General features: G+C 60.4%; 107 protein-coding genes and 1 pseudogene (2 of these 108 running past the window's edge). 61 read left to right on the top strand and 47 right to left on the bottom strand.

Annotated elements, in window-relative coordinates; genetic code table 11:
- Together AB4N53_RS18485 and AB4N53_RS18480 are read right to left on the bottom strand one after the other, a co-directional pair.
- On the bottom strand, window positions 1–1332 hold the 5' portion of the coding sequence (locus AB4N53_RS18485) for a GspE/PulE family protein (RefSeq protein WP_460122197.1). It extends 453 nt beyond the left edge of the window; only the first 1332 of its 1785 coding nucleotides appear in the window; its start codon is at window positions 1330–1332; its stop codon lies beyond the left edge, outside the window.
- 92 nt (window positions 1333–1424) lie between these two features.
- Complete coding sequence (locus tag AB4N53_RS18480; RefSeq protein WP_460122195.1) at window positions 1425–1763, bottom strand: hypothetical protein; 339 nt, start codon at window positions 1761–1763, stop codon at window positions 1425–1427.
- 126 nt (window positions 1764–1889) lie between these two features.
- On the opposite strand from AB4N53_RS18480, the gene AB4N53_RS18475 reads away from it, so the two are divergent.
- Window positions 1890–2354, top strand: coding sequence for an Lrp/AsnC family transcriptional regulator (locus AB4N53_RS18475; RefSeq protein ID WP_024014730.1), 465 nt, complete (start codon window positions 1890–1892; stop codon window positions 2352–2354).
- An 89-nt stretch (window positions 2355–2443) separates the two neighbouring features.
- Here AB4N53_RS18475 and AB4N53_RS18470 read toward each other — a convergent pair whose 3' ends face one another.
- On the bottom strand, window positions 2444–3814 hold the full coding sequence (locus tag AB4N53_RS18470; RefSeq protein ID WP_460122192.1) for a CYTH domain-containing protein: 1371 nt from the start codon (window positions 3812–3814) through the stop codon (window positions 2444–2446).
- A gap of 156 nt (window positions 3815–3970) precedes the next feature.
- Here AB4N53_RS18470 and argE point away from each other — a divergent pair, with 156 nt between their 5' ends.
- Complete coding sequence (gene argE / locus AB4N53_RS18465) at window positions 3971–5128, top strand: acetylornithine deacetylase (RefSeq protein WP_460122189.1); 1158 nt, start codon at window positions 3971–3973, stop codon at window positions 5126–5128.
- Window positions 5129–5401: 273 nt separating this feature from the next.
- On the top strand, window positions 5402–6703 hold the full coding sequence (gene argA / locus AB4N53_RS18460) for an amino-acid N-acetyltransferase (protein ID WP_460122187.1): 1302 nt from the start codon (window positions 5402–5404) through the stop codon (window positions 6701–6703).
- Window positions 6704–6802: 99 nt separating this feature from the next.
- Here argA and tauA read toward each other — a convergent pair whose 3' ends face one another.
- On the bottom strand, window positions 6803–7789 hold the full coding sequence (gene tauA, locus AB4N53_RS18455; RefSeq protein ID WP_460122185.1) for a taurine ABC transporter substrate-binding protein: 987 nt from the start codon (window positions 7787–7789) through the stop codon (window positions 6803–6805).
- Between the two features lie 367 nt (window positions 7790–8156).
- Between tauA and AB4N53_RS18450 the strand changes: the two genes are divergently transcribed.
- The 8 genes from AB4N53_RS18450 (at window position 8157) to AB4N53_RS18415 (ending at window position 15509) form a co-directional block, all read left to right on the top strand.
- Entirely contained in the window at window positions 8157–9515 is a 1359-nt protein-coding gene (locus AB4N53_RS18450) for an OprD family porin (RefSeq protein WP_460122183.1), read from the top strand.
- A gap of 291 nt (window positions 9516–9806) precedes the next feature.
- Complete coding sequence (locus AB4N53_RS18445) at window positions 9807–10445, top strand: peroxiredoxin (RefSeq protein WP_460122181.1); 639 nt, start codon at window positions 9807–9809, stop codon at window positions 10443–10445.
- Window positions 10446–10760: 315 nt separating this feature from the next.
- Entirely contained in the window at window positions 10761–11354 is a 594-nt protein-coding gene (ssuE, locus tag AB4N53_RS18440) for an NADPH-dependent FMN reductase (protein ID WP_041476877.1), read from the top strand.
- Window positions 11355–11443: 89 nt separating this feature from the next.
- Window positions 11444–12418: a sulfonate ABC transporter substrate-binding protein gene (locus AB4N53_RS18435; protein WP_460122179.1), complete on the top strand. Its 975-nt coding sequence runs from the start codon at window positions 11444–11446 to the stop codon at window positions 12416–12418.
- Between the two features lie 25 nt (window positions 12419–12443).
- Entirely contained in the window at window positions 12444–13592 is a 1149-nt protein-coding gene (gene ssuD, locus AB4N53_RS18430) for an FMNH2-dependent alkanesulfonate monooxygenase (RefSeq protein WP_016772653.1), read from the top strand.
- A 9-nt stretch (window positions 13593–13601) separates the two neighbouring features.
- The gene (gene ssuC, locus AB4N53_RS18425) at window positions 13602–14384 is read left to right on the top strand and encodes an aliphatic sulfonate ABC transporter permease SsuC (RefSeq protein WP_460122177.1); all 783 of its coding nucleotides are present in this window, start codon (window positions 13602–13604) and stop codon (window positions 14382–14384) included.
- Entirely contained in the window at window positions 14381–15187 is an 807-nt protein-coding gene (gene ssuB, locus AB4N53_RS18420) for an aliphatic sulfonates ABC transporter ATP-binding protein (protein WP_460122175.1), read from the top strand. The genes ssuC and ssuB overlap by 4 nt, the downstream gene beginning before the upstream one ends.
- A 106-nt stretch (window positions 15188–15293) precedes the next feature.
- Entirely contained in the window at window positions 15294–15509 is a 216-nt protein-coding gene (locus tag AB4N53_RS18415; RefSeq protein ID WP_003229256.1) for a TOBE domain-containing protein, read from the top strand.
- A gap of 133 nt (window positions 15510–15642) precedes the next feature.
- On the opposite strand, the gene AB4N53_RS18410 is transcribed toward AB4N53_RS18415, so the two are convergent.
- Both AB4N53_RS18410 and AB4N53_RS18405 read right to left on the bottom strand, forming a co-directional pair.
- A complete protein-coding gene (locus AB4N53_RS18410) occupies window positions 15643–16269 on the bottom strand; it encodes a TetR/AcrR family transcriptional regulator (RefSeq protein WP_341638132.1) in 627 nt (208 codons plus the stop codon).
- A gap of 226 nt (window positions 16270–16495) precedes the next feature.
- Window positions 16496–17872, bottom strand: coding sequence for a glutamine synthetase family protein (locus AB4N53_RS18405; protein ID WP_016772657.1), 1377 nt, complete (start codon window positions 17870–17872; stop codon window positions 16496–16498).
- A 278-nt stretch (window positions 17873–18150) separates the two neighbouring features.
- On the opposite strand from AB4N53_RS18405, the gene AB4N53_RS18400 reads away from it, so the two are divergent.
- The 8 genes from AB4N53_RS18400 to AB4N53_RS18365 all read left to right on the top strand — a co-directional run bounded on the left by AB4N53_RS18400 (window position 18151) and on the right by AB4N53_RS18365 (window position 26958).
- Window positions 18151–18507 (top strand): gamma-glutamyl-gamma-aminobutyrate hydrolase family protein, encoded by a 357-nt coding sequence (locus tag AB4N53_RS18400; RefSeq protein ID WP_460122173.1) that lies wholly within the window; start codon window positions 18151–18153, stop codon window positions 18505–18507.
- Between the two features lie 93 nt (window positions 18508–18600).
- Window positions 18601–19959: a glutamine synthetase family protein gene (locus tag AB4N53_RS18395; RefSeq protein WP_042607058.1), complete on the top strand. Its 1359-nt coding sequence runs from the start codon at window positions 18601–18603 to the stop codon at window positions 19957–19959.
- 56 nt (window positions 19960–20015) lie between these two features.
- Window positions 20016–21380, top strand: coding sequence for an aspartate aminotransferase family protein (locus AB4N53_RS18390; RefSeq protein ID WP_039757470.1), 1365 nt, complete (start codon window positions 20016–20018; stop codon window positions 21378–21380).
- A 171-nt stretch (window positions 21381–21551) separates the two neighbouring features.
- Complete coding sequence (locus AB4N53_RS18385; RefSeq protein ID WP_039757472.1) at window positions 21552–22664, top strand: polyamine ABC transporter substrate-binding protein; 1113 nt, start codon at window positions 21552–21554, stop codon at window positions 22662–22664.
- A 186-nt stretch (window positions 22665–22850) separates the two neighbouring features.
- Window positions 22851–23948, top strand: a complete 1098-nt coding sequence (locus tag AB4N53_RS18380) for a polyamine ABC transporter substrate-binding protein (RefSeq protein ID WP_038860901.1) — start codon at window positions 22851–22853, stop codon at window positions 23946–23948.
- Window positions 23949–24011: 63 nt separating this feature from the next.
- Window positions 24012–25154, top strand: a complete 1143-nt coding sequence (locus AB4N53_RS18375) for an ABC transporter ATP-binding protein (RefSeq protein ID WP_016772662.1) — start codon at window positions 24012–24014, stop codon at window positions 25152–25154.
- A 35-nt stretch (window positions 25155–25189) separates the two neighbouring features.
- The gene (locus tag AB4N53_RS18370; RefSeq protein WP_177327003.1) at window positions 25190–26071 is read left to right on the top strand and encodes an ABC transporter permease subunit; all 882 of its coding nucleotides are present in this window, start codon (window positions 25190–25192) and stop codon (window positions 26069–26071) included.
- The gene (locus tag AB4N53_RS18365) at window positions 26068–26958 is read left to right on the top strand and encodes an ABC transporter permease subunit (RefSeq protein ID WP_150637049.1); all 891 of its coding nucleotides are present in this window, start codon (window positions 26068–26070) and stop codon (window positions 26956–26958) included. Before AB4N53_RS18370 ends, AB4N53_RS18365 begins: the two co-directional genes overlap by 4 nt.
- Window positions 26959–27033: 75 nt before the next feature.
- On the opposite strand, the gene AB4N53_RS18360 is transcribed toward AB4N53_RS18365, so the two are convergent.
- On the bottom strand, window positions 27034–27675 hold the full coding sequence (locus AB4N53_RS18360; protein ID WP_460122170.1) for an HD domain-containing protein: 642 nt from the start codon (window positions 27673–27675) through the stop codon (window positions 27034–27036).
- Window positions 27676–27986: 311 nt separating this feature from the next.
- Between AB4N53_RS18360 and AB4N53_RS18355 the strand changes: the two genes are divergently transcribed.
- Complete coding sequence (locus AB4N53_RS18355; protein ID WP_460122168.1) at window positions 27987–28952, top strand: GlxA family transcriptional regulator; 966 nt, start codon at window positions 27987–27989, stop codon at window positions 28950–28952.
- A gap of 114 nt (window positions 28953–29066) precedes the next feature.
- On the opposite strand, the gene AB4N53_RS18350 is transcribed toward AB4N53_RS18355, so the two are convergent.
- Both AB4N53_RS18350 and AB4N53_RS18345 read right to left on the bottom strand, forming a co-directional pair.
- A complete protein-coding gene (locus AB4N53_RS18350; protein WP_460122166.1) occupies window positions 29067–31478 on the bottom strand; it encodes a penicillin acylase family protein in 2412 nt (803 codons plus the stop codon).
- A gap of 102 nt (window positions 31479–31580) precedes the next feature.
- Complete coding sequence (locus AB4N53_RS18345) at window positions 31581–32159, bottom strand: DUF6436 domain-containing protein (RefSeq protein WP_460122164.1); 579 nt, start codon at window positions 32157–32159, stop codon at window positions 31581–31583.
- 98 nt (window positions 32160–32257) lie between these two features.
- Between AB4N53_RS18345 and bipL the strand changes: the two genes are divergently transcribed.
- On the top strand, window positions 32258–33205 hold the full coding sequence (gene bipL / locus AB4N53_RS18340; protein ID WP_206421419.1) for a phospholipase BipL: 948 nt from the start codon (window positions 32258–32260) through the stop codon (window positions 33203–33205).
- 105 nt (window positions 33206–33310) lie between these two features.
- Here the strand turns inward: bipL and AB4N53_RS18335 are convergent, their stop codons facing one another.
- Window positions 33311–34042, bottom strand: a complete 732-nt coding sequence (locus AB4N53_RS18335; RefSeq protein WP_024014712.1) for a DUF2059 domain-containing protein — start codon at window positions 34040–34042, stop codon at window positions 33311–33313.
- A 108-nt stretch (window positions 34043–34150) separates the two neighbouring features.
- Here AB4N53_RS18335 and AB4N53_RS18330 point away from each other — a divergent pair, with 108 nt between their 5' ends.
- Window positions 34151–34783 carry a 2OG-Fe(II) oxygenase gene (locus tag AB4N53_RS18330; protein ID WP_039757483.1) on the top strand — a complete coding sequence of 211 codons (633 nt, stop codon included), beginning with the start codon at window positions 34151–34153 and terminating at the stop codon, window positions 34781–34783.
- A gap of 2 nt (window positions 34784–34785) precedes the next feature.
- Window positions 34786–35271: a 2-thiouracil desulfurase family protein gene (locus AB4N53_RS18325; protein WP_460122161.1), complete on the top strand. Its 486-nt coding sequence runs from the start codon at window positions 34786–34788 to the stop codon at window positions 35269–35271.
- Between the two features lie 103 nt (window positions 35272–35374).
- Here AB4N53_RS18325 and AB4N53_RS18320 read toward each other — a convergent pair whose 3' ends face one another.
- A complete protein-coding gene (locus AB4N53_RS18320) occupies window positions 35375–35941 on the bottom strand; it encodes a transporter substrate-binding domain-containing protein (RefSeq protein ID WP_460122159.1) in 567 nt (188 codons plus the stop codon).
- A gap of 135 nt (window positions 35942–36076) precedes the next feature.
- Here AB4N53_RS18320 and AB4N53_RS18315 point away from each other — a divergent pair, with 135 nt between their 5' ends.
- Entirely contained in the window at window positions 36077–36502 is a 426-nt protein-coding gene (locus AB4N53_RS18315) for a DUF4399 domain-containing protein (protein ID WP_460122157.1), read from the top strand.
- A 120-nt stretch (window positions 36503–36622) separates the two neighbouring features.
- Here AB4N53_RS18315 and serA read toward each other — a convergent pair whose 3' ends face one another.
- Entirely contained in the window at window positions 36623–37852 is a 1230-nt protein-coding gene (gene serA, locus AB4N53_RS18310) for a phosphoglycerate dehydrogenase (protein WP_024014707.1), read from the bottom strand.
- Between the two features lie 205 nt (window positions 37853–38057).
- On the opposite strand from serA, the gene AB4N53_RS18305 reads away from it, so the two are divergent.
- From AB4N53_RS18305 to AB4N53_RS18290, 4 genes are all read left to right on the top strand, one after another.
- On the top strand, window positions 38058–39452 hold the full coding sequence (locus AB4N53_RS18305; protein WP_024014706.1) for an FAD-binding oxidoreductase: 1395 nt from the start codon (window positions 38058–38060) through the stop codon (window positions 39450–39452).
- A gap of 41 nt (window positions 39453–39493) precedes the next feature.
- Window positions 39494–40159, top strand: a complete 666-nt coding sequence (locus tag AB4N53_RS18300) for a fumarylacetoacetate hydrolase family protein (protein ID WP_024014705.1) — start codon at window positions 39494–39496, stop codon at window positions 40157–40159.
- A gap of 267 nt (window positions 40160–40426) precedes the next feature.
- On the top strand, window positions 40427–41350 hold the full coding sequence (locus AB4N53_RS18295; protein WP_460122155.1) for an SdiA-regulated domain-containing protein: 924 nt from the start codon (window positions 40427–40429) through the stop codon (window positions 41348–41350).
- 117 nt (window positions 41351–41467) lie between these two features.
- Window positions 41468–42385: an SdiA-regulated domain-containing protein gene (locus tag AB4N53_RS18290; protein ID WP_460122153.1), complete on the top strand. Its 918-nt coding sequence runs from the start codon at window positions 41468–41470 to the stop codon at window positions 42383–42385.
- A gap of 141 nt (window positions 42386–42526) precedes the next feature.
- Here AB4N53_RS18290 and rpiA read toward each other — a convergent pair whose 3' ends face one another.
- Window positions 42527–43201: a ribose-5-phosphate isomerase RpiA gene (gene rpiA / locus AB4N53_RS18285; RefSeq protein ID WP_007913886.1), complete on the bottom strand. Its 675-nt coding sequence runs from the start codon at window positions 43199–43201 to the stop codon at window positions 42527–42529.
- Window positions 43202–43460: 259 nt separating this feature from the next.
- On the opposite strand from rpiA, the gene ilvA reads away from it, so the two are divergent.
- Entirely contained in the window at window positions 43461–44975 is a 1515-nt protein-coding gene (ilvA, locus tag AB4N53_RS18280; protein ID WP_460122151.1) for a threonine ammonia-lyase, biosynthetic, read from the top strand.
- A 41-nt stretch (window positions 44976–45016) separates the two neighbouring features.
- Window positions 45017–45430 carry a DUF2269 family protein gene (locus tag AB4N53_RS18275; RefSeq protein WP_460122149.1) on the top strand — a complete coding sequence of 138 codons (414 nt, stop codon included), beginning with the start codon at window positions 45017–45019 and terminating at the stop codon, window positions 45428–45430.
- Window positions 45431–45535: 105 nt separating this feature from the next.
- Here AB4N53_RS18275 and AB4N53_RS18270 read toward each other — a convergent pair whose 3' ends face one another.
- A complete protein-coding gene (locus AB4N53_RS18270) occupies window positions 45536–46192 on the bottom strand; it encodes a histidinol-phosphatase (RefSeq protein ID WP_016772679.1) in 657 nt (218 codons plus the stop codon).
- 143 nt (window positions 46193–46335) lie between these two features.
- Here AB4N53_RS18270 and AB4N53_RS18265 point away from each other — a divergent pair, with 143 nt between their 5' ends.
- Window positions 46336–46815 carry an RNA pyrophosphohydrolase gene (locus tag AB4N53_RS18265; RefSeq protein WP_003229203.1) on the top strand — a complete coding sequence of 160 codons (480 nt, stop codon included), beginning with the start codon at window positions 46336–46338 and terminating at the stop codon, window positions 46813–46815.
- 22 nt (window positions 46816–46837) lie between these two features.
- A complete protein-coding gene (gene ptsP / locus AB4N53_RS18260) occupies window positions 46838–49117 on the top strand; it encodes a phosphoenolpyruvate--protein phosphotransferase (protein WP_064364717.1) in 2280 nt (759 codons plus the stop codon).
- A 136-nt stretch (window positions 49118–49253) separates the two neighbouring features.
- Here the strand turns inward: ptsP and AB4N53_RS18255 are convergent, their stop codons facing one another.
- Entirely contained in the window at window positions 49254–50000 is a 747-nt protein-coding gene (locus tag AB4N53_RS18255) for an NRDE family protein (protein WP_460122147.1), read from the bottom strand.
- 130 nt (window positions 50001–50130) lie between these two features.
- Here AB4N53_RS18255 and AB4N53_RS18250 point away from each other — a divergent pair, with 130 nt between their 5' ends.
- The 3 genes from AB4N53_RS18250 (at window position 50131) to AB4N53_RS18240 (ending at window position 52830) form a co-directional block, all read left to right on the top strand.
- On the top strand, window positions 50131–50913 hold the full coding sequence (locus AB4N53_RS18250; protein ID WP_016772682.1) for a sulfite exporter TauE/SafE family protein: 783 nt from the start codon (window positions 50131–50133) through the stop codon (window positions 50911–50913).
- A 79-nt stretch (window positions 50914–50992) separates the two neighbouring features.
- Window positions 50993–51808 carry a prolipoprotein diacylglyceryl transferase gene (lgt, locus tag AB4N53_RS18245; RefSeq protein WP_016772683.1) on the top strand — a complete coding sequence of 272 codons (816 nt, stop codon included), beginning with the start codon at window positions 50993–50995 and terminating at the stop codon, window positions 51806–51808.
- 50 nt (window positions 51809–51858) lie between these two features.
- Window positions 51859–52830, top strand: a complete 972-nt coding sequence (locus AB4N53_RS18240) for a thymidylate synthase (RefSeq protein WP_460122145.1) — start codon at window positions 51859–51861, stop codon at window positions 52828–52830.
- Window positions 52831–52951: 121 nt separating this feature from the next.
- On the opposite strand, the gene cadR is transcribed toward AB4N53_RS18240, so the two are convergent.
- Window positions 52952–53401: a Cd(II)/Pb(II)-responsive transcriptional regulator gene (gene cadR, locus AB4N53_RS18235; RefSeq protein WP_460122143.1), complete on the bottom strand. Its 450-nt coding sequence runs from the start codon at window positions 53399–53401 to the stop codon at window positions 52952–52954.
- 84 nt (window positions 53402–53485) lie between these two features.
- Here cadR and AB4N53_RS18230 point away from each other — a divergent pair, with 84 nt between their 5' ends.
- From AB4N53_RS18230 to AB4N53_RS18200, 7 genes are all read left to right on the top strand, one after another.
- Entirely contained in the window at window positions 53486–55792 is a 2307-nt protein-coding gene (locus tag AB4N53_RS18230; protein WP_460122141.1) for a heavy metal translocating P-type ATPase, read from the top strand.
- Window positions 55793–55805: 13 nt separating this feature from the next.
- A complete protein-coding gene (locus AB4N53_RS18225; RefSeq protein WP_460122139.1) occupies window positions 55806–56669 on the top strand; it encodes a LysR family transcriptional regulator in 864 nt (287 codons plus the stop codon).
- A 196-nt stretch (window positions 56670–56865) separates the two neighbouring features.
- Window positions 56866–57942 carry a putative 2-aminoethylphosphonate ABC transporter ATP-binding protein gene (locus AB4N53_RS18220; RefSeq protein ID WP_460122137.1) on the top strand — a complete coding sequence of 359 codons (1077 nt, stop codon included), beginning with the start codon at window positions 56866–56868 and terminating at the stop codon, window positions 57940–57942.
- Window positions 57942–59666, top strand: coding sequence for a putative 2-aminoethylphosphonate ABC transporter permease subunit (locus AB4N53_RS18215; protein ID WP_460122135.1), 1725 nt, complete (start codon window positions 57942–57944; stop codon window positions 59664–59666). Before AB4N53_RS18220 ends, AB4N53_RS18215 begins: the two co-directional genes overlap by 1 nt.
- Before the next feature lie 37 nt (window positions 59667–59703).
- On the top strand, window positions 59704–60729 hold the full coding sequence (locus tag AB4N53_RS18210; RefSeq protein WP_460122133.1) for a putative 2-aminoethylphosphonate ABC transporter substrate-binding protein: 1026 nt from the start codon (window positions 59704–59706) through the stop codon (window positions 60727–60729).
- Between the two features lie 118 nt (window positions 60730–60847).
- Window positions 60848–61981, top strand: a complete 1134-nt coding sequence (locus AB4N53_RS18205) for a TIGR03364 family FAD-dependent oxidoreductase (protein ID WP_460122131.1) — start codon at window positions 60848–60850, stop codon at window positions 61979–61981.
- Complete coding sequence (locus tag AB4N53_RS18200) at window positions 61978–62532, top strand: phosphonate degradation HD-domain oxygenase (RefSeq protein WP_460122129.1); 555 nt, start codon at window positions 61978–61980, stop codon at window positions 62530–62532. The genes AB4N53_RS18205 and AB4N53_RS18200 overlap by 4 nt, the downstream gene beginning before the upstream one ends.
- Before the next feature lie 97 nt (window positions 62533–62629).
- Here AB4N53_RS18200 and AB4N53_RS18195 read toward each other — a convergent pair whose 3' ends face one another.
- On the bottom strand, window positions 62630–64006 hold the full coding sequence (locus tag AB4N53_RS18195; protein WP_460122127.1) for a GTPase/DUF3482 domain-containing protein: 1377 nt from the start codon (window positions 64004–64006) through the stop codon (window positions 62630–62632).
- Window positions 63999–65372 carry a DUF2868 domain-containing protein gene (locus tag AB4N53_RS18190; RefSeq protein WP_460122125.1) on the bottom strand — a complete coding sequence of 458 codons (1374 nt, stop codon included), beginning with the start codon at window positions 65370–65372 and terminating at the stop codon, window positions 63999–64001. Before AB4N53_RS18190 ends, AB4N53_RS18195 begins: the two co-directional genes overlap by 8 nt.
- Window positions 65373–65457: 85 nt before the next feature.
- Between AB4N53_RS18190 and AB4N53_RS18185 the strand changes: the two genes are divergently transcribed.
- Window positions 65458–65970: a dihydrofolate reductase gene (locus AB4N53_RS18185; RefSeq protein WP_460122123.1), complete on the top strand. Its 513-nt coding sequence runs from the start codon at window positions 65458–65460 to the stop codon at window positions 65968–65970.
- Window positions 65971–66059: 89 nt separating this feature from the next.
- On the opposite strand, the gene AB4N53_RS18180 is transcribed toward AB4N53_RS18185, so the two are convergent.
- Window positions 66060–67451: an L-cystine transporter gene (locus tag AB4N53_RS18180; protein ID WP_460122121.1), complete on the bottom strand. Its 1392-nt coding sequence runs from the start codon at window positions 67449–67451 to the stop codon at window positions 66060–66062.
- Window positions 67452–67690: 239 nt separating this feature from the next.
- Here AB4N53_RS18180 and AB4N53_RS18175 point away from each other — a divergent pair, with 239 nt between their 5' ends.
- The gene (locus tag AB4N53_RS18175) at window positions 67691–68746 is read left to right on the top strand and encodes an HAD family hydrolase (protein WP_460122119.1); all 1056 of its coding nucleotides are present in this window, start codon (window positions 67691–67693) and stop codon (window positions 68744–68746) included.
- 290 nt (window positions 68747–69036) lie between these two features.
- Here the strand turns inward: AB4N53_RS18175 and AB4N53_RS18170 are convergent, their stop codons facing one another.
- The 7 genes from AB4N53_RS18170 to AB4N53_RS18140 form a co-directional block, all read right to left on the bottom strand.
- On the bottom strand, window positions 69037–70791 hold the full coding sequence (locus AB4N53_RS18170) for an anti-phage dCTP deaminase (protein WP_460122117.1): 1755 nt from the start codon (window positions 70789–70791) through the stop codon (window positions 69037–69039).
- 498 nt (window positions 70792–71289) lie between these two features.
- Window positions 71290–73131 (bottom strand): dihydroxy-acid dehydratase, encoded by a 1842-nt coding sequence (gene ilvD / locus AB4N53_RS18165; RefSeq protein ID WP_460122115.1) that lies wholly within the window; start codon window positions 73129–73131, stop codon window positions 71290–71292.
- A 256-nt stretch (window positions 73132–73387) separates the two neighbouring features.
- Window positions 73388–74620 carry an MFS transporter gene (locus tag AB4N53_RS18160; protein ID WP_460122113.1) on the bottom strand — a complete coding sequence of 411 codons (1233 nt, stop codon included), beginning with the start codon at window positions 74618–74620 and terminating at the stop codon, window positions 73388–73390.
- The gene (locus AB4N53_RS18155; RefSeq protein ID WP_460122111.1) at window positions 74613–75590 is read right to left on the bottom strand and encodes a diiron oxygenase; all 978 of its coding nucleotides are present in this window, start codon (window positions 75588–75590) and stop codon (window positions 74613–74615) included. Before AB4N53_RS18155 ends, AB4N53_RS18160 begins: the two co-directional genes overlap by 8 nt.
- Window positions 75587–76660 carry a SagB family peptide dehydrogenase gene (locus AB4N53_RS18150; RefSeq protein WP_460122109.1) on the bottom strand — a complete coding sequence of 358 codons (1074 nt, stop codon included), beginning with the start codon at window positions 76658–76660 and terminating at the stop codon, window positions 75587–75589. Before AB4N53_RS18150 ends, AB4N53_RS18155 begins: the two co-directional genes overlap by 4 nt.
- 453 nt (window positions 76661–77113) lie before the next feature.
- Window positions 77114–78310: a class I SAM-dependent rRNA methyltransferase gene (locus tag AB4N53_RS18145; protein ID WP_016772700.1), complete on the bottom strand. Its 1197-nt coding sequence runs from the start codon at window positions 78308–78310 to the stop codon at window positions 77114–77116.
- A 162-nt stretch (window positions 78311–78472) separates the two neighbouring features.
- Window positions 78473–79012 (bottom strand): type 1 glutamine amidotransferase domain-containing protein, encoded by a 540-nt coding sequence (locus AB4N53_RS18140; protein ID WP_460122107.1) that lies wholly within the window; start codon window positions 79010–79012, stop codon window positions 78473–78475.
- Window positions 79013–79240: 228 nt separating this feature from the next.
- Here AB4N53_RS18140 and AB4N53_RS18135 point away from each other — a divergent pair, with 228 nt between their 5' ends.
- From AB4N53_RS18135 to AB4N53_RS18125, 3 genes are read left to right on the top strand one after another with little or no spacing between them, the layout of a single operon-like run.
- On the top strand, window positions 79241–80053 hold the full coding sequence (locus AB4N53_RS18135; RefSeq protein ID WP_160769650.1) for an HDOD domain-containing protein: 813 nt from the start codon (window positions 79241–79243) through the stop codon (window positions 80051–80053).
- Window positions 80054–80065: 12 nt separating this feature from the next.
- Complete coding sequence (gene mutM / locus AB4N53_RS18130) at window positions 80066–80878, top strand: bifunctional DNA-formamidopyrimidine glycosylase/DNA-(apurinic or apyrimidinic site) lyase (RefSeq protein WP_252879047.1); 813 nt, start codon at window positions 80066–80068, stop codon at window positions 80876–80878.
- A 56-nt stretch (window positions 80879–80934) separates the two neighbouring features.
- Window positions 80935–81258, top strand: a complete 324-nt coding sequence (locus tag AB4N53_RS18125; RefSeq protein ID WP_460122105.1) for a multidrug transporter — start codon at window positions 80935–80937, stop codon at window positions 81256–81258.
- 93 nt (window positions 81259–81351) lie between these two features.
- Here the strand turns inward: AB4N53_RS18125 and AB4N53_RS18120 are convergent, their stop codons facing one another.
- From AB4N53_RS18120 to AB4N53_RS18100, 5 genes are all read right to left on the bottom strand, one after another.
- Window positions 81352–81603 carry a YfhL family 4Fe-4S dicluster ferredoxin gene (locus AB4N53_RS18120; RefSeq protein WP_003195146.1) on the bottom strand — a complete coding sequence of 84 codons (252 nt, stop codon included), beginning with the start codon at window positions 81601–81603 and terminating at the stop codon, window positions 81352–81354.
- Window positions 81604–81765: 162 nt separating this feature from the next.
- The gene (gene coaD, locus AB4N53_RS18115) at window positions 81766–82245 is read right to left on the bottom strand and encodes a pantetheine-phosphate adenylyltransferase (protein ID WP_003229157.1); all 480 of its coding nucleotides are present in this window, start codon (window positions 82243–82245) and stop codon (window positions 81766–81768) included.
- A gap of 115 nt (window positions 82246–82360) precedes the next feature.
- On the bottom strand, window positions 82361–83956 hold the full coding sequence (locus tag AB4N53_RS18110) for a GMC family oxidoreductase (protein ID WP_460122103.1): 1596 nt from the start codon (window positions 83954–83956) through the stop codon (window positions 82361–82363).
- 132 nt (window positions 83957–84088) lie between these two features.
- Window positions 84089–84634, bottom strand: coding sequence for a twin-arginine translocation pathway signal protein (locus tag AB4N53_RS18105; RefSeq protein WP_460122101.1), 546 nt, complete (start codon window positions 84632–84634; stop codon window positions 84089–84091).
- A gap of 29 nt (window positions 84635–84663) precedes the next feature.
- Window positions 84664–86094, bottom strand: a complete 1431-nt coding sequence (locus AB4N53_RS18100; protein ID WP_460122099.1) for a coniferyl aldehyde dehydrogenase — start codon at window positions 86092–86094, stop codon at window positions 84664–84666.
- A gap of 147 nt (window positions 86095–86241) precedes the next feature.
- On the opposite strand from AB4N53_RS18100, the gene AB4N53_RS18095 reads away from it, so the two are divergent.
- From AB4N53_RS18095 to AB4N53_RS18085, 3 genes and pseudogenes are all read left to right on the top strand, one after another.
- Window positions 86242–86913 (top strand): TetR/AcrR family transcriptional regulator, encoded by a 672-nt coding sequence (locus tag AB4N53_RS18095; protein ID WP_016772708.1) that lies wholly within the window; start codon window positions 86242–86244, stop codon window positions 86911–86913.
- A gap of 31 nt (window positions 86914–86944) precedes the next feature.
- On the top strand, window positions 86945–87799 hold the full coding sequence (locus tag AB4N53_RS18090; protein ID WP_460122097.1) for a sulfurtransferase: 855 nt from the start codon (window positions 86945–86947) through the stop codon (window positions 87797–87799).
- 145 nt (window positions 87800–87944) lie between these two features.
- Window positions 87945–88846, top strand: a pseudogene (locus tag AB4N53_RS18085) (hypothetical protein); the annotation flags it as partial.
- An 8-nt stretch (window positions 88847–88854) separates the two neighbouring features.
- On the opposite strand, the gene AB4N53_RS18080 reads toward AB4N53_RS18085, so the two are convergent.
- From AB4N53_RS18080 to AB4N53_RS18065, 4 genes are all read right to left on the bottom strand, one after another.
- Window positions 88855–89850 (bottom strand): hydrolase, encoded by a 996-nt coding sequence (locus AB4N53_RS18080; protein ID WP_460122095.1) that lies wholly within the window; start codon window positions 89848–89850, stop codon window positions 88855–88857.
- A gap of 65 nt (window positions 89851–89915) precedes the next feature.
- Window positions 89916–90530, bottom strand: a complete 615-nt coding sequence (rsmD, locus tag AB4N53_RS18075; protein ID WP_039757533.1) for a 16S rRNA (guanine(966)-N(2))-methyltransferase RsmD — start codon at window positions 90528–90530, stop codon at window positions 89916–89918.
- On the bottom strand, window positions 90530–92020 hold the full coding sequence (locus AB4N53_RS18070) for a M16 family metallopeptidase (RefSeq protein ID WP_460122093.1): 1491 nt from the start codon (window positions 92018–92020) through the stop codon (window positions 90530–90532). Before AB4N53_RS18070 ends, rsmD begins: the two co-directional genes overlap by 1 nt.
- Window positions 92013–93368 (bottom strand): M16 family metallopeptidase, encoded by a 1356-nt coding sequence (locus AB4N53_RS18065; protein ID WP_460122091.1) that lies wholly within the window; start codon window positions 93366–93368, stop codon window positions 92013–92015. Before AB4N53_RS18065 ends, AB4N53_RS18070 begins: the two co-directional genes overlap by 8 nt.
- 608 nt (window positions 93369–93976) lie before the next feature.
- On the opposite strand from AB4N53_RS18065, the gene ftsY reads away from it, so the two are divergent.
- The 4 genes from ftsY (at window position 93977) to rpoH (ending at window position 98136) form a co-directional block, all read left to right on the top strand.
- A complete protein-coding gene (gene ftsY / locus AB4N53_RS18060) occupies window positions 93977–95476 on the top strand; it encodes a signal recognition particle-docking protein FtsY (RefSeq protein ID WP_460122088.1) in 1500 nt (499 codons plus the stop codon).
- Window positions 95473–96144: a cell division ATP-binding protein FtsE gene (gene ftsE / locus AB4N53_RS18055; protein WP_016772715.1), complete on the top strand. Its 672-nt coding sequence runs from the start codon at window positions 95473–95475 to the stop codon at window positions 96142–96144. The genes ftsY and ftsE overlap by 4 nt, the downstream gene beginning before the upstream one ends.
- Window positions 96141–97166: a permease-like cell division protein FtsX gene (gene ftsX, locus AB4N53_RS18050; RefSeq protein ID WP_434767019.1), complete on the top strand. Its 1026-nt coding sequence runs from the start codon at window positions 96141–96143 to the stop codon at window positions 97164–97166. Before ftsE ends, ftsX begins: the two co-directional genes overlap by 4 nt.
- A 115-nt stretch (window positions 97167–97281) precedes the next feature.
- The gene (gene rpoH, locus AB4N53_RS18045; RefSeq protein WP_016772717.1) at window positions 97282–98136 is read left to right on the top strand and encodes an RNA polymerase sigma factor RpoH; all 855 of its coding nucleotides are present in this window, start codon (window positions 97282–97284) and stop codon (window positions 98134–98136) included.
- Window positions 98137–98316: 180 nt separating this feature from the next.
- Here rpoH and mtgA read toward each other — a convergent pair whose 3' ends face one another.
- Window positions 98317–99039, bottom strand: a complete 723-nt coding sequence (gene mtgA, locus AB4N53_RS18040) for a monofunctional biosynthetic peptidoglycan transglycosylase (protein ID WP_016772718.1) — start codon at window positions 99037–99039, stop codon at window positions 98317–98319.
- Window positions 99040–99113: 74 nt separating this feature from the next.
- Here mtgA and AB4N53_RS18035 point away from each other — a divergent pair, with 74 nt between their 5' ends.
- The 5 genes from AB4N53_RS18035 to AB4N53_RS18015 all read left to right on the top strand — a co-directional run bounded on the left by AB4N53_RS18035 (window position 99114) and on the right by AB4N53_RS18015 (window position 102420).
- Window positions 99114–99485 (top strand): DUF423 domain-containing protein, encoded by a 372-nt coding sequence (locus tag AB4N53_RS18035; RefSeq protein ID WP_460122086.1) that lies wholly within the window; start codon window positions 99114–99116, stop codon window positions 99483–99485.
- Window positions 99486–99666: 181 nt separating this feature from the next.
- The gene (gene thiS / locus AB4N53_RS18030) at window positions 99667–99867 is read left to right on the top strand and encodes a sulfur carrier protein ThiS (RefSeq protein ID WP_460122084.1); all 201 of its coding nucleotides are present in this window, start codon (window positions 99667–99669) and stop codon (window positions 99865–99867) included.
- Between the two features lie 61 nt (window positions 99868–99928).
- Window positions 99929–100723, top strand: a complete 795-nt coding sequence (locus AB4N53_RS18025) for a thiazole synthase (protein ID WP_041476820.1) — start codon at window positions 99929–99931, stop codon at window positions 100721–100723.
- 9 nt (window positions 100724–100732) lie between these two features.
- Window positions 100733–101458 (top strand): tRNA (guanosine(46)-N7)-methyltransferase TrmB, encoded by a 726-nt coding sequence (gene trmB / locus AB4N53_RS18020; RefSeq protein ID WP_016772721.1) that lies wholly within the window; start codon window positions 100733–100735, stop codon window positions 101456–101458.
- Between the two features lie 173 nt (window positions 101459–101631).
- Complete coding sequence (locus AB4N53_RS18015; RefSeq protein ID WP_460122082.1) at window positions 101632–102420, top strand: hypothetical protein; 789 nt, start codon at window positions 101632–101634, stop codon at window positions 102418–102420.
- Between the two features lie 123 nt (window positions 102421–102543).
- Here the strand turns inward: AB4N53_RS18015 and AB4N53_RS18010 are convergent, their stop codons facing one another.
- The 10 genes from AB4N53_RS18010 to AB4N53_RS17965 form a co-directional block, all read right to left on the bottom strand.
- Entirely contained in the window at window positions 102544–103092 is a 549-nt protein-coding gene (locus AB4N53_RS18010; protein WP_460122080.1) for an RNA 2'-phosphotransferase, read from the bottom strand.
- A 136-nt stretch (window positions 103093–103228) separates the two neighbouring features.
- Window positions 103229–103552, bottom strand: coding sequence for a DUF3392 domain-containing protein (locus AB4N53_RS18005; RefSeq protein ID WP_008083808.1), 324 nt, complete (start codon window positions 103550–103552; stop codon window positions 103229–103231).
- Window positions 103553–103574: 22 nt separating this feature from the next.
- A complete protein-coding gene (gene hemW / locus AB4N53_RS18000; protein WP_460122078.1) occupies window positions 103575–104780 on the bottom strand; it encodes a radical SAM family heme chaperone HemW in 1206 nt (401 codons plus the stop codon).
- Window positions 104777–105373, bottom strand: a complete 597-nt coding sequence (rdgB, locus tag AB4N53_RS17995; protein WP_460122076.1) for an RdgB/HAM1 family non-canonical purine NTP pyrophosphatase — start codon at window positions 105371–105373, stop codon at window positions 104777–104779. The genes hemW and rdgB overlap by 4 nt, the downstream gene beginning before the upstream one ends.
- A complete protein-coding gene (locus AB4N53_RS17990) occupies window positions 105370–105804 on the bottom strand; it encodes a DUF4426 domain-containing protein (RefSeq protein ID WP_434767014.1) in 435 nt (144 codons plus the stop codon). The genes rdgB and AB4N53_RS17990 overlap by 4 nt, the downstream gene beginning before the upstream one ends.
- Window positions 105805–105830: 26 nt before the next feature.
- Window positions 105831–106451: a methionine biosynthesis protein MetW gene (gene metW / locus AB4N53_RS17985; RefSeq protein WP_460122073.1), complete on the bottom strand. Its 621-nt coding sequence runs from the start codon at window positions 106449–106451 to the stop codon at window positions 105831–105833.
- Between the two features lie 7 nt (window positions 106452–106458).
- On the bottom strand, window positions 106459–107598 hold the full coding sequence (gene metX / locus AB4N53_RS17980) for a homoserine O-succinyltransferase MetX (protein ID WP_024014658.1): 1140 nt from the start codon (window positions 107596–107598) through the stop codon (window positions 106459–106461).
- A gap of 205 nt (window positions 107599–107803) precedes the next feature.
- Window positions 107804–108394 carry a YggT family protein gene (locus AB4N53_RS17975; protein ID WP_434767013.1) on the bottom strand — a complete coding sequence of 197 codons (591 nt, stop codon included), beginning with the start codon at window positions 108392–108394 and terminating at the stop codon, window positions 107804–107806.
- A gap of 10 nt (window positions 108395–108404) precedes the next feature.
- Window positions 108405–109223, bottom strand: coding sequence for a pyrroline-5-carboxylate reductase (gene proC, locus AB4N53_RS17970; protein WP_460122071.1), 819 nt, complete (start codon window positions 109221–109223; stop codon window positions 108405–108407).
- 23 nt (window positions 109224–109246) lie between these two features.
- A complete protein-coding gene (locus AB4N53_RS17965) occupies window positions 109247–109933 on the bottom strand; it encodes a YggS family pyridoxal phosphate-dependent enzyme (RefSeq protein WP_016772731.1) in 687 nt (228 codons plus the stop codon).
- A 56-nt stretch (window positions 109934–109989) separates the two neighbouring features.
- Here AB4N53_RS17965 and AB4N53_RS17960 point away from each other — a divergent pair, with 56 nt between their 5' ends.
- A complete protein-coding gene (locus AB4N53_RS17960) occupies window positions 109990–111024 on the top strand; it encodes a type IV pilus twitching motility protein PilT (protein WP_016772732.1) in 1035 nt (344 codons plus the stop codon).
- A 94-nt stretch (window positions 111025–111118) separates the two neighbouring features.
- Here AB4N53_RS17960 and AB4N53_RS17955 read toward each other — a convergent pair whose 3' ends face one another.
- Window positions 111119–111736 (bottom strand): C40 family peptidase, encoded by a 618-nt coding sequence (locus tag AB4N53_RS17955; RefSeq protein ID WP_024014657.1) that lies wholly within the window; start codon window positions 111734–111736, stop codon window positions 111119–111121.
- 248 nt (window positions 111737–111984) lie between these two features.
- On the opposite strand from AB4N53_RS17955, the gene AB4N53_RS17950 reads away from it, so the two are divergent.
- On the top strand, window positions 111985–112409 hold the 5' portion of the coding sequence (locus AB4N53_RS17950) for an NINE protein (protein WP_039757549.1). It continues 10 nt past the right edge of the window; 425 of the gene's 435 nt are visible here — the first part of the coding sequence; its start codon is at window positions 111985–111987; its stop codon lies beyond the right edge, outside the window.

The following is a 112409-nucleotide window of genomic DNA, read 5'->3' as shown; positions in this document are numbered from 1 at the left end:
GTGCAGCGTCGACAGAACCAAGTGCCCGGTGAGCGCGGCCTGAATCGCCATTTCGGCAGTTTCAAGGTCGCGGATCTCGCCGATCATGATGATGTCCGGGTCTTGCCGCATCAGCGCGCGGACCCCGGCAGCGAAGGTCAGCTCGATGTTGTGCTGCACCTGCATCTGGTTGAAGGCCGGCTCGACCATTTCGATCGGGTCTTCAATGGTGCAGAGATTGACCTCCGGCGTCGCCAGTTTTTTCAGCGTGGTGTACAGGGTGGTGGTCTTGCCCGAACCGGTCGGCCCGGTGACCAGGATGATGCCGTTGGGTTGCCGGGTCATGTCCTGCCAGCGGCGCAAATCGTCGGCGCTGAAACCCAACTGGTCAAAATTCTTCAGCAGCACTTCCGGGTCGAAAATCCGCATGACCATTTTTTCGCCGAACGCCGTCGGCAAGGTCGACAGCCGCAGCTCCACTTCGCCGCCGTCCGGGGTCTTGGTCTTGACCCGGCCATCCTGGGGTTTGCGCTTTTCCGCGACGTTCATGCGACCGAGGCTTTTCAGGCGACTGACGATCGCCATGGTCACTTGCGGCGGAAATTGATAGACGTTGTGCAGCACACCATCGATGCGAAAGCGCACGGTGCCATGCTCGCGGCGCGGTTCGATGTGGATATCGCTGGCGCGCTGCTGGAAGGCGTACTGGAACAGCCAGTCGACGATGTTGACGATGTGCGCGTCGTTGGCGTCCGGCTCCTGATCGCTGGCGCCAAGGTTGAGCAGTTGTTCGAAATTGCCGAGGTTGCCGCCCTGGGCGTCGGCGTTGCTGGCGCCGCTGACCGATTTGGCCAGACGAAAGAATTCGACGCTGAAGCGCTGGATGTCCACCGGATTGGCCACAACGCGTTTGATCGGCAGCTTCAATACGTGGGTCAGATCGGCTTCCCAACCGCTGACGTAAGGCTGCGCGCTGGCCACGGTGACCGAGTCGCGGTCCACGGCGACGGCGAGAATCTTGTGCCGTTGCGCGAAGGCGTAGGACATCAGCGGTGTGATCGCCGCAACATTGATTTTCAGCGGATCGATGCGCAAATACGGCTGGCCGGCCTGCTGCGCCAGCCATAGGGTCAGGCTTTCCAGATCCAGATGTTTGCCCGGACGGCTGAGGTCGTCGAGTTGCTGGCTGGCGATGAATTCCAGCGGATGCATCTGCCCGTGAGCAGCATGGCGACGGCGGGCATTGAGCGCCTGTTCCGCCGCGTCCTGGCAGATGAAGCCTTGGGCGACCAATTCTCGCAACACATCGTTGAGGTCGAGCCAGCGGTCCTGAGTGACAAATTGAACGGACATGCGGCTTTCCTTTTTAAGCGTCATGCGCAAAAGGATAGTCGTGGCTCTGCTGACCGTTGGGCCACTACCCGACGAAGCCGTTGCCGGATTTGTCAGCCGGCAGCCTGGGCGGGCGCCTGCCACGCCGCATCGGCGTTGTGCAGATCCACCGCGCAGACGCTGATCAGGTTACGCAGTTTCTCCGCGATCACTTGCGCGCGATGCCAGCTCAGGCCGCCCATGAGCAGATCGATCGACAGCAGATCGTCCTGGCGCTGGACGTTGACCTGCTCCGGGGTCAGAAACTGCAAGGCGAACAGATTCAGCACGCGCACCAGCAGGTCCGGCTCGGCCTCGGCAAGGATTCGGTACTGCGCCAGGCAATGGGCGTTATTGACGTTCCAGACATCAGCGCGGGCGGCGGGGCTGTTTACAGCTTCAAGGTGCGGCATGGCGAGTCTCCAAAATCATTGGAGAAATTTTTACATTCGGTGCGGGGTATTTCTTGGCTATGATCGGCGCCTGAACGGACTTATCGAAAGAAATGATTCGTGAAAGCTGATCTTTGAGGATTTTTTATGCACAGCGAGCTGGACGCCTACGACCGCAAGATCCTTGCCTTGCTCCAGGAAGACGCTTCGCTGTCGAGCGCGCAGATCGCCGAACAGGTCGGCCTGTCGCAATCGCCGTGCTGGCGGCGGATTCAGCGGATGAAGGAGGAGGGCATCATTCGCGGCCAGGTGACCTTGCTGGATCGCAAGAAGATCGGCTTGAACACGCAGATCTTCGCCGAGATCAAACTCAACGCTCATGGGCGTTCGAACTTCACTGAATTCACCGAGGCGATTCGCGGCTTTCCGGAAGTGCTGGAGTGTTATGTGCTGATGGGTGCAGTGGATTTCATGCTGCGCATTGTCGCGGCGGACATCGAGGCGTACGAGCGGTTCTTCTTCGAGAAACTGTCGCTGGTGCCGGGGATACAGGAAGTGAATTCGATCGTGGCGCTGTCGGAGATCAAGTCCACCACCAGCCTGCCGGTTTGAGGTAAGGCAGCTGGCCTCTTCGCGAGCAGGCTCGCTCCCACGGGGGATTGCATTCCAATGTGGGAGCGAGCCTGCTCGCGAAAGCGGTATTACATGCGCAGGAGCATTTTCCAGGCGCGGTTCTGGTACACCGCAATCGCTTGATGCTTGCGCGCATCGAGCAGTTCGTCGGTGATGGTCGGCTCGTTGGCCAGTTGCGCCAGTTTGTTCAGCTCACCATACAGGCGATCCATTTCCGGGATGTCCAGCACGTTGCGTGCATGGTGCAACCAGACCTGGATGCGCTCGATACGCGGCAGTTGCTCGGCGAGGTCTTCCGGCTGCTGCTGATAGCGCTGCAGCTGCAGAGCGGTGGCTTCTTCACCCAACAGACGCGGCAGCCAGCTGTGCAGTTGCGCGTCACCCTGACGATTACCGCGAGTGTTGCGGTCGGCGGTCCAGGTGCGTGCCAGCAGCCAGCGGGAAGCGTTCAGCGAGAACTGGCCCCAGCGCGGGTCTTCCAGTTCTTCGAGGAACTGCTCCGGCGCGGCCTTGCGCACGTCTTCATCTTCGATACCGACCTGTACCAGCGGACGCCAGTCTTCCAGCAAGGCATCGAGGGCCACGCGCAAATCGTGGGTCGACTGACGCGGCGCGGCCTGGCCGAGGCTGCTGAGCAGGGCGCGCATTTCCGCGAGGTTCTCGACCCAATCCTGCAGCAGGCGCCAGTGGCCGTTGAAGCGATATTGCTCGGCCAGTCGCTGGCTGCTGCCGAGCAGATGCCAGCTCAGCGCGGCGAAGGCGTCGTCAAGGCGGGTTTCTGTAGTCAGTTGCGGCGCCGGCAGGCTCAGCGAGTAGCTGTTGGCGTCGTGCAGGCGATAACCGCGCTCGGCCTTGCTGATATCGCACGGCATCAGTGCCAGGGTTTCGGCCAGTTCGGCAGCCAGTTCCAGCAGCGCGGCAGGCTCGCCTTCGCGCAGCTCCAGTTCCAGCTCGCAGATTTCTTCCTTCTGCTTGCCGACCACCACGTGACCGAGATCCAGCGCGGCTTCGATGACCACTTTGGTCTTGCCACGGCCCCAGGCGATTTCGGCGCGCTCGCGGACGAAATCGGTGGTGAAGATCGGCTTGAGGGTTTTCTTGTCCAGCTCGGCCAGCGCCTCGGGCCAGCATTCGCCGTCGAGTTTCTTCACATCGAGCTTGGCTTTCGGCAGTTTCCAGTCGTATTCGTTACGCTCGGACAGACCGGCGACGCTCTGGCCACGGGTCTTGAGGGTTTGAATCACTTCGTCACCATCCTTGCGCAGGCGCAGGGCGACTTTGGCCTGGGCGAGGTCGCGCTCGGGGGTGTCGAAATACTGGTTCATCAACTCACGGCGTTCCCAGCCACTTTTGTTGCGTTTCTTCAGCAGCGTGTGCTCGCGCAGGGCAGCGAGGGTTTCGCGGCTGACGCGGAGTTTGATTTCAGTTTCTTTTTGCATGGCCGGAACATCCAGAATCGGGAGCGCAGCCGGGGGAATGTGTGGCTGCCAAGGCCGTGCAGTGTACAGGAGTCAAACTTCCTACGCCCTGCGGCGGTTTATTCCGCGCGCCGGATGGTTCTATAGTGGGCCTCAATCCGGGACCTGGAGTCAGTGATGCCATTGCCGTCCATGCAAGACCAGTTCGCCGCGCTGATTGCCGCGCCATCGGTCAGCTGTACCCAACCGAACCTGGACCAGTCCAACCGCGCCGTCATCGATCTGCTCGCTGGCTGGCTCGGTGACCTGGGTTTCAGCTGCGATATCCAGCAGGTCAGCCCCGGCAAATTCAATCTGCTCGCCAGTTTCGGCAGTGGCCCCGGCGGCCTGGTGCTGGCCGGGCACAGCGACACCGTGCCCTACGACGACGCGTTGTGGCAGACCGATCCGCTGAAGCTCACCGAAGTCGATGGCCGCTGGGTCGGGCTGGGCAGCTGCGACATGAAGGGCTTCTTCGCGCTGATCATCGAAGCCGTGCAGCCGCTGCTCGATCAGCCGTTCAGACAACCGCTGCTGATCCTCGCCACCTGCGACGAAGAAAGCTCGATGTCCGGCGCCCGCGCGCTGGCCGAGGCCGGGCAACCGTTGGGCCGCGCGGCGGTGATCGGCGAGCCGACCGGGCTCAAGCCGATCCGCATGCACAAAGGCATCATGATGGAGCGCATCGACATCCTCGGCCAAAGCGGCCACTCGTCTGATCCGCGCCTGGGCCACAGCGCCCTTGAAGCGATGCACGATGCCATCGGCGAACTGCGCGGCCTGCGCCTGTTGTGGCAGCGCGAATTCAGCAATCCACAGTTCAGCGTGCCGCAACCGACCATGAACTTCGGCTGCATTCATGGTGGCGACAACCCCAATCGCATCTGCGGCCAGTGTTCGCTGGAATTCGACCTGCGGCCGCTGCCGGGCATGGACCCGAACCTGCTGCGCGCGGAAATCCTGCGCAAGCTCAACCCGGTGGCCGAGCGGCATAAGGTGAAAATCGATTACAAACCGCTGTTCCCGGAAGTGCCGCCGTTCGAGCAGGCCGAAGACGCAGAGTTGGTGCGCATCGCCGAAAAGCTCACCGGCCATCGCGCCGAAGCAGTAGCGTTCGGCACCGAAGCGCCTTATCTTCAGCGCCTCGGCTGCGAAACCATCGTCCTCGGCCCCGGCGACATTGCCTGCGCGCATCAGCCTGGCGAGTACCTTGAAATGTCACGTTTGCAGCCTACCGTGCATCTATTACGGCAACTGATTGAACATTACTGCCTGAGCCCGGACAAAGTTCTATGAATTGAACACTGTCCATGTGGGAGCGGGCTTGCTCGCGAAGGCGGTGCGTCAGACACATAGATGTCTACGGATACGCCGCCTTCGCGAGCAAGCCCGCTCTCACGAGGGATCTATGTGTTGCCTGATCAAACGCTGTAAATTGCCAGCATTCCAACCCGTATTCATGAGGAGAGCGCGCGTGCCGCCAAGCCTGTTCCGACGATAACCATCAGCCTGCTGTGCGTTTTTCGTTTCGCCCCTTTTCCGGCTGCTATTTATTACAGGCCCAGGTTCATGCCCGAATACGTCAATTGGCTTCGTCACGCGTCCCCGTACATCAATGCCCACCGCGATTGCACCTTCGTCGTCATGCTGCCCGGCGACGGCGTGGAGCATCCGAATTTCGGCAACATCGTTCACGACATCGTTCTGCTGCACAGCCTTGGCGTGCGTCTGGTGCTGGTGCACGGCTCGCGCCCGCAGATCGAAACCCGCCTTGCCGCCCGTGGCCTGACCCCGCATTACCACCACGGCATGCGCATCACCGATGCCGCGACCCTGGAATGTGTGATTGATGCGGTCGGCCAGTTGCGCATTGCCATCGAAGCGCGGCTGTCGATGGACATGGCCTCGTCGCCGATGCAGGGCTCGCGTCTGCGCGTGGCCAGCGGCAATCTCGTCACCGCGCGGCCGATTGGCGTGCTGGAAGGTGTTGACTATCACCACACCGGCGAAGTGCGTCGGGTCGACCGCAAAGGCATCAATCGCCTGCTCGATGAGCGCTCGATCGTGTTGCTGTCGCCGTTGGGCTATTCGCCGACCGGCGAGATCTTCAACCTCGCCTGCGAAGACGTCGCCACCCGCGCCGCGATCGACCTGGGCGCGGACAAGCTGCTGTTGTTCGGTGCCGAGCTCGGCCTGATCGACGAGAACGGCAAACTGGTGCGCGAACTGCGCCCGCAACAAGTGCCGGCCCATTTGCAGCGCCTCGGCATGAGCAACTATCAAGCGGAGTTGCTCGATGCCGCCGCCGAAGCCTGCCGTGGCGGCGTGGCGCGCAGCCATATCGTCAGTTATGCCGAAGACGGCGCCCTGCTGACCGAACTGTTCACCCGTGACGGTGGCGGTACGCTGGTGGCGCAAGAACAATTCGAACTGGTGCGCGAGGCGGCGATTGAAGACGTCGGCGGCCTGCTCGATCTGATCAGTCCGCTGGAAGAGCAGGGCATTCTGGTGCGCCGCTCGCGGGAAGTGCTGGAGCGCGAGATCGAGCAGTTCAGCGTGGTTGAACGGGAAGGCATGATCATCGCCTGTGCGGCGCTGTATCAGATTGCCGATTCCGATGCCGGCGAACTGGCGTGCCTGGCGGTGAATCCGGAGTATCGCCATGGCGGTCGCGGCGACGAATTGCTCGAGCGTATCGAAACCCGGGCAAGGGCGCAGGGTCTGAAAACCCTGTTCGTACTCACCACGCGCACCGCGCACTGGTTCCGCGAGCGCGGTTTCGAGCCAAGCAGCGTAGAACGCCTGCCAGCGGCGCGGGCGTCGCTGTACAACTATCAGCGTAATTCGAAGATTTTCGAAAAAACTCTGTAAAACCGTGTCGCTCCATTCGCGAGCAGGTCGAATCGTCGCACCGTCGCTCCCACAGGAAAGCGCATTCCAGTGTGGGAGCGAGACTGCTCGCGAAGCTTTTTACTGAGTGATGAATTTCGCGCTGACGTACGGCGAGTAATCCGGCAGCACCGTCTCGACCTTGCCCTGTTCTTTCAGGAATTTCGCCGTTTGCGCAATTGCCTTCGCGGTGCCGCCGTCCAGCAGCGCCGTGGTTTGCTGCGCCTTCGCGGCGGGGAATGCCGAACCGGCCAGCAGTTCCGGCACATCCGCGGCGTTGGCACCGGTCAGTTTGGCGATTTTCTGCACAGGCACCGAGTCGGCCGTCCAGCTGTCTTTGTGCGCGGCGTAGTCAGCGAACGAGTCCAGGGTGACCTTGGCGAATTTCGCCACGACCTCGGGATGCTTCTCGGCAAAATCCTTGCGCGCCACCCACACCTCGAAGGTCGGCGCACCCCACTGGCCGACCTGGGCGGCGTCGGTCAGGGTCTTGCCGGTCTTGCGGATCTCGCCCAGCGCCGGCGACCAGACGAAAGCGCCATCAATGTCGCCACGCTTCCACGCTGCAGCGATTTCCGCCGGTTGCAGATTGACCACTTTGACTTGCGAAGTATTCAGGCCCCAGTGCTGCAGTGCGCCGAGCAGACTGTAGTGCGAGGTCGATACGAACGGTGTGGCGATGGTTTTGCCGATCAGGTCCTGTGGCTTGTCGATGCCGCTGCCGTTGCGCACCACCAAGGCTTCGGCGGCATTGATCTGCGCGGAGACGATGAACGCGACAATTGGCAGATTACGTGAGGCTGCCGCAGCCAGTGGGCTCGAGCCGAGGTTGCCGATCTGCACGTCGCCGGAAGCAATGGCTGTCACTACTTCCGGGCCGCTGTTGAACCGGCGCCAGTCGATCTTCTCGCCAATGGTTTTTTCATAGACGCCGTCGGCCTGCGGCACTTTGCTTGGATCAATGCCGGTTTGATAGCCCACAGTCAGACCGGCGGCCTGTGCGGAAAAAGAAAACAGTGCCGACACACAAACTGTAACAAATTGACTAGATAGTGCGCGTTTCGCCATGATGCGTCGCCTTTTCGATGGGATTTGCCGTGTTGGGAGTACGGCAAAGCTAATCGATCTAAAAAAAGGTCAACAAATACCATTTAGGAATGAGCTTAGGCGCCGATACGCTGTTTCCCGGCGCGGATGGCCATTAATGGGCCATATGCCTGAATGGCATGAAAAAGAGCGAATAAATTCTTTTTGGGTTTATCAGGAAGTCTTTACCCTGCAGGGACCAAATCACTCGCGATTAGACGATGGTCGTAGACATACAAGGTTACGATTGACTTGGCAGTCACGGTCTGGCGCTAATCGCGAATCTTAGGATTCAGGGCAAATCGACCCCGAACCAGGAACACAAGAATTAGAACGAGAGGAGCGATACATGAACAAGTCCACCTTGGCCCTGGCTGTGGCCGTTGGGGTTATGGCGCAGCAGGCAGGCGCCGCCGGTTTCATCGAAGACAGCAAGGCTACTCTGGGTCTGCGTAACTTCTATATCAACACTGACAACCGTGACGGCACTGCCGAACCAAGCCGCAACGAAGAGTGGGGCCAAGGCTTCGACCTCCGTTTCATCTCCGGTTACACCCAAGGCACCGTCGGCTTCGGTATCGATGCCATCGGCCTGTTGGGCGTACGTCTGGATTCAGGCGGCGGCACCAACGGTAACGTTGCCTCCGGCGGCGGCCCAGGCACTGCTTACGGTGGCACTGTTTTCCCAAGCGAATCCAACGGTCAGGCGGTTGATAACTTCTCCAGCCTGGGTCTGACGGCCAAAGCGAAGATCTCCCAGACCGAACTGAAGCTGGGTACTCTGCAGCCGAAGAACCCGGTCATCGTTACCAACGATGGTCGTTTGCTGCCACAAACCTGGCAGGGTGGCCAGATCACTTCCGGCGAGATCAAGGACCTGACTCTGGTCGGTGGCCAGATCGAGCACGTGAAAGGTCGTAACTCCAGCAACAACGAACAGCTGTCTATCGGTGGCGCAAACGCGCGCACCGCAAACAGCAATAAGTTCATCTACGCCGGTGGCGATTACAAGATCACCAAAGACCTGACGGCCCAGTATTACTACGGCAACCTGGAAAACTTCTACAAGCAGCACTTCTTGGGTCTGGTACATAACTGGTCGATCGGTCCAGGTGTGTTGAAGTCCGACTTCCGTTACTTCAATAGCTCCGACGACGGCCGTAATGGCGATGAATCTGCCTATTTTAGCAACGGTGCCTACGGCAACAGTTCGCTGGGTAACGGCAAAGGCAAGGTCGACAACAATCTGTACAGCGGCTTGTTCCTGTACACCGTTGCCGGTCACACCTTTGGTGGCGGCTATCAGGTGAGCAATGGCAGCAGCGACTTCCCTTGGCTGAACCAGGGCGACGGCTCGTCGAACTACACCATCACCGACATGCAGATCCAGAAGTTCAACCGTGCCGGCGAGCGCACTTGGCAGGCACGCTACTCCTATGACTTCGCCAAGGTTGGCGTGCCTGGCCTGACCGCAGGCATGGTTTATCTGCGCGGCGACAACGTTGATACCTACGCTAGTCGTGTGCAAACCTCGAATGGCGCTTCCGAGTGGGAACGCGATCTGACCGTCGCCTACGTTGTTCCGGAAGGCCCGTTGAAGAACGTTGGCGTGATGTGGAAAAACGCTACCTGGCGCACCGACATCGCCGGTCAACGCGACCAGGACGAAAACCGCCTGATCCTCAGCTACTCGATCCCGCTGCTGTAACAGCGCTCGAGCAACTGAAGCAAAAAAAGCCCCGTCCGGCATCGCGCCGGACGGGGCTTTTGCGTTTCGAGTCAGGCTCACCCCCGTAAGCCTTTCTCGATGTCCCTCTTTGCTGCAACTCAAGGCCTTCTCGAACCTTGTATTGGATGTTCGTCGCGATGCCGGTCGGTGTCCAATGAACAGATGTTTAATATTCCTTAATCATCTAAATATCTATTTATTTATTCTTTTTCACGCTGATTGATCCCGAGCTACAGTTGTTGTCTCCCATCCCTCATCAGGAGCAGCACCATGAGCCTCAGACTCGGCGACATCGCCCCCGATTTCGAACAGGACTCCAGCGCCGGCAAGATTCGTTTCCACGAATGGCTGGGCGATAGTTGGGGTGTGCTGTTTTCCCATCCGGCGGATTTCACTCCGGTGTGCACCACCGAGCTGGGTTTCACCGCCAAGCTCAAGGATGAATTCAGTCGGCGCGGCGTCAAGGCCATCGCGCTGTCGGTCGATCCGGTGGACTCGCATCACAAGTGGATCGAAGACATCAACGAAACCCAGAACACTGTCGTCAACTTTCCGATCCTGGCCGATGCTGATCGCAAGGTTTCCGATCTCTACGACCTGATCCACCCGAACGCCAATGACACCCTGACCGTGCGTTCGCTGTTCGTTATCGATCCGAACAAAAAGATCCGCCTGACCATCACCTATCCGGCGAGCACCGGGCGCAACTTCCACGAGATTTTGCGAGTGATCGATTCGCTGCAGCTGACCGACAACTACAAGGTGGCCACCCCGGCCAACTGGCAGGACGGTGAAGAGGTGGTGATCGTGCCGTCGCTCAAGGATGAGGAAGAGATCAAGCAGCGCTTCCCAAAGGGCTATCGGGCGGTGAAACCGTACCTGCGCCTGACGCCGCAGCCGAATAAATAAGATTTGCGGTGCAGCCACCGCCGCTTTCGCGAGCAGGCTCGCTCCCACATTTGCAATGCTTTCCCCTGTGGGAGCGAGCCTGCTCGCGAAGGCGCCAGCCCAGGCAATTGAGAATCCGGAATCACAACGCAGGGGAATTTCGGCCGTTTCGACGGCCTTTTTTTTCGCCTGGATTCTGCTCAGCGATATATCTCTTAAACGCATAACCAAATGAATAAATATGATTTATGGATATATAAATCAGCTGGTAAGGTCACTGCCATTGAAGCGAGATCGCAGCCTGCGAATCGCCTGTAACGCTTGAAGGAATCTGCAATGCTGGTCGTCTCACTTGGTGGCAGCCCCAGCCTGCGCTCCCGTTCCGGGGTGCTGCTGGAGCGCTCGCAACGCTGGTTGCAACAGCAAGGGGTGGAAGTGGTGAGTTATCAGGTACGGGACTTCCCGGCCGAGGATCTGCTCCACGCCCGCTTCGACAGCCCGAAGGTCCTCGACCTGCTGCAACAGATCGCAAACGCCGATGGCCTGCTGATCGCCACGCCGGTGTACAAGGCCTCGTTTTCCGGAGCGCTGAAGACCCTGCTGGATCTGCTGCCGGAGCGTGCCTTGAACCACAAGATCGTCTTGCCGATGGCTACCGGCGGCAGCATCGCCCACATGCTGGTGGTCGATTACGCCCTCAAGCCTGTGCTGTCGGCACTCAAGGCCCAGGAAATGCTCCAGGGTATTTTTGCCGAGGACAGCCAGATCGCTTACGGCGAAGGCAGTGCCGCCGCGCAGTTGGCGCCGGCCTTGGAGCAGCGCTTGCACGAGGCCCTGGACCAGTTCATCGGCGCCATGGCGCGCCGGCCGAAACCACTGGAGCCGGGCCTGTTGAACGAACGTTTGTTGAGTGCTCGCTGGAGCATTTAAGCCTGATCGAAATTTGAAGTACTGGCCTTACTCGCCCGCCAACGGGCAAGCAGGTGCAGCCACAACCCAACAGCAAAAAGGAGAGCGCTATGCGCACTGTATTTTTGCGTCGTGGTCTGGTCGCTCTGTTTGCTGCGGCTGTCACCTTCGGCGCCATCACCCAAGCTCAAGCCGAGACATTGCGGATCGGTTATCAGAAGTACGGCACGCTGGTGCTGCTCAAAGCCAAAGGCACTCTGGAAAAACGCCTCGCCGCGCAAGGCGTCGACGTGCAATGGACCGAGTTTCCCGGCGGCCCGCAGCTGCTCGAAGGCCTCAACGTCGGTTCGATCGACTTCGGCGTGACCGGCGAAACCCCACCGGTTTTCGCCCAGGCCGCCGGCGCTGATCTGCTCTACGTCGCCTACGAACCGCCAGCGCCGAACAGTGAGGCGATCCTCGTTCCGAAAGACTCGCCGATCAAATCGGTGTCCGATCTCAAGGGCAAGAAAGTCGCCCTGAACAAGGGCTCCAACGTGCACTACCTGCTGGTGCGTGCACTGGCAGACGCCGGCCTCAAGTACAGCGACATTCAAACCGTATTCCTGCCGCCGGCCGATGCCCGCGCTGCGTTCGAGCGTGGCAGTGTCGACGCCTGGGTCATCTGGGATCCGTACCAGGCCGCTGCCGAGAAACAACTGCAAGCGCACACCCTGCGTGACGGCAAAGGCATCGTCGACAACCACCAGTTCTACCTCGCGACCAAACCTTACGCGCAGAAAAATCCCGAGGTGATCAAGACCCTCGTCGAAGAAGTGCGGGCGGTTGGTGAATGGTCGAAAGCCAATCCTGAAGACGTGACGCAACAGGTCGCGCCACTGCTTGGCCTGCCGGCGGACATCACCCTGACCTCGGTGAAACGCCAGGGCTACGGCGCGCTGTTCCTGACCCCGGAAGTAGTCGCCGCGCAACAGAAAATCGCCGACACGTTCTTCCAGCTCAAGCTGATTCCCAAGCCGTTGAGCATCAAGGATGTGATCTGGACCCCGCCGGCCGCTGTGGCCCAAAGCTCCCAAGCCCAGTAATTCGAATCCACAAGGAGACCACTCCATGAGCCTCAATATCTTCTGGTTCCTGCCTACCCACGGCGACGGCCATTACCTTGGCACTGCCGAAGGCGCCCGCGCGGTTGATCACGGTTATTTGCAACAGGTCGCGCAAGCGGCGGATCGTCTGGGCTTCGGCGGTGTGTTGATTCCGACCGGGCGTTCCTGCGAAGACTCATGGCTGGTGGCGGCCTCGCTGATTCCAGTGACCCAGCGCCTGAAGTTTCTGGTCGCCCTGCGCCCCGGGATCATCTCCCCGACGGTCGCGGCGCGGCAGGCAGCGACCCTGGATCGTTTGTCCGGCGGGCGTGCGCTGTTCAATCTGGTCACCGGTGGTGATCCGGAAGAACTGGCCGGTGACGGTCTGTTCCTCAACCACGAAGAGCGCTATCAGGCTTCGGTGGAATTCACCCGCATCTGGCGCCGCGTGCTGGAAGGCGAAACCGTCGATTACGACGGTGAGCACATCAGTGTGAAAGGCGCGAAGCTGCTCTATCCGCCGATCCAGCAACCGCGTCCGCCGCTGTATTTCGGTGGTTCCTCGGAAGCGGCGCAGGATCTGGCCGCCGAACAAGTGGAGATGGTTCTGACCTGGGGCGAGCCGCCGGCCGCGGTGGCCGAGAAGATCGCACAAGTGCGTGCCAAAGCCGCCAAGCTCGGCCGCACTGTGCGCTTCGGTATTCGTCTGCATGTGATCGTGCGTGAAACCAACGCTGAAGCCTGGCAAGCGGCGGATCGGCTGATCTCGCATCTGGACGATGACACCATCCAGCGTGCCCAGGCTTCGCTGGCGCGCTTCGATTCGGTCGGCCAGCAACGCATGGCCGCGCTGCACGGCGGCAGCCGCGACAACCTCGAAGTCAGCCCGAACCTGTGGGCCGGTGTCGGGCTGGTACGCGGCGGTGCCGGTACTGCGCTGGTCGGCGATGGCCCGACCGTGGCGGCGCGGGTAAAGGAATACGCGGATCTTGGCATCGACACGTTCATCTTCTCCGGTTATCCACACCTCGAAGAGTCGTATCGGGTGGCCGAGCTGCTGTTTCCGCACCTCGACGTCGAGCGCCCGGAACTGCCGAAAAGCGCCGGTTATGTCAGCCCGTTCGGCGAGATGGTCGCCAACGACATCCTGCCCAAAGCCGCGTCGCAGAGCTGAGGCGCAGTCATGAAAAAAATCATCCACAGCCTCGCGCCCTGGGCGTTGCCGGTGTTGCTGCTGGCGGTGTGGCAGTTGTCGGTGTCGGCGGGCTGGTTGTCGACGCGGATTCTGCCGGCACCGGTGGCGGTGATCGAGGCCGGCGTCAGTCTGGTACGCAGCGGCGAGATCTGGACGCACCTGGCGATCAGCGGCTGGCGCGCGGCCCTTGGTTTCACTATCGGCGGTAGCATCGGCCTGGTGCTGGGCTTTATCACCGGCCTGTCGAAATGGGGCGAGCGCCTGCTCGACAGCTCGGTGCAGATGATCCGCAACGTGCCGCATCTGGCGCTGATTCCGCTGGTGATCCTGTGGTTCGGCATCGACGAGTCAGCGAAAATTTTCCTCGTGGCGCTGGGCACCTTGTTCCCGATTTACCTGAACACGTATCACGGCATCCGCAACGTCGACCCGGCGCTGGTGGAGATGGCGCGCAGTTATGGCCTGAGCGGTTTCAGCCTGTTCCGGCAGGTGATTCTGCCGGGCGCACTGCCGTCGATTCTGGTCGGCGTGCGCTTCGCCCTGGGCTTCATGTGGCTGACGCTGATCGTTGCCGAAACGATTTCGGCCAGCTCCGGCATCGGCTATCTGGCGATGAACGCCCGCGAGTTTCTGCAGACCGACGTGGTGGTGCTGGCGATCCTGCTTTATGCGGTGCTGGGTAAACTCGCCGACCTTGCCGCCCGTGGGCTTGAACGTGTGTGGCTGCGCTGGCATCCGGCCTATCAGGTTGCCAAAGGAGGTGCGGCATGACCGCTCAACAACCTCCACGCCTGTTGCGCGGCATTCCACTGGCGGTGCGCAATCTGCAGAAAACCTTTGGCTCACGCCAAGTGTTGCGCGACATCGATCTGCACATTCCGGCGGGCCAATTCGTTGCCGTGGTCGGGCGCAGCGGGTGTGGCAAGAGCACGTTCTTGCGCTTGCTCGCCGGCCTCGATCAACCGACTGGCGGCGACCTGCTCGCCGGCTCCGCGCCGCTCAGCCAGGCGCGCGACGATACGCGGCTGATGTTCCAGGAAGCGCGGCTGCTGCCGTGGAAAAAGATCATCGACAACGTTGGCCTCGGCCTCAAGGGCAACTGGCGCCAGCAAGCGCTGGATGCATTGGACGCAGTCGGCCTGGCCGATCGCGCCAATGACTGGCCGGCGGCATTGTCCGGTGGCCAGAAGCAGCGCGTCGCGCTGGCCCGGGCGCTGATTCATCAGCCGCGTCTGCTGCTGCTCGACGAACCGCTCGGCGCACTGGATGCCCTGACCCGCATCGAGATGCAGCAACTGATCGAACGGCTCTGGCAGCAACACGGTTTTACCGTGCTGCTGGTGACCCATGACGTCAGTGAAGCGGTGGCGATTGCCGATCGGGTGATCCTGATCGAGGACGGCGAAGTCGGCCTCGACCTGCACATCGACCTGCCGCGCCCCAGGGTGCGTGGCTCGCACCGCCTCGCCGCGCTGGAAACCGAAGTGCTCAACCGTGTTTTGTCCCTGCCCGGCGAGCCGCCGGCGCCGGAACCCGTTTCACCCCTGCCTACGCAATTGCGTTGGGCGCAATGAAGCAGCTGCAAGCTTCAAGCTACAAGCCGCAAGAACAAGCCTGGTGCTTTTACTTGCAGCTTATAGCTTGGCGCTTGCCGCTCATTTCGATCCCAGGAGAAATGCTATGACTATCAAAGCCATCAACGTGCGCAACCAGTTCAAAGGCTCGATCAAGGAAATCGTTCTCGGCGACGTGCTGTCGGAAATCGACGTGCAGACTGCTTCGGGCATCGTCACTTCGGTGATCACTACCCGCTCGGTCAAAGAGCTGGAGCTGGTGGTCGGCAGCGAGGTGATCGCCTTTGTGAAATCCACCGAGGTGTCGATCGCCAAGTTGTGAACCGGTGAGCAAAAAACAACCCCGGAGGGTGTGAGCCCTGCGGGGTTTCTTTTTGAAGATCAAAAGATCGCAGCCTTCGGCAGCTCCTACTTTGGAACGCGTTCCCATGTGAGCTGCCGAAGGCTGCGATTTTTTAGCGTTTAGGTAAATACGGCGGTAGGTAGAGGCTGATATAGGCATCAAACACCCGCATCCCTTCTTCGGCCATGCGCGGGGTGATCTGCCCGTGCTGCTGCACCGAACGGGCATAAACCCGGTCGCCCAGTTCCATCGCCAGGGCAAACACATCGACATCGTCCGGCAGCCTCGGCAACTCGAAATGCTGGTCGAACAGCTTGTGCATCAGGTCGCCCAGTTCCAGATCGTGCTGGCGGTCAGCCTGGGTGACTTCGGTCAGGCCGTGTTGCGCCAGGATCAATTGCCGCGCGGCTGCGTCTTCGTCGTAGATCTCCAGCATGCGCTGTTCGACCAGTCGCGACAGATCACGCCAGTCGCGCAAAGCATCGTGATCGATCGGCGCTTGCAGGCAGGCGCGGAAGGCTGCGTGGACATCGGCGGTCAGGGCTTCGAGCAGTGCCGGGACGCTGGCGAAGAAGTGATACACGGAGGAGGGCGGAATCTGCGCGCGCTCGGCGACGCTGTAGATCGACAGACTGGCCACGCCCTCGGCCGCCAGCAGGGTGCGCGCGGCGTCGAGTATCGAATCGATCCGCGCCTGGCTGCGGGCACGGGGTTTGCGAACGGTGGCGGGACGCGTCATGGAAGTCTCCTGCGGGGCAGCGGGCATTGTACGAGCAGGCATCTGTATTGTCTGCCCGGCCGCCTTCGCGAGCAGGCTCGCTCCCACAGGATCCGCTGCGTACATAAAGTCATCGTTCACTGGAGATCAATTGTGGGAGCGAGCCTGCTCGCGAACCGCCGCAGGCGGCTATAAAAAACGCCGCTGGCTGAATCAGCCAACGGCGTTTTTTTAAGCTGCAAACCATTTAAACGGTATGCAGATACCAGTTGTACTCAAGGTCGGAGATGGAGTGTTCGAACTCCTCCAGCTCGCTTTCCTTGCAGGCGACGAAGATATCGATGTACTTCGGATCGATGTACTTGGCCATCACCTCGCTGTCGTCCAGCTCGCGCAGGGCATCGCGCAAGTTGTTCGGCAGGCTCTGCTCGTTCTGCTCGTAGCTGTTGCCTTCGACAGGCGCGCCCGGTTCGATCTTGTTGACCAGACCGTGGTGCACGCCGGCCAGTACCGAAGCCATCAGCAGGTACGGGTTGGCGTCTGCGCCGGCCACGCGGTGCTCGATACGCACGGCATCGGCAGAGCCGGTCGGTACGCGAATCGCCACGGTGCGGTTGTCCAGGCCCCAGCACGGCGAGTTCGGTACATAGAACTGCGCGCCGAAGCGACGATACGAGTTGACGTTCGGGCAGAGGAAAGCCATCTGCGCCGGCAGGGTCTCGAGCACACCGCCGATCGCGTGACGCAGCGCGGCGTTCTGCTCGGGATCCTCGCTGGCAAAAATGTTTTTGCCGGCTTTGTCCAGAATCGAAATGTGTACATGCAGACCATTGCCCGCCTGGCCCGGATACGGCTTGGCCATGAAGGTGGTGTCCATTTCATGGTCGTAGGCGATGTTCTTGATCAGACGCTTGAGCAGGACCGCGTAGTCGCAGGCCTTGATCGGGTCGGCGACGTGGTGCAGGTTCACTTCGAACTGCGCCGGGGCACTTTCCTTGACGATCGCGTCGGCCGGGATGCCTTGTTCCTTGGCGCCTTCCAGAATGTCCTGGAGGCAGTCGACGTATTCGTCGAGGTCGTCGATCAGGTAGACCTGCGTCGAGTGCGGGCGTTTGCCGGAGATCGGCGAGCGTGGCGGCTGTGGACGGCCGTTCACGTTTTCCTGGTCGATCAGGTAGAACTCGAGTTCGAAGGCGGCGCAGATGGTCAGGCCGAGCTCGTCGAACTTGGTCACCACCTGACGCAGCACTTCACGGGGATCGGCGAAGAACGGATCGCCTTCGAGTTCGTGCATGGTCATCAACAGCTGCGCGGTCGGGCGCTTCTGCCAGGGCTCGTTGCACAGGGTATCGGGGATCGGATAGCAGATGCGATCGGCGTCGCCGATGTCCAGGCCCAGACCGGTGCTTTCCACCGTAGAGCCGTTGATATCCAGAGCAAATAGAGAGGCCGGCAGGTTGATGCCTTTCTCGTAAACCTTGTGGAGGCTGGTGCGTTCAATGCGCTTGCCGCGCACCACACCATTCATATCCGCAATCAGAAGGTCAACGTACAGAACCTCAGGATGTTCCTTAAGGAACGCGTTCGCTTCGTTAAGCTGAACGGCACGCGGGGGTACCGACATGATGCAACACCTTTGTTGTTAAAAATATCAATCATTGATCTTTTCTGGTTTCAGTCAACCCGAACGGCCTGCCGAAGTCAAGCGAGGCCTTTTTTGCCCCGAAAAAGCGCTTGAAGGGCATTTATGGGGCACTTTGGGGCACTTTTTCAAACCTTGAACGATGCTCAGCTGCGGGCTTGAGCAGGCCGTGTTGTATTTTTTACGGGGGTGTTGTGTAAAAAAATGAACAAGGCTAAGCTCCGGTCAAACCCATAACAGCAATAATACCGGGGTGCTTCATGTCTCGCCTGCCGTTAATCGGCATCACCGACTGCTCGCAACAGTCCGGTCTGCATGCTCATCACATCAGTGGCGATCAATCCGTCCGTAGCGCAGCCAGCAAGGCGCGCAGCCTGTCGGCGAGACTCTCGTCAACATCCGGCAAAACGGCAGCGTCCGATATTCTGGACGTCGGGCACAGCATCCGCTTTATGGCGTCTCCTTCCACTATAGAACTCTTTCCCTCTCAAAGCCCGTGCCGCACTTGGCGCCGTGCTTTTGATTCTGCACGTTTGCAAAGTGCACGGGAAATGCAACGCCAGCGTCAAGGGCAGGTAAGCTCCTCTTTCATTGTCTATGCGCGGTGCCAGGCGTAAGCCGGCACTGCGCGAGCAAGCCCCCTTTAACGCGACGCCGCAAGCGTCAAAATTGCCTGACATCGCGTCAGGAGACTCAGCCCAGAGGCATTTATGAGTAACAACCTCGACCAGCTCACCGATTGGTTGAAAGACCGCAAGATCACAGAAGTCGAATGCATGATCGCGGACTTGACCGGCATCACCCGGGGCAAGATCTCGCCGACCAACAAGTTCATCGCCGAGAAAGGCATGCGTCTGCCGGAGAGCGTGCTGCTGCAGACCGTGACCGGCGACTATGTCGAAGACGACATCTATTACGAACTGCTCGACCCGGCCGACATCGACATGATCTGCCGTCCCGATCAGAACGCTGTGTACCTGGTGCCGTGGGCCATCGAGCCGACCGCGCAGGTGATCCACGACACCTACGACAAGCAAGGCAACCCGATCGAGCTGTCGCCGCGCAACGTCCTCAAGAAGGTCTTGAAACTGTATGCCGACAAGGGCTGGCAGCCGATCGTGGCGCCGGAAATGGAGTTCTACCTGACCAAGCGCAGCGACGACCCAGACTATCCGTTGCAGCCGCCGATCGGCCGCTCGGGCCGTCCGGAAATCGGTCGGCAGTCGTTCTCCATTGAAGCGGCCAACGAATTCGACCCGCTGTTCGAAGACGTCTACGACTGGTGCGAACTGCAGGAGCTGGACCTCGATACGCTGATCCACGAGGACGGCACGGCGCAGATGGAAATCAACTTCCGTCACGGTGACGCCCTGTCGCTGGCCGATCAGATTCTGGTGTTCAAACGCACCATGCGTGAGGCCGCGCTCAAGCACGACGTTGCCGCCACCTTCATGGCAAAACCGATGACCGGCGAGCCGGGCAGTGCCATGCACTTGCACCAGAGCATCATCGACATTCAGACCGGCAAGAACGTCTTCTCCAACGAAGACGGGACCATGAGCCAACTGTTCCTGCACCACATCGGTGGTTTGCAGAAACTGATCCCCGAGCTGTTGCCGCTGTTCGCGCCGAACGTCAACTCGTTCCGCCGCTTCCTTCCGGACACTTCGGCACCGGTGAACGTCGAGTGGGGCGAAGAGAACCGTACCGTCGGCCTGCGCGTACCGGATGCCGGGCCGCAGAACCGCCGCGTGGAAAACCGTCTGCCGGGCGCCGACGCCAACCCGTACCTGGCGATTGCCGCGAGCCTGCTCTGCGGTTACATCGGCATGGTCGAGGGCCTGAACCCGAGCGCGCCTGTGGTCGGCCGTGGTTACGAGCGCCGCAACCTGCGCCTGCCGCTGACCATCGAAGATGCGCTGGAGCGCATGGAGAACAGCAAGACGGTCGAGAAATACCTCGGCAAGACCTTCATCACCGGCTACGTCGCGGTCAAGCGGGCCGAGCATGAAAACTTCAAGCGCGTGATCAGTTCGTGGGAGCGTGAGTACCTGCTTTTCGCCGTCTGATACGCCGGGCGCGGCGGCCAGCCGTCGCGCCTTCACCGATAACAAGGAGAATTGGCATGACCAGCAACAACCCGCAAACCCGTGAGTGGCAAGCGCTGAGCAGCGATCACCACCTGGCCCCGTTCAGCGACTTCAAACAGCTGAAAGAGAAGGGCCCGCGGATCATCACCAACGCCAAGGGCGTTTATCTGTGGGACAGCGAAGGCAACAAGATCCTCGACGGCATGGCCGGCCTGTGGTGCGTGGCGATCGGTTACGGTCGCGATGAACTGGCCGATGCCGCCGCCAAACAGATGCGCGAGCTGCCGTACTACAACCTGTTCTTCCAGACCGCCCACCCGCCGGCGCTGGAATTGGCCAAATCGATTGCCGATGTTGCGCCAGAAGGCATGAATCACGTGTTCTTCACCGGCTCCGGCTCCGAAGGCAACGACACCATGCTGCGCATGGTTCGTCACTACTGGGCGATCAAGGGCCAGCCGAACAAGAAAGTCATCATCAGTCGCAAGAACGGTTATCACGGTTCCACCGTGGCTGGTGCCAGCCTCGGCGGTATGACTTATATGCATGAGCAGGGCGACCTGCCGATCCCGGGCATCGTCCACATCGCGCAGCCGTACTGGTTCGCCGAAGGCGGTGACATGTCGCCGGAAGAGTTCGGCATCTGGGCGGCCAATCAGCTCGAAGAAAAGATTCTCGAAGTCGGCGTCGACAACGTCGGTGCCTTTATTGCCGAGCCGATCCAGGGTGCCGGCGGCGTGATCATTCCGCCCGACACTTACTGGCCGCGCATCAAGGAAATCCTCGCCAAGTACGACATCCTCTTCGTTGCCGATGAAGTGATCTGCGGTTTCGGCCGTACCGGTGAGTGGTTCGGTAGCGATTTCTACGACCTCAAGCCGCACATGATGACCATCGCCAAAGGCCTGACCTCCGGCTACATCCCGATGGGCGGGTTGATCGTGCGTGATTCGGTGGTGGCCGTGCTCAATGAAGGCGGCGATTTCAACCACGGCTTCACTTACTCCGGGCACCCGGTGGCCGCAGCGGTGGGTCTGGAAAACATCCGCATCCTGCGCGACGAAAAAATTATCGAGAACGCCCACAACGAAACGGCACCGTATTTGCAGAAACGTCTGCGCGAGCTGAACGATCACCCGTTGGTGGGTGAAGTTCGCGGCGTCGGTCTGCTGGGGGCGATCGAGCTGGTGCAGGACAAGGCCACGCGCAAGCGTTACGAAGGCAAGGGCGTGGGCATGATCTGCCGGCAGTTCTGCTTCGACAATGGCCTGATCATGCGCGCGGTGGGCGACACCATGATCATTGCGCCGCCGCTGGTGATCAGCAAAGCGGAGATCGATGAGCTGGTTACAAAGGCACGCAAGTGTCTGGACCTGACCCTCGGTGTGCTGCAGGCCTAGGTGCTAGGCTTTGAGCGGGGGAGCTGCGGCGCACTCGCTCAAAGCTGTCAGAAAGGCTGGTCTTTTGTTGAAAGACCGCCTCGGATCTTGCCAGACTAGCCGCGGTTCCAGTTGTCCGGGTTCGGCCGCTGAACAAAGTGGTTCAAAAAAGAAAAATTTGGAGCATGACGCATGAAGGCATTAGGTAAAAAGCTAGCTGGCAAGACTCTGCTCGCGCTGTCCATGGCGGGCATGATGGCGGGTGCGGTGCACGCGGACGACAAGGTACTGCACGTCTACAACTGGTCCGACTACATCGCGCCGGACACCGTGGCCAACTTCGAGAAAGCCACCGGGATCAAAGTCGTCTACGACGTCTTCGACAGTAACGAAACCCTGGAAGCCAAGCTGCTCGCCGGCAAGTCCGGTTACGACATCGTGGTGCCTTCCAACAATTTCCTCGCCAAGCAGATCAAGGCCGGCGTTTACCAGGAGCTGGACAAGTCCAAGCTGCCGAACTGGAAAAACCTCGACGAAGACCTGCTCAAGGCCGTTGGCGATGCCAGCGACCAGGGCAACAAACACGCCTTCCCGTACATGTGGGGCTCGATCGGCATCGGCTACAACCCGGCCAAGGTCAAGGCTGCGCTGGGCATCGACAAGATCGATTCGTGGGACGTGGTGTTCAAGCCGGAAAACATCGAGAAACTCAAAAGCTGCGGCGTGAGCTTCCTCGATGCACCGACCGAAATGATTCCGGCGGCATTGCACTATCTGGGCAAGCCGACCAACAGCAAGGACAAGGCTGATCTGAAAGCCGCCGAAGACCTGTTCCTGAAGATCCGTCCTTCGGTCGCCTACTTCCACTCGTCCAAGTACATCTCCGACCTGGCCAACGGCAACATCTGCGTCGCCGTCGGTTACTCGGGTGACCTGGAGCAATCCAAGACCCGCGCTCAGGAAGCCGGTGACAAGGTCAAACTGGCCTACACCATTCCAAAAGAAGGCGCCGGTACTTTCTACGACATGGTCGCCATTCCCAAGGATGCCGAAAACGTCGAAGCCGCCTACAAGTTCATGAACTACCTGTTGGAGCCGCAAGTGATGGCCGGCATCACCAACGCCGTGCGTTTCCCGAACGGCAACAAGGCGGCAACGCCTCTGGTGGACAAGGACATCACCAGCGACCCGAGCATCTATCCGTCGGCTGAAGTGAAGAAGCAGCTCTATGCGATCAGCGATCTGGACGCCGCAACGTTGCGTCTGATCACCCGCAGCTGGACCAAGATCAAATCGGGCAAATAAGCCGGTTTGTCGCCACAACCACTGGCCGTCGTCGTCGCGACGGCGGCCAGCGGATAATTAAATGACAGAAAGTTTTGCTGGATCGGTTTTTCGAGGGTAAGTTGCGCGCCGGTTTTGTTGTCGGGCAGCCATGGCTGTCATGCAGCGCGGGGCAACTTGGGCCCAATCAATTTAGAGGACCTCCACTTGCCTGTATTTTCTTCTTTGCGCAAAGCCCTGCTGGCCGCTGCCGGCCTGACAATCGCTGTCGGAGCCCAGGCCGCCGGTACGGTGCATATTTATAACTGGTCCGATTACATCGGCGAATCGACCCTGGCCGACTTCGAGAAAGAGACCGGGATCAAACCGGTCTACGACGTTTTCGACTCCAACGAAACCCTGGAAGGCAAGCTGCTCGCCGGGCGTACCGGTTACGATGTGGTCGTGCCGTCGAACCACTTCCTTGGCAAGCAGATCAAGGCGGGCGCGTTCCAGAAGCTCGACAAGGCGCAGTTGCCGAATTATTCCAACCTCGACCCGGTGCTGCTCAAGCGCCTGGAGCAGAACGATCCCGGCAACCTCTACGCCGTGCCGTATCTGTGGGGCACCAACGGCATCGGCTACAACGTCGATAAGGTCAAGGCCGTGCTGGGCATCGACAAGATCGATTCCTGGGCCGTGCTGTTCGAGCCGGAAAACATCAAGAAGCTGCACAGCTGCGGCGTTGCGTTCCTCGATTCGGCTGATGAAATGATGCCGACCATGCTCAATTACCTGGGCCTGAACGCCAACAGCACCAACACCAAGGACTACGAAAAGGCCACCGCCAAGCTCCTCGCGGTGCGTCCTTACGTGACCTATTTCCATTCCTCGAAGTACATCGGTGATCTGGCCAACGGCGACATCTGCGTGGCCATCGGTTTCTCTGGCGACATCTTCCAGGCGAAGAACCGTGCCGAGGAAGCCAAGAAGGGCGTCAACATCGCCTATTCGATCCCGAAAGAGGGCGGCGCGCTGTGGTTCGACATGCTGGCGATCCCCAAGGATTCGTCCAACGTCAAAGAGGCCCACGCCTTCATCAACTATTTGCTGAAACCTGAGGTGATCGCTCAGGTCAGTGATTACGTCGGTTACGCCAACCCCAACCCGGGTTCGGACAAGCTGATGGAACAATCCATTCGCACCGATGAAGCGGTTTACCCACCGCAAGCAGTCCTCGACAAGACCTACGTGTCGACCGAGTTGCCAGCCAATATTCAGCGTTTGATGACCCGTAGCTGGACCAAGGTCAAGTCGGGCAAATAACGCACAAACTATCCAGGGTTCGTCTTGCGGGGCGAACTGCTGCTTCTGTTGGGAGTTTCGTAAATGGCAGTTGCCTCCGGCGCCTACAAGAAAGCCCTCGAGGGCGACCAGACACCGAAACAGGTGCTGGTCAAAATCGACCGGGTCACGAAGAAGTTCGACGAGACGATTGCCGTGGACGACGTGTCCCTGGAAATCAAGAAGGGCGAGATTTTTGCTCTGCTCGGCGGTTCGGGATCGGGCAAATCCACCTTGCTACGGATGCTCGCAGGCTTCGAACGGCCCACGGAAGGGCGGATTTTCCTCGACGGCGTCGACATCACCGACATGCCGCCGTACGACCGTCCGATCAACATGATGTTTCAGTCCTACGCCTTGTTCCCGCACATGACCGTGGCGCAGAACATCGCCTTCGGCCTGCAACAGGACAAGATCCCCAAGGCAGAAATCGACGCCCGCGTGGCCGAGATGCTCAAGCTGGTGCAGATGAGCCAGTATGCCAAGCGCAAGCCGCATCAACTGTCCGGCGGTCAGCGTCAGCGCGTGGCCCTGGCCCGTTCGCTGGCCAAGCGGCCGAAGCTGTTGCTGCTCGACGAACCGATGGGCGCACTTGACAAGAAACTGCGCTCGCAGATGCAGCTGGAACTGGTGGAGATCATCGAGCGCGTCGGCGTGACCTGCGTGATGGTGACCCACGACCAGGAAGAGGCCATGACCATGGCCGAGCGCATCGCGATCATGCACCTCGGTTGGATCGCCCAGATCGGCAGCCCGATCGACATCTACGAAACCCCGACCAGCCGTCTGGTCTGTGAATTCATCGGCAACGTCAACATCTTCGAAGGCGAAGTGATCGACGACGCCGAAGGCCACGCGACCATCACCTGCAAGGACCTCGACCGGCAGATCTACGTCGGCCACGGCATCAGCACCTCGGTGCAGGACAAGTCGGTCACCTACGCGATTCGTCCGGAGAAGCTGCTGGTCACCGCCGACATGCCGACCTGCGAATACAACTGGTCGAGCGGCAAGGTCCACGACATCGCTTATCTGGGCGGGCACTCGGTGTTCTACGTCGAATTGCCGAGCGGCAAACTGGTGCAGTCGTTCGTCGCCAACGCCGAACGTCGCGGCGCGCGTCCGACCTGGGGCGATCAGGTCTACGTGTGGTGGGAAGATGACAGCGGCGTGGTACTTCGCTCATGAACATGCGCAAATTCAAACGCCGTATCAACCGAATCATCCCCAATGGCCGGCAGCTGGTCATCGGGGTGCCGTTCATCTGGCTGTTCCTGTTCTTCATGCTGCCGTTCTTCATCGTTCTGAAGATCAGCTTCGCCGAAGCCGACGTGGCGATCCCGCCGTACACCGAGATCTACACCTACGCCGAGCAGAAGCTGCAACTGCTGTTGAACCTGGGCAACTACGCGTTGCTCGGCGACGACGAGCTGTACATCGCCGCCTATCTCGGCTCGCTGAAAATGGCCTTTATCAGCACCGTGCTCTGTCTGCTGATCGGTTACCCGATGGCCTATGCCATCGCCAGCGCGCGCAAAGAGCTGCAAACGGTGCTGGTGCTGCTGATCATGATGCCGACCTGGACCGCGATCCTGATCCGCGTCTACGCGTGGATGGGCATTCTCAGCAACAATGGCCTGCTCAACGGCTTCCTGATGAGCATGGGCCTGATCGACGAGCCGCTGCAGATTCTCAATACCAACCTGGCGGTGTACATCGGGATTGTCTATTCATACCTGCCGTTCATGATCCTGCCGCTATACGCCAACCTGGTCAAACACGATCAGAGTCTGCTGGAAGCCGCGTCGGATCTGGGTTCGAGCACCTTCAACAGCTTCTGGAAAATCACCATTCCGCTGTCCAAGAACGGGATCATTGCCGGCTGCATGCTGGTGTTCATTCCGGTGGTCGGCGAGTTCGTGATTCCGGAACTGCTTGGCGGCCCGGAAACCCTGATGATCGGTAAGGTGCTCTGGCAAGAATTCTTCAACAACCGCGACTGGCCAGTGGCGTCCGCGCTGGCGGTGGTGATGCTGGCGATCCTGATTGTGCCGATCATCCTGTTCAACCGCAGTCAGGCCAAGGAAATGGAGGGTAAAGAATGAAGCGCTTCCGTTTCTCCAGCCTGATGCTGGTATTGGGTCTGATCTTCATCTATCTGCCGATGCTGATCCTGGTGATCTACTCGTTCAACGCCTCGAAACTGGTGACGGTGTGGGGTGGCTGGTCGATCAAGTGGTACGTTGGCCTGCTCGACAACTCGCAGCTGATGGGCTCGGTGCTGCGCTCGCTGGAAATTGCCTGCTACACCGCAGTTGCTGCAGTTGCGCTGGGTACGCTGGCGGCGTTCGTGCTGACGCGTATCACCCACTTCAAGGGGCGCACGCTGTTCGGCGGCCTGGTGACTGCGCCACTGGTGATGCCGGAAGTGATCACCGGTCTGTCGCTGTTGCTGCTGTTCGTGGCCATGGCACAGATGATCGGCTGGCCGCAGGAGCGCGGCATCGTCACCATCTGGATCGCCCACACCACGTTCTGCGCGGCGTATGTGGCGGTGGTGGTGTCGGCGCGTTTGCGTGAGCTGGACCTGTCGATCGAAGAGGCGGCGATGGACTTAGGTGCGCGGCCGTGGAAGGTGTTCTTCCTGATCACCATCCCGATGATCGCACCATCGCTGGCGGCGGGCGGGATGATGTCGTTCGCGCTGTCGCTGGATGACCTGGTGCTGGCGAGCTTCGTCTCCGGCCCGGGTTCGACGACCCTGCCGATGGAAGTGTTCTCGGCGGTGCGCCTTGGTGTGAAGCCGGAGATCAACGCTGTGGCCAGCCTGATTCTGCTGGCGGTGTCGCTGGTCACCTTCCTCGTCTGGTTCTTCAGCCGTCGCGCCGAAGAAGCCCGCAAGAAAGCCATCCAGCAAGCCATCGAAGAAAGCGCCGCCGATTCGTGGAAGCAACCGGATGCGCGCCGCGCGCCTGCGCCACAATCGGCTTAAGCAATATCAGGTTGGCCTCAACCTCGAGGCCTACCTGGTTAAAATGTGGGAGCAGGCTAGCTCCCACATTCGATCTCAGTTGACCCAAGGAGAGCGGCGGATGACTTCCACAAAGTTCATAGGCCGAAACCCCGGCTGCTGATCCACCAGCACATCAGTCTTCACATTGCCAAACGTAGTCTGCGGGCGATGGCGCAAGCCGTCGGCAAACGCGCAGATGATGCACTCCTTGAAACCCTCCCCACGCGGATGCGCATGCACCACGGCCTCGCGCTGCACGCTGCTGAACGCCGCGTAATCCATACCGAGCACGTCCATCTCCACCCCAGCCGTGACCAGCGCGACGGTCGGGCGCAGATGTTTGGGTATGCCCGGCGTGGTGTGCAATGCGATCGACAGCCAGACTTGCTCGATGTCGTCATCGCTCAGCCCGTAAGGCTTGAGAAACGCTGCTGCGGCATTCGCGCCGTCCACTTCAAAGCGCTCGTTATCGCTGCGATGACCGGCGACCAGACCAAGGTCGTGGAACATCGCGCCGACGTACAGCAGCTCTGGGTTATAGGCCATTTGCTGACGCTCGCCGCTCAAGGCACCGAACAAAAACACTCGGCGCGAGTGGTGATAGAGCAGGTCGGATTCGATGTCGCGGATGTATTCGGTGGTGGCCCGGGCGAGGGCGCTGTCAGGGATCTTGATGCCGGCGATGGTGCTGGTCATAACGGTTTCCTCGTCGAAAACGCCGTCGTGGCGCTGCTGGAGAAAGTCTGTTCCTGGCGCGGCGAGCGAACAATCGAGCAATGGCTGCGATCCTTGCCATTGCACCTGCAAATCGTGCCAGGCTCGCTTGTCGGGTGTGGATTGGCCAGGGTGACCCGGTCAACAAGCCAGGCACGGCCCATGTGGGAGCGAGCCTGCTCGCGAAGGCGGTGTGTCATTCGACAGCTAAGTTGCGTGTGATGGCCTCTTCGCGAGCGGGCTCGCTCCCACAGGTTTGTGTGTTTGTCACAGGTATCGAGGACATTTGAGTCATGAGCAAATCCGTCGCCATCGTAGTGTTTCCCGGGGTGCAATCGCTCGATGTCAGCGGCCCCATGGACGTGTTCGCCGAAGCCAACCGCTTTCTTGCGCCGCAGGATCACTATCGTTTGCAAGTGATCGGCCTCGAGGACGGGCCGATGGCCTGTTCCAACGGAATGAGCCTGAACGCCCACTGTCACTTCAGCGAAGCAACGGATAGCCCCGATCTGTTGCTGGTCGCCGGTGGCCCGCAATTGCCGTTCATGGATTTTGGCCCCACATTCGACGCCTGGTTGCGGGGAGCCTGTGGCCGCGCCCGGCGTTTCGGCTCGATCTGCAATGGCGCGTTCATGCTCGCCCGCGCCGGTTTGCTGCACGGGCGCACCGTCACCACGCACTGGAACGATGCCGAGGCATTGGCGCAGTTGTGCCCGACCACGCGGGTCGAGGCGGATCGCCTGTATGTCGAGGACGGTGCGCTCTACACCTCGGCCGGGGTCACGGCGGGCATCGACCTTTCGCTGTACCTGCTGGCGCGTGACCACGGTGCCGAGGTCGCGCTGAGTGTGGCGAAACGGCTGGTGGTGTTCACCCAGCGCTCGGGCGGGCAATCGCAGTTCAGCCCGTTCCTCACGCCGCATGCGGAACCGACGTCAGCGGTGGCGCTGGTGCAGCTGTATGTGCTGGCCAATCTCACTGGCGATCTGACGATCGCCGATCTGGCCAATGCGGCGAACATGAGTGCGCGCAATTTCTCCCGGGTGTTCGCGCGGGAAGCCAAAGTGACTCCGGCGGAGTTCGTTGAGCGGGCGCGGGTGGATGCGGCAAGGGTGATGCTGGAAAGCACCACGGCGCCGCTGAAGACTGTGGCGTATCAGTGCGGGTTTCGTGACGCGCAGCATATGCGCAGTGTGTTCAACCGCAGATTAGGCGTCACGCCGCAGCAGTTTCGGCTGAATTTTGCCGTGAAGCTCTGACGTTTTGCGGCGTCGCTGAAGGCCCTTTCGCGAGCAGGCTCGCTCCCACAGGAGAACGCATTTCAATGTGGGAGCGAGCCTGCTCGCGAAGGGGCCGGTCGAGACGGCATTAATCTATTGCGCAGCCCGCGCAGGCAACAGCTTCAACGTACTGCGCGTATTCGCCAGCACCTCTTCCTCACTGAAATGCGCCTGCACATAAATCCCCTCCACATACGCCTCGGCCTGGTCGTCATAGTGACTGTCCAGCGGCACGCCACTCTGGCCGACCGGGTTAATCGTCAGGCCATGCACCGGATCGGCAAAGTCCACCAGACGCCGGGTCGACGGTCCATAGGTCACCGGCCACGGCGCCGGGCCGATTTTTGCCGAGAGGTTGTTCGGCACTTCATGACTGCCCGGCGCCGCGAACGGGCCGACGTTGAACAGGCGATCCAGCGGCTTCTGCTGTCCCAGCGGATGGCCGTGAGTCAAGGTGTGTGCCGCGCCCCACTGCCAACCCGCCACGTTGTCGCCGAGGGTCAGTTTCAGATGCGCCATGCTTGCCGCCCACGCCGTACGCACGACATCGGCGCGGGTTTCCTTGGCCGGCGTGCTGCGATTGTCCCACCAGGGTGAATCCGCCTTGGCCGCCACGCGTGGCAACGCGGAGTCGATCACCCGCGTCGACAGCAGGGTGTCGAAAAAGTCATTGCCCAACTCATCGCGCATCGCCGCATCGGCAAGGTCGTAGAGGAACTGGGTGAACACCGTCGCGCTGACCGAATTCAGCGGATAGTCGCCAGGCCACTGCGCCAGTTGCTCAACCAGTTTCAGCTGCGCCGGATCACTGACCACCTCACGCAACACCGGCAACAGCGGCGCCAACAGGCGCGGGCCATAACCGGTCGCCGTGCCCAGCTGCAGTTGCTGGTTGGTCTCGTTGCTCCACTTCACCCGGTTGTCGCTGAGCTGACGATCGAGCTGCTGACCGCGATCGGCAAGGTTGTAGTAACCGGGAATCTCCATGCCGGTCGGCGATACGGGCTGGAAGTTGGCCGAGACGATATAGCCGCGCGCCGGGTTCTCTTCCTGCGGGTTGGCGCTGAACGGGTAGTAACCGTCCTTGTCCGCCTCAGGCGTACTGCCGTCGAGAATGAAGCCCGGTTTCACCCCGGCCGGACGTTTGGGCAGCAAGGCCGAGGCCCACCAGGCGATATCGCCTTTGGCGTTGGCGTACACCAGATTCAGACCCGGCGCCTGCACCTTGGCCGCTGCCGCGCGGGCCTTGGCCAGCGTGTCGGCGCGGTTGAGCTGGTAGAAGCCGTCGAGGATCGGGTTCGGTGTTTCGAGGAAGGCCCACCACATCGCGATGGGTGTTTTTCCGGCAGCGCTGCCGAGGGCGTCGTTGACGATTGGCCCGTGCGGAGACTGGCGCAGGGTTATCGTCACTGGAGCCTGGCCTTTCACATTGATCTGCTGCTCGCTGACGAGCATGTCGGTCCACTGACCGCGATACCAGACTTGATTGGGGTTGCCCGGGTTGACCTTCTCGGCGATCAGATCGAGATCATCGTTCTGGAACATGGTCAGGCTCCAGCCGAAATCGAGGTTGTGCCCCAGAAACGCGAACGGCACCAGCGCTTGATGATGGCCGTACAACTCGAAGCCCGGCGCCGACAACTGCGCCTCGTACCACACCGAAGGCACCGAGAAACGGATATGCGGATCGCCGGCCAGCAACGGCTTGCCACTCTGGCTGCGGCTGCCGGCAATCACCCAGGCGTTGCTGCCCTCGAATTGCGGCAGGCCGTTGTCGATCAGCGCCTGTTCGCTGAGGCGGGCGAGGGCGGTGAGGTCCTGCCAGTCGCCGGCGGCAAGGGCCGGCGCGTGCCGGGCGTGATCGCTAGCCACAACGCCTTTGGCCTGCCAGTCGAGATCGAACACATTCAGGTAATCGGCGCCGAGCTGATCGCGCACGTAGGTCAGCAACGGCTCGGTGCGAAATGCGGCGGCAAAGCTGTAGGCCATGTAACCGGCGACGCTGATGCTGTCTTCGGCAGTGAACGGCCGCTTGGGGATGCCCAGCACGTCGAACTCGATCGGCGCGGCGTGGCTGCTCTGATATTGGTTGATGCCGTCCAGATAGGCTTGCAGGCCCTTCCACGCCGGCGACTGTTTGTCGAGGCTGGCGACGTAACTGGCGGCACGCTCGCGGATGCGCAGGCTGCGGAACAGCTTGTCAGTGTCGAGCAGTTTTGGCCCGAGCACTTCGGCCAGCTCACCGCGGGCGAGGCGGCGCATGGCTTCCATCTGGAACAACCGGTCCTGGGCATGCACATAACCGAGGGCGCGATAAAGGTCGGTTTCGTTTTCGGCGCGGATATGCGGCACACCGCGCTCGTCATAGCGCACGGTCACCGAGCCTTGCAGGTTGCGCAACTCGACCTGGCCCTGGCGCGTCGGCTGCTTGCTGTAGAGATAGCCGCCGGCGACGCAGAGCAGGACAACGATGAGCAGGGCAACAACGGTGAACGCACGCTTCATGGTGACTCCTTGTGCAGGCGGGAGGGCCGCCCGTCGGGCTGCAAACATTTAGCACAGAGCATCTGTGCGCTGCAGCGCTGTCCTTGAAAAGTCCGGAATGCCTTACTTTGCCTCCACCGACCACGGGCAATAACAACCCACCGCCAGCGTATGCGTGGCATTGACCGGGCGATCCTCGGTCAGGGCATGCAGGATCGGTTCGATAAAGCTGTTGCTGGAGTTGCAGGTCAGGCCTTCGCTGTACGGGCCGAAGTAGGCAAGTTTGCCGCTGCGATCCCAGATCGCGACGGCGGGGCTGGCAGGGATCTGTTCGGAGCCGGGCAGGACGATGATGGTTTTCAGGCTGGCGAGGGTGGCGGGCAACTGGCCGTGGCTGCCGGGTTTTTGCACGGCGAAGAACTCTACGCCGCGAGGACCGAACTGTTCGACCATCGCGCTCAGGTGCTGTTGATTGCCGACGTTGCACGGGCAGGCCGGGTCCCAGAAGTGCACAAGACGGATATTGCCCGCCCCGGCGAGGTTGTCCGGCAGGCGCAGCGGATCGCCGGAAAACACGGCAGTGTGTTCGCTGAACGCGCGCAGATAGCGGCCCTGAAACCAGTCATACGCCGCCCACAGCACCCCGGCGCAGATCAGCGCGAGCAGGCTGGCGAACAGTGCGGTGCGGTAGGGCGAACGCATGGATTTGCTTCCTCAGAGGCGGGCTAGCTTGCCATGTCTGCCTCTACAGATGAATATCGCAGGCCGATAAAGTCCGTTTACCGCTCTGGAATGCCCGCATGCCTGATACTTTCGACCCCGATCATTTACGCGCGAGCCTCAAGCCATTGGCCGAGTGGCAGCCGTTATCGGATGAGGCGAAGGCTTATCAACGCTTCTACAAGACCGACTTCGCCGAGCGCGATGTCTGGCGCGGCATGGGCCGTTTCGAAGTCGATGGCTACGAGCTGGTCAGCCATTGCTGGTGGCCGGAGAAGGTCAAGGCGACGCTGTTTCTGCTCCACGGTTACTACGATCACATCGGCCTGTACCGGCATGTGATAGAGTGGGCGCTGGATCAGGATTTCGCCGTGATCGCCTGCGACTTGCCGGGGCATGGGCTGTCGAGCGGGCCACGGGCGAGCATTCGCGATTTCGCTGAATACCAGGATATGTTGCAGGCGCTGTTTGCTGAAGCGAACTCGATCGCGCTGCCGCAGCCTTGGCATTTGTGCGGGCAGAGCACCGGTGGCGCGATTGTCGTCGATCACCTGCTCAACCATGGCGAGAACAGTCCGGCGCAGGGGCAAGTGATTCTGCTGGCGCCATTGGTGCGACCAAGGGCGTGGGGCTGGTCGCAGTTGAGTTATTACCTGCTGCGGCCGTTTGTACGCGGTGTGGCGCGACGCTTCAGCGAGAACTCCAATGATCCGGATTTCCTGCCGTTTCTGCAGGCCGATCCGTTACAGCCAAGACGTCTGCCGACCAAATGGGTGGGCGCGCTGTCGCGCTGGATCATTCGCGTCGAGCACGCAAAAAAAAGTCCGCGACGGCCGCTGATCATTCAGGGGCAGGCGGACATGACCGTCGACTGGCAGCACAATCTGCAGGTGTTGAAGTGGAAGTTCGACCGGCCGCAGATCCTGCTGTTGGCCGAGGCACGGCATCACCTGGCCAATGAAACGGCGGAGATGCGCGAGGAGTATTTCGAATTCCTGAGCAAGCGGATCAGGGGGCGAAATCTCTAATGCCTGGGAGGGCCTCTTCGCGAGCAGGCTCGCTCCCACAGGGGAATGCATTACAGGCTGTGGGAGCGAGCCAGCTCGCGAATGCGATCTTTCAGGCAGCGAAAATCACTGGCCGACCGCCAACCCCGCCCGAATCGCCGCCAGTGCCGCCTGGTAATAAGCCTTGCCCTCGGTCGACTCGGCAAACGTCGCAAACTCTTCCAGCTCTTCATCCGACAAGTCGCGGTAGACGTAAAGCAGGGTGTTGTTCAGATCGGCGCCGATCTGATCCATCAGGCGCTGGCGCTGACCATTCAACATACCCTGTGCCTGTCCGCCACCGAGCAGTCCCGGGATCATCGAACTCAAGCTGTCCGCTGCTACGCCGGCAATCGCCAGACTGACCTCGGCGCCAGCCTCACGGGCCGGCAAGGCTTGCGCCAAGTGGCCGATGATCAGCAAGCGACTGTCGCTGGCCTGCATCTTCGGCAGGCCCTGGGCGTTTTTCGCCAGTTGGTCACGGCGAGTTGCGAGCAATTCGGCGGCGACGATTTTCTTGCCCAGCGGCGACTGGAAGAAGGTCAGCGCCGGTTTCGGGTCGGCAAGTTTCTGCCGCAGTTGCGCTTCGGCGCGTTGATCCATGGCCTGTGCGGCGAAGCGCTGGTTGCTGTTGTTGACCAGGGCCTGAAACACCGCAGGCGGCAGGCTGTTCTGATAGCGCTGCTGGGCGGCGCTCAGGGCATCGTTGAAATGCGCGCGTTGTTCTGGCCAGCCGGCGACCTTGTACAACTGATCGTGGCCGTCCGCCCAGGCGGGCAATACGCAGAACATCAACAGTGAAAAAAGCAAACGGCGCATAGGGACTCCTGTCAGCAGCGGACTATTGTCCGTGCGGTGCCGGTACTTGTCGAGAATTCGTAGCAAGCCGCTGCGTGGCTCTGTCGGATTTATTGCCGTCGGCATACTATGCGCGCCATGCCGATATCCTCTGAACACCCGCTGCTGTTACGCATTGTCGACGACCTGGCCGAACACGGCTGGTCGCAGCAGAACATCTTCCTGCCCGCCGATCTGACCCGGGCGCTGGCGGCCGAGTGCCGTAAACGAGAAGCCGAGGGTGAGCTGGCGCCGGCGGCGGTCGGACGCGGGCCGTTTTCGGAGATTCGCGAGGGTATTCGCGGCGATCACATCCAGTGGATCGACCCGGGCCAGGCCGAGGCCACTGATCGTTATCTGAGCCTGATGGACAGTCTGCGCGAGGCGCTCAATCGCGGTCTGTTTCTGGGCCTGGAAGACTTCGAATGCCATTTCGCGCTGTACCCGCCCGGCGCGTTTTACCTCAAGCACGTCGACCGCTTTCGCGATGACGACCGACGCATGGTTTCGGCCGTCATCTACCTCAACGACGCCTGGCTGCCGGAGGACGGTGGTCAGTTGCGCATGTACCTGGGCGATGAACGTGTGCATGACGTACAGCCGACTGGCGGCTGCCTGGTGGTGTTTCTCTCCGGCGAAGTGCCCCACGAAGTGTTGCCGGCCCATCGCGAGCGCCTGTCGCTGACTGGCTGGTTCCGTCGCCGTGGCAACGAGCCGTTCTGAAGATGGAAAAAATTCTGGTCAGCCGCTGCCTGTTGGGCCATCGCGTGCGTTATGACGGTGGCGCGAGTGGGCCGTTTGATCTGCTTGAGCAATGGATCGAAGAAGGACGCGTGGTGCCGTTGTGTCCGGAAGTGGCCGGTGGTTTGCCGACACCGCGGGCGGCGGCGGAGATTCCTGGCGGGCAGGGCGGTCAGGTGCTCGATGGCACTGTTGCGGTCATCACTAGCGACGGTGAGGATGTCAGTGCGCCGTTTATCGAGGGTGCACGGCAAGCGCTGGAACTGGTGCAAAAGCACGGCATTCGGGTAGCGGTGCTCAAGGCCAACAGTCCGTCTTGCGGGAATCTGGTGACGTATGACGGCACGTTCAGTGGGGTCAAAGTCAGTGGCGAAGGGGTGACGGCGGCGTTGCTCAAGCGCCATGGGGTTCAGGTGTTCAGTGAGCTTGAGCTGCCGCAAGCCGCGCAGGCCCTGGCCCGACTCGACTAAAGCGCCAGCACCCATTCAACTGTAGGAGCTGACGAGTGAAACGAGGCTGCGATCTTTTGATCTTTTTGAATCAACATCAAAAGATCGCAGCCTGCGGCAGCTCCTACGGTTCGTTGAACCACTTCTTCGACAGCGCCGCCAGGCGTCCGTCGTCTTTGATCCGCTGCATCGCGCTCTTGAGGCTGGCCTGAAACGCCGGGTTGCCCTTCTGGAAGGGAATCGCCAGCTCGACCGGCACTGCCGCTTTCGGCTTCTCTTCGGTCAACGCCTGCACCAGCACCATCGGCCGTGGCGTTTCATCCTTCTTCGCCAGCAATTGCCCGTCGACCTGGCCGTACGGCTCGCTGAAGTCGAAACGATCCTTGAGTTCGGGTGTCAGTGCTATGTGATTGAGCGCGACGTCGTACTTGCCGCTTTCAACGCCCTGGAGCAGGTCGCCCTCGTCGGTGACGATAAAGTCGGCACGCACATCCAGCTCCTTGGCCAGAAGTTGCCCAAGCTCGACCTCGAACCCCGTGAGGGTGTCGCCTTCCTTGTAATTGAAGGGCGGTGTATTAGCCTCAAGGGCTATGCGCAGCTCGCCACGGTCGTTGACGTCATCAATCAGTTCGGCGTGAACCAGCGGGCTCAGAAGGGGTAGCAGGCAGAACAGGCCAGGCAGCAGGCGCATGGTCACTCCTTTGAAATCATTATCGCGACGCTCTGATTCAGGCTCGCTTTGCTATGGTTGTCGAGTGCCTTCGACAACGAATGGTCATGAAGTTGTCATGACCGTGCGGATTTTACGGAAAAACTGGAGAAGAAAATGAAAAGCTTTATGTCTCGTGCAGCGTTGGCCGGTGTGCTGATGGGTGTTTCGGTGCTGGCCAGTGCGGCGACACCGGCGCCAAAGGATGCTGAAGTGTTCATCGTTTCTCCCGAGGACGGCGCCACGGTTTCGCAGACCTTCATCGTCAAGTTCGGTACCAAGAACGTCGCGCTGGCACCGGCTGGTGATCCGACCAAAAATACCGGTCATCACCATCTGCTGATCGACGCCAAGGAAATCGTTCCTGCCGGCTCGGTGGTCCCTACCGATGCCAACCATATGCACTTTGGCAAGGCGCAGACTTTTGCTGAAATCAAACTGGCTCCGGGCAAGCACACCTTGCAGCTGGAACTTGGCGACAGCGGTCACATGGCATTCGACCCGCCAATCGTCTCGAAGAAAATCACCGTTAACGTGGAATAAAAAAAGGGAGCCTTCGGGGCTCCCTTTTTTTATTCAGCTTCAAGTGGCTAGCTGCAAGCGGCAAGTAAAGGCAAAAGCGCTTTTCACTTGCCGCTTGTAACTTGTGGCTTGTAGCTGCTCTTAGAAGAGAACCCGGCTACGGATAGTGCCGTTGACGTGTTGCAGCTTCTCTTGCGCCAGCTCCGAGTATTCGGCGTCGACGTCGATCACCACGTAGCCAACCTTCTCGTTGGTCTGCAGGAACTGACCGGAGATGTTGATACCGTTTTCGGCGAAGACCTTGTTGATCTCGCTCATCACACCCGGGATGTTCTCGTGGATGTGCAGCAGGCGGTGCTTGCCAGGGTGAGCCGGCAGGGCCACTTCCGGGAAGTTGACCGACGACACCGAAGTACCGTTGTCGCTGTACTTGACCAGTTTCTCTGCCACTTCCAGACCGATGTTGGCTTGCGCTTCGGCGGTCGAGCCACCGATGTGCGGGGTCAGGATCACGTTGTCGAGGCCACGCAGCGGGCTTTCGAACTCTTCGTCGTTGGAGCGTGGTTCCACCGGGAACACGTCGATGGCCGCGCCGATCAGGTGCTTGTCCTTGATCGCGTCAGCCAGAGCGTCCAGTTCAACCACGGTGCCACGAGCAGCGTTGATCAGAATGCCGCCCTTCTTGATGGCGCGGATTTCCTTCTCGCCGATCATCCACTGAGTGGCGGCAGTTTCCGGCACGTGCAGGGTGACGATGTCGGACATGCCCAGCAGCTCGTGCAGGTTGTTGACCTGCGTGGCGTTGCCCAGTGGTAGCTTGGTCACGGTGTCATAGAAGAACACCTGCATGCCCAGGCCTTCAGCCAGCACCGACAGCTGCGTGCCGATCGAGCCGTAGCCGACGATGCCCAGCTTCTTGCCACGGATCTCGAACGAGTTGGCGGCGGACTTGATCCAGCCACCACGGTGGCAGGAGGCATTTTTCTCAGGGATGCCGCGCAGCAGCAGGATCGCTTCGGCCAGCACCAGCTCAGCCACGGAGCGGGTGTTGGAGTACGGCGCGTTGAACACGGCGATACCGCGCTCGCGGGCTGCACTGAGGTCAACCTGGTTGGTGCCGATGCAGAAACAGCCGACCGCGACCAGTTTCTTCGCGTGATCGAAGATCTCTTCGGTCAGTTGCGTGCGCGAGCGAATGCCGATGAAGTGAGCGTCAGCGATCTTTTCCTTGAGCTGGGCTTCCGGCAAGGAACCAGTCAGGTATTCGATGCTGGTGTAGCCCGCCGCCTTGAGGACGTCGACAGCCGATTGGTGGACGCCTTCGAGAAGAAGGAACTTGATCTTGCTCTTATCGAGAGAAGTCTTGCTCATCTGCGTAAACCTGTATCCCGGAGAAAAATGGCAGGGAGGGAGCAGCTTGGAGCTGACCCGCACGGCAACAAAGCCGTCACCGCGGATCTGGCCTTGGGCACTGTCCTGCGGGGTCGGTATGCTAGCATAGCCACCCCGCTAAACACTCATTCCTGCGACGTGAAGCGTTCTCAGGATGACCATGAATTGTTCGAGAGTTCTGTCGATGACCAATCCTGCGCTGATTGATGAACTGAAGACCCTGGTTGAGCCTGGCAAAGTCCTCACCGACGCCGACTCCCTGAACACCTACGGCAAGGATTGGACCAAGCACTTCGCCCCGGCGCCGAGCGCCATCGTGTTTCCCAAGACCATCGAGCAAGTGCAGGCCGTGGTGCGTTGGGCCAATACCCACAAGGTCGCGCTGGTGCCCTCCGGCGGGCGCACCGGGTTGTCCGCCGCTGCGGTGGCGGCCAATGGCGAAGTGGTGGTTTCGTTCGATTACATGAACCAGATTCTCGACGTCAACCTCACCGACCGCACCGCCGTGTGCCAGCCGGGTGTGGTCACCGAACATCTGCAGAACGTCGCTGAAGAAAACGGCCTGTACTATCCGGTCGACTTCGCCTCGGCGGGTTCCAGCCAGATTGGCGGCAATATCGGCACCAATGCCGGCGGGATCAAAGTGATTCGCTACGGGATGACCCGCAACTGGGTGGCCGGCATGAAAGTCGTCACTGGCAAGGGTGACGTGCTCGAACTGAACAAGGACCTGATCAAGAACGCCACCGGTTACGACCTGCGTCAGCTGTTTATTGGCGCCGAAGGTACGCTCGGTTTCGTCGTCGAAGCGACCATGCGCCTTGATCGCGCGCCGAAAAACCTCACGGCGATGGTCCTCGGCACCGCCGATTTCGATTCGATCATGCCGGTGCTGCACGCCTTCCAGGGCAAGCTCGACCTGACCGCGTTCGAATTTTTCTCCGACAAGGCTCTGGCCAAGGTCATGGGCCGTGGTGATGTGCCGGCGCCATTCGATACCGAGTGCCCGTTCTACGCCCTGCTGGAATTCGAAGCGACCACCGAAGAAGTGGCCAACAGCGCGCTGGAGACCTTCGAACACTGCGTAGAACAGGGCTGGGTGCTCGACGGCGTGATGAGCCAGAGCGAAACCCAGTTGCACAACTTGTGGAAGCTGCGCGAGTACATCTCCGAAACCATTTCGCACTGGACGCCGTACAAGAACGACATCTCGGTTACCGTCTCGAAAGTGCCGGCGTTCCTGCGCGAGATCGACGCGATCGTTGGCGAGCACTATCCGGATTTCGAGATCGTCTGGTTTGGCCACATCGGCGACGGCAATCTGCACCTGAACATCCTCAAGCCGGAAAATCTGAGCAAGGACGAGTTCTTCGCCAAGTGCGCCACTGTCAACAAGTGGGTGTTCGAAACCGTCGAGAAGTACAACGGCTCGATCTCGGCCGAGCACGGCGTGGGCATGACCAAGCGTGATTACCTGACCTACAGCCGCTCGCCGGCCGAGATCGAGTACATGAAAGCGGTCAAGGCAGTGTTCGACCCGAACGGCATCATGAACCCGGGCAAGATTTTCCCGGTTTGATCGGTAATCTCTGTTGAATCAATAAAGGCAGGAGTCGGTAAATGAGCTATCAGCACCAGTACGTCGACGGCACGCGCATTCACTTCCCGATCGGGAAAGTCGTGTGCATTGGCCGCAATTACGCCGAGCACGCCAAGGAACTGGACAATCCGGTGCCGACCGAGCCGCTGCTGTTCATCAAGCCGGGCAGTTGCGTGGTGCCGCTGGAAGGCGGGTTCAGCATTCCGACCGAGCGTGGTTCGGTGCACTACGAAGCGGAAATCGCCGTGTTGATCGGCAAGCCGCTGTCGACCAAGCCGAGCCGTGAAGAAGTGCTCGATGCGATCTCCGGCTTCGCCCCGGCGCTGGACCTGACCCTGCGCGACAAGCAGGCCGAGCTGAAAGCCAAGGGCCTGCCATGGGAAATCGCCAAGTCGTTCGACGGCGCGGCGGTGATCGCGCCGTTCGTGGTCGGCAGCACCTTCGCTGACCTGACCGACATCGGCATCCGCCTGACCATCAACGGCGAAGTGCGCCAGGACGGCAACAGCAGCGCGATGCTCAACCCGATCGTGCCGATGATCCAGCACATGGCCGGCTGCTTCTCGCTGCAGGCCGGTGACGTGATCCTCACGGGCACGCCAGTGGGCGTCGGCCCGCTGAACGTCGGCGATGAAATCGTCCTCGAACTGCCGGGGGCGAGCAGCTTCAGCAGCAGCGTGCGCTAACCGCAACACCGTGTACCCAGGTGGGAGCGAGCCTGCTCGCGAAGACGGACTGTCAGGCGACGATGATGTCGTCTGACCCGGCGCCTTCGCGAGCAGGCTCGCTCCCACATTGTTGTGCGGCGTGCTGTAGATAGCTGACAGCACACGCCAATCCCGCCATTTCCCGTTTTTTTCACATCCTCTCTGGATAATTTCCGCGAATCTGGCGTCTCAGCCGGCCTCTTTGTGCTATTACCCTTGGCCTGAATTTACGGAACGCGTCCCCTGATGGCATCTCGAACTCAGCAGAAACCCACTCTCCGATCCCGCTTCGTCCTGCGCTGGTATGTCTGGCTGTTGCTGGTCATCGCAGCGGCCTATGGGCTGGCGTTCGCCATGCACTGGGATGATCGTGGTGTGCTGTGGGTGCTGGAGCGCTTCGAGAGCAAGGCCGAGCAGAAGGAGAGCGTGTGGCTGCCGGATTATCAGGTCGTGATCGATGCCAAGCCGCTGCCGGGCATGGAGAAGGACGAAGCTTCCGATCTGGCTTACAACCCCCAGACCAAAACCCTGTTTGCGGTGATGGGCAAAAATCCGTTCCTCGCTGAGCTGACACTGCAGGGCGACGTGTTGCGCAAGATGCCGCTGGTGGGCTGGAGCAATCCGGAAGGCCTGACGGTCATGGAAAACGGCCTGCTGGCGATCGTTGATGAGCGTCAACACACACTGTCGATCGTCAAGGTCGACGCCGGTACGCGCGAGCTGAACATGGCCGACTTTCCGAAATACGATCTCGGGCCGTCGAAAGACCAGAACAAAGCCTTTGAAGCCATCACCTGGGATCCGCGTAATCGACAGCTGATGCTCGGGGAGGAACGTCCGCCAGCGCTGTTCACCTGGAAAAGCGACGGCAGCCAGACCCTGACCGGCGACAAGCAGAAGCTGGCCAGTGACGAGCTCGACATTCGCAACCTCTCGGCGCTGGCCGTCGATCCGCGCACTGGCCATCTGCTGGTGTTGTCGGCCGATTCGCACCTTTTGCTGGAACTGGACGAGAAGGGCGAGCAAGTCAGCTTCATGACCCTGCTCGGCAATTTCAACGGCTTGAAAGACACCATTCCCCGCGCCGAAGGCATGACCATGGACGAGGACGGCACGTTGTACATGGTCAGCGAACCGAACCTGTTCTACCGCTTCGAAAAACACCGGTAATTTTCCCTACGACAATCGCGGAATTAGGCGGTTGTCGTGGCAGGCAAGTGGCCATTAAGCTTCAGTTCAGACAGGCGTGATATTTCATCCGCCTGCCTTGAACCCGAGCCTGCCTGAATGCGTCGACTTGCCCGTCCCAAACCGCTGATTCTTGTCCTGTTGATGATTGCCCTGATCGCGTTGCTCGCGATCGGTCAATACCTGCGCCTGTTCGAGCGCGCCTGGTTCAACCTGCACACGCTGTGGCAGCCGTTGAGCAGCGAGGCCATTGGCCTGGATCAATATCGGGTGACGATCGAAGCGCGGCCGATCGACGGGCTCGACGATGACGTTTCGGCGCTGACCTACGATCCGGTGCGCAAAAGCCTGTTCACCGTGACCAACAAGAATTCCGAACTGATCGAACTGTCGCTGGAAGGCAAGATCCTGCGGCGCATTGCCCTGGTCGGGTTCGGCGATCCGGAAGCGGTCGAGTACATCAGCGCCGACACTTACGTGATCACCGACGAGCGCCAGCAACGCCTGATCAAGATCCACCTTGAAGCCGACACCACTTTCCTCGATGCCGAAGACGCCGAGCAGATGACTCTCGGTGTGCACATGGCCAGCAACAAGGGTTTCGAGGGGCTGGCGTACGACTCGGTGGGCAAGCGGCTGTTCGTGGCCAAAGAACGCGACCCGATGCTGATCTACGAGGTCCACGGTTTCCCGCATTTCAAACCGGACAAGACCTACGCCGTGCACGTGATCAACAACCCCAAGCGCGATGCCGGGATGTTCGTGCGTGATCTGTCGAGTCTGCAGTACGACGAGCGCAGCGGGCACCTGCTGGCACTGTCGGACGAGTCGCGGTTGATTATCGAGCTGGATGTCGACGGCCGCCCGTTGAGCACCATGTCGATCAGCGGCGGGCGTCAGGGTTTGCAGAAAACCGTGCCGCAGGCCGAGGGGATTGCGATGGATGATGACGGTGCGTTGTATCTGGTGAGCGAGCCGAATCTGTTTTACGTCTTCAAGAAACCGGCACAGCCCTAACCAACACCCCAAGACACTGTGGGAGCGAGCCTGCTCGCGAAGGCGGTTGGCCAGTCAATGAAGATGTTGGCTGAACAGGCGCATTCGCGAGCAGGCTCGCTCCCACAGGTCTATTTGTCTGCCCATGATTCGGGCAGTCTGTTACTCAGCCTTCAGGGTTTTCACGCCTTCGCTGGTGCCCAGCAGCAACAGATCCGCCGGGCGCGCGGCGAACAGGCCGTTGGTGACCACGCCGACGATCGCGTTGATCTGCGCTTCCAGCTCCACCGGGTTGGTGATCTGCAGGTTGAACACGTCGAGGATGATGTTGCCGTTGTCGGTCAGTACACCTTCGCGGTACACCGGGTCGCCACCGAGTTTGACCAATTGGCGGGCAACGTGGCTGCGTGCCATCGGGATCACTTCCACCGGCAGCGGGAATTCACCGAGCACCGGCACCAGTTTGCTGGCGTCGGCAATGCAGATGAAGGTCTTGGCTACAGCCGCGACGATCTTCTCGCGGGTCAGGGCCGCGCCGCCGCCCTTGATCAGGTTCAGGTGCGCGTCGCTTTCATCGGCGCCGTCGACGTAGAACTCCAGATCGCTGACAGTATTGAGCTCGTACACCGGAATTCCGTGGCCCTTGAGGCGCGCGGCGGTGGCTTCGGAGCTGGCGACCGCGCCATCGAACGCGCCCTTGTGCTGGGCCAGGGCGTCGATGAAGCAGTTGGCGGTCGAGCCGGTGCCGACGCCGACGATGCTCTTGTCGTCGAGTTTCGGCAGGATGAAGTCGACGGCGGCCTGGGCCACGGCCTGTTTGAGTTGATCCTGAGTCATGCGGGCTCCGAAACGGGCAAGGGGTGGGCAGAAAGGCCGGCATTATAGGCCTCACGGTCGTGGAGGTCATTGTCCTATTGGCAGATCAAAAGATCGCAGCCTTCGGCAGCTTCGACAGAGGAATGTGTTGCAAAGTGGAGGAGCTGCCGAAGGCTGCGATCTTTTTGGACGCATAAAACCTCTGGATCCGTGTGGTCGTCCGGCTGAAAGCCGGGTTAGACTCCTTGGCCCTGCCCAACCCGCTCAGTGATGCTTTCCGATGCTCGAACAGTACGTCAAAAAGATCCTCACCTCGCGCGTTTATGACGTTGCCGTAGAAACCCCGCTGCAGAACGCCCGCCAGCTCTCCGAGCGGCTGGGCAATGACATCTGGCTCAAGCGTGAAGACTTGCAGCCGGTGTTCTCGTTCAAGATTCGCGGTGCCTACAACAAACTCACCCAGCTGACTGACGAAGAGCGCGCCCGTGGCGTGGTCACCGCGTCGGCGGGCAATCATGCGCAGGGTCTGGCTCTGGCGGCGAAAGTGTTGGGCGTCAAAGCCACGATTGTCATGCCCAAGACCACCCCGGAAATCAAGGTCGAAGGCGTGCGCTCTCGCGGCGGCAAAGTGGTGCTGCACGGTGACTCGTTTCCGGAAGCGCTGGCCTATTCGCTGAAACTGGTCGATGAAAAAGGCTACGTCTACATCCACCCGTACGACGATCCGCACACCATTGCCGGGCAGGGCACCGTGGCCATGGAAATTCTTCGTCAGCACCCGCAGCCACTGGACGCGATCTTCGTTCCGGTCGGCGGTGGCGGGCTGATCGCCGGTATCGCGGCGTACGTGAAATACCTGCGTCCGGACATCAAGGTCATCGGTGTCGAACCGGACGATTCCAACTGTCTGCAAGCCGCGATGGCGGCGGGCGAGCGCGTGGTTCTGCCGACCGTAGGCATCTTCGCCGACGGTGTGGCGGTGGCGCAGATCGGCCAGTACACCTTCGAGATCTGCAAGGATTACGTCGATGAAGTGATCACCGTCAGCACCGATGAGATCTGCGCAGCAATCAAGGACATCTACGACGATACCCGCTCGATCACCGAACCTGCCGGCGCGTTGGGCGTGGCCGGGATCAAGAAATACGTCGAGCAACGAGGCGTCAGCGGCCAGACCTTCGTCGCCATCGACTCCGGCGCCAACGTCAACTTCGACCGTCTGCGCCACGTCGCCGAACGCGCTGAGCTGGGCGAAGGGCGCGAGGCGATCATCGCCGTGACCATTCCCGAGCAGGCCGGCAGCTTCAAGGCCTTCTGCGAAGCCATCGGCAAGCGCCAGATCACCGAATTCAATTACCGCTACAACACCGGCAGCGAAGCGCACATCTTCGTCGGCGTGCAGACCCACCCTGACAACGATCCGCGCAGCGCATTGCTGGCGAGCCTGACCGAGCAGGGTTTCCCGGTCATCGACCTGACCGACAATGAACTGGCCAAGCTGCACATCCGCCACATGGTCGGCGGTCGCGCGGCGCAGGTGGTGGATGAAGTGGTGCTGCGCTTCGAATTCCCGGAACGTCCGGGCGCCTTGTTCAACTTCCTCAACAAGCTCGGCGGGCGCTGGAATATCTCGATGTTCCACTACCGCAACCACGGCGCGGCTGATGGCCGTGTGGTCGCCGGCCTGCAAGTGCCCCATGACGAGCGTCATCTGGTACCGGCAGCACTGGCGGAAATTGGCTATCCATACTGGGACGAAAGCGACAATCCGGCCTATCAGCTGTTTCTTGGCTGAGCGGCTACGCTGATGGGCATGGATCTACGGATGAGAACGACATGGAAACCCTGACCACCCTGAAAGTCCTCCACGTCGCGGCGACCGTGGTCATCCTCGTGAGCGGGCTGGGGCTCGCCGCCCTGACCTGGCGTAATCGCAGCGAAGGAGCGGCCAGTACGATGCGCCGTCCCTGGCTGTTCATCTGGTGTCTGATGCTGATCGGCATGCTCAGCATGCCTTTCACCGGTTGGTGGCTGGTGCATCTGGTTGGCTGGCCATTGGGCCAACTGTGGATTCTGGGGTCCAGCGTAATCTACGCCGTGGCCACGCTCAGTGCGGTCTGGCTGCTGGTCCGGCTTGATCGGCTTTGGACCAGTGGGGTGGGCAATCGCAAGTTCAATCTGGCCCTGGCGATTGTCAGCGGCGTTGGGTTTGTCGCTATAGCGGCGTTGATGGGGGCCAAGCCGGTTTAAGGCTTGAGACCGAGTTGCGGCCATTCGCGAGCAGGCTCGCTCCCACAGGAGATTTGTGAATGACACAGATCCAATGTGGGAGCGAGCCTGCTCGCGAAGGCGATATCAGTCGCGCAACGAAATCACCGGCCAGCCACGCTTCTCGGCCTCGGCCCGCAGATTCGGGTCAGGATCCACCGCCACCGGATTCGCGACCTGCTCCAGCAACGGCAGATCATTCATCGAATCGCTATAGAAATAGCTGTCCTCAAGCGAATACCCGGTCTCTTCCAGCCAACGATTCAGGCGCGTGACCTTGCCTTCACGGAAACACGGAATGTCGGTGCTGCGTCCGCTGTAGCGGCCGTCGATCATTTCGCATTCGGTGGCAATCAGGGTTTCCACGCCCAGGCGTACGGCGATCGGTGCCGTCACGAAACGGTTGGTCGCAGTGATGATCACCAGTTTGTCGCCAGCGTCGCGGTGCTTCTTCAGCAGCTCCAGTGCCTTGGGCAGCACGATCGGCTCGATGCAGTCGCGCATGTAATCGCTGTGCCATGCGTCGAGCACGGCCATTTCGGTGCGGCCGAGAATTTCCAGACAGAAGTTCAGGTAGGCAGCGTTGTCCAGCTTGCCGGCCAGGTAATCCTGATAGAACTCGTCGTTGCGCGCCTTGTAGGCGATCGGGTCGAGGAAGCCGCGCTCGCACAGATAATCGCCCCAGGCGTGATCGCTGTCGCCGCCCAGAAGGGTGTTGTCCAAATCGAATAAAGCCAGGCGCATTGCAGTTACCCGCTGAAAAGTCAGTAAAAAGGCGACAAGAATACGGTCTTTTCACAAGAGTGCACATAAGGTAGGAACCTTCGTTGCCGCCTGATCAAGCTTTGTGGAACAATGCGGCGACATGCGTTTGCGAGGTTGTTGCCGTGATCGACCCCGATGGTTTCCGCCCCAATGTCGGGATCATTCTGACGAATGACGCCGGCCAGGTGCTATGGGCTCGCCGTATCAATCAGGACGCCTGGCAGTTTCCGCAAGGGGGCATCAACCCCGAGGAGACGCCGGAAGACGCCTTGTACCGCGAGCTGAACGAAGAAGTTGGCCTGGAACGTGAAGATGTTGAAATACTGGCCTGTACCCGAGGCTGGTTGCGCTATCGTTTGCCGCAACGCCTGGTGCGTACCCACAGCCAACCGCTGTGCATCGGCCAGAAACAGAAATGGTTTCTCCTGCGCCTGATCTCCAACGAGCAGCGGGTGCGGATGGATCTGACCGGTAAACCGGAGTTCGATGGCTGGCGCTGGGTCAGCTATTGGTATCCGTTGGGCCAGGTGGTGACATTCAAGCGCGAGGTGTATCGACGCGCTCTCAAAGAGCTTGCCCCGCGCCTTTTAGCGCGCGACTGACGACGGAGTTCGACCCCGAGCCATGCTCAATACGCTGCGCAAGATCGTCCAGGAAGTTAACTCCGCCAAGGATCTCAAGGCGGCGTTGGGGATTATTGTGTTGCGCGTCAAAGAGGCCATGGGCAGCCAGGTCTGCTCGGTCTACCTGCTTGATCCGGAAACCAATCGCTTCGTCCTGATGGCCACCGAGGGCTTGAACAAGCGCTCGATCGGCAAGGTCAGCATGGCCCCCAACGAGGGTCTGGTCGGTCTGGTCGGCACGCGTGAAGAACCCCTGAACCTCGAGAACGCTTCGGTCCACCCGCGCTATCGCTACTTCGCCGAAACCGGTGAAGAGCGTTACGCCTCGTTCCTCGGTGCACCGATCATTCACCACCGCCGCGTCGTCGGCGTATTGGTCATCCAGCAGAAAGAACGCCGCCAGTTCGACGAAGGTGAAGAAGCCTTCCTCGTGACCATGAGCGCGCAACTCGCCGGCGTAATCGCCCACGCCGAGGCCACCGGTTCGATCCGTGGTCTGGGCCGTCAGGGCAAGGGCATTCAGGAAGCCAAGTTCGTCGGCGTGCCGGGCTCGCCCGGTGCTGCCGTCGGTACCGCCGTGGTCATGCTGCCGCCGGCGGATCTGGACGTGGTTCCGGACAAGACCATCACCGACATCAATGCTGAGCTGGCGCTGTTCAAGACCGCCATCGAAGGCGTGCGCGCCGACATGCGCGCGTTGTCCGCCAAACTCGCCACCCAACTGCGCCCGGAAGAGCGCGCGCTGTTCGACGTCTATTTGATGATGCTCGATGATGCCTCGCTGGGCAGCGAAATCACCACCGTGATCAAGACCGGCCAATGGGCCCAGGGCGCGTTGCGTCAGGTGGTCACTGAGCACGTCAACCGTTTCGAATTGATGGACGACGCTTACCTGCGTGAGCGCGCCTCGGACGTCAAAGACCTTGGCCGCCGTCTGCTCGCGTATCTGCAGGAAGAGCGCCAGCAGAACCTGGTCTACCCGGAAAAAACCATTCTGGTCAGCGAAGAACTGACGCCGGCGATGCTCGGCGAGGTGCCGGAAGGCACGCTGGTCGGTCTGGTCTCGGTACTCGGTTCGGGTAACTCCCACGTCGCGATTCTGGCCCGGGCCATGGGCATTCCGACGGTGATGGGCCTGGTCGACCTGCCGTACGCCAAGGTCGACGGCATCGAAATGATCGTCGACGGCACCCGTGGCGAGGTCTACACCAACCCCAGCGAAGTGCTGCGCAAGCAGTTCGCCGAAGTCGTCGAAGAAGAGAAACAACTGGCGCTGGGCCTCGATACCCTGCGCGACCTGCCGTGCGTGACCCTCGATGGCCACCGCATGCCGCTGTGGGTCAACACCGGTCTGCTCGCCGATGTGGCGCGGGCGCAGAAGCGTGGCGCCGAAGGGGTCGGTCTGTACCGCACCGAAGTGCCGTTCATGATCAACCAGCGCTTCCCGAGCGAGAAGGAACAACTGGCGATCTATCGTGAGCAGCTCGCCGCGTTCCACCCGCAACCGGTGACCATGCGCAGCCTCGACATCGGCGGTGACAAGTCGCTGTCGTACTTCCCGATCAAGGAAGACAACCCGTTTCTCGGCTGGCGCGGTATCCGCGTGACCCTCGACCACCCGGAAATCTTCCTGGTGCAGACCCGCGCGATGCTCAAGGCCAGCGAAGGCCTGAACAATCTGCGGATTCTGCTGCCGATGATCTCCGGCACCCACGAACTCGAAGAAGCCCTGCACCTGATCCACCGTGCGTGGGGCGAAGTGCGCGACGAGGGCACCGACGTGCCGATGCCGCCGATCGGCGTGATGATCGAAATCCCGGCAGCGGTTTACCAGACCAAGGAACTGGCGCGGATGGTCGACTTCCTCTCCGTCGGCTCCAACGACCTGACCCAGTACCTGCTGGCGGTCGATCGCAACAACCCGCGCGTCGCCGACCTCTACGACTACCTGCACCCGGCGGTGCTGCAAGCCCTGCAAACCGTGGTCACCGACGCGCACGCCGAAGGCAAACCGGTGAGCATCTGCGGCGAAATGGCCGGTGATCCGGCGGCAGCGGTGCTGTTGATGGCGATGGGTTTCGACAGCCTGTCGATGAACGCCACCAACCTGCCGAAGGTGAAGTGGATGTTGCGCCAGGTGAACTTGAGCAAGGCGCAGGAGATGCTGGCGGAACTGATGAAGATCGATAACCCGCAGGTTATCCACAGCTCGCTGCAATTGGCACTGAAGAATCTCGGGTTGGCGAAGATGAATTCGCCGGTGGTGAACAAGGCTCTCTAAAAGGCTGATGCCCTCTTCGTCGGAACGCCGCCCGGAGCAGGCTCGCTCCCACAGGTATTCGTATCGATCACGAAACCCATGTGGGAGCGAGCCTGCTCCGGGCGGCGTTCCGACGAAGGCGCCAGTTCAGGCACCGCTAAACCACAACCTCCACCTCGCCCAAATGCCCGCCATACGGCCCAAAGCTGCGCTCAACCATCCGCCGCGTTCCGTCCGCCTGCACAACCAACGCCGTACTCGCCCGCGTCCCGTAACTCTGGCTGGCAATAAACACGCTCGACAACAACGCTTCCGTCGCCATGCCCACTCCGGTATCCGGCAACTCCGCCTCGGGTGCGGTCTGCGCATCGCTCAGCAAGGTCAACAAGCGCTCAGGCTGCGGATCATCCAGCACCGCGCTCAACGCCGCCTTGGCCTTGAGCAGTTTTGGCCACGGCGTATCCAGCCCCGCGTTGGATAAACCATAAACCCCGGACTGCAACATCACCGGCTCTGACGCCCGCGCATTGAAGTGCCACAACTCATGGGCATTGCCCAGCAGCAGATTGAACCCGGCATATTCGGCGGCACGAGCCACCACATCGCTCAAATAATCATCAATCGACAGATCACCTGTGAGAAAGCGCGCCACCAGTTCGCCCCGGGATTTGGTTGCCGGCGGCTGTTGTGGATCGCGGATATTGGTCAGCGCGGCGAAGCGCCCGTTGGCGCCGATCCCCAGCCAGGTGCCGCCAGCTTCAAGATCACGCCCGGCATGCACGTGTGACGCTTCGGGCCATTGCGCCAATGGCAGGGTCGGGCGGGCGTAGAATTCGTCGCGGTTGGCCGCGACGATCAGCGGCTGGGCATGGCTCGGGCGCCAGGCGAAAACAATCAGGCACATAAGGTGGTCCTTGTGTGTTTTTTGCCCACTCTACGCATCCGGCGTCCGTGCATCCATCGCCAGTGGAGCAGAAGGCTGCGCATCCGTTAACATGCCGCTCCTGTTTTGCCGATGCGTGCTGGAGACGGTCATGGAATTTCTGCTCTACCTGGCGCTCGGCGCCTGTGCGGGCGTGCTCGCCGGGCTGTTTGGAGTCGGCGGCGGGATCATCATCGTCCCGGTGCTGGTGTTCAGCTTCACCCTGCAGGGTTTCGATCAGTCGATCCTCACGCACCTGGCGGTGGGCACGTCGCTGGCAACGATCATCTTCACCTCGGTCAACGCCGTGCGTGAACATCACCGTCGCGGCGCGGTGCGTTGGGCGATTTTTCGCTGGATGACCGTGGGCATTCTGCTCGGCGCCGGTTTCGGTGCGCTGACCGCAGAAGCGATCTCCGGGCCGAACCTGCAAAAGATCATCGGCGTATTTGCCCTGGTGATCGCCGTGCAACTGGCGCTGGATGTCAAACCCAAAGCCAGCCGAACGGTACCGGGCAAACTCGGTCTGACTGCCGCTGGAACGGTGATTGGCTGGGCCTCGGCGATTTTCGGCATTGGTGGCGGCTCGCTGACCGTGCCGTTTCTGACCTGGCGCAGCGTGCCGATGCAGCAGGCTGTGGCGACCTCATCGGCCTGTGGCCTGCCGATCGCTCTGGCCAGTGCAGCAAGTTTCATGATTCTGGGGTGGCACGATCCGCTGTTGCCGGCCCATAGTCTCGGTTTTGTGTATTTGCCGGCATTGTTGGGCATCGCCCTGACCAGCATGGTGTTTGCCCGGCTCGGCGCGCGTCTGGCGCACAGGTTGTCGCCGCGCTTGCTGAAAAGGCTGTTCGCCGCTTTGCTGTTCTGCGTGGGTTTGAGCTTTCTGCTCTGACTGCGTGGCAATCCTGGCTTAATCCTGAGGTGGCAGCGTCGCCCGGGAATTTCGCTTTCAACTCTAACAAGGAGTCGCAATGCTGCCTTACCCGCAGATCGACCCGGTGGCCCTGGCCATCGGTCCGCTGAAAATCCACTGGTACGGTCTGATGTACCTGATCGGCATCGGCGGCGCGTGGCTGTTGGCGTCGCGCCGGCTCAACCGCTTCGACCCGACCTGGACCAAGGAGAAACTCTCCGATCTGGTGTTCTGGCTATCGATGGGCGTGATTGTCGGCGGCCGTCTGGGTTACGTGCTGTTCTATGACCTGAGCGCGTACCTGGCCAACCCGACGCTGATTTTCGAAGTGTGGAAGGGCGGCATGTCGTTCCACGGCGGATTCATCGGCGTGATGCTCGCGGCCTTGTGGTTCGGCAAGCGCAATGGCAAGTCGTTCTTCCAGTTGATGGACTTCGTCGCGCCGATGGTGCCGATCGGCCTGGGCGCCGGGCGCATCGGCAACTTCATCAACGCCGAGCTGTGGGGCAAGGCCACCGACGTGCCGTGGGCCATGGTGTTCCCGCCGTTCAGCGATCCGGCGCAGTTGCCGCGTCACCCGTCGCAGCTGTATCAGTTCGCCCTCGAAGGCGTGGCGCTGTTCCTGATCCTGTGGATTTTCTCGCGCAAACCGCGCCCGACCATGGCGGTCTCCGGCATGTTCGCGCTGTTCTACGGCATCTTCCGTTTCATCGTCGAGTTCGTCCGCGTCCCGGATGCGCAGCTCGGCTACTTGGCGTGGAACTGGCTGACCATGGGTCAGGTGCTCTGCGTGCCGATGATCGTCGGCGGGCTGTTGCTGATCTGGCTGGCCTATCGTCGCGCCCCGGCAGCGCCGCTCGCGCCGACGGCTTAAACTACGAACCCCGGCGCGCGACGCCGGGGTTCCAAGGACACAGGTAACTCATGAAGCAATATCTCGAACTGGTCTCGCACGTCATTCAGAACGGCACCAAGCAGGCCAACCGCACCGGCATCAACACCATCAGTTTCCCGGGAGCGATGCTGCGTTTCGATCTGCAGGAAGGTTTCCCGGCGATCACCACGCGCAAGATGGCCTTCAAATCGGCCATCGGCGAGATGTGCGGGTTTCTCCGTGGCGTCAACAACGCCGCTGAATTCCGCGCGCTGGGCTGCAAGGTCTGGGACCAGAACGCCAACGAAAACGCGCAGTGGCTGGCCAACCCGTTCCGTCAGGGCGACGACGACCTCGGCGAAATCTACGGCGTGCAATGGCGCAAATGGCCGGCGTACAAGCAGATCCCGCTGAGCAACATCGCCGCCATCGAACAGACCCTGAGCAACGGCTACAAGCAGATCGCTCAGGGCGAAGAAGACGGCCAGGCCTACGTCGTGCTGTACAAGGCGATCGATCAGGTGCGGCAGTGCGTCGACACGATCATCAAGGATCCGGGCAGCCGCCGCATTCTGTTCCACGGCTGGAACTGCGCCCAGCTCGATGAAATGGCCCTGCCGCCATGCCATCTGCTGTATCAGTTCCACCCGAATGTCGAGACCAAGGAAATCTCCCTGACGCTCTACATCCGCTCCAACGATCTGGGGCTGGGCACGCCGTTCAACCTCACTGAAGGCGCTGCGCTGCTGAGCCTGATCGGTCGCCTGACCGGTTACACGCCGCGCTGGTTCACCTATTTCATCGGCGATGCGCATGTCTACGAGAACCACCTGGACATGCTCAACGAACAGCTCAAGCGCGAGCCGTTTGCCATGCCGAAACTGAAAATCTCCGATCGCGTGCCGGAATTTGCCAAGACTGGCGTGTATCAGCCGGAATGGCTGGAACTGGTCGAGCCGAGCGATTTTTCGCTGGAAGGCTATGAGCACCATCCGCCGATGACCGCGCCGATGGCGGTCTGACAAGTAATACGCCACACCCCTGTGTAGGAGCTGCCGCAGGCTGCGATCTTTTGATCTTGCTGTTTAAAAGATCAAAAGATCGCAGCCTGCGGCAGCTCCTACATTTGGTTTTGTGTTGGGCTCAATGGCCGTGACTACGGCCCACATGGGAATGCTCAACCTCCGTCGCCACAACCCCGCCACTCACTTCCAGCCGCTGCAAGATCCCGCATTGATCCGCCTCCGGGCCTTCGCCACAGCGTTGGCGCAGGTCGAGCAGTTGCGTCTGCAACGCCAATAACCCATCAATCCGCGCTTTCACATGCTGAATATGTTCGTCAATCAGCGCATTGACGCTCTCGCACTGATCCTGCGGGCTGTCGCGCAGGGCGAGGAGGCTGCGGATTTCTTCGAGGGTCATGTCGAGGGTGCGGCAGTTGCGGATGAAGGTCAGGCGCTCGGCGTGGGTCTGGGTGTAGACGCGATAGTTACCGTCGCTGCGCGCCGGTTCCGGCAGGAGGTTTTCGCGCTCGTAGTAGCGGATGGTTTCCACCGCGCAGTCGGTGAGTTTCGCCAGTTCGCCGATCTTCATGACGGTCATCTCCAAAAGGTTGCTTGACCCTATAGTGGCTACAGGGTCTTTACTTGGCAACAGGCACCTTCATGGACGCGACCAATGAGCGATTCCCTGCACACCCACAAGCCCGGCGACGGCCACGATCACAGTCATAAATTGCAGCCCGTGCATAACCATTCGCACGGCGGCGATTCCTGCTGCGCTTCAAAAGCTGCGCCGGCCCCGGTTCATTCGCACGAAGATTCCTGCTGCTCGTCGAAAGCCGCAGCGCCTGCCTTGGTGCAATTGAGCGAAAAGACCAGCGACGATGCGCGCCTGAGCAGCTTCCGCATCGAGGCAATGGACTGCCCGACCGAGCAAACGCTGATCCAGAACAAGCTGGGCAAACTCGCTGGTGTGCAGCAGCTGGAATTCAACCTGATCAACCGCGTGCTTGGCGTGACCCACAATCTGCCGGGCACCGAGCCGATCACCGAGGCGATCAAATCCCTCGGCATGCACGCCGAGCCGCTGGAGGCGGGCGTCGATGCGCCGGCTCCGGCGCCAGTAAAAAAACACTGGTGGCCATTGGCGCTGTCCGGCCTGACCGCGCTGGGCGCCGAAGTCATCCACTTCACCAGTGCTGCACCCGACTGGGTGGTGGCGATTGTTGCGCTGGTGTCGATCCTCAGCGGCGGCCTTGGCACTTATAAAAAGGGCTGGATTGCCCTGAAGAACCGCAATCTCAACATCAATGCGCTGATGAGCATCGCCGTGACTGGCGCAATCCTCATCGGCCAGTGGCCAGAAGCGGCGATGGTGATGTTCCTCTTCACCGTCGCCGAGCTGATCGAAGCACGCTCGCTGGATCGTGCACGCAACGCGATCAGCGGCTTGATGCAGATGACCCCCGAGCAAGCCACGGTATTGCAGGCCGACGGCAACTGGCGCGACCAAGAGGTAAAAAGCGTCGAACTCGGCGCCCGCGTGCGGGTGAAACCCGGCGAGCGCATCGCGCTGGACGGCGCGGTGATCAGTGGCAGCTCGACCATCGATCAGGCACCGATCACCGGGGAAAGCTTGCCGGTGGAGAAAACCATCGGAGACAAAGTCTTCGCAGGCACGATCAATCAGGCCGGGTCGCTGGAATATACGGTGACCGCAGCGGCCAACAACTCGACGCTGGCGCGGATCATTCACGCCGTCGAACAGGCCCAGGGCGCACGGGCGCCGACCCAGCGTTTCGTTGATCAATTCTCGAAAATCTATACCCCGGCGGTGTTCGTCTTCGCCTTGGCCGTGGCGATCATCCCGCCGTTGTTCATGGGCGCGGCGTGGTTCGACTGGATCTACCGTGCTCTGGTGTTGCTGGTGGTTGCCTGCCCGTGCGCACTGGTGATTTCCACTCCGGTGACCATCGTCAGCGGCCTCGCGGCGGCGGCGCGCAAGGGCATTCTGGTCAAGGGCGGCGTGTATCTGGAGGGCGGCTTCAAGCTTGATTATCTGGCGCTGGACAAGACCGGCACGATCACCCACGGCAAACCGGTGCAGACCGATTACCTCTCGCTCGACCGGGCCGCAGACGCCACGGCACCGGCCATTGCCGCCGCGCTGGCCGGACGCTCCGATCACCCGGTGTCGCTGGCGATTGCCAATGCCGCTGTGGATAAAAACTTAAGCGCACTGCCTGTGGACAACTTCGAGGCACTGGGCGGGCGCGGTGTTAAAGGCGACATCAACGGTCAGACTTATCACTTGGGCAACCATCGTCTGGTTGAAGAATTGGGCCTTTGCTCGCCGCAACTGGAAGAGAAGCTGTTCGCGCTGGAAAAACAAGGCAAATCCGTAGTGCTGCTGCTCGACAACTCAGGCCCGCTGGCGCTGTTCGCCGTGGCCGACACGGTCAAGGAAAGCAGCCGCGAAGCGATTCGTCAGTTGCATGAGCTCGGGGTGAAAACCCTGATGCTGACCGGCGACAACGTCCACACCGCGCAAGCGATTGCCGCTCAGGTCGGCATCGACGAGGCGCGCGGCGACTTGCTGCCGACCGACAAGCTGCAAGCCATTGAAGACCTGTACAAGCAGGGCCACCGGGTCGGCATGGTCGGCGATGGCATCAACGACGCGCCGGCATTGGCCCGTGCCGAGATCGGCTTCGCCATGGCCGCCGCCGGCACCGACACCGCGATCGAAACCGCCGATGTCGCCCTGATGGACGACGATCTGCGCAAGATCCCTGCCTTCATCAGCCTGTCGCGCAATACCGCGAGTATCCTGAAACAGAACATCGCCCTGGCGCTGGTGATCAAGGCGATCTTTCTTGCGGTAACCTTTGCCGGGCTCGCCACCATGTGGATGGCGGTGTTTGCCGATATGGGTGTGAGCCTGCTGGTGGTGTTCAACGGTTTGCGCCTGCTGCGCAAATAGATGAGGAAAGAGTGTGCTGAGTGCCGAGCTGAAAGCGTTTTACATGGTCGCCCGCCTGGGCAGCATCACGCTGGCGGCGAAAAAACTCGGCCTCAGCCAACCGACCGTGACCACCCAGATTCGCAATCTGGAAAGCCAGTATTCGGTGGAATTGTTCTACCGCGGCGGGCGCCGTTTAAGCGTCAGTGACGAAGGCGCGCGGCTGCTGCCGATGGTCAAGACCCTGTTGCAGCAAGAGGCGGACATCGAGTTTTTCCTGCGCAACAGCGGCCTGGTGCAGGGCACGTTGCGCATTGCCGCGACGGCGCCGTATTACATTCTCGATCTGGTGAAGACCTTCCGCGAGCGTTTGCCGCAGGTGGAAGTCTCGGTGGAAATCGGCAACTCGCAACAGGTGCTGGAAGCGCTGGAGGATTACCGCGTGGATGTCGCGGCGTCGTCACAGCTACTTGATGATGCGCGGTTGATTCGTCGGGTGCTCGGCACCGATCCGCTGGTGCTGGCGGTGCATCGCAACCATCCGTTGGCCGCGCAGGAACATGTGTCGCTGAGTGCGCTGGCCGGGCATACGTTGTTGATGCGCGAGTCGGGTTCGACCACGCGGCGCTTGACCGAAGAGTTGCTGGCCGGCGCCGGGGTAAGTTTCGGGCCGTTGCTGGAGATCGGCAGCCGCGAGTCGATCCGTGAGGCGGTGCTGCGCAACATTGGCATCAGCATCATTGCCCGGCAGGAAGTGCCGCATGATCCACAGTTGCGCGTGCTGACCATCGAGAATGCGCCGCAGATTCCGGAGTATCTGTATTGCCTCAAAGAGCGCAAGGGCGCTCGTCTGCCGGCGGCGTTCCTCGGCTTGGCACAGGAAATGTCCCCGGCCTGAAGATCAAAAGATCGCAGCCTTCGGCAGCTCCTACAGTGGGAACGCAATTACTAATGTAGGAGCTGCCGAAGGCTGCGATCTTTTGATCCTGAACCAAAATCCCCGAATACCACTATCAGCGGTTTTTGCCTCGCTGCCACATGACGGACGCATTACAACTCTAGGATTGGCCTCATCCGTTTGATGAGGCCTGTCCATGAATCCTGCCATCGCAACTGCCCTGACCAACCCCGGCGCGCCGATGAAAGTGCGCGGCGTGCACAAGCGTTTCGGTGCGTTCACTGCGCTGGATAACGTCTCCCTTGATGTCGCCGCCGGCGAACTGGTGTGTCTGCTCGGCCCGTCGGGCTGTGGCAAGACCACGTTGTTGCGATGCATTGCCGGGCTGGAGCAGCAGGACAGTGGCGAGCTGTACCTGGGCGATCGCGATGTCTCGCACCTCGCCCCGCAAGCGCGGGATTACGGGATTCTGTTCCAGTCCTACGCGCTGTTCCCCAACCTGACGGTCGAGGCGAACATTGCCTACGGCCTCGCCGGCAGCGGTCGTGATGAAGTGCGCCGACGTGTCGGTCAGATGCTGGAGCTGGTCGGCCTCAGCGGCAGTGAGAAAAAGTACCCAGGTCAATTGTCCGGCGGTCAGCAACAGCGAGTAGCACTCGCTCGCGCATTGGCGCCGGCACCGTCGCTGCTGTTGCTCGATGAACCGATGTCGGCCCTCGACGCGCGGGTGCGCGAGCATCTGTGCACTGAGCTGCGTCAGCTGCAACGCAACCTCGGCATCACCACGCTGATGGTCACGCACAATCAGGACGAAGCGATGTTGATGGCCGATCGCATCGCCGTGATGAACAACGGCCGCGTCGAGCAATACGCCACCCCACAGGAAATCTACAACCGCCCGGCCACGCCGTTCGTGGCCGAGTTTGTCGGCCAGGGCAACTGGCTGCCGTTCCAGCGCAGCAGCGACAGTCACGCCCAGGTCGGCGGGATGAATCTGCGTCTGGCCGAGGGCAGCGTGCACGGCGCTTCGGGTCGACTGTTCTGCCGCCCGGAGGCGATCAACGTCAACCCGCTGGTGCACGAAGAGAACCTGTTCCCGGCCAAGGTTCGCGAAATCACTTTCCTCGGCAACCGCTGCCGGATGAGCTTCGAACTCGATCAACTGCCGGGCCATGCGCTGCTCGCCGAGCTCGCGCCAGAAGCCATGCCGCGCCTCGGCGCCCAGCAGATCATGGTCGCCTTGCCGCCGCGCAGTTTGCAGGTGTTCGCCTGATGAACCGCAACCTCGCGCTGCCGCTACCGCACAAGCAGGTGCGACAGTCTTCGAAAGCCGAGATCGGCGATCGCCTGTTCGTGGTCGGCGGCAAAATCCTCCTGCTGGTATTGCTCGGCCTCGCGGTGCTGCTGCCGTTGTTGGCGATCTTCTGGCGTGGCTTCAGCAATGACGCCGGGCAGGGCGGTGGCTGGCTCGCGGCGAAAGAGTTGGTGACCAGTGCCAATTTCCACTGGCTGCTCGGCAACAGCCTGAAAGTGTCCCTCAGCGTTGCGGTCATTGTCGTACCGCTGGCCTACCTGTTTGCCTACGCGCTGCAACGCACGCTGATTCCGGGCAAAGGCATCTGGCGCGGGATCTCCCTGCTGCCGCTGATGGCGCCGTCGATGCTGCCGGGGATTGCGCTGGTCTATCTGTTCGGCAACCAAGGCATGCTGCGCTGGTTGCTCTCGGACAACATCTACGGGTTCTGGGGCATTGTGCTGGGTGAGGTGATCTACACCTTTCCCCATGCGCTGATGATTTTGCTCTCGGCATTGTCGCTGGCCGATGCACGTCTGTTCGATGCCGCATCGAGCATGGGCGCCAGCCCGGCGAAGGCGTTTCGCAGCATCACCTGGCCGGCGACCCGCCAGGCGGTGTTCGCCGCGTTCTGTCTGGTGTTCACCCTGACCATCACCGATTTCGGCGTGCCGGTGGTGGTCGGTGGCGACTATCAAGTGCTGGCGCTGGAGGCCTACAAAGCCGTGGTCGGTCAGCAGCAATTTGGTCGCGGCGCGTTGATCGGCATGGTGCTGTTGCTGCCGGCGCTGTTCAGCTTTGGCGTCGATGCCTGGCTGCGTCGGCGTCACGGTGATTCCATGAGCGGTCGGGCGCAGGTGTTCAAACCGGCGCCGTCGAAAGTGCGCGATGGCTGTTATCTGGCGATTGTCTTGCTGATCAGCGCCGCGTTGATTCTGGTGTTCGGCATGGCGGTGTTTTCCTCGCTGGTGAAATTCTGGCCGTACAACCTGTCGCTGTCGCTCAACCACTATCAGTTCAACGAGACTGCCGGCGGTGGCTGGCTCGCCTACAGCAACAGTCTGAAGATGGCGCTGGGCACGGCACTGATCGGCAGTGTGCTGATCTTCACCGGCGCTTATCTGATGGAGAAAACCCGCAGCCAGCGCGGCCTCAACCTGGCGTTGCGCATGCTCAGCTTCGTGCCGATGGCGGTGCCGGGGCTGGTGCTGGGCCTGGGTTACGTCTTCTTCTTCAATCTCAGCGGCAATCCGCTGCACGTGCTCTACGGGACGATGACGCTGCTGATCGTCTGCACCATTGCGCACTATCTGACCACCGCACAAATGACCGCGACCACCGCGCTGCGCCAGCTCGACGCCGAGTTCGAAGCCGCCGCGCTGTCGCTGAAGGCGCCGCTGTACCGGCATTACCTGCGCGTGACTGTGCCGATCTGCCTGCCGGCGCTGCTGGACATCGTGCGCTACCTGTTCGTCTCGGCGATGACCACGGTTTCCGCTGCGATCTTCCTTTACAGCCCCGACACCATCCTCGCGGCGGTGGCGGTGCTGAACATGGACGACGCCGGCAACGTCGGCGGTGCGGCGGCAATGTCGACCCTGATTCTGTTCACTTCGGCCGGCGTGTCGCTGCTGCTGGCGTGGGCTTCGCGCGGCCTGTTGCGCCGTTCCCAGGCCTGGCGGCAAACCGCGCCAGGTCACTGATTGCAAACCCGTTCAACTCATCTACAGGAAAACGCTCATGTTCAAGCCTATGGCCCTGGCCGCTGCTGTGCTCGCGACTTTCAGCCTGAATGCCTTCGCGGCAAAAACCGAGTTGACGGTGTACACCGCCCTCGAAGCCGAGCAACTGAAGTCCTACAAGGACGCCTTTGAAAAGGCCAACCCGGACGTCGAGATCAAATGGGTGCGCGATTCCACCGGGATCATCACCGCCAAACTGCTCGCCGAAAAAGCGCGGCCGCAGGCTGACGCGGTGTGGGGCCTGGCCGCGTCGAGCCTGGCGATTCTCGACCAGCAAGGCATGCTGCAAAGTTATGCACCGAAGGATCTCGGCAAGATCGGCGCGAATTACCGCGACGCCGCCAACCCGCCAGCCTGGGTCGGCATGGACGTGTGGGCTGCGACCATTTGCTTCAACACCGTTGAGGCTGAGAAGCAGGGTCTGAGCAAACCGATCAGTTGGCAGGACCTGACCAAGCCTGAGTACAAGGGCAAGATCGTCATGCCCAACCCGGCGTCGTCCGGCACCGGTTTCCTCGACGTCAGCGCCTGGCTGCAAACCTTCGGCGAGAAGCAGGGCTGGGCGTATATGGACGGCCTGCACCAGAACATCGGTCAGTACGTCCACTCCGGTTCCAAGCCTTGCAAGCTGGCGGCGGCGGGGGAGTTTCCGATCGGGATTTCCTTTGAATACCCGGCCGTACAGCTGAAACGCCAGGGCGCGCCGCTGGACATCATCCTGCCGAAGGAAGGTCTGGGCTGGGAGATTGAAGCGACAGCGGTGATCAAAGGCACACCGCATGAAGAAGCGGCGAAGAAACTCGCTGACTTCTCCGCCAGCGCCGAGGCGATGGATCTGTACAAAGAGAACTTCGCCGTGCTCGCGCAGCCGGGGATCGCCAAGCCGCAGACCGAATTGCCAGCCGACTATGAGCAGCGTCTGATCAAGAACGACTTTGCCTGGGCCTCGAAGAATCGCGACGAGATCCTGACTGAATGGCGCAAGCGGTATGACGGCAAGTCCGAAAAAGTTGTCGCCAAGTAAGATCTTTATCGACTGACAAGGCCCCTTCGCGAGCAGGCTCGCTCCCACAGTTGCAATGCTGTCCCCTGTGGGAGCGAGCCTGCTCGCGAAAGCGGTTTCTCATTCAGAGCACCTGTACATGACACAACCCAAAGACCTGCTCATCATCGGCGCCGGCATCCTCGGTCTGTCCCACGCCTATGCCGCCGCCAAACGCGGCCTGAAAGTCGCGGTATTCGAACGCACCGCCACGCCCCTTGGCGCTTCGGTGCGCAACTTCGGCCAGGCGCTGGTCACCGGTCAGCCACCCGGTACCATGCTCGACCTGGCCAAGGCCAGCCGCGAGATCTGGGGCGACTGGGCGCAACTTGCCGGTGTGCAGATCAAGCGCAACGGTTCGTACCTGTTCGCCCGCAGCGAGGCCGAAGAACACCTGCTCGAAGCCTTCTGCGCCGACCGCGCGGTCGAGCATGGCTACAACGTCGAGCTGCTGCGCGGCGCGGCGTTGCGTGATCTCTATGGCGGCCAGTTCAGCCATCACCGCGCCGCGTTGCACGGTATCGATGATCAGCAGTTGTACTCGCGCGAAGCGATTCCGGCGCTGATCGATTATTTGCGCCGCGACCTGGGTGTCGAGTTTCACTTTTCCACGCTGGTGCGCGACGTCGAGCCGGGGCGACTGCGCAGCACTGCCGGTGAGTTCTGCGCCAAGCAGATCATCGTCTGCTCCGGCCACGACTATCAGACCTTACTGGCCGAGCCGATTGCTGCGCTCAATCCGCAGATCTGTCGTCTGCAAATGCTGCGGGCCAAACCGCAGGTCGATCTCAATCTGCAACACGCCGTGCTCACCGGCCTGAGCTGCGTGCACTACGGCGCTTTCGCCGATTTGCCGGAGGCCGCAGCGGTGCAGGCGCAGATCCTCCGTGAACAACCGCACCTGCACGCCAACGGCATTCACCTGCTGATCAGCCCGACGCCGTATGGCGAACTGATCATCGGCGATTCGCATCATTACGGCAGCGATGCTTCACCGTTCAACGCCGAGCAGGTCGACAACTGGATGCTCGAACTCGCCGAGCAGACGCTGGGCTGCCGGGTGCAAGTGGTCGAACGCTGGCAGGGCGTCTATGGTTCTCGGGGGCCGGGGCCGTTTTCATTCCTGCGCCCGGCACCGGGCCTGAGCGTGGCGCTGATGCACACCGGCGTCGGCATGAGCGTCGGCCCGGCGCTCGCCGAACGCAACGTCGCGCAGCTACTGGAGCAGGCATGAATCAAGAACAGGTGATCGCCCGGGTGTTCGGTCTGTACGAACGCTTCGGCGCCAGCGATTACATCGGCGAACCGGTGTCGCAGCTCGAGCACATGTCCCAGGCCGCAGCACTGGCCATGGCTGAAGGCTGTGACGATGAAGTGGTGCTGGCGGCGTTTTTCCATGACATCGGCCATTTATGTGCCGAGGGCGCGGAAAACATGGGCGGTTATGGCGTAGTCAGCCATGAACGGCTCGGTGCGGATTATCTGCGTGAGGCAGGTTTCAGCGAGCGGCTGGCGCGGCTGGTGGAATATCACGTGCAGGCCAAGCGCTATCTGACGTTGCGCGAGCCGGGGTATTACGCGCGGTTGAGTGAGGCGAGTCGCAGGACGCTTGAATATCAGGGCGGGGTAATGAGCGCGGCTGAGGCGGATGCGTTCGAGGCCGATCCGTTGTGTGCGCTGAGTTTGCGCATGCGGCGCTGGGATGAGCTGGCGAAGGAAAGGGCGGTGCCGGTGGTGGATTTGGCTGGATTGAAAGCGAAAGCGGCGCGACTGCTGGCTGTTTAGGACTGCGCACCGAGGTGCTGCATTCGCGAGCAGGCTCGCTCCCACAGGGATCCGCATTCCAAGGTGGGCGCGAGCCTGCTCGCGAATGGGTCAGGCGCTACAAATCTTCAGCCAACGCTTCAACCTGCTCCTGCCTTTCCGCCTGATTCAACTTCGCCTGCGGATTGAGCGACGACCACTGCGGATGCGCCCGCGCCTTGTTCAGCGCTTCTGGCAACTTGCCCTCGCGCCAGATTTTATCCACAGGCGTGGCCACCTGAATGCTGTCCATCGCCGCATGCCCGCGCTGATCCAGCGCTAGTAACAACTGGCGCTGGCGCAACGCCAACAGGCGCAGCACGGCGTCATCCACCGTCAATTCCCGCTGGCCTTTGATCTTGCCGAGCAGGCGACTGCCATAACTGCGCGCCGTTTGCAGTGCGCCCCCGGCGATCGCGCCGGCCAGTGCCGCTGCGCCGAGGGTAATCCCGCCGACCAGCAAATCCACCCCAGCCCCGGCCGCTGCACCGGCGGCAATGCCTCCGCCGACGCGCACGCCGAGTTGTTTCAAGGTTTCCGGGTTGAACAGGTCATCGCCCCAGCGCCCGTCGAGCAACGGTAAATCACTGGCCGCCGCATCCTGCGGGCGAAACGCGTAGAGCTTGAGCAACGCCTCAACGCACTTCTGCTCACGCTGGCGCACGGCTTTGCGCAGCTCGCTGATCGCCTGTTGTTCCTGCTCGGCTTCGCTGACCACACTGCGCCGGCACGCAGCGCAGTCGATCAGCAATTCGGCAATCAGGCGCGCCGCGCTTTGCTGGCGGGCGAGGCGCTGCGCCTGCTGGTCGGCGATCAAGCGCTCCAGTTGCGGCCGGGCGTTTTCCAATAGCAGGGCGAGGCTCTCGTACAAGCGCCGCTCGCCATCCTCGGGCGGCGCGACGCTGTCGAAACGTACCAACGCATGCAACCCCAACCGCGCCAGCGCCTCGCGCCAATCGGGTTCGCGATGGTTGGCGCTGCTGACGAAATTCAGCACTGGCAGCAGCGGTTTGCCGCAACTGGCGAGCACTTCCAGTTCGTCGCGGTACTTGGCCAGCACCGGTTCACGGGCGTCGATCACATACAGACCAGCGTCGGAAGCGAGCAATTGCCGCAGCACCTTGGCTTCCTGCTCGAAACGCTGGCGCGCCTCGCTGCCGTCGAGAAACCGCGCAAGTCGTGCCGGGCCGTCGAGGCGTTCGCCGGGGCGTTCCAGACGTTCGAGAAAATCCAGCAGGGCGATCGCATCTTCCAGCCCCGGCGTGTCGTACAGATCGAGCAACGGCTCGCCGTCCACCGACAACCGCGCGCCTTCGACATGCCGGGTGGTGCTCGGCCGATGCGAGACTTCACCGAAGCCGACATCGCGGGTCAGCGTGCGCAGCAGCGAGGTCTTGCCGACGTTGGTGTGGCCGACCACCGCGAGTTTCAGCGGGGCCTTGCGTGCATCAGTCATGTCCGCTCTCCAGCCAGTTCATCGGCGCGCAATCGGCGAATGGCAGTTCCAGCTGTTGCAGCGCCGCGTGCCAGTCACCCAGACGTTGCCCGTCCAGCGCTTCGCCAGGCGGCGCTTGCAGCAGCCAGATGCGAGTGGCGCCGGCATTGCGTGCCAGCTCGGCGATCAGTGCAAGGCTGCCGCGATCCGGCGAACGTCGCGGATCGCAGGCGATGGCCAGCCGCGCCGGCGGGAAGCGACTGAGTTGTTCGAGCAGTTTGTGCCGCGATTCGCGACTGTCGAGGATGCCGGCGTTGCTGACGTTTTTCGGTAGCGCGGGTGGCCATGGGCGCTGTTCGTCCAACTCGATCGCCACCAGCAGCGCGCCTTCACTGGCGAGCTCGCCGACGTTGCTTTCAACGCGATGCAGTTGCGCCGGCTCCGGGTCGTTGACGCCGAGGCGCTCGCTGGTTGGCATCAACCGTTCGCGCAGTTGCGCGTAACCGGGCAGATTCAGATCCAGGCGCAGCGCGGCTTTGCCACTGTTCCAGCGCCACAGGCACAACAGCGCGAGCAGCAGGCGCGGCAGCACGCCGTAGACCAGCAGCACGCCGACCAGCCAGGTCGCCCAGGCCTGTCGTGCGCTTTCAATATCCAGTGCGCCGTCGCCGCTGGCGCGGATCATTTCCTCGGTCGGCACGTTGAAGCCGAGCAGCGCCGGCAGATAGCCAAGGGCCTGGGTGACATGGATAAAGGTGTCGGCACCGAGGATCGTGGTTTCCCAGACAAAGCCGTAGCGCCGGGTGGCCATCAGCGTCAGCAGCAGAATCAGCGCGCTGAGCATTGCCAGCAGCCACAAGCCATTGACCAACGCGCCGAGTGCCCAGCGGTTGAGTTTTTTGCGTTGCAGCAGCAACAGCAGGGCCGGCGCCAGTTGCGCGGCTTTGGCGTCGCGGGCGAATTTTTCGCTGAGCCACAGCCACAAGCGCCCGAGGGTGGCGCCGTGTTCGCCAGCGAAAAACAAACCCAGCGCCCAGCTCAGCAGCAAAATCAAATTGATCCCGAGCAGACTGCCCAGCGCCCAGAACACATTCACCGGCGTCTGCCCAAGTGCGGCGAAAGCCAGACCGGCGCCGCTGAGCACGGCGAAAATCATCAACAGCACCAGCGCCAGGCGCGCGCCTTGCAGCCAATGCTTGAGCGCGGCGGTCAGCCCGTCGCGCTCGGCCAGCCATAGCGCCCGGCGCGCAATGCGGCTCGGCAAATCGCCGCCAGCGGCGCGGGCCAGACGATTGGCTTCCAGATCATCCAGCGGCCCCGCGTGTTCTTCGCGCAGGCGGATGGTTTCGGTGAGCCAGAGGTTTTGCAGTGGAGTCAGTTCAGTCACGCGGCGTCCCGTCGCTAAATCGAGCGCTGAGCATAACCGCTGTGGCGCTTATCGGGGTAAGCGCGGCTCTGGTATCCTCGCCGGCATGACTAAATCACTGCCCCTCAGCCTGATCGCAGCCCTCGGTGAAAACCGCGTGATCGGCGTCGACAACAGCATGCCCTGGCACCTGCCGGGGGACTTCAAATACTTCAAGGCGACCACGCTCGGCAAGCCGATCATCATGGGTCGCAAGACCTGGGATTCGCTCGGCCGGCCGCTGCCGGGGCGCTTGAACATCGTGGTCAGCCGCCAGCCCGATCTGCAGCTCGAAGGTGCCGAGGTGTATCCGTCGCTGCAAGCCGCCGTGGCGCGCGCCGAGGAATGGGCGAAAGCCCAGGGCGTTGACGAACTGATGCTGATTGGTGGCGCGCAGTTGTATGCGCAGGGACTGGCGCAGGCCGACCGGCTGTACCTGACCCGCGTGGCGCTGAGCCCCAAAGGGGACGCGTGGTTTCCGGAGTTTGATTTGAACGACTGGAAGCTGGTGTCGGATGTGCCGAATCCGGCAGAGGGTGACAAACCCGCGTACAGCTTCGAAGTCTGGGAAAAAGCCTAAAAGATCGCAGCCTTCGGCAGCTCCTACAGGGTGTCGCATTTCCCCTCTAGGAGCTGGCGCAGCCTGCGATCTTTTGATCTTGCTTTACATCACGCCTGAGCCAACTCGGCATGCTCATCCGCATCCAGCAATGCTTTATCAGTCTGCTGCATGACCTGACTGGTAATCGCCCCTGCGGTAATCGAGCCACTCACGTTCAACGCAGTGCGGCCCATATCGATCAACGGCTCGACCGAAATCAGCAACGCCACCAGCGACACCGGCAAGCCCATCGCCGGCAGCACGATCAGGGCGGCGAACGTCGCGCCGCCACCGACCCCGGCGACACCGGCCGAGCTCAACGTGACAATCGCCACCAGCGTCGCGATCCACAGCGGATCGAGCGGGTTGATGCCGACCGTTGGCGCCACCATTACCGCCAACATTGCCGGATAGAGACCGGCGCAACCGTTCTGGCCAATGGTCGCACCGAACGAGGCTGCGAAACTGGCGACCGACGACGGAATACCCAGGCGACGGGTCTGCGCTTCGATACTCAGCGGAATGGTCGCTGCGCTGGAGCGGCTGGTGAAAGCAAACGTCAGCACTGGCCAGATCTTGCGGAAGAAACGCAGCGGGTTGATCCCGGCGGCCGACACCAGCACGCCGTGTACGACGAACATCAGGCCCAGGCCGATATACGACACCACGACGAAACTGCCGAGCTTGATGATGTCCTGCAGGTTGGAACCGGCGACCACTTTGGTCATCAGTGCCAACACGCCGTACGGGGTCAGCTTCATCACCAGACGCACCAGACGCATCACCCAGGCTTGCAGGGTGTCGATGGCGTTGATCACTTTCTGGCCTTTTTCCACGTCATCCTTGAGCAACTGCAACGCAGCAACCCCAAGGAACGCGGCGAAAATCACTACGCTGATGATCGACGTCGGCTTGGCCCGGGCCAGGTCGGCGAACGGGTTCTGCGGGATGAACGACAGCAGCAGTTGCGGCACATTGAGGTCGGCGACTTTGCCGGCGTAGTCGTTCTGAATGGTTTGCAGGCGCGCCATTTCCTGAGTGCCGGCGACCAGACCTTCAGCGCTGAGGCCGAACAGGTTGGTCAGGCCGATGCCGATCAGCGCCGCGATGGCGGTGGTGAACAGCAGCGTGCCGATGGTCAGGAAACTGATCTTGCCCAGCGACGAGGCGTTGTGCAGGCGGGCCACGGCGCTGAGGATCGAAGCGAAGACCAGCGGGATCACGATCATTTGCAGCAGCTGCACGTAACCGTTGCCGACCAGATCAAACCAGCCGATCGAGGCTTTCAGCACCGGGTTGCCGGCACCGTAGATCGTGTGCAGCGCGACGCCGAACGCCACGCCGAGGGCCAGTGCGAGCAGAACTTTTTTCGCCAGGCTCCACGAGGTGTGGCGGGTTTGCGCCAGAGCGAAGAGCAGGGCGAGGAACACCAGCAAGTTGAGAATCAGCGGTAGATTCATGGGGACTCCAGTAAAGACTGTGCCAACAGCCGTCCGGGGCTGCTGCGAACCGGCAAGCCTAACAGCTTGATTTGCAATGATTTAATACCAAAATGGCTGGGTATCCGTCGTTTTTGGAATAAGCGCGTGTCGCTGTCGGCAATGCAACTGGCGCGCAGGGGACGCAGGCGGTCGCTGACAGGCGAGGGTTGTCACACTTATTTGTTAGCGTCGAACTCTTTGCATCGGGGAGTAGCGCTATGAGAATTGCACGCACGTTGTTGGCTGTGGCACTGGCGGCTGGCCTCGCCGGCCATGCATTGGCCACGGACCTCAAGCATTGGCCGGCGGATCAGGCCAAGGCGCTGGACGCGATGATCGCCGCCAACGCGAACAAGGGTAATTACGCGGTGTTCGACATGGACAACACCAGTTACCGCTACGACCTCGAAGAATCCTTGCTGCCGTTCATGGAAAACAAGGGCCTGATCACCCGTGACAAGCTCGATCCGTCGCTGAAGCTGATGCCGTTCAAGGACACCGCCGATCACAAGGAAAGCCTGTTCAGTTATTACTACCGCCTCTGCGAAGTCGACGACATGGTCTGCTACCCGTGGGTGGCGCAGGTGTTTTCCGGGTTCACCCTCAAGGAGCTCAAGGGCTACGTTGATGAGTTGATGGCTTCGGGCAAACCGGTGCCGGCGACGTATTACGAAGGCGATGTGGTGAAAAAGCTCGACGTCAATCCGCCGAAGATCTTCACTGGCCAGCAGGAGCTATATAACAAGCTGATGGAGAACGGGATCGAGGTTTACGTGATGACCGCAGCCTCCGAGGAGCTGGTGCGCATGGTCGCGGCGGATCCCAGGTACGGTTACAACGTCAAACCGCAGAACGTCATTGGCGTTTCATTGCTGCTCAAGGATCAGAAGACCGGCGAGTTGACCACTGCGCGCAAACAGATCACTGCTGGCAAATATGACGAGAAGGCCAACCTCGGCCTCGAACTGACGCCTTATCTCTGGACCCCGGCAACCTGGATGGCCGGCAAGCACGCGGCGATCCTGACCTATATCGATGAATGGAAAAAACCGGTACTGGTCGGTGGCGACACTCCAACCAGCGACGGTTACATGCTGTTCCACGATGTCGACGTGGCCAAGGGCGGCATTCACTTGTGGATCAACCGCAAGGACAAGTACATGACGCAAATCAACGGCATGATGGCCAAGCACGCGGCGGCGCAAGCCAAGGAAGGCTTGCCGGTGACGGCGGACAAGAACTGGGTGATCGTCAAGCCTGAAGATATTCAGTAAGACCTATTTCAGGCTCTACAGGGACACCTGCCAAACGGGCTTGCTTGCGAAGCAGTAGTCATCAGTAACGATATTGACTGACGACAAACCTCGGAAACGAGCCCGCATTCATCGGCATGCGGGAGTGGATACAACATCAGCTTTTTTCACGATCTCGGGGGGGAGGGTTTGGTGAGCGTGAATTTGCTTGAGCTGCTTTAAGTGACTCCTGTTTCCAAGTGGGCCACTGCTCTACCACACGGCGGGACTCATTGAGGTAATTGATGAAATCTTGCTTATTGCTGGTCATATTAGTTTTCCTCTATGTACCTTGATAGCAGAGCTGCAGCTATGGTTTCACGTTCCATGTATGAACAAGGCAACATCTGGGTCCGCAATTTAGCATCTGATTCTTTCCAGTCAATGATTTCACCTTGGTCGGTTTTCCGAATCACTGGATAGCCGCTACCGAGATTTGTTGAGAATAGATTAAAAAAGCTCCTTGGTCCAACCCCTATAAAAGGCTCAAAAATGACATTGTTACTTTCTTTGTCTAAAGATATTGAATCTGAGTGAAATTCTAACGCTTTGCTCTTCGGATAAGGTTCTACATAAATGACTCGTTGTATTCCAGCTGCCACGATATGCTTGGCGCAGTTGTGGCATGGAAATGTGGTGCAATATAAATGACTTCCAGCTGTGCTTATTCCAGATCTAGCACTAGACAGAAGAGCTTCCATTTCAGCGTGAACAACTCGGCCGTACTCCGTAATATCTTTTATTTTGCTATTTTTTATGAGTGGGCTTAGTTCTTCTCGATATTGTTCGGGGACGGCTTCTATTATTCCTTCTATAATTAATCTTTTCTGTATTGCGTTCGAGTCCTCTCCTTTCATGTAGTCTCGACCGTCGGCGACATCAACAATTTCTTGCGTTTTTTCGTCGATATCTGGCCAATACAACCCTCCATGTGCTTTAGGGACATCATTGGCGCCTGTTGAAATAATGCAACGGCTTTTTGTCAGCACAGCGCCAACTTGGCGAGAAAGATCTGCAGACCTTAATGATGCGGAAAATGCCATGAACATTGCATATTCGTCGAATGTCGGCGTGATGTACGGTTTCCCAAAGAGAAGATCTAAAATTCTCCAAATCTGTTTTTTTAAGGAGTCGGAATTGCCATTGTAATCGATGAAGAAGTCCGAAAGGTGATAAGTGTCGCGAGTGTGTTGTCCGTACTCTTCCCTTTCGTCTGCATCTCGTTCAATAAGCTTTGATGCTTGCTCTTTAGACATGGATTTATCTTTAGTCAAATATTCATGTCTGCGCGTATGGTCAGCATGGACACCGATCAAGAAAAAGCCATCTGAATATATCTTTCTTAACTTTTGTACTTCGGCAGGGCTTTTTAACGAGTTTACAATGAAAGCATTCCGCCGAAGCGGCTCCTGTTTTCCTCTCGATTTATTTATTTTGGCCGCAGCGCCTAAAGCTAGAATTGAATTATCTTGGCTTTCTTTTCTAAGTCTATTTCCTTCCTCCATATATGAACTGATTCTCTCAAATTCATGACTGCTTTTTGAGGGGTTTCCAATGTTTGCAATTATGTCAGTTGAGATTTTTATGATGCGCGTTTCGTATTTGAAGGTTTTTAGTCTGTCAGTTATTAGCTTTGAAACTTCAGGTAAGTCTGTGCCAATTGTACCGACAAGCCCAATGATTAGTTCTGAATCGGAGTAGGTGTCATCTATGAAGTAGGCGTTCTCTGATGTGTCCGCGGTTGATAGTTCTTGTAGGATCTCTTTGTTTTCTTCTGAGCGATCTGTTTTGTTGTTATTGCTTTGGTCTTCAGTGTTTAATAGTGGTTCTACTGATAGTTTTAGCTTGTGTGCTGAGTGAGCCTTTCCTTGGAAATGAATTCGCCCTGTAGAGGGATACCAATTTAAGCTTCCTTTGCTTTTAGTTTTAAATTGATGCTGGTTTTCATTTATTTCTCTCCATTCTCCTGCTGACGAGATTGGTTCTAATTTTTTCTTCAACTCGTCGATTGTTCCGTCAAAGCGCATGCTCAATCCTTAATGCGAGAATTATATAAAGTGGCAAGGATCGTCGCCGTGGCTCCGAATGCCAATTGCGATCAACATAGCGCTTCGAGGACTTGTTGGCTAGATACACGGTGAAGCTTTTTTATAGAATATCTTTATGGCGCCTGCAGGGGTGTTTCTTGTGATATGTGTTGGATTTTGTGCTCGGAAACAAAGTGTGAGCACGTAGGAAATTTACCTTTGTATTGTGAGGTCTCGATGCGCGCGCTGATGGGTTTGGTATTTCGAATTAAAACTTGCCATGAAGGCTTACGAAACCGACCTTACCTGATGGGTCGCGCGCCCGGTGTCATCATAAAATTCTAAATGGCTTCGAGAGCCCAAGATTACTTAGATGAGTCCGTATGGGAATGCTTTCCATGCATCGGGTAGGTATCTATTCCGTGCCAGACGGCGATAAACCGATTAACAAAAAATGCCCCGCACTTGGCGGGGCATTTTCTTTTTGACGCTTAAGGATTACAGCCCGTCGAGCATCGATTTGTTGCGCACCGCGCCCTTGTCGGCACTGGTCGCCAGCAAGGCGTAGGCCTTGAGCGCGGTGGTCACTTTGCGTGGGCGCACCTCGACCGGTTTCCAGCCTTTCTTGTCCTGCTCGGCGCGGCGTGCCGCCAGTTCTTCGTCGCTGACCAACAGGTTGATCGAGCGATTCGGAATGTCGATCAGCACCTTGTCGCCATCCTGCACCAGACCGATCGCGCCGCCGGCCGCAGCCTCTGGCGAAGCGTGACCGATCGACAGACCGGAAGTACCGCCGGAGAAACGGCCGTCGGTGAGCAGCGCACAGGCTTTGCCCAGACCTTTGGATTTCAGGTAGGAAGTCGGATAGAGCATTTCCTGCATGCCCGGGCCGCCTTTCGGACCTTCGTAGCGAATGATGACGATGTCGCCTTCCTTCACTTCGTCGGCGAGGATGCCGCGCACGGCGCTGTCCTGGCTTTCGAAAATCTTCGCGTTGCCTTCGAAGACGTGGATCGACTCGTCGACGCCAGCGGTTTTCACCACGCAACCGTCCTGCGCGATGTTGCCGTACAGCACGGCGAGGCCGCCTTCTTTCGAATAGGCGTGCTCGAAACTGCGGATGCAGCCGTTTTCACGGTCGTCGTCGAGGGTTTCCCAACGGGTCGACTGGCTGAACGCGGTCTGGGTCGGAATGCCCGCAGGACCTGCCTTGAAGAAGTGATGCACGGCTTCGTCGCTGGTCTGGGTAATGTCCCACTTGGCGATGGCTTCTTCCATGCTCCGGCTGTGCACGGTTGGCAGGTCGGTGTGCAGCAGGCCGCCACGGGCCAGCGAACCGAGGATGCTGAAAATGCCGCCGGCGCGGTGCACGTCTTCCATGTGGTACTTCTGGATGTTCGGCGCAACTTTGCACAGCTGCGGCACGCTGCGCGAGAGACGATCGATGTCGCGCAGGTCGAAATCGATCTCGGCTTCCTGGGCGGCTGCGAGCAAGTGCAGGATGGTGTTGGTCGAACCGCCCATGGCGATGTCGAGCATCATCGCGTTTTCGAACGCCTTGAAGTTGGCAATGTTGCGCGGCAGCACGGAGTCATCGTTCTCGCCGTAGTAACGTTTGCACAGCTCGACGATGGTGCGACCGGCCTGGAGGAACAGCTGTTCGCGGTCGCTGTGGGTGGCCAGGGTCGAACCGTTGCCCGGCAAGGCCAGACCCAGTGCTTCGGTCAGGCAGTTCATCGAGTTGGCGGTGAACATGCCGGAGCACGAACCGCAGGTCGGGCAGGCGCTACGCTCGTACTCGGCGACTTTCTCGTCAGAAGCGCTGGAGTCGGCGGCGATCACCATGGCGTCCACCAGATCGAGACCGTGGGAAGCGAGTTTGGTCTTGCCCGCTTCCATCGGGCCACCGGAAACGAAGATCACCGGGATGTTCAGGCGCAGTGCAGCCATCAGCATGCCCGGGGTGATCTTGTCGCAGTTGGAAATGCAGACGATGGCGTCGGCGCAGTGGGCGTTGACCATGTACTCGACGGAGTCGGCGATGATTTCGCGGCTCGGCAGCGAATACAGCATGCCGTCGTGGCCCATGGCGATGCCGTCATCGACGGCGATGGTGTTGAATTCCTTGGCCACGCCACCGGCGCGTTCGATCTCGCGGGCGACCAGTTGACCCAGGTCCTTCAGGTGTACATGCCCCGGGACGAACTGGGTGAACGAGTTGGCGATGGCAATGATCGGCTTCTTGAAGTCGTCATCTTTCATGCCGGTGGCGCGCCACAGTGCGCGGGCGCCGGCCATGTTGCGGCCGTGGGTGGATGTTTTCGAGCGATAATCTGGCATGGAGCACTCCGGGCGGCTAATCACGTACTAAAGGGGAGTGAGCTTCTGTTGACCTCTGAAACACCCGAAAAATGGCCGTGTGTCCGGAAGCTGCCGATGACGTTGCGGGATCGCCGCTGGTCTCAGCCTGAGCTCATAAACCCGCCGGGGATGAATGGCGATGAATGAGGCGATTCTACACCGCTGGCGTCGTGAGGGAATGGCGCAAAGCGTTGTTCCCGTGCCGAAGGAGCCAGCGCAATGACGACTGGCAGGGTCAATGGTCGCCTCCCGGCATTACCGGATTGCCGTGCAGCTTGCTGCTGCGCCGGCCGATCACGCTGTTGAGCAACAACGATATGCCACTCAGTACCACAAAACCGCAGCCAAGCGTCGCTTGCAGATTGGCCGGGCCGAGGCTGATCAGGGCGCTGACCAGCCCGCCACAGATAAAGATGATGATGCTGCCGGCGGATGCCGATGCGCCGGCATTTTCGGCAAACACGCTCATGGCACGGGAGGTGGCCGGGGGCCGCGCAATGGTGGTGCCGACGGTGCAGATCAGCATCGGAACCAGCACCGCCGCGGTTGACAGCTCATGGTTGGTGGCCAGATAGAGCATCACCAGACCCGAGATCAGAATCATACTCAGGCCGGTGAAAATCTGCTGTTGCGTATTGATAAGCCGGGTCAGCGCGCTGGCGAGCAGGCCGCCGAAGACATAAGCGGCGCCATAGATCAGCAGAATCAAAGCGAAATCGTAAGGCGCCATTTGCAATTGCTCCATGAAGATCAACGGCGAAGTGACGATGAAGGAAAAGTGGCAGGCGAAAGCGAACGCGGAAATCAGCCAGTAGCCGACAAACGGGAAATTGCTCAGGACCCGTCTGTAGGACTGAATGAAACCCAGGTGTGGACCGTTCTGAACAGGCCGGCTGTTGTCGAGCAGTCGCCAGGTTTTGATCAGAACCACGGCTGCAAGGGCGATGAATACCCAGAAGCTGCCGCGCCAGCCGAGGGTGGCTTGCAGAAACGTACCCGCCAGCGGCGATAGCGAAATGAAGATGCCCGTTGCGGTGACCATCAGAATCCGCAGCCGGTCACGCTCCTGGCCTTCAAACAGATCCTGTACCAGTGCCTGAGACAGCATGAAACTACCGCACCCCATCGCCTGCATCACCCGGAAAACGAGGAACAGCGTGTAGTCATTGCTCAGCACGCAGCCAAGGGCGCCGAGCAGCGACGCGCTCGTGCCGGCCAGCAGCAAACCCTTGCGTCCAATCACGTCCGAGAGCGGGCCGATCAGTAGCTGCGCGAAGGCAATACCGACGGCGAACAGACTGATCGACAGGGCGATGTCGCTCGGCGATCGACCAAAGTGTGCCGCCAGCGCCGGGAACGAGGGCAGCACAACATCCAGCGGGAACACGCCGAGCAGGATCATTGCCAGTAACAGGCTGACTGCTCCGCGCTGTTGTCGGCGGCTGACTGTACGGCTGCGTTTATTCATCGATCAATCCTGCTCTGGCGAAAAGTGTCTGGTTATGGGGCAGCGCAAAAAAACCAGCCTTGTGCAGGGCCTCCAGCGTGGGTTTGCAGCCGGCACGAGCGCGAGCACGGCTGGACTGCACAGTTGCCATCGCACCGACAATCTCTTTCATGTCACTCTCGGCAATGCCGGCCGAGCGCAGGCTTTGTTGCAGCCAGCTCTCGTCGACCTCGAAGAAGATGGGGATGATCTCCACAAGAGTCCTGGCGGCGAACAGGCGCTGGCGACTGTTCATCGCAATCCATAAGTAGTGGAAGGCCTCTGCGAAGTAACGGCTGTGCCGGGCTTCGTCGGCGAGATGGTCACGCAGCATGTCGTTCACACTTGAAACCATGGTGTTGCGGCAAACCTCGAGCAACTCCCGGGCGATGATGGTTTCCGAGACAAATCCAAGTAGAAACCAGGCCAGTGCGCGGTTCTTCTCCGGCGTGCGCGCGATCAGAGCATTCATGCGTGTGATCCGCTTCGGAATGACCGGTCGCCGGGTAATGCTGTAGAACGCGGCGATCTGCTCGGCTATCTGGTTGGAGAACAGCGCGTGGTAGCCCTCGTCGGTGTACAGCTGCAATGCAGCGTGTTTCATCGGCAGCGGTATATAGATGGGCAGTTCGCGGTGGACGATGACCTCCACTGCGCGGTTGACGATGCGGTGCTCGAGCAGGGTGGTGTAATCGAGGAAATACACCAGATGATTGGCAGTGAGGCGGTGCAAGGTATCGCGACCCTTGGCCTGGATGGCCGGATGCGCCAGATAAGGCAGAAAGGCCGGGGGAAACCAATAGCGGTTCTGCAGCTGCTGCTCGACATCGCCCGGTAAACGATAGTCATGGGTACTGCTGCGCACCGATGCGCGGCTTTGCCAGTCGGGAAGGGTGAATTTGAGCGACCACGACACCGGTGCCTCGCCCTCATCCAGCGCTGTGGAAATCATGACGGTACCCCGCGAAGCAGGTCACGCATTTCCTGACACATGGCGTGGCCATCGCTTTCGCCGCAACCGACAAAGAACAACGGTTGCTCAGCGCTGCCTTCGAGCCCGAGCAGGGTTTCGACCTGGGCGTCGGCAAACGCGCCGGTCAGCCAGGTATTGAGCCCCAGCGTTGTCGCGACGAGCTGGAAGGTTTGCGAGAGATGGCCTGCCTCGATGAACGCCATGCGATAGGCGCGCGAGTGTTCGTACTTCCACCAGAGTCGATCAAATCTGGCGGTGATGAATACGCCCAGCGGCAGATTGTTGATGAAGTGCTGGCCGCCGAGCAGCTGACCCAGGGCTGGTTCGGGCAAAGCGTTGACCCGGCTCAGGGCGTGTTCGCAAGGATGGTAGGCGTAGACGCCCGGTTCCAGCCCGACAATGTTCTGCACCAGAAGAAAGCCTTCACAAGCGTTAAGACCACCGCCGGAGGGGCTGCTTCGGCGGGTATCGAGGCCAGGCGCGACCAGATCGTCGTGCGCATTTTCGCGCGCTGGAAGATAGCCGAGCGTGAAATACAGCAGCGTTGCAACCTCGGCCAGTGTCACCGCCGCACCGGTGTAGGAGCGGCAGGTTTTCCGCGTCCGCAATGCCTGAGTCAGGCTGTCATCGTTCATGGCATCGGGTGCTGGCAGGATGATGAGCGCTTCAGCTGACTGCGGTGTTCTGAGGGTTATGGGGGCGGGTGTTGCCAACACTTCGCTGCAATGCGCCAGATAGTGTCTGGACCATTCATGAATGTTCTGCGGAGTGTGCTCGCAAGGGATGTTTTGTGTGCCGATGTGATAAATCTTCGACAGTTCATCCCAGCCCCAATTCGGGCTGTCGATTTTAGAAACGCTTAGAATATCTGCGTCCCTGAGTTGTATGTCTATTATGTTTTGCGGATCAAACAAAACTGGATTGTTTATAAGTTGTGCGAGGCGAATGGAATAGTCGAGATCAAGCTCGTATTGAGTGTGCGTTTTATAGTTCCAGACAACTTGTCCAGGCGGGCGCGGCAATATAAAAAGAAAAGGATTGATATACATTGTTTTAAATCACTCAGGGAAAGTCTTGAGGACGCCGGAGTGCCGGCACTCTCCGGCGTCCAGACTTGCTTAGCGGGCTTTGGCTGCAATCAGGAAGGCGAGGTTGGCGAGTTTATTTGTTTCCAGATAAATGGTTTTCATGATGTGAACTCCTTGTTCATCAGTAGTTGAAGTCGCCTCATGGCGACAACTTCATAATAGTTTGTAATCGAATATTGGCAAGGGGATATTAAGTAGGAATATTCCAGTAATTCTGTCGGAGTGATCGAGTACTGGATATCTGCGTTGTAGGTTAATTTCCCGCAACTAACAGCTGTGGCGAAACGTCCTGCAAGGGAACTGGAAAGTAACTGTAGGAAGACGCCTAAACACTCATGTTGAGTGTGAAGAAAGGAGGGGGCGGGAGGTGGAAAAAAAACGGGGAGCTCGGCGGCTCCCCGTGTTCAACCGCAATCAGCTGTTGGGCAGCAGACGGCAGGTGATGCTTTTGATGTAGCGGGTTTCGGCGATGGCCGGATGCACCGGATGATCCGGGCCCTGACCGCCACGCTCGAGCATCTGGATGTTGCGGTCCAAATGGCGGGCGCTGGTCAGCAGGATATTCTGCAGGTCGTCTTCCGGCAGGTGCATGGAGCACGAAGCACTGACCAGAATGCCGTCCTTGGTCAGCAGGCGCATGGCTTGCTCGTTCAGACGGCGGTAAGCACCTTCGCCGTTCTTCATGTCTTTCTTGCGCTTGATGAAGGCTGGCGGATCAGCAACGATCACGTCGAAGCGCTCTTCGCTAGCCTTCAGCTCCTTCAATGCTTCGAAGACGTCGCCTTCGATGCAGGTCATCTTGTCAGCGAAGCCGTTCAACGCAGCGTTGCGCTCGACACCGTCGAGGGCGAATGCCGAGGCGTCGACGCAGAACACTTCGCTGGCGCCGAACGCAGCGGCCTGCACGCCCCAGCCACCGATGTAGCTATAGAGATCCAGGACTCGTTTGCCTTTGGCATAAGGTGCCAGGCGCGCACGGTTCATGCGGTGATCGTAAAACCAGCCGGTTTTCTGCCCTTGAATGACCGGCGCTTCGAACTTGACGCCGTTCTCTTCCAGCGCGACCCATTCCGGCACCAGACCGAACACGGTTTCGACGTAACGGTTGAGGCCTTCGGCGTCGCGGGCGGCGGAGTCGTTCTTGAACAGGATGCCGCTTGGCTTGAGCACCTGGGTCAACGCGGCGATCACGTCGTCTTTATGCGCTTCCATGGTCGCCGAGGCGATCTGCACCACAAGGATGTCGCCGAAACGATCGACCACCAGACCCGGCAGCAGGTCGGAGTCGCCGTAGACCAGACGATAGAACGGCTTGTCGAACAGACGCTCGCGCAACGACAGCGCGACATTCAGGCGATGCACCAGCAGCGACTTGTCGAGGGCCAGTTTGATGTCGCGCGACAGCAGGCGCGCGCAGATCAGGTTGTTCGGGCTCATGGCGACGATGCCCAACGGCTTGCCGCCAGCGGCTTCGAGCACCGCCTGATCGCCGGCCTTGAAGCCGTGCAGAGGCGTGGCGGCCACGTCGATTTCGTTGCTGTAGACCCACAAGTGGCCGTTGCGCAGGCGACGGTCGGCGTTGGCTTTGAGGCGCAGGCTAGGCAGGGACATGACGTCGCTCCGGAAAAAAGAGCGGGAGTATAGCGTGTTGACGCGTGCTCCGGTCTGGCGCGCGATGAATAGCGGATGGCCCCTTCGCGAGCAGGCTCGCTCCCACACTTGTAATGCATTCACCTGTGGGAGCGAGCCTGCTCGCGAAAGGGATGCCGACGACTACGCAGCCAGTGCGTCAATCAGGGCCTGACTGAACGCCGGCACATCATCCGGCTGGCGGCTGCTGATCAGGTAGCCGTCCTTTACCACTTCCTGATCGACCCAGTTGGCCCCGGCATTGACCAGATCGTCCTTGACGGTTTTGTAGCTGGTCATGGTCTTGCCGTTGACCAGTCCCGCCGAGATCAGCAACCAGCTGCCGTGGCAGATCACGGCAATCGGCTTGCCCGCCGAAGCGGCAGTCTTGACCAGATACTGAGCATCCTGATCGATACGGATTGTGTCAGAATTCTGCACGCCACCGGGCAGCAGTACCGCATCGTATTGTTCGATGCTCGCAGCCTGGAAGGAGTTGGCGACCGGAAAGTCATCCGCCGGTTTGTCATGGTTCCAGCCTTTGACCGTGCCGGCCTCGGTCGAGAGGATATCGACCTGCACGCCGGCCTGCTCGAGGGCATCCTTGGGGCCGGTCATTTCGACCTGTTCGAAACCATCGGTAACCAAAATAGCGACGCGTTTGTCGTTGAGGGAAGTTGCCATCGGTAAGCTCCTGAGTCTGTGGAGATTTTGCCTTCGCAGCGGAACGTTGAGGTCCGATGCGCCCTACAGATTCCGAAGCCTGGGCACAGATGAAAGTTCCGGCGATGTGCCCATCGGTGTGTCGCCCTGCCGTTTCAGCGGTTAGAATCGCCGCCTGCCCCGGAGTGTGTACTTATGTCCCAAGAGCTGACCACCGAACAGATCCAACAATCGCTGCAAGGCATCAGTGTGCCGGCGCAACCGCAGATCATGGTGGATCTGCAAATGGAGCAGTACATGCCCGACCCGGACCTGGAGGTGATCGCCAAACTGATCTCCCAGGACCCTGGTCTGTCTGGCGCGCTGCTGAAGATCGTCAACTCGCCGTATTACGGCCTGAGCAACAAGATCACCTCGATCCAGCGTGCGGTGAACCTGTTGGGTAGTCGTTCGATCATCAACCTGATCAACGCGCAGTCGATCAAGGGCGAGATGAACGACGACACCATCGTCACCCTCAACCGTTTCTGGGACACCGCGCAGGATGTGGCGATGACCTGCCTGACCCTGGCCAAGCGCATCGGCACACAGGCGGGTGACGAAGCCTATGCGTTGGGCCTGTTCCACGATTGCGGTGTGCCGTTGATGCTGCAGCGTTTCCCCAATTACATGACCGTGCTGGAAGAGGCCTACGCCAGCGCCAGCCCGGAATGCCGCGTGGTCGATACGGAAAACCGCGTGTTCAATACCAACCACGCCGTGGTCGGTTACTACACCGCCAAGTCCTGGCGCCTGCCGGAGCATGTCAGCGCCGCCATCGCCAACCATCACAATGCGCTGGCGATTTTCAGCGACGAATCGTCGAAGAACAGCCAACTGAAAAACTTGCTGGCGATTCTGAAAATGGCCGAGCACATCTGCGCCTCATATCGGGTGCTGGGCAACCAGAGCGAGGATTTCGAGTGGAGCGCGGTCGGCCCGCTGGTGCTCGATTACGTCGGTCTGTCGGACTACGACTTCGAAACACTCAAACAAACGATTCGCGACCTCGGCGCGCATTGATCCGAGGACACCATGCCTGAACTGCCGGAAGTCGAAACCACCCGCCGGGGAATTGCCCCGCACCTGGAAGGCCAGCGGGTCAGCCGGGTCATCGTCCGCGACCGGCGTTTGCGCTGGCCGATCCCGGAAGACCTCGATGTGCGCCTGTCCGGGCAGCGCATCGTGCTGGTCGAACGGCGTGCCAAGTACCTGTTGATCAACGCCGAGATCGGCACGCTGATCAGCCATTTGGGCATGTCGGGCAATCTGCGTCTGGTCGAGGCCGGGTTGCCGGCGTTGAAGCACGAGCACGTCGACATCGAACTGGAATCGGGTCTGGCCTTGCGCTACACCGATCCGCGACGGTTTGGCGCGATGTTGTGGAGCAACGACCCGCTCAATCACGAATTGCTGATTCGCCTCGGGCCGGAGCCACTGACCGATCTGTTCGATGGCGAAAGATTGTTCAAGCTCTCACGCGGGCGTTCGATGGCGGTCAAGCCGTTCATCATGGACAACGCGGTGGTGGTCGGGGTCGGCAATATCTACGCGACCGAAGCGCTGTTCGCTGCCGGCATTGATCCGCGCCGTGAAGCCGGGGGGATTTCCCGCGGGCGCTATCTGAAACTGGCGATCGAGATCAAGCGCATCCTTGCCGCTGCCATCGAGCGTGGCGGCACGACATTGCGCGATTTCATTGGCGGCGACGGTCAGCCGGGCTATTTCCAGCAGGAACTGTTTGTCTACGGCCGCGGCGGTCAGCACTGCAAGGTCTGCGGCACGGGCCTGCGCGAAGTGAAGCTGGGCCAGCGCGCCAGCGTGTTTTGCCCGCGCTGCCAGACCTGAAAAAATCCTTCGGTCTATAGTGAGAAGTCTCACTGCTCAGCCCGAAGGATCGTGCCATGAAATCCCTGCAAGTCCTCTTCGTCACTCTGCTGCTGTGTTCCAGTCTGGCTGTACAGGCATCGGAAAACGGCAGCGGTGATCCGCGTTACACCATCCAGAATCCCCCGGCCTACGCCATGCTCGGCGACCTGCTGATTGCCCGACCTTTGCTGGTGGTGGCCACGGTGATCGGTGCGGGAGCGTTTGTGGTGTCGTTGCCGTTTACCGCACTGGGCGGCGGGGTCGGCGATGCCGGGCAGGCGCTGGTGGTTGACCCGGCGAAGGCGGCGTTCGTGCGGTGTCTGGGGTGTACGGGGGAGGGGTTCGAACAGCGCGAGTGAAGGGCAAGATCAAAAGATCGCAGCCTTCGGCAGCTCCTACAGAGGAATGCGATCCATGTAGGAGCTGCCGAAGGCTGCGATCTTTTTAGCGAATCAGGCCTTGCCGGTGATCTTGCGGTACTTCTCCATCAACTGTTCTTCAGTCTCCGGATGGGCTTCGTCCAGTGGAATGCAATCCACCGGGCAGACCTGCTGGCACTGCGGCTCGTCGTAGTGGCCGACGCACTGGGTGCACAGGTTCGGGTCGATCACGTAGATCTCTTCGCCCTGGGAAATGGCGGCGTTCGGGCACTCGGGTTCGCAGACGTCGCAGTTGATGCAATCGTCGGTGATGATCAGGGACATGCTAACTCCAGCCGGGGCGGCAGGCCCGGGCGCTATAAATCAATGCGCGCAATTGTGCCGCATTGGCGAGCGCAGTGCACGCGGGGGCGATCAAGGGCTGCAAAACAGAGATCGCAGCCTTCGGCAGCTCCTACAAGCAAAGATCGCAGCCTGCGGCAGCTCCTACTTTTTGAAGCGTAGGGTCAGCGCGTCGGCCACGGCCGGGTGGACGAACTTGCTGATATCGCCGCCCAGCGCGGCAATCTCCCGCACCAGCGTCGACGAAATGAACGAATAACGCTCCGACGGCGTGAGAAACAGGCTCTCCACATCCGGCGCCAGTTGGCGGTTCATGTTGGCCAGCTGGAATTCGTATTCGAAGTCCGACACCGCGCGCAGACCACGCAGGAACACATTGGCGTTCTGCTCTTTGGCGAAATGCGCGAGCAGCGTCGAGAAACCGACCACTTCCACGTTCGGCAGGTGCTTGGTGACCTCGCGAGCCAGTTCGACCCGTTGTTCCAGCGGGAACAGCGGGTTCTTTTTCGGGCTGGCGGCGACCGCAATGATCACGTGATCGAACAGGCGCGAGGCGCGTTCGACCAGATCGCCATGGCCCTTGGTAATAGGGTCGAAGGTACCTGGGTACAACACTCGGTTCATCGCGTCGTCCTGGCGGGAGTCCGTTGGGGAGTCGGATGGTATCGCAGCCTTCCCGGTCGGCCAAGTCGCCTGTTGGGTAAGAAAGCACTATAGACGATAGGAATATTCTGCTTTTTCATGGATTTTTCAGCCGAACAGCCAAGGCTGTCGCCAGTTGCGCGGTCAGGCCATACACCGACAGTTGGGGGTTGGCACCGATGCTGGTGGGGAACAGTGAGCCGTCGTGAATCGACAGGTTGCTCAGTTGATGATGGCGACCGAGGCTGTCGGCGACCGCGTTTTTCGGATCTTCACCCATCGCACAACCACCCATGACGTGAGCGCTGCCCAGTCGCGTGCGGTACAGCTCCAGGCTCAATCCGTCGATCAGCGAGCGCGCCTCAGCCAGTGTCTTCACATAGCGGCCGTCGGCGTGCATCGGCATGACGGATTGCGCGCCGCCGGCGAACTGGATTTCCGCCATGACGTGAAAGGCCCGGCGCAAACCGTCCCAGGCGTACTGCGAAACCTGATAGTCGAGCACTGGCGAGCCATCGCCGCGCAACTCCACCGCGCCACCGCTGCTGTCCGGGTGGAAGCCATCGCGCAGCAGCGCCAGCATCGCGTGGGTGTGCGGCAGATCAGCCATGTGTTGCGCGTTCTCTTGGCCGAAACCGCCGAGCAGTGTGGCGGCCAGCGCCGGGTGCAGCGGTGGCACTTCGAGTTTGAATGCCATCGGCCCGGTGGTGCCGTCCTTCCATTGGAAATGGTCGGAATAAATCGACTGCGGCGCTCCGTAGAACGGATTGACCACCTCGGCGAAACGCGCGGCGGACATGTTCACCGGGTGCAGAAAGGTGCGCTTGCCCACGCGCCCATGCGGATCCGGCGCGTCGGAGCGCAGCAACAGCGCCGGGCTGTTGATGCCGCCGCCGGCCAGCACGTAATGCCGCGCCTTGACCGTGATGCTGCGCCCGGTCGGCTCGACGCAGCGCTCGTCCATCGCCACGCAATGCAGGCCGGTCACCTTGTCGCCGCTGATCAGCAGTTTTTCCACTCGCGCCAGATACAGCAGCTCGCCGCCCTTTTCCAGCGTCGCCGGGATGGTCGTGACCATCATCGATTGCTTGGCATTGCTCGGGCAGCCCATGCCGCAATAGCCCAGATTCCAGCAGCCGCGCACGTTGCGCGGGATCACGTGCCAGCTGTAGCCGAGTTGCTCGCAGCCTTTGCGGATCACGTCGTTATTGGCGTTGGGCTGCACCATCCACGGCGCGACGCCGAGGCGCTGCTCCATTTTCTCGAACCACGGCGCCATCTCTGCCGGGCTATGGCCTGTGACGTTGTGTTCGCTGGCCCAGTGTTCGAGGGTCGGCTCGGGCGTGCGGAAACTCGAGGTCCAGTTGATCAGCGTCGTGCCGCCGACCGCGCGGCCCTGCAGGATAGTGATCGCGCCGTCCTTGCTCATGCGCCCGATGCCTTCCTGATAGAGGCTGCTGTAGGCATCATCTTCGAGCAGTTTGAAATCCGAGCTGGTCTTCAGCGGGCCTTCTTCGATCAGCAGGACTTTGTAGCCGGCCGCGCTGAGGATCTCCGCCGTGGTGCCGCCGCCGGCGCCACTGCCGATGATCGCCACGTCGGCTTCGAGGGTAAGGTCGTTGCTCAGTTGCGCGCCGTTGAAGGTTTTCCAGCCTCGGGCGAGGCCTTCGCGGAAGGGATCGGGTACGGGCATCGGTCAGGTTCTCTTTATTATTCTGGATGCTGAGGTGATGCAACTGGCCCCTTCGCGAGCAGGCTCGCTCCCACAGGGAATTGCATTTCACATGTGGGAGCGAGCCTGCTCGCGAAGACCGCCCCCCCGGTTTCAGACCTTCGGCGGCCCGGGATAACCGCAGTGCGCCCAGGACTCGGCGCGGGTGTACCAGGCCATCATCACCATCTGCTGCAACGAGCTATGGCCCATGCGCAGCAAGCTCAGTGAACTGTTCTCCCAGCGTTCGAGGAAATGTCGCATCGCTTCAGGGCTGGCGTTTTCCCAACTGCCCCAGATGCCGGTGAGCGGGCCACGGGTCACGGCCATACCCAGCACATCGAACAATTGCCGAGTGAGCTTGAGCATTTCCGGCGACACGTGATCAAGGCTGTAGTCCAGCGACTTCAGCGTGCCGTCGACCGCTGCGGGCATTTCCCCGGCGGCGACGGCGCCGTCGAGCATCACCGGGATCAGCGCGCGCAGGAACAGCAGATCGCCGTCGCGCAAAACGACAAAGCCGTTGGCGCTGATACTCGACGAGCAGCCAGTGAGGCTGGCGCCAAGGCCGGCGGTGGCGAGAAACGCGCTGGCGCCGAGGCTGAATTTCAGCAGGCCACGGCGCGACAGGGCGGGTGTTTCGGTCAGGCTTGGGTGCATTGTTGTTCTTATCCGGCGTTGACGATCGTTTAGCGGATGAACAGCTTCTGAATCAGTTTCTGAATCGATTTGCCGTAGGGCGGGTAGATCAGCCGCGCCGCGTTGAAGCGCTGTTTGACCAGCACGCCCTTGGCCTTGCTGAAGGTCAGGAAACCTTCGTGCCCGTGGTAATGGCCCATGCCTGAGGGACCGATACCACCGAAGGGCATATCGTCCTGGGCGACGTGCAGCAGGGTGTCGTTCAGGCAAACACCGCCGGAATGGGTCTCGTGCAGCACGCGGTTCTGTTCGCGTTTGTCATAGCCAAAGTAGTAAAGAGCCAGAGGACGAGGCCGCTGATTGATGTAAGCGAATGCCTGCTCCAGATCGCGATAAGGCACGATCGGCAGCAACGGGCCGAAGATTTCGTCCTGCATTACAGTCATCTCATCGCTGACATTGAGCAGCACGCTGTGCGGCATGCGTCGGCCCTGGCCTTGTTCGAACAGCGGGATCAGCAGCGCGCCCTTGCTGGTCGCGTCGCTGACGTATCCGTTCAGCCGGGTCAGTTGGCGTTCGTTGATGATCGCGGTGTAGTCGACGTTGTCGGCCAGGGTCGGGTAGAAGCCTTTCACAGCCTGACGATAGGCCTCGACGAAAGCGCCGACGCGGTCTTCCGGCACCAGCACATAGTCAGGCGCGACGCAGGTCTGCCCGGCGTTGAGGGTCTTGCCGAAGGCGATGCGTTCGGCGGCGTCCTTGAGCGGTACGTCTCTGGAGACGATGGCCGGCGACTTGCCGCCCAGTTCCAGCGTCACTGGCGTGAGGTTTTCCGCCGCAGCGCGCATGACGTGTCTGCCGACGCTGGTGGAACCGGTGAACAGCAAGTGATCGAAAGGCAGACGCGAGAACGCCACGCCGACATCTGCTTCGCCCAGCACTACGCAAACCAGGTCTTCGGGAAAGATCCGCGCGAGCAGCTCTTTGAGCAACAGGCCGGTGGCCGGGGTCGATTCGCTGAGCTTGAGCATCACCCGATTGCCGGCAGCCAGGGCGCCGACCATCGGCCCCACGGCCAGATACAGCGGGTAGTTCCACGGCACGATCACGCCGACCACGCCCAGCGGCTGATAAACCACCTTCGCCGAAGCCGGCTGGAACGCCATGCCAACCTTGCGTCGCGAGGGCTTCATCCAGTTTTTCAGGTGGCGGCTGGCGTAGTGAATGCCGTGCAGGCTCGGCATCAGCTCGGCGAGCAGGGTTTCGTCGGCGCTGCGGTGACTGAAGTCGGCGCTGATCGCTTCGACCAACGCCTGACGCTCACTGCTGAGCAAATCGCGCAAAGCCTTGAGCCACTGTTGCCGTTGCGCAGCGGGCGGCATCGGGTTGGCGGCATAGGCCGCTCGTTGCGCGTGGAACTGCCGATCAAGCGTTTCAAGAGGCTGTTGCAGGGTTTGCAGGTAGGCAATGTCGGCAGTCATCGCAGGCTCCGGATTTTATTGTAATGAGCACTTTTTAGAGTCGATGCTCTATAAAGTCAAACGACTTCCGCGCACGTCAGTGTTTTATCCATTTCCGGTTAGGTCGTAAGATGCGCCGTCTACGCACTCTGAATTAAAGCTCAAGCCATGGCCCCACGAATAAAAACCAGCGAGCGCATCGTTCAGAACAGCCTGGAGCTGTTCAATCAGCAGGGCGAGCGCAGCGTCAGCACCAACCACATCGCCGCGCACATGGAGATTTCTCCGGGCAACCTGTACTACCACTTCCCCAACAAGCAGGCGATCATTGCCGTGTTGTTCAGTGAGTACGAAGCTCTGGTGGACAGTTTTTTGCGTCCGCCCCAGGGCCGCCCGGCGACCGTCGAAGACAAGCGTTTCTATTTGAAGGAACTGCTCTCGGCCATGTGGCGCTACCGCTTTCTGCATCGCGACCTTGAGCATTTGCTCGACAGCGATGCGGAACTGGCCGCGCGTTATCGGCGCTTTTCCCAGCGCTGCGTGATCCAGGGTGCCGCGATCTACGAAGGCTTCGTCGCCGCCGGCATCCTGAAAATGGATCGCGTGCAGATCGAGTCGCTGACCCTCAACGCTTGGATCATCCTGACCTCGTGGGTGCGTTTTCTGTGCACCACGCGGGAAAACTCCAACCACCTCAGCGAACAGGCCGTGAAGCGTGGCGTGTATCAGGTGCTGGTGCTGGAAGCAGGGTTTGTTACCGATCAGGCGCGGGATGAAGTCAACGCATTGTTCGACGAGTTCTATGTGCCGCTGGCACAGGCCCTTGAAGACGTGAAATAAACCGTTCAGCCGAATGCCACAGGAGCCCGTTATGTCGATTGCGCAGTTGATCAGCCCACAAGCACTGGACGCTCGCAAAGAGCAGCCGGGTCTGGTGATTCTCGATTGCCGTTTTGCCCTCGAAGATCCGGATTACGGCCAGCGCAGCTACGCCGAAGGGCACATTGCCGAAGCGAGTTTCGCCGATCTGGAGCGAGATTTGAGCGGCAAGGTCGAGAAGGGCGTGACCGGGCGTCATCCGTTGCCCGAGCCGGCGGCGCTGATCGAGCGCTTGCAAGCCTGGGGCATCGGCAACGACAGCGATGTGGTTTTGTATGACGACGGCCCGGGTGCATACGCGGCGCGGGCATGGTGGTTGCTGGCCTGGCTGGGCAAGCGCGACGGCGTGTTCATTCTCGACGGCGGGCTCAAGGCCTGGCACGCGGCCGGTCTGCCGCTGAGCCTGGATCCGCCGAGCGTGACGCCGGGTAACTTCAGTGGTCAGTCGGACATGAGCCTGTTGCTCAGCGCCGAGCAATTGCAGCAGCGCCTCGGCCAGCCAACGCTGACCCTGCTCGACGCCCGCGCCTTGCCGCGTTTCAAGGGCGAAGTGGAACCGATCGATCCGGTGGCCGGGCATATTCCCGGCGCACAGTGTGCAGCGTTCACCGAAAACCTCGGCAGTGATGGGCGCTTCCTGCCGGCCGAGCAGCTCAAGCAGCGTTTTGCCGGCAAACTGGGCGATCGCTCGCCGTCGGAACTGGTCGCGTATTGCGGGTCCGGGGTGACGGCGTGTCATAACCTGTTTGCGCTGTGTCTGGCTGGCTACCCGCTGGGCGCCCTGTATGCCGGATCGTGGAGCGAATGGATCAACGAGCCATCGCGCGGCATTGCCACAGGCGAATAAAGTCGCAGATCCCAGGTGGGAGCGAGCCTGCTCTCGAAAGCGGTGTGTCAGTTATCAATTCATTACCTGACGGGACGCCTTCGCGAGCAGGCTCGCTCCCACAAAGTCTTTTGTCGCATCGCAAAATCTGACCAAAGCGCAGATCCCTTGTGGGAGCGGGCTTGCTCGCGAAAGCGGTGGGTCAGTTATCAATTCATTACCTGACGGGACGCCTTCGCGAGCAGGCTCGTTCCCACAAAGTCTTTTGTCGCATCGCAAAATCTGAACAAAGCGCAGATCCCTTGTGGGAGCGGGCTTGCTCGCGAAAGCGGTGTGTCAGTTATCACTTCATTACCTGACGGGACGCCTTCGCGAGCAGGCTCGCTCCCACAAAGTCTATTGTCGCATCGTAAAATCTGACCAAAGCGCAGATCCCTTGTGGGAGCGGGCTTGCTCGCGAAAGCGGTGTGTCAGTTATCACTTCATTACCTGACGGGATGCCTTCGCGAGCAGGCTCGTTCCCACAAAGTCTTGTGACACATTGTAAAATCTGACCAAAGCGCAGATCCCTTGTGGGAGCGGGCTTGCTCGCGAAAGCGGTGTGTCATTTATCACTTCATTACCTGACGGGACGCCTTCGCGAGCAGGCTCGCTCCCACAAAGTCTTGTGACACATTGTAAAATCTGACCAAAGCGCAGATCCCTTGTGGGAGCGGGCTTGCTCGCGAAAGCGGTGTGTCAGTTATCACTTCATTACCTGACGGGACGCCTTCGCGAGCAGGCTCGCTCCCACAAAGTCTATTGTCGCATCGCAAAATCTGAACAAAGCGTAGATCCCTTGTGGGAGCGGGCTTGCTCGCGAAAGCGGTGTGTCAGTTATCACTTCATTACCTGACGGGATGCCTTCGCGAGCAGGCTCGCTCCCACAAAGTCCTTTGTCGCATCGCAAAATCTGATCAAAACGCAGATCCCTGTGGGAGCGAGCCTGCTCGCGAAAGCGGTGGGTCAGTTATCACTTCATTACCTGACGGGATGCCTTCGCGAGCAGGCTCGCTCCCACGAGGGATATGCGGCGCTCAATGACCGAGTGCGGCCAGCCATTGTGGTATGCGCCGTTCCAGGTAATACCTGGGCCTGCGCACCGAGCCTTCGACGAAGCCGACGTGACCGCCACGCGCCTGCAATTCGAGCCGGGTGCAGGCTGACAACTCGTCGGCGTGCGGCAGGCTGTGGGGAAATACGAACGGATCGTCCGCCGCCTGAATGATCAACGTCGGTGTGCGGATCTCGCCGAGGTAGTAGCGGCTCGAGGCGCGGCGGTAGTAATCCTCGGCATCGGTGAAACCATGCAGTGGCGCGGTGACCCGGCCGTCGAAATCCCAGAATGTGCGCATGTTTTCCAGCGAGCCGAGCGCGGCCAGTTTTGCCAGGCCGTCTTCGCGCCCGTCATGCTGGAACTGGCGCTGCTTGTTCCTGATGTAGGCGACCATCTCCCGCATGAAGTGCGCCTGATACACCCGCGAAAACCCCTGGCCGATGCGATCAGCACATTGATCGAGGCGGAACGGTACCGACACCGCCACCGCACCGAGCACGCCGCTGTCGCTGCCGGTTTCACCCAGATGCTTGAGCAGCACATTGCCGCCCAGTGAATAACCGACTGCGTACAACGGCGCCAACGGTCGTTTCGCGCGCAGGTGCTGGATGGCTTCGGCCAGGTCTTCGCTGGCGCCGGAGTGGTAGCTGCGCGGCAACAGATTCGGCTCGCCGGAACAACCGCGCCAGTTCAGCGCGACGCTGGCCCAGCCCTGCTCGGCCAAGGTCTTTTGGATGCCCGCCACGTAGGGTGAATTGGACGATCCGGTCAGCCCATGCAGCACCAGCACCAAGGGCGCCTCGGCACTGTGCGGGCCGTGCCAGTCGAGGTCGAGGAAGTCGCCGTCCTCGAGCCACAGGCGTTCGCGTTCGCGCTCGATGTGCACAGTCTTGCGCCACAGCGGACCCCACAGGGTTTGCAGATGCGGGTTGCCAAGGCCGAAGGCGGGGATGAAGCGTTCTGGCGAAGGGGGCACGATGATTCTCGATGGGCTTGTGGCGAGGGGACACGCCCCCTCGCCGCAGGTTGCTTGCGACCTTGTCAGCCGGCGATGTCCGCCGTGCGCTGCCACAACGCGTAAAAAACCCGACCGGATTTCTGTTCACGATGCAGGCGCCAGTTGCCCGGCAGGCCCAGCGTTGATGGCGCTGTTTCGCTTTCAGTGTAGATCCACGAATCGGCCGCCAGCCATTGGCGCTCTTCCAGCAAAGTACAAACTGCCGGCAACAGGTTCTGGTTGAACGGCGGGTCGAGGAACACCAGATCGAACGGCGTCGCGGTCTGGGTTTCCAGATAGCGCAGCGCGTCGGCGGTTTGTACTTGGCCGTTGGTGCAGCGCAAGGTGCCGAGGTGTTCTTTCAGGCTGGAAACCGCAACGTTGCTGGCGTCCAGCGCCTGAGCGGTAGCCGCGCCACGGGACAGCGCTTCGAGAAACAGCGCGCCGCTGCCGGCGAACGGGTCGAGCACTTTCGCCCCTTCGACGTACGGCGCGAGCCAGTTGAACAGGGTTTCACGCACGCGGTCCGGGGTCGGGCGCAGGCCCGGCGCGTCAGGGAAGCTCAGCTTGCGGCTGCGCCACTGGCCGCCAATGATGCGCAGCTGATTGACGCCGTTGTGCACGTTTTGCACAGGTTTTTTCGGTGCTCGAGTCGCCATTAATGCTCCGGAACCCCGAGCGGTTGCTCGGCAGGTTTATCAGATGGGGCCGGTAGCGGCTTTTGCGGCACGGTCGGGCCAGCGGTGACGATGACCATTTTCTCCGTGCTCAGGTGTTTGTTCAGCGCATCGCGCACCTGCTCTACGGTCAGGCTCTGCGACTGCCGCATGAAGTCGTCGAGATAGCTCAGCGGCAGATTATAGAAGCCCATCGCGCCGAGTTGGCCAACGATGTCGGCGTTGCTCGCGGTGGACAGCGGGAAGCTGCCGGCCAGCTCGCGCTTGGCATCGTCGAGTTCTTTCTGCGTCGGCCCGGTTTTCAGGTAGTCGGCGAGTACGTCCTGCACCAGTTTCAGGGTGCCTTCGCTCATCTCGGCGCGGGTCTGCAGGTTGATCATGAACGGACCACGGGCCTGCATCGGGCTGAACGCCGAATACACGCCGTAGGTGAGGCCACGCTTCTCGCGCACTTCGCTCATCAGACGCGTACCAAAACCACCGCCGCCGAGGATCTGATTACCCAGCGACAGCGCGGCGTAATCCGGGTCGTCGCGATCAATGCCCAGTTGCGCGAGCATCAGGTTGGTCTGTTTCGACGGAAATTCGATGTGGTTGACGCTGGCCGTCGGTTCCTGCGGCGCAGCGATCTTCGCCAGCGCCGGGCCTTTCGGCAGGGCAGAGGAAACCTGATTGGCGATCGCTTCGGCTTCAGCTCGCGACAGATCGCCGACCAGCGCGATCACCGCATTACCGGCGGCGTAGGCCTTGGCATGGAACTCGCGCAATTGCGCGACGGTGATCTTCGGCACGCTTTGCGGATTGCCGTCGCTGGAATGTGCGTACGGGTGATCGCCGTACAGACGCTTCATCAGCTCCAGGCTGGCGAGTTTGCCGGGGTTCTGTTTCTGGTATTCGAAACCGGCGAGCAGCTGGTTCTTGATGCGCGCGAAGGAATCGGCGGGAAAGGTCGGTTTACCGACCACATCGGCGAACAGTTTCAGCGCCGGTTCACGCTGCTCAGGTGCGCTCAGACTGCGCAGCGAAGCCAGCGCCATGTCCTTGAACGCACCGTTGCCGAAGTCGGCGCCGAGGCCTTCAAACCCTTGAGCGATGGCGCCGACGTCTTTGCCGGCGATGCCTTCGTTGAGCATGGCGTTGGTCAGCACCGCGAGGCCGGGGACGTTGCCGTCCTGGCTGCTGCCAGCGGCGAAGATCAGGCGCATGTCGAACATCGGCAGCTCGTGCGCTTCGACGAACAGCACTTTCGCGCCTTCAGCAGTGTTCCAGGTCTGCACATCAAGCTTGCGGCTGGCCGGGGCCTTGCCGTCGAGTTCGGCCAGCGATTGCAGTTTCTGGCTGGACTTGGCGTTATCCAGTGCTTCGCTGGCCTTGCTGTCAGCGCTTGGCGACAAATAAACCGCTGCCGAGCCGATCACCGCGACAGCAATCAGGCCGAGCAGCATCAGGCGTGGGGTTTTGCGCTCACTCATGAGTCGTCTCCAAAGGCAGGACGTGGGCGACGCTGAGACGTTCGCGGGTGAAATACTTTTTCGCGGCGTTCTGGATGTCTTGCGGGGTCACGCTTTCCAGATCGGCCAGTTCGGTGTCCATCAGCTTCCACGACAGGCCGACCGTTTCCAGTTGACCGATCGCGGTGGCCTGGCTGGTGATCGAGTCACGCTCGTAGACCAGACCGGCGATGACTTGAGCTCGGACGCGTTCCAGCTCTTCGGCAGACGGCGCAGTGGTTTTCAGCTGCTCGAGCAGTTTCCACAAACCGGCTTCAGCCTGAGCGATGGTCTTTTTCTTCTGTGTGTTCGGCGTCGCCGACAGGGTGAACAGACTGTCACCACGGGTGTAGGCGTCATAGTCCGACGAGCCGCCGGAGACCAGCTCTTCGCCGCGTTCCAGTTGCGTCGGGATGCGCCCGCTGTAGCCGCCGTCGAGCAGCGCCGAGATCAGGCGCAGGGCGTTGACCGAGCGTTTGTCTTCAGCGGTAGCAATGCTCGGCACGTTGAAGCCAAGCATCAGGCTCGGCAGTTGGGTTTGCACGCGCAGGGTGATCTGGCGTTCGCCGGGCTCGGCCAGTTCCAGCGGCTTTTTCGCCGGTGGCACGTCGCGTTTGGCGACCGGGCCGAAATAGCGCTGGGCGAGGGTTTTCACTTCGTCCGCAGTGACGTCACCGACCACCACCAGCGTGGCGTTGTTCGGCGCGTACCAGGACTGGTACCAGTGGCGCAGTTCCTCGACTTTCATGCGGTCCAGGTCAGCCATCCAGCCGATGGTCGGCGTGTGATAACCGCTGGCCGGGTAGGCCATGGCCTTGTAGCGTTCGTAGGCCTTGGACATCGGCTTGTCATCGGTGCGCAGGCGGCGCTCTTCCTTGATGACTTCGATTTCCTTGGCGAACTCGTCGGCCGGCAGGCGCAGGTTGGCCATGCGGTCGGCTTCCAGCTCGAAGGTCACGCCGAGGCGATCCCGGGCCAGCACCTGGTAATAAGCCGTGAAGTCGTCGCTGGTGAACGCGTTCTCTTCGGCGCCGAGGTCGCGCAGGATCAGCGAGGCTTCGCCGGGGCCGACTTTTTCGCTGCCCTTGAACATCATGTGCTCGAGCGCGTGCGACAGACCGGTCTGGCCCGGAGTCTCGTAGCTGGAGCCGACCTTGTACCAGATCTGCGAAACGACCACCGGCGCACGATGGTCTTCGCGCACGACGACCTTGAGGCCGTTGTCGAGGGTGAATTCATGGGTCGGTTGCGGGTCGGCCGCCAGGGCCGAAAGGGGCAGGCAGACTGCGCTGAGCAGCAGGCCAGCAGCGCGGCGGGCAAGAGCATTCATTCGTTTTTCAACCTGTTGGGCTGCCCGCTTGGTCTTAGCGTCGGCGGGCGAGAGGTAGGGCGTGTCATTGATCATTACCAGTACCGCGCCGGCGCCTGATAGTGTGCAGGGCAAGGCGCGAGGAGTGTGGTTTGGTTGTTCCAAATAAACTTCGAGCAACGCAGCCCTGCACACTATCAGGCCCGGCCCTCCGGGTGGCGCCTGAAAACGGGCCATACTGCGTTGCAGTCCTTGGCAAGGAAAGCACATTCCCTGCGGCCTGCGCCTTGTCTGGCCCGTTTTCAGGCGGCCACGCGGTACTGGTAATGATCAATGACACGCCCTAGGATACTGATCCGTTTTACCGGCGACCACGCCTATCAGACTTCGAATGCTGATTGGGCTGTATGGGTTCATGGCAGAAGGCGGCTGTTTATCGACTAGACAGCGCTTTTTCGCCGATTTTTACCGGTTTAACTCTTCGTTAAAACGATCCTTGAGGTGCCTTTGGCGCCTCGACAAAATGTTGCGCGTGAACAAGCTGGGTGAAACACAGTCTGTTCTGCATCGAATATTTATTTGCCGGGGCGCCCTTATGGCGCGTCGCTACCGTGAGATAGCCGTCCTCCATGTTTGGTTCCAACGACGACAAGAAGAGCCCAGCTGCGGCTGGCGAGAAGAAAAGCCTGTTCGGATGGCTGCGGAAAAAACCGCAGGAACCCGTCGTCGAACAGCCGCCCGCGATTCCTGAGCCGGCCCCCGCGCCAGCACCTGTAATAGAAGAAGAGCCGGCGCCGATTGTGCTGCCGATCGCCGAACCGGTGCTGCAACCGGAGGTTGAGGCCGAGCCCGAAACGCCGGCCGCTGCCGAGTTGCCGCTGACGCCCGCCGCCGAGCCGTGGCTGACCTTGCCAGTGGCAGAAGAGCCGGTCGCGCTGGTTGAAGAAGCGGCGCCGCATGTGACGCCAGTGATTCCTGCACCGGTTGCCGAGGCTGCGGCGCAGCCTGTGCCTGAGCCGGTTGTCGCGCCAGCGCCGGTCGTTGCCGAGCCGATTGCCCCGGTTGCCCCGGTTGTCCAGCCGTCCGAGCCTGAGCCTGAGCCTGCACCGCTTGCCGCTGCGCCAGTTGTCGCTCCGATCGTACCGGTCGAAGTCCCTGTAGAAGCGCCCGTCGAAACCCCGCGCACCGAGGAAACCAAAGCCGGTTTCTTCGCCCGCCTCAAGCAAGGCCTGTCGAAGACCAGCGCCAGCATCGGCGAGGGCATGGCCAGCCTGTTCCTCGGGCGCAAGACCATCGACGATGACCTGCTCGATGACCTCGAAACCCGTCTGCTCACCGCCGACGTCGGCGTCGAAGCCACCACGCAGATCATCCAGCGCCTGACCCAGAAGGTCGCGCGCAAGGAACTGGCCGACGCCGATGCGCTGTACAAGTCGCTGCAGGCTGAACTGGCCGCGATGCTCAAGCCGGTCGAACAACCGCTGAAGATCGCCTCGCAGAACAAGCCGTTCGTGATTCTGGTGGTCGGCGTCAACGGTGCCGGCAAAACCACCACCATCGGCAAACTGGCGAAGAAGCTGCAACTGGAAGGCAAGAAAGTCATGCTGGCGGCCGGTGACACCTTCCGCGCCGCGGCCGTGGAGCAATTGCAGGTCTGGGGCGAGCGCAACAAGATTCCGGTGATTGCCCAGCACACCGGCGCTGATTCCGCTTCGGTGATCTTCGACGCGGTGCAAGCGGCCAAGGCCCGTGGCATCGACGTGCTGATCGCTGACACCGCCGGTCGTCTGCACACCAAAGACAACCTGATGGAAGAGCTGAAAAAGGTTCGCCGGGTGATCGGCAAACTCGACGCCGACGCCCCGCACGAAGTGCTGCTGGTGCTCGACGCCGGTACTGGCCAGAACGCGATCAATCAGGCCAAGCAGTTCAACCAGACCGTCGAACTTACGGGCCTGGCGCTGACCAAGCTTGACGGCACCGCCAAGGGCGGGGTGATTTTCGCCCTGGCCAAGCAGTTCGGCCTGCCGATCCGTTACATCGGCGTCGGTGAAGGCATCGACGATTTGCGTACCTTTGAAGCCGAACCCTTTGTCCAGGCACTGTTTGCCGAGCGGGAGCGTTCATGATTCGTTTCGAACAGGTCGGTAAACGCTACCCGAACGGTCACGTCGGCTTGCATGAGCTGAGCTTTCGAGTCCGTCGTGGCGAGTTCTTGTTTGTCACCGGCCACTCCGGTGCCGGTAAATCCACGCTGTTGCGCCTGTTGCTGGCAATGGAACGGCCGACCAGCGGCAAACTGCTGCTCGCCGGGCAAGACCTGAGCACCATCAGCAACGCACAAATTCCATTTCTGCGCCGGCAGATCGGCGTAGTTTTCCAGAACCACCAGTTGCTGTTCGATCGCACGGTGTTCAACAACGTCGCGTTGCCGCTGCAGATTCTCGGCCTGTCCAAGGTCGAAATCGCCAAGCGCGTCGATTCGGCGCTGGAACGCGTGGCGCTGTCGGACAAATCCGATCTGTACCCGGGCGATCTGTCCACCGGCCAGCAACAGCGCGTCGGTATTGCCCGCGCCATCGTGCATCGCCCGGCCTTGCTGCTGGCGGACGAACCGACCGGTAACCTCGACCCGCGCCTGGCCGCTGAAATCATGGGCGTGTTCGAAGATATCAACCGCTTGGGCACCAGCGTGCTGATCGCCAGTCATGACCTGGCGCTGATCGCGCGCATGCGTCATCGCATGCTGACCCTGCAACGCGGCCGATTGATCGGCGACGGGGAGGCCGGGGTATGAGTGCAACACGCAGTCCGAAGGTTTCCGAGCGTGTGGCCCCGAAGGCCGCCGATCCGCAACCGCAGAAGAAGAAAAAGCACGACGATGACGACGGCCCGGACTTCGCCACGCTGTTCCACGCCTGGATCGAAAGCCATCGCGCCAGCCTGCTCGACAGCCTGCGCCGTCTCGGCAAACAGCCGATCGGCAGCTTCTTCACCTGCATGGTGATGGCCGTGGCGTTGAGTCTGCCGATGGGGCTTTCGCTGTTGCTCAACAACGTCGAGCGTCTTGGCGGTTCCTGGCAACGCGCGGCGCAGATTTCGCTGTACCTGCAACTCGACGCCAGCCCGGAACAGGGCGAGTCCCTGCGTGAGCAGATCAAAGGCATGCCCGGCGTAGCTGATGCCGAATATGTCGGCCGTGATCAGGCGCTGGAAGAGTTTCAGCAGCAGTCCGGCCTGGGCGAAGCCCTGCGTGAGCTGCCCGAGAACCCTTTGCCGGGTGTGGTGCTGGTGACACCGAACGAAGTCGACAAGCCGACACTCGAAGCATTAAGACAAAAACTTTCCGAGCTGCCCAAGGTACAACAGGCGCAACTTGATCTAGTCTGGGTCGAGCGTTTGGCCGCCATCCTCAAGCTTGGCGACCGCTTTGTCTTCGGTCTGACGGTGCTTTTGGTGTCTGCATTACTTTTGGTGATAGGCAATACCATTCGTCTTCATATTGAAAACCGCCGCACCGAGATAGAAGTGATTAAACTCGTCGGCGGCACTGACAGTTATGTGCGTCGCCCTTTCCTTTATATGGGTGCGTTGTATGGCTTCGGTGCAGGGCTGTTGTCCTGGGGTGTATTGGCGTTCGGCCTCGACTGGCTGAACGATGCGGTGGTTGGACTGGCCGGTTTGTACGGCAGTGATTTCGCCCTGGCCGGCGTGCCAGTGGCCGACGGTCTGTCGCTCTTGCTTGGCGCGGTGCTGTTGGGTTATATCGGTGCATGGATTGCAGTCGCACGTCATCTCAGGGAGCTGGCGCCGAAGTAGAATCTTTTTTGCGCGTGATTGACCTTGCGGTTTTTATGGGAACTTGTACCTGAGTTCCCGGTCAATTTTTCGCAGTGCCGAGAGGCACGAGTATGTAAGTGGGAGGTTTTTTCGTATGACCAATTCTTTGCAACCTGCGTATGCGCTGGTTCCGGGTGCGAACCTGGAAGCCTACGTGCACACCGTCAACAGCATTCCATTGCTGACGCCGGAGCAGGAGCGTGAACTGGCCGAGAGTCTCTACTATGAGCAGGATTTGGGGGCGGCTCGGCAGATGGTGCTCGCCCACCTGCGTTTTGTCGTACACATTGCCCGTAGCTATTCCGGCTACGGTCTGGCTCAGGCTGACCTGATCCAGGAAGGTAACGTCGGCCTGATGAAGGCCGTCAAGCGCTTCAACCCGGAGATGGGTGTGCGTCTGGTGTCGTTCGCCGTGCACTGGATCAAGGCGGAAATTCACGAATTCATCCTGCGCAACTGGCGCATTGTGAAAGTCGCGACCACCAAGGCCCAGCGCAAGCTGTTCTTCAACCTGCGCAGCCAGAAGAAGCGTCTGGCGTGGCTGAACAACGAGGAAGTCCACCGTGTGGCGGAAAGCCTTGGCGTCGAACCACGTGAAGTGCGCGAGATGGAAAGCCGTCTGACCGGCCACGACATGGCCTTCGACCCGGCTGCCGAAGCCGACGACGACAGTGCTTTCCAGTCTCCGGCCAACTACCTGGAAGACCACCGGTACGACCCGGCGCGTCAACTGGAAGATGCCGACTGGAGCGACAACTCCAACACCAACCTGCACGAAGCACTGGAAGTGCTGGACGAGCGCAGCCGTGACATCCTCTACCAGCGCTGGCTGGCGGAAGAAAAAGCCACGCTGCATGACCTGGCGCAGAAGTACAACGTGTCGGCCGAGCGAATCCGTCAGCTCGAAAAGAGCGCGATGAACAAGCTCAAGTTGTCGATCGCCGCGTAACTGGCGAATCCGCAATAAAAAACGCCCCGATCAGCGATGATCGGGGCGTTTTTCATTTCTGTTTCAACACCAATCCCTGTGCGAGCGAGCCTGCTCGCGAAAGCGGTTTATCAGTGACATCAATGCAAGCTGACACACCGCTTTCGCGAGCAGGCTCGCTCCCACATTGGTATTTCGGTGTTATTCAGCCCAAGGCGCCCGCCGTGAATCGTTCAGCCCCAGCAAATAACTGTCCCCGCCCAACTGACTCATCTGCTGGCGAATCCACCCAGCCCGACGCGACACATACCCGGTCGGATGACTGGCGCTCCACACCCGTGGATTGGGCAGTACCGCCGCCAGATAACTCGCCTGCTGACGCGACAATGACTTCGCACTCACGCCAAAGTGGTGGCGGGCCGCCGCTTCAGCGCCAAACACGCCGTCATCCCACTCGACGCTGTTCAGGTACACCTCAAGAATCCGCTGCTTGGGCCAAAACACCTCGATCAGCGCGGTAAACCAGGCTTCCAGGCCTTTGCGCAGATAACTGCGGCCGGACCACAAAAACAGGTTTTTCGACACTTGCTGGCTCAAGGTGCTGGCGCCGCGAATCGAGCCGCCCAGCTCGTTGTGGGCGAGGGCGGCCTGGATTGCGCGCAGATCGAAACCCCAATGTTCAGGGAATTTCTGGTCCTCGCCAGCAATTACCGCCACTTTCAGGTCATCGGAGATTTCGTCCCACGGTTTCCAGGTGCGCTGCAGGTCAATCGGCTCGCCGTCGACCCAGGATTCGACCTTGCGCTCGACCATCAGCGCCGTGCCCGGCGGTGGCACGAAGCGAAACACCAGCACCAGCAAGACACTGCCACCGGCGAACCAGAGCAGAGCCTTCGTGAGACGACGGAAAATTGAACGCAGCATAGAGATGGCTTGGCCGAACCCGTGGAGCGGGCCATTATACAGACCCTGCCGATCACGTCTGACTGGAGTTCCCCATGCTGCGTGGCTTTTTGATGCTGGCCGCTTTTTTCGGATTTACCGGTGTTGCGCTGGGCGCTTTCGCCGCCCATGGCCTGAAAAACCGCCTGACCCCGGAATACCTGACGATTTTCCATACCGGCGTCACCTATCAATTGGTGCACACTCTTGCGCTGTTCGGGGTGGCGCTGCTGGCCACGCAAATTCAAGGGCGCCTGATCAGTTGGGCCGGGGTGTCCTTCACCGTCGGCATCCTGCTGTTCTCCGGCAGCCTGTATCTGCTGACCACCACCGGCATCAGCAAGCTCGGCATCATTACTCCATTCGGTGGCCTCGCGTTTCTCATCGGTTGGGTCTGCCTCGGCCTCGCTGCTTGGCGCCTATCCTGAATCTGACGCTCCCTCCTGTAGGAGCTGCCGAAGGCTGCGATCTTTTGATTTTGTTTTTCAAGATCAAAAGATCGCAGCCTTCGGCAGCTCCTGCACGGACGTGTTTCAAGACGAATGGCTTGGGTCAGCCTGACTGATCGGGCTAGAATGCCAGCCCCTAAAAATGATGGCGGCGTTGTGCATGCGCATTCAGTTGAACGGTGAGTCCTTTGAATTGCCCGACGGTGAAACCGTTGCGGGCCTGATCACTCGTCTGGAGCTGACCGGGCGCCGTGTGGCCGTAGAGCTCAATCTGGACATCGTCCCGCGCAGCCAGCATGCCGATACCCCATTGAGCGACGGCGACAACGTCGAAGTGGTCCACGCCATCGGCGGCGGCTGATTGTCCCGGCCCGCAAGGGCACAGAATTGTGCAAGACCCTCACCCTTAAAGAGGATTCCCCATGAGCATCGTTCGTAGCGACAAGCCTTTTGTGCTGGCCGGTCGTACTTACCAGTCGCGTTTGCTGGTCGGTACCGGCAAGTACCGTGACATGGAAGAAACCCGCCAGGCCATCGAAGCCTCGGGTGCCGAGATCGTCACCTTCGCCGTGCGCCGCACCAACCTGGGCCAGATCGAAGGCGAGCCGAACCTGCTCGAAGTGCTGTCGCCGGATCGCTACACCTTTCTGCCGAACACCGCCGGTTGCTATGACGCCATCGAAGCCGTGCGTACCTGCCGCCTCGCGCGTGAGCTGCTCGACGGTCACAACCTGGTGAAGCTGGAAGTGCTGGCCGACCAGAAAACCCTGTTCCCCAACGTAATCGAAACCCTCAAGGCCGCCGAAACGCTGGTCAAGGAAGGCTTCGACGTGATGGTCTACACCAGCGATGACCCGATCATCGCCCGGCAACTGGCGGAAATCGGTTGCATCGCCGTCATGCCGCTGGCCGGTCTGATCGGCTCCGGTCTGGGCATCTGCAATCCGTACAACCTGCAGATCATCCTCGAAGAAGCCAGGATCCCGGTGCTGGTGGATGCTGGCGTCGGTACCGCTTCCGACGCGACCATCGCCATGGAGCTGGGTTGCGACGCCGTACTGATGAACTCGGCCATCGCCCACGCCCAGCAACCGGTGATGATGGCGCAAGCGATGCAGCACGCCATCGTTGCCGGTCGCCTGGCGTACCTCGCCGGCCGCATGCCGAAAAAACTCTATGCCAGCGCCTCTTCGCCGCTGGATGGTCTGATCAAGTAAGAGCCATTGATGACTGAATCGAACGACACGCCTGTCCAGCCGGACGAAGGCGACGAGCGCCAACACCGCCGCATCAAGAGTTTCGTGATGCGCGCCGGGCGCATGACCGAAGGCCAGCAACGCGGCCTGGACCAGGGCGCGCCGCTGTACGTGCTGCCGCTGGCCGATGCGCCGGTCGATTACGACCAGGTGTTCGGCCGCTCGGCGCCGCGCTCGCTGGAAATCGGTTTCGGCATGGGCCACTCGCTGCTGGAAATGGCCGCCGCTGCTCCAGAGCAGGATTTCATCGGTGTTGAAGTGCACCGTCCGGGTGTCGGCGCGCTGCTCAATGGCGTGCTGACCCAAGGGCTGACCAACCTGCGCGTCTACGATTGCGACGCGATCGAAGTGCTCAACCGCTGCATCGCCGACAACAGCCTCGATCGCCTGATGCTGTTTTTCCCGGATCCGTGGCACAAGAGCCGCCACCACAAGCGTCGTATCGTTCAGGCCTCGTTCGCTGAACTGGTGCGCAGCAAGCTCAAGGTCGGCGGCATTCTGCACATGGCCACCGACTGGGAGCCGTACGCCGAGTACATGCTGGAAGTGATGAACGTCGCCCCGGGCTACCGCAACCTTGCCGAAGACGGCAAATGCGTCCCGCGCCCGGCCGAACGCCCGATCACCAAGTTCGAACGCCGTGGCGAACGTCTTGGCCATGGCGTGTGGGATCTGAAGTTCGAAAAACTCTCTTAAGCATCACGCAACACCCCTGTAGGAGCTACGGCACGCTGCGATCTTTTGATCTTGATTTTGAAGATCAAGGATTGCAGCGTGCCGCAGCTCCTACAGTTGTTTCTGGCGTTTGCTCAAGTTTGGCCGTGATCCGCCGAAAGCTCGAGGCCACCATTTGTAAAGGAAGACAATTCTTGAAAGCCATTTTTGCCTGCACGCTGGTTCTGGGTCTGCTGTTTTGTGCAGCGTGCGAACGGGTAGTCAGCCCCGAGGAATACTTCGCGAGTGCGCAGAGAACGGCGGCAAAGATCGAGCGCGACGCCAATGACCGGCTCAAGCGTGAGGCCGCCGGGGAAAGCGTGCAATACACCCCTGAACAGTTGCGCGTTGCCGAAGGTGATCTCGAGGCTCTTGTGGACAACCTCAAGCATGCGTCGGACGGCGGGCACACGCTGGCCACCTATCTTCTGGCCAGCCTGCAGGACAACCCGATGTTTTCCGAGCAGACGCGCTTACAGACCTGTGGTCTTTATCAGCAGGCCATGGATGATGGATTGTTAGCGGCTGCGGTGGGCTATTACCATTTGTGCGACAAGGCGTATGAACGATTTGATGCGCAAAATCCTGATCATTTGAAATTCTTGCAGTCTCTCGAGCAGTTGCTGCTCAAGCCTGATACGCATGCTGACGACTATCCGTTGCAGGCCAAACGTTCGCTGTGTTTCGAAGAAAACGGGGCGCCTGCCGGCAAGGTCGGGCCGCTGGCCGCCATGCGAGCCCGCGCAGCTGGCTTGGTATTGTCCGAAGACCAGTTTCGGGCTGAGGCCTACTACATACTCGCGTTGACTCGTGTAAACGGCAGCGATCTGCGCGACAGCGGCAATATCGAACACTTCGATAAAGCGATAGCGCTGGGCTGCAAGGATTTCGTTGGCCTCAAGGCGATCCTTCAGGCGCAGAGCCGCTTATCGAAGAATCATTGAACCAGGGCCCAATAGTGGGAGCGAGCCTGCTCGCGAAGAGGGGTGTCAGTCGGCGTGAAAGTTGAGTGTCAAACAGCTATCGCGAGGAGGCTCACTCCTACAGTAGTTATGAGTGTCTCGGATTTACAGTTTGGTCATGAAGCGCGCAGGTACGTGGTCTGTCAGCCATACGCCGTTTTCGGCCTGATAGAACTTGAAGCCTTCTTCCTGCATTTGCTGCGCCGCGACTGCGAGGACCACTACGCTGCCGTAGCGTTGACCTACGGAAGTGGCAGTGACGATCTCTTCCGAAAGATGTACATGATGGCGTGATCCAGGGATTAAACCTTGTGCATTGATCGAATCGAGAAAACGCGTCGCTGTGCCGTGATACAGCGTTTGCGGTGGGTGTTTCTCGTCGAACTGCAACTCGACAGTCTTCGTCGAATGGCCCTGAACAGCGCGGATGCACAAGCCGTCAGTGGAAATCGCAAAACGCTTTTTGTCGCTACTTGTCACCACTGTTTCAATCAAATCGCGATCGAGGTTATGACCGTCACGCGCGGCGCCATTAATCAATGCGTCGATATCTGCCCAGCCATCCAAATCCAGCGTGAGACCAATCGCTTGAGGCTGGTGACGCAACACGAAGCTGAGAAATTTGCTCGTCTCATCCAGTAGTTTTTTACTCATGAACTTCCCTTTCATTGCGATCAACTGTGGGAGCGAGCCTGCTCGCGAAAGCGGTCTGACAATCAACGATGATGTTGGATGTCATGACGCCTTCGCGAGCAGGCTCGCACACATTCGTTTCGGGGTGTTTGCGGAGTCAGCGGCGATCGGCAACCACGCCGATCAGCACCAGTACCACCAGCAGCACCGGCGCCAGGCTGTAGTTGTTGAACTGGCTCAGGCCTTTGATCACCCACGGCGTGGCGTAGATCAGCGCGGCGCCGCTGCCGATCAGGCAGAGCAGGGCCATCAGGGGCACGCGCAGGGCGCCGGCGATGCTGCCCAGGCGTTGCTCGACCCAGCCTTTGAAGTCGGCGCCGAACAGCACCAGCAGGCAACCGACCAGCGCCAGAGCGATTTCCGAGAGATTGCTGCGGCTCCAGCGGGAGACGGTGGCCAGCAGGTCGAGTATCAAATCCATGCGTTTTCCCTTTGAGCTGAAGTCAGTTCAGAAATTGTTGCAGCAAATCGTTGAGGAACAGCTGGCCGCGTTCGGTCGGCGCCAGGCGTGACGGTTCGACCTGCAACAGGCCGCTTTGTTCGGCCTCGCGGCGGCCTTCGGCGAGGGTCTCCAGCGACAGACCGGTGCGTTCCGGATACAGGCGCGATTCGACCCCGGCGGTCAGGCGCAGGGCGTTCATCAGGAACTCGAACGGCATCTCGTCATTGCTCAGGGATTTCTCGCCGGCCTGAAAGCTTTTCGCCGGGTTCAGATAATCCTTCGGCAGGCGGGTTTTCCATGTGCGCACGATGCGCCCGTCCGGGTGACTCAGCTTGCCATGGGCGCCGGCGCCGATGCCGATGAAGTCGCCAAAACTCCAGTAATTGAGGTTGTGCCGCGCTGGTCGCCCGGCCTGGGCGTACGCCGACACTTCGTATTGCGCGTAACCGTGCTCGGCCAGCAGCGCCTGGCCGGCTTCCTGAATGTCCCACAGCGTGTCGTCTTCCGGCAGCACTGGCGGCTGATTCCAGAACACTGTGTTCGGCTCCAGCGTCAGTTGATACCAGGAAATGTGCGTCGGCTTCAGGGCGATGGCCTGGCGCAGATCGCTCAGGGCATCGTCCAGCGACTGATCGGGCAAACCATGCATCAGGTCGAGGTTGAAGTTATCGAACCCGGCCTGCTGCGCCATGCCTGCCGCACGCACGGCTTCGTCACCGTTGTGGATGCGGCCGAGTGCTTCGAGCTTTTCCTGCTGAAAGCTCTGGATGCCGATCGACAGGCGATTGATCCCCAACTTGCGGTAAGCGACAAACTTCTCTTGCTCGAACGTGCCCGGATTCGCCTCAAGGGTGATTTCGATGTCGGCGGCGAACGGGATGCGTTGCTCGACGCCCGTCAACAAGCGTCCAAGGGCTTCGGCGCTGAACAGGCTCGGCGTCCCGCCACCAAAAAAAATCGAGGTCAGCTCACGGCCATACACCGCATGCAGATCCTGATCGAGATCGGCCAGCAGCGCGTCGACGTATTCCTGCTCCGGCAGCACCGGGCTGGCAGTGTGCGAGTTGAAATCGCAATACGGGCATTTGCGCACACACCACGGGATGTGGATGTACAGCGCCAGGGGCGGCAGGGTTGGCAGCGGTGCCCGAGGCGAGGACGCGGCGCCGCCGATGATCAGCGACGACGCGGAAGAATCAGTGGTCATTTCAAGCCCAGACGCTGGCGCAGCAGATCCATTGCACGGGCGCGGTGGCTGATCTGGTTCTTGTCGGCCGGGCTCAGCTCGGCGCTGGAGCAATCGCGCTCCGGCACCCAGAACAGCGGGTCGTAACCGAAACCGTGTGCGCCGCTGGCTGCGTTGAGGATGCGCCCGTGCCACAGGCCTTCGCAGAGGATCGGCAGCGGATCATCGGCGTGACGCACCAGCGCCAATACGCAAACGAATTGCGCACCGCGCTCGGCTTGCGGCACGTCCTTCAGCGCATTGAGCAGTTTGGCATTGTTCGCCGCATCGCCCTGACCGTCGGCATAACGCGCCGAGTAGATGCCCGGCGCACCACCAAGGAAATCCACTGCCAGCCCGGAGTCGTCGGCCAGTGCCGGCAGCCCGGAGATGCGCGCGGCGTTGCGGGCCTTGAGGATCGCGTTCTCGACGAACGACAGGCCGGTTTCTTCCGGTTCGACCTTGCTCCACTCGCCAATCGAACGCAGTTGCACCGAGTCGCCGAGCATGGCCTGGAGTTCTTTGAGTTTGCCGGCGTTATGGCTGGCCAGTACGAGCTGCTTGATGTTCATCATTCGCCGGGAAAGAGTTCTTGGTTGAAATTGATGGTGTTGATCTTGTCGCCGTTCTGCACCTTGATTTCAAAGGTGCGGGTTTCCTGCTGCGGCACTGGGTACTGGGCAATGTAGTAGATCGCGCCCTGTTCGGTGACCTGGCGGAATTTCAGCGCCACGCTGTTGCTGGTCAGGTCCTTGATCGTGCCGGTGACGCTGGCGATCACCGGTTTGCCGTCCTTGACCACGGAGACGTTGATCACGCCCTGGTTCTTGCTGCGGATCAGCTCGGCAGCCTTGGCGATGTCCGGTTGCAGGAACGTCGAGTTGAACGTGTTGTAGTGCACCGTGATGTCACCGAAGGTTTCCTTGCGTTCACCCTTGATGACATCCGCCGCCACGGCGCCAGCGCTCAGGCAGGCGGTGAGTAACAGCAACGCTAGACGACTCATGTTCGTGCTCCTTCAAATGCCCTGGCTCAGACCGCGACTCGGTGGTCCGCCAACTGGGGACTGCTGACGCGGTAGATACCGATTTCACCTAACAGATTAGGCCATAGCTTACTGGCCCACCCGTGGCGGTGCTGTTGATCCACGGCAAGCCGATCAATGACCCTCGCGTCACGTTCGCGGCACAGTTCTTCGAAATCCTCGAAGGTGCAGAAGTGGATGTTCGGCGTGTTGTACCAGGTGTAGGGCAGGAATTCCGAGACCGGCATGCGGCCCTTGCTCGCCAGATACCAGCGGCAGCGCCAGTGGCCGAAATTGGGGAAGGTGATGATGCACTGACGGCCGACCCGGAGCATTTCGTCGAGGATCTTGTCCGGGTAATGCACCGCTTGCAGGGCCTGGGTCATGACGACGATGTCGAAACTGTTGCTGGCAAAATTGCCCAGCCCTTTGTCCAGATCCTGCTCGATGACGTTGATGCCCTTGGCCACGCACTCGGCGATGTTGTCGGCGTCGTTTTCCAGGCCATAACCGGTGACGTTCTTGTTGTCGCGCAGCCAGGTCAGCAGCTCGCCGTCACCGCAACCGAGGTCGAGGACGCGGCTGCCGGCGGGGATCCATTCCTGGATGATTTCCAGATCAGCTCTCATGGCTTTCTCACAACGAAATGCGGTTCATGTAATTGCCGAACGCCTGCAAGTAACGCGGGATCGGAATCAGGAAGGCGTCGTGGCCCTGGGGGGCGTCAATTTCCAGATAACTGACGTCCTTGCGCGCGGCCATCAGCGCATCCACCAATTCCCGCGAACGGGCGGGGGAGAAGCGCCAGTCGGTGGTGAACGACATCACGCAAAACTTGGCGGTGGCGTTTTCGAAGGTTTTCGCCAGATCATCGTCGAAGTTCGCCGCCGGATCGAAGTAATCCAGCGCTTTGGTCATCAACAGATAGGTGTTGGCATCGAAGCGCCCGGAGAACTCTTCGCCCTGATATCGCAGATAGCTTTCGACCTGGAACTCGACACTGTGGAAGTCGTAGTTAAGCTTTTCGCTCTTCAGGCCACGGCCGAATTTCTCACCCATGGAATCATCGGACAGATAGGTGATGTGCCCGACCATGCGCGCCAGCATCAGCCCGCGTTTGGGAATCACACCGGCTTCCTGGAACGAGCCGCCGTGGAATTCCGGGTCGGTGAGGATCGCCTGGCGCGCGACTTCGTTGAAGGCGATGTTCTGCGCCGACAGTTTCGGTGCCGAGGCGATGGCCAGGCAGTGACGCACGCGATCCGGGTAAGTGATGGTCCATTGCAGCGCCTGCATGCCGCCGAGGCTGCCGCCGATCACCGCTGCCCACTGGCCGATGCCGAGCAAATCAGCGAGGCGCGCCTGGCTGTGCACCCAGTCTTCGACGGTGAGCACCGGGAAATCGGCGCCGAATGGCTTGCCGGTTTCCGGGTTGATGCTGCTCGGGCCGGTGGAGCCGTTGCAGCCGCCGAGGTTGTTCAGGCTGACCACGAAGAATTTGTTGGTGTCGATCGGCTTGCCGGGGCCGATGCAGCTGTCCCACCAACCGGGCTTGCGGTCGTCGACGCTGTGATAACCGGCAGCGTGATGGTGGCCGGACAGCGCGTGGCAGATCAGCACGGCGTTGCTCGCCTGGGCGTTCAGCGTGCCGTAGGTTTCGTAGATCAGGTCATAAGCGGCCAGCGAACGGCCACAGGCCAGCGTCAGCGGTTCGCTGAAATGCGCGGTTTGCGGCGTTACCAGACCAACAGAATCGGCGGGAAAGGCAGTTGGCATCGACCCTGCTCTCGTTGAAATGAGGCGTAAGTCTAAAGACCGGGGGGGTTAGCGGCAAGCAACGATCAGGTCCGGCGTTTTCGCTTCGGATCGAGGTGCAGCCATTTGCGAGCAGGCTCGCCCCCACAGTTGAAATGCATTCCAATGTGGGAGCGAGCCTGCTCGCGAAAAAGGCGACTCGGTCAGTCAGACCGAACGCACTGGCTTACATCAGCAAACGCAGAATCTCCGGCATCATCGTCATCGCCGCCAGATTGTTGATCACCAGCATGTCGATCAGTTTCAGCGCAAGGAAGGCGAAGATCGGCGACAGATCCAAGCCGCCCAGGTTCGGCAGGAAGCGGCGGAACGGTGCCAGCGCCGGTTCGCAGATCTGGTTGACCAGTTCAGCGCCCGGATTGTGGCTGCCCGGTGCGACCCACGACAGAATCACGCTGATGATCAGGGCGAAGAAGAAGATCTTCAGGAACAGTGCGGTGACGCCGATCAGCGACCAGATCAACAGCTGCAGCGGGTTGCCGGTGGTGCCGTAGGTCAGCAGCAGGGTCAGTGCCATGAGCAGCAGTTGCACCAGGATTGCCAGCACCAGCGACGACATGTCGAGGCCGAACACGCTCGGGATGATCCGGCGCAAAGGCTTGAGCAGCGGCTGAGTGGCCTTGACCACGAACTGGCACAGCGGGTTGTAGAAGTTCGCCCGCACCAGTTGCAGGACGAAGCGCAGCAGCACGATCAGCAGGTACAGGCTGCCGAGGGTTTGCAGCACGTAAACCGCTGCGGTGTTCAATCCGATCATGTAAGGCTCCTTATTTGCCCAGTTGTTCGGCCATTTCGGCCGAGCGGTGCGCGGCGGCGCCGAGTGCGGTTTCAACCAGCGCTTCGAAGCCGCCAGCCTGGAATGATTTGATCGCAGCTTCCGTGGTGCCATTCGGCGAGGTCACGCGGCGGCGCAGTTCGGCTGCATCGACATCGCTGGACACCGCCATGTGCGCGGCGCCCAGCGCGGTCTGCACGGTCAGTTGCTCAGCGATTGCTTTCGGCAGGCCCAGTTTGACGCCAGCGGCGGTCATCGCTTCGATCAACAGGAAAAAATACGCCGGGCCGGAGCCGGACACTGCGGTGACTGCGTCCAGTTGCTGTTCTTCGTCCAGCCACAGGGCGATGCCGACGGCGGACAGCAGCTCTTCGGCTTGCTGGCGTTGCTCGGCGCTCACTTCGCTGGTCGCGTACAGACCGCTGACACCCTGACGCAGCAGCGCCGGAGTATTGGGCATGCAGCGTACGATCGGCTGTTCGCCGAGCCACGCGGTCATGCTCGCGCAGGTGATGCCAGCGGCAATCGACACCACCAGTTGATTCGACTTCAGACTTGGGCGAATCGCCTCGCACACGGCTTTCATCGCCTGGGGCTTGACCGCCAGGACGATGACATCGACGCCGTCGATGGCCTGGGCGTTATCTGCGAAGGTTTCGATGCCGTGTTCGGCGCTGACCTTGGCACGGGTGTCTTCGCCCGGATCGCTGGCGCGGATCTGCGCCGCTTCCAGACCTTTGGCGCGCAAGCCGCCAATCAGACTGGCCGCCATGTTGCCCGCACCGATAAACGCAATACGTGTGTTGCTCATGTGTGGTCCTTATCTGGAAACGTTCAAGACTGAGAATAATCTCTGGCGCCAAACAGCGCGGTACCGATCCGCACCCAGGTGGCGCCTTGGGCGATGGCCGACTCAAGGTCGTGGCTCATGCCCATGGACAGTGTGTCGAGCGGCAGAGCGAGGCTCGCCTGCAATGCCTGTACGGCGGCGAAGGCAGCGTCCTGTTCAGCGCGCTCCTCGGTCGGCTCGGGAATCGCCATCAAACCGCGCAGTTTCAAGCGTGGCAACGCGCTGATGGCCTCGGCCAGCGCCGGCAGATCGGCCGGAGTACAGCCGGATTTGCTCGCTTCGCCGCTGACATTGACCTGAATGCAGATGTTCAGTGGCGGCAGTTCGGCCGGGCGTTGTTCGGACAGGCGTTGGGCAATTTTCAGACGATCCACGGAGTGCACCCAGTCGAAATGCTCGGCAATCGCGCGAGTCTTGTTCGATTGAATGGGGCCGATGAAGTGCCAGATCAAGGGCAGGTCGGCCAGCTCCAGCTGTTTGCCCAGGGCTTCCTGCAAGTAGTTCTCGCCGAAGTCGCGCAGGCCGGCGGCGTAGGCCTCCCGCAGGGCCTGGGCGGGTTTGGTCTTGCTCACGGCGAGCAAATGGATGCTGTTTTCGTCGCGGTGCGCGGCTTTGGCCGCTGCCTGGATGCGCGAACTAACCTGAAGGATGTTGTCTGCTATCGTGGACATCAAGAGGCGCCGGCGGTCTGTAGGTTCGCGGCATTCTACTGGAATTGAGGGACGCTATGGATATCACTGAACTGCTGGCCTTCAGCGCCAAACAGGGCGCTTCCGACCTGCACCTGTCGGCCGGCCTGCCGCCGATGATCCGCGTCGATGGCGACGTGCGGCGGATCAATCTGCCGGCGCTGGACCACAAGCAAGTGCACGATCTGATCTACGACATCATGAACGACACCCAGCGCATCGAATTCGAGAAAAATCTGGAAACGGATTTTTCCTTCGATGTACCCGGCGTGGCGCGCTTTCGCGTCAACGCCTTTAACCAGAACCGTGGCGCCGGAGCGGTGTTCCGCACCATTCCGTCGAAAGTGCTGAGCATGGAAGACCTTGCCATGGGCGATGTTTTCCGCAAGATCACCGATGCGCCGCGCGGGCTGGTCCTGGTCACCGGGCCGACCGGCTCGGGCAAGTCGACCACGTTGGCGGCGATGATCGATTACCTCAACACCCATCGCCATCACCACATCCTCACCATCGAAGACCCCATCGAGTTCGTTCACGAATCGCGCAAATGCCTGATCAATCAGCGCGAAGTCCACCGCGATACCCGCAGCTTCGCCACTGCACTGCGCTCGGCCCTGCGTGAAGACCCGGACGTGATTCTGGTTGGCGAGATGCGTGATCTGGAAACCATTCGCCTGGCGCTGACCGCCGCCGAGACCGGGCATCTGGTGTTCGGCACGCTGCACACGACCTCGGCGGCGAAGACCATCGACCGCGTGGTCGACGTGTTTCCCGGCGACGAGAAGTCGATGGTTCGCTCAATGCTGTCGGAGTCGTTGCTGGCGGTGGTGTCGCAGACGTTGATCAAGAAGATCGGCGGCGGGCGGGTGGCGGCGCATGAAATCATGCTGGGGACATCGGCGATCCGTAACCTCATTCGCGAGGACAAGGTGGCGCAGATGTATTCCGCGATTCAGACCGGCGGGTCGTTGGGGATGCAGACACTCGATATGTGCCTGAAGGATCTGGTGACCAAAGGCTTGATCAGCCGCGAGCATGCGCGGGAGAAGGCGCGTACGCCGGATAATTTCTAGCAGGCAAAAGCAGAAGATCGCAGCCTTCGGCAGTTCCTACAGGGAAACGCTGATCCCAATGTAGGAGCTGCCGAAGGCTGCGATCTTTTGATCCTTAACGCTGGACTACGCGCAGTTGCTGTTGTTCTTTCGGCAATACGCGCTTGGCCACGACGTAATGCTTTTCCCAGTACGGCTTGTTCAGCGTGTCGATGCTCACCGCTTTGCCACGGCGCGGGGCGTGGATGAAGCGGTCGTTGCCCAGGTAGATGGCAACGTGATTGACCCGACGGCTCTTGATGTTGAAGAAAATCAGATCGCCCGGCTTCAGATCCTTGCGCTCGACTTTCTCGCCGTGACCGCTGGCCATGGCATTGGAGGTGCGTGGCAGGTCGAACGTAGCGTCGTTGAACGCATATTTCACCAGACCGCTGCAATCGAAGCCTTTACTTGGGCTGCTGCCGCCCCAACGATAAGGTGTACCGAGGACGTTTACCGCACGGCTCAGCACATTGCTGCTTTCCTTGCTCGCCATCGGTGGCACCAGTTTGCTGCGGCTCTTGCTGCTCAGCGTGGTGGTCTTGCTCTTGCTGCTTTTGCTCGATGGAGCCGAAGCATGGGATTTAGGGGTGAAGCCGTTGACGTTGGGAAGACGTTGCTCACGATTGGTGGCGTGGGCGGCCAGTGGCATTAATAGGCAAATAGTCAGCCATGTCTTGAAAAATGGTCGCATTAGGCGTGGCTCATAAGTGATAGCGCGCAACTTTATAACAGCTTTTTTTGCCGTTCCGAGGCCGTTCATCGATTCATTCGGCTGGCTACGGAACCAAAAACGCTCAAAAAGTACGCAATTGTCCGACAGAAGTCAGGTTCTACAAGGGTTTCGCGCTAGCAACGGTAACATTTGCCATACGTCGGCCACCTGTAAAAAAGTCACAAAGAAATGAAGAATATTTATCTATCGAGTGCAATGAGGTCTTAATGAACAGCTATCAGCTCCCCCGCGTGAAAGAAAAAGACACTCACAGCAAAGTCATCGGCTACCTGCTGTGGATTTTCGGATTCACGGGAGCGCACCGCTTTTATTACGGCAAGCCGGTGACCGGGACGATCTGGTTCTTCACCTTTGGTTTGCTGGGGATTGGCTGGCTGATCGACGTGTTTCTGATCCCGGCGATGGATCGCGAGGCCGACCTGCGCTTTGCTGCCGGGCCGATCGAGTACAACGTCGCGTGGATCCTGCTGACTTTCCTCGGCGTGTTCGGCGTGCACAGGATGTATCAAGGCAAGTGGATCAGCGGTTTGCTGTATCTGCTGACGGGCGGGTTGTTCTTTATTGGCGTGCTGTATGACTTCTGGACCCTGAATGATCAGGTCTCGGTGCGCAACGCGCAGAATCGCGGCGC

It is taken from the genome of Pseudomonas sp. H3_E04 (genome assembly GCF_054668915.1).
This window is presented reverse-complemented; position numbering and strand designations above follow the sequence as displayed.

Excerpts from the sequence above, each read along its gene's own strand:
- AB4N53_RS18480 (WP_460122195.1), bottom strand. The coding sequence starts at position 1,763 with ATGCCGCACCTTGAAGCTGTAAACAGCCCCGCCGCCCGCGCTGATGTC.
- AB4N53_RS18475 (WP_024014730.1), top strand. The coding sequence starts at position 1,890 with ATGCACAGCGAGCTGGACGCCTACGACCGCAAGATCCTTGCCTTGCTC.
- AB4N53_RS18470 (WP_460122192.1), bottom strand. The coding sequence starts at position 3,814 with ATGCAAAAAGAAACTGAAATCAAACTCCGCGTCAGCCGCGAAACCCTC.
- argE (WP_460122189.1), top strand. The coding sequence starts at position 3,971 with ATGCCATTGCCGTCCATGCAAGACCAGTTCGCCGCGCTGATTGCCGCG.
- argA (WP_460122187.1), top strand. The coding sequence starts at position 5,402 with ATGCCCGAATACGTCAATTGGCTTCGTCACGCGTCCCCGTACATCAAT.
- tauA (WP_460122185.1), bottom strand. The coding sequence starts at position 7,789 with ATGGCGAAACGCGCACTATCTAGTCAATTTGTTACAGTTTGTGTGTCG.
- AB4N53_RS18450 (WP_460122183.1), top strand. The coding sequence starts at position 8,157 with ATGAACAAGTCCACCTTGGCCCTGGCTGTGGCCGTTGGGGTTATGGCG.
- AB4N53_RS18445 (WP_460122181.1), top strand. The coding sequence starts at position 9,807 with ATGAGCCTCAGACTCGGCGACATCGCCCCCGATTTCGAACAGGACTCC.
- ssuE (WP_041476877.1), top strand. The coding sequence starts at position 10,761 with ATGCTGGTCGTCTCACTTGGTGGCAGCCCCAGCCTGCGCTCCCGTTCC.
- AB4N53_RS18435 (WP_460122179.1), top strand. The coding sequence starts at position 11,444 with ATGCGCACTGTATTTTTGCGTCGTGGTCTGGTCGCTCTGTTTGCTGCG.
- ssuD (WP_016772653.1), top strand. The coding sequence starts at position 12,444 with ATGAGCCTCAATATCTTCTGGTTCCTGCCTACCCACGGCGACGGCCAT.
- ssuC (WP_460122177.1), top strand. The coding sequence starts at position 13,602 with ATGAAAAAAATCATCCACAGCCTCGCGCCCTGGGCGTTGCCGGTGTTG.
- ssuB (WP_460122175.1), top strand. The coding sequence starts at position 14,381 with ATGACCGCTCAACAACCTCCACGCCTGTTGCGCGGCATTCCACTGGCG.
- AB4N53_RS18415 (WP_003229256.1), top strand. The coding sequence starts at position 15,294 with ATGACTATCAAAGCCATCAACGTGCGCAACCAGTTCAAAGGCTCGATC.
- AB4N53_RS18410 (WP_341638132.1), bottom strand. The coding sequence starts at position 16,269 with ATGACGCGTCCCGCCACCGTTCGCAAACCCCGTGCCCGCAGCCAGGCG.
- AB4N53_RS18405 (WP_016772657.1), bottom strand. The coding sequence starts at position 17,872 with ATGTCGGTACCCCCGCGTGCCGTTCAGCTTAACGAAGCGAACGCGTTC.
- AB4N53_RS18400 (WP_460122173.1), top strand. The coding sequence starts at position 18,151 with ATGTCTCGCCTGCCGTTAATCGGCATCACCGACTGCTCGCAACAGTCC.
- AB4N53_RS18395 (WP_042607058.1), top strand. The coding sequence starts at position 18,601 with ATGAGTAACAACCTCGACCAGCTCACCGATTGGTTGAAAGACCGCAAG.
- AB4N53_RS18390 (WP_039757470.1), top strand. The coding sequence starts at position 20,016 with ATGACCAGCAACAACCCGCAAACCCGTGAGTGGCAAGCGCTGAGCAGC.
- AB4N53_RS18385 (WP_039757472.1), top strand. The coding sequence starts at position 21,552 with ATGAAGGCATTAGGTAAAAAGCTAGCTGGCAAGACTCTGCTCGCGCTG.
- AB4N53_RS18375 (WP_016772662.1), top strand. The coding sequence starts at position 24,012 with ATGGCAGTTGCCTCCGGCGCCTACAAGAAAGCCCTCGAGGGCGACCAG.
- AB4N53_RS18365 (WP_150637049.1), top strand. The coding sequence starts at position 26,068 with ATGAAGCGCTTCCGTTTCTCCAGCCTGATGCTGGTATTGGGTCTGATC.
- AB4N53_RS18360 (WP_460122170.1), bottom strand. The coding sequence starts at position 27,675 with ATGACCAGCACCATCGCCGGCATCAAGATCCCTGACAGCGCCCTCGCC.
- AB4N53_RS18355 (WP_460122168.1), top strand. The coding sequence starts at position 27,987 with ATGAGCAAATCCGTCGCCATCGTAGTGTTTCCCGGGGTGCAATCGCTC.
- AB4N53_RS18350 (WP_460122166.1), bottom strand. The coding sequence starts at position 31,478 with ATGAAGCGTGCGTTCACCGTTGTTGCCCTGCTCATCGTTGTCCTGCTC.
- AB4N53_RS18345 (WP_460122164.1), bottom strand. The coding sequence starts at position 32,159 with ATGCGTTCGCCCTACCGCACCGCACTGTTCGCCAGCCTGCTCGCGCTG.
- bipL (WP_206421419.1), top strand. The coding sequence starts at position 32,258 with ATGCCTGATACTTTCGACCCCGATCATTTACGCGCGAGCCTCAAGCCA.
- AB4N53_RS18335 (WP_024014712.1), bottom strand. The coding sequence starts at position 34,042 with ATGCGCCGTTTGCTTTTTTCACTGTTGATGTTCTGCGTATTGCCCGCC.
- AB4N53_RS18330 (WP_039757483.1), top strand. The coding sequence starts at position 34,151 with ATGCGCGCCATGCCGATATCCTCTGAACACCCGCTGCTGTTACGCATT.
- AB4N53_RS18325 (WP_460122161.1), top strand. The coding sequence starts at position 34,786 with ATGGAAAAAATTCTGGTCAGCCGCTGCCTGTTGGGCCATCGCGTGCGT.
- AB4N53_RS18320 (WP_460122159.1), bottom strand. The coding sequence starts at position 35,941 with ATGCGCCTGCTGCCTGGCCTGTTCTGCCTGCTACCCCTTCTGAGCCCG.
- AB4N53_RS18315 (WP_460122157.1), top strand. The coding sequence starts at position 36,077 with ATGAAAAGCTTTATGTCTCGTGCAGCGTTGGCCGGTGTGCTGATGGGT.
- serA (WP_024014707.1), bottom strand. The coding sequence starts at position 37,852 with ATGAGCAAGACTTCTCTCGATAAGAGCAAGATCAAGTTCCTTCTTCTC.
- AB4N53_RS18305 (WP_024014706.1), top strand. The coding sequence starts at position 38,058 with ATGACCAATCCTGCGCTGATTGATGAACTGAAGACCCTGGTTGAGCCT.
- AB4N53_RS18300 (WP_024014705.1), top strand. The coding sequence starts at position 39,494 with ATGAGCTATCAGCACCAGTACGTCGACGGCACGCGCATTCACTTCCCG.
- AB4N53_RS18295 (WP_460122155.1), top strand. The coding sequence starts at position 40,427 with ATGGCATCTCGAACTCAGCAGAAACCCACTCTCCGATCCCGCTTCGTC.
- AB4N53_RS18290 (WP_460122153.1), top strand. The coding sequence starts at position 41,468 with ATGCGTCGACTTGCCCGTCCCAAACCGCTGATTCTTGTCCTGTTGATG.
- rpiA (WP_007913886.1), bottom strand. The coding sequence starts at position 43,201 with ATGACTCAGGATCAACTCAAACAGGCCGTGGCCCAGGCCGCCGTCGAC.
- ilvA (WP_460122151.1), top strand. The coding sequence starts at position 43,461 with ATGCTCGAACAGTACGTCAAAAAGATCCTCACCTCGCGCGTTTATGAC.
- AB4N53_RS18275 (WP_460122149.1), top strand. The coding sequence starts at position 45,017 with ATGGAAACCCTGACCACCCTGAAAGTCCTCCACGTCGCGGCGACCGTG.
- AB4N53_RS18270 (WP_016772679.1), bottom strand. The coding sequence starts at position 46,192 with ATGCGCCTGGCTTTATTCGATTTGGACAACACCCTTCTGGGCGGCGAC.
- ptsP (WP_064364717.1), top strand. The coding sequence starts at position 46,838 with ATGCTCAATACGCTGCGCAAGATCGTCCAGGAAGTTAACTCCGCCAAG.
- AB4N53_RS18255 (WP_460122147.1), bottom strand. The coding sequence starts at position 50,000 with ATGTGCCTGATTGTTTTCGCCTGGCGCCCGAGCCATGCCCAGCCGCTG.
- AB4N53_RS18250 (WP_016772682.1), top strand. The coding sequence starts at position 50,131 with ATGGAATTTCTGCTCTACCTGGCGCTCGGCGCCTGTGCGGGCGTGCTC.
- lgt (WP_016772683.1), top strand. The coding sequence starts at position 50,993 with ATGCTGCCTTACCCGCAGATCGACCCGGTGGCCCTGGCCATCGGTCCG.
- AB4N53_RS18240 (WP_460122145.1), top strand. The coding sequence starts at position 51,859 with ATGAAGCAATATCTCGAACTGGTCTCGCACGTCATTCAGAACGGCACC.
- cadR (WP_460122143.1), bottom strand. The coding sequence starts at position 53,401 with ATGAAGATCGGCGAACTGGCGAAACTCACCGACTGCGCGGTGGAAACC.
- AB4N53_RS18230 (WP_460122141.1), top strand. The coding sequence starts at position 53,486 with ATGAGCGATTCCCTGCACACCCACAAGCCCGGCGACGGCCACGATCAC.
- AB4N53_RS18220 (WP_460122137.1), top strand. The coding sequence starts at position 56,866 with ATGAATCCTGCCATCGCAACTGCCCTGACCAACCCCGGCGCGCCGATG.
- AB4N53_RS18215 (WP_460122135.1), top strand. The coding sequence starts at position 57,942 with ATGAACCGCAACCTCGCGCTGCCGCTACCGCACAAGCAGGTGCGACAG.
- AB4N53_RS18210 (WP_460122133.1), top strand. The coding sequence starts at position 59,704 with ATGTTCAAGCCTATGGCCCTGGCCGCTGCTGTGCTCGCGACTTTCAGC.
- AB4N53_RS18205 (WP_460122131.1), top strand. The coding sequence starts at position 60,848 with ATGACACAACCCAAAGACCTGCTCATCATCGGCGCCGGCATCCTCGGT.
- AB4N53_RS18200 (WP_460122129.1), top strand. The coding sequence starts at position 61,978 with ATGAATCAAGAACAGGTGATCGCCCGGGTGTTCGGTCTGTACGAACGC.
- AB4N53_RS18195 (WP_460122127.1), bottom strand. The coding sequence starts at position 64,006 with ATGACTGATGCACGCAAGGCCCCGCTGAAACTCGCGGTGGTCGGCCAC.
- AB4N53_RS18185 (WP_460122123.1), top strand. The coding sequence starts at position 65,458 with ATGACTAAATCACTGCCCCTCAGCCTGATCGCAGCCCTCGGTGAAAAC.
- AB4N53_RS18180 (WP_460122121.1), bottom strand. The coding sequence starts at position 67,451 with ATGAATCTACCGCTGATTCTCAACTTGCTGGTGTTCCTCGCCCTGCTC.
- AB4N53_RS18175 (WP_460122119.1), top strand. The coding sequence starts at position 67,691 with ATGAGAATTGCACGCACGTTGTTGGCTGTGGCACTGGCGGCTGGCCTC.
- AB4N53_RS18170 (WP_460122117.1), bottom strand. The coding sequence starts at position 70,791 with ATGCGCTTTGACGGAACAATCGACGAGTTGAAGAAAAAATTAGAACCA.
- ilvD (WP_460122115.1), bottom strand. The coding sequence starts at position 73,131 with ATGCCAGATTATCGCTCGAAAACATCCACCCACGGCCGCAACATGGCC.
- AB4N53_RS18160 (WP_460122113.1), bottom strand. The coding sequence starts at position 74,620 with ATGAATAAACGCAGCCGTACAGTCAGCCGCCGACAACAGCGCGGAGCA.
- AB4N53_RS18155 (WP_460122111.1), bottom strand. The coding sequence starts at position 75,590 with ATGATTTCCACAGCGCTGGATGAGGGCGAGGCACCGGTGTCGTGGTCG.
- AB4N53_RS18150 (WP_460122109.1), bottom strand. The coding sequence starts at position 76,660 with ATGTATATCAATCCTTTTCTTTTTATATTGCCGCGCCCGCCTGGACAA.
- AB4N53_RS18145 (WP_016772700.1), bottom strand. The coding sequence starts at position 78,310 with ATGTCCCTGCCTAGCCTGCGCCTCAAAGCCAACGCCGACCGTCGCCTG.
- AB4N53_RS18140 (WP_460122107.1), bottom strand. The coding sequence starts at position 79,012 with ATGGCAACTTCCCTCAACGACAAACGCGTCGCTATTTTGGTTACCGAT.
- mutM (WP_252879047.1), top strand. The coding sequence starts at position 80,066 with ATGCCTGAACTGCCGGAAGTCGAAACCACCCGCCGGGGAATTGCCCCG.
- AB4N53_RS18125 (WP_460122105.1), top strand. The coding sequence starts at position 80,935 with ATGAAATCCCTGCAAGTCCTCTTCGTCACTCTGCTGCTGTGTTCCAGT.
- AB4N53_RS18120 (WP_003195146.1), bottom strand. The coding sequence starts at position 81,603 with ATGTCCCTGATCATCACCGACGATTGCATCAACTGCGACGTCTGCGAA.
- coaD (WP_003229157.1), bottom strand. The coding sequence starts at position 82,245 with ATGAACCGAGTGTTGTACCCAGGTACCTTCGACCCTATTACCAAGGGC.
- AB4N53_RS18110 (WP_460122103.1), bottom strand. The coding sequence starts at position 83,956 with ATGCCCGTACCCGATCCCTTCCGCGAAGGCCTCGCCCGAGGCTGGAAA.
- AB4N53_RS18105 (WP_460122101.1), bottom strand. The coding sequence starts at position 84,634 with ATGCACCCAAGCCTGACCGAAACACCCGCCCTGTCGCGCCGTGGCCTG.
- AB4N53_RS18100 (WP_460122099.1), bottom strand. The coding sequence starts at position 86,094 with ATGACTGCCGACATTGCCTACCTGCAAACCCTGCAACAGCCTCTTGAA.
- AB4N53_RS18095 (WP_016772708.1), top strand. The coding sequence starts at position 86,242 with ATGGCCCCACGAATAAAAACCAGCGAGCGCATCGTTCAGAACAGCCTG.
- AB4N53_RS18090 (WP_460122097.1), top strand. The coding sequence starts at position 86,945 with ATGTCGATTGCGCAGTTGATCAGCCCACAAGCACTGGACGCTCGCAAA.
- rsmD (WP_039757533.1), bottom strand. The coding sequence starts at position 90,530 with ATGGCGACTCGAGCACCGAAAAAACCTGTGCAAAACGTGCACAACGGC.
- AB4N53_RS18070 (WP_460122093.1), bottom strand. The coding sequence starts at position 92,020 with ATGAGTGAGCGCAAAACCCCACGCCTGATGCTGCTCGGCCTGATTGCT.
- AB4N53_RS18065 (WP_460122091.1), bottom strand. The coding sequence starts at position 93,368 with ATGAATGCTCTTGCCCGCCGCGCTGCTGGCCTGCTGCTCAGCGCAGTC.
- ftsY (WP_460122088.1), top strand. The coding sequence starts at position 93,977 with ATGTTTGGTTCCAACGACGACAAGAAGAGCCCAGCTGCGGCTGGCGAG.
- ftsE (WP_016772715.1), top strand. The coding sequence starts at position 95,473 with ATGATTCGTTTCGAACAGGTCGGTAAACGCTACCCGAACGGTCACGTC.
- ftsX (WP_434767019.1), top strand. The coding sequence starts at position 96,141 with ATGAGTGCAACACGCAGTCCGAAGGTTTCCGAGCGTGTGGCCCCGAAG.
- rpoH (WP_016772717.1), top strand. The coding sequence starts at position 97,282 with ATGACCAATTCTTTGCAACCTGCGTATGCGCTGGTTCCGGGTGCGAAC.
- mtgA (WP_016772718.1), bottom strand. The coding sequence starts at position 99,039 with ATGCTGCGTTCAATTTTCCGTCGTCTCACGAAGGCTCTGCTCTGGTTC.
- AB4N53_RS18035 (WP_460122086.1), top strand. The coding sequence starts at position 99,114 with ATGCTGCGTGGCTTTTTGATGCTGGCCGCTTTTTTCGGATTTACCGGT.
- thiS (WP_460122084.1), top strand. The coding sequence starts at position 99,667 with ATGCGCATTCAGTTGAACGGTGAGTCCTTTGAATTGCCCGACGGTGAA.
- AB4N53_RS18025 (WP_041476820.1), top strand. The coding sequence starts at position 99,929 with ATGAGCATCGTTCGTAGCGACAAGCCTTTTGTGCTGGCCGGTCGTACT.
- trmB (WP_016772721.1), top strand. The coding sequence starts at position 100,733 with ATGACTGAATCGAACGACACGCCTGTCCAGCCGGACGAAGGCGACGAG.
- AB4N53_RS18010 (WP_460122080.1), bottom strand. The coding sequence starts at position 103,092 with ATGAGTAAAAAACTACTGGATGAGACGAGCAAATTTCTCAGCTTCGTG.
- AB4N53_RS18005 (WP_008083808.1), bottom strand. The coding sequence starts at position 103,552 with ATGGATTTGATACTCGACCTGCTGGCCACCGTCTCCCGCTGGAGCCGC.
- hemW (WP_460122078.1), bottom strand. The coding sequence starts at position 104,780 with ATGACCACTGATTCTTCCGCGTCGTCGCTGATCATCGGCGGCGCCGCG.
- rdgB (WP_460122076.1), bottom strand. The coding sequence starts at position 105,373 with ATGATGAACATCAAGCAGCTCGTACTGGCCAGCCATAACGCCGGCAAA.
- AB4N53_RS17990 (WP_434767014.1), bottom strand. The coding sequence starts at position 105,804 with ATGAGTCGTCTAGCGTTGCTGTTACTCACCGCCTGCCTGAGCGCTGGC.
- metW (WP_460122073.1), bottom strand. The coding sequence starts at position 106,451 with ATGAGAGCTGATCTGGAAATCATCCAGGAATGGATCCCCGCCGGCAGC.
- metX (WP_024014658.1), bottom strand. The coding sequence starts at position 107,598 with ATGCCAACTGCCTTTCCCGCCGATTCTGTTGGTCTGGTAACGCCGCAA.
- AB4N53_RS17975 (WP_434767013.1), bottom strand. The coding sequence starts at position 108,394 with ATGATCGGATTGAACACCGCAGCGGTTTACGTGCTGCAAACCCTCGGC.
- proC (WP_460122071.1), bottom strand. The coding sequence starts at position 109,223 with ATGAGCAACACACGTATTGCGTTTATCGGTGCGGGCAACATGGCGGCC.
- AB4N53_RS17965 (WP_016772731.1), bottom strand. The coding sequence starts at position 109,933 with ATGTCCACGATAGCAGACAACATCCTTCAGGTTAGTTCGCGCATCCAG.
- AB4N53_RS17960 (WP_016772732.1), top strand. The coding sequence starts at position 109,990 with ATGGATATCACTGAACTGCTGGCCTTCAGCGCCAAACAGGGCGCTTCC.
- AB4N53_RS17955 (WP_024014657.1), bottom strand. The coding sequence starts at position 111,736 with ATGCGACCATTTTTCAAGACATGGCTGACTATTTGCCTATTAATGCCA.